We start from the raw sequence: 112,678 nt of genomic DNA on the forward strand, positions 1-112,678 counted from the left end.
GAGAACGCCACCGACCACATCTTCGACTCCAGCTATGTGCCGCTGCACTGGGACGGCATGTACAAGCCGACCCTGCCCGAGTTCCAGCTGTTTCACTGCGTGCATGCCCCGGCGGCGGACGAAGGGGGGCGCACCACCTTCATCAATACCCGCCAATTGCTCACCGAGCTCGACGGCGAGCGGCTGGCCCGCTGGGAGCGGGTGCACATCACCTATCGCATCAAGCAGGTGGTGCACTACGGCGGCCAGGTGCGCTCGCCCCTGCTGGTGCCCCACCCGGTGAGCGGTGAGACGGTGCTGCGCTACAACGAGCCGCCGCGCGAGGGGGTGCGTTTTCTCAACCAGCATGCCCTCGAGATTGAGGGGGTGGCACCGGCCGAGCAGGCCGCCTTCCTGCAGGATCTGCACCAGCGGCTCTACGACCCGCGCTACTTCTATGCCCACCAGTGGCAAGGGGGGGACGTGGTGATCGCCGACAACCTCGGCCTGCTGCACGGCCGCGAGGGGTTCACGGCCCGCTCGGCCCGCCACATCCAGCGGGTCCACATCCAGGCCAGCCCGGTCTGTCTCAACCCGGTGCTGGCGCCGCAAGGGGCGGCGTGATGGCGACCATTTTGCTGGCGGCTACCGCCACCCCGGGCCACGTCAATCCCATGCTGGCGGCGGCCCGTCTGCTGGTGGAGGAGGGGCACAGGGTGCTGATGCTGTGCGGCGCCCTGTTCGAGCAGCGCATCCGCGCAGCCGGTGCCGAATTCGTGCCCTTCGCCCCCGAGGTGGACTTTGACTACCGGGCGCTGGAGCGGCATTTTCCCGAGCGGGCCAGCCTGAGCGGTACCGCCCAGATGGCGCTGGCGCTCAAGCGCTTCTTCGCCGCCCCCATGGCGCAGCACGACCGCCATCTGCGGGCGTTGATCGCGGCGGAGGGGGTGGATCTGCTGCTGGTAGAGAACGGCTTCTACGGCGTGCTGCCGCTGTTGCAGCAGGGGGACGGGCGGCGCCTTCCCATCCTGATGCTGGGGGTGAACCCGGTCTCCTGCTCGAGTCCGGATGCCATTTTCTACGGCCCGCGCATTCCTCCCGAGCTGCGCCGCTCCCTTGGTGAGCTGCCCTGGCTCGATGAGCCGACCCGGCAACTGCAGAGAGAGGTTCAGCAGAGCTTCGATGCCGCGCTGGCCGAGGCGGGGGCGCCGCCGCTGACGGCTCCCTTCACCGACGTGATGGTGACGGCCCCCGATGCCTTTTTGCAGCTCTCCTGCGCCGGCTTTGAATACGAGCGGCCGGAGCTGGAGGGGGTGATCCGTTATGTCGGCCCGCTGCTGCCACCCCGGATTGCGCTGACGCCGCCGCCCTGGTGGGAGCGGCTCGATGAGCGGCCGCTGGTCATCGTCAGCCAGGGCACCCTGGCCAACGTGGATCTGGGGCAACTGCTGATCCCGGCCATGCAGGGGCTGGCTGGCGACGAGCTGCAACTGCTGCTGACCACCGGCGGGCGGGATCCGGCGCGGCTCGGCGCCGCCGTCCCGGCCAATGCCATCGTCACCGAACACGTGCCGTTCGAACTGGCGCTGCCCCGCGCCGCCGTGCTGGTGACCAACGGTGGTTACGGCTCGGTGCAGGCCGCGCTGGCCCACGGGGTGTCGCTGGTGGTAGCGGGCACCGGGGAGGACAAGGCGGAGGTGGCCACCCGGGTGGCGTGGAGCGGCGCCGGCATCAATCTGCACAGCAACGAGCCGACGGCGGACGCGGTGGCGGCGGCGGTGCGCAAGCTGGTGCACGAGCCGCGCTATCGGGCCAGGGCCCGGCTGCTGGCCGACGAGATGGCTGCGCTCGATGCTCGCGCCGCCATCGCCGGGACGGTGACGGCCCTGCTCGGCGGGCAAGGGTGATCCCGTGATGAAACAGGGGGGCTCGATGGCCTCCCTGTTGTTCAGCTTGCGCTCAGTTTGTGGCTGCTAGGGTGGCAAGGGTGACAAGAGGCGGCGTCAGCGGCGCTGGATGCGCTTTTTCATGCAAAAAGAGCGATCCCGACGTTGAATTTTTGGCCGACTCAGGAAAGAATGCGCGCTCGGTAATCGACCTCGGACGCAAGGTGACTCGTCACGGGCCAGACCGAGGATGAAATGGCCGTCGGCCAACTTGGTACAGGAAACCACACAGGAATTTTATGAATCCCCTTCGCACTGCCGCTTCGGCTCTTTTATGTACTCTGGCGCTGGTCAGCCAGCAGGCCGCCGCCGTTGAATACCAGCTGCCTGCAGCCAACAGCCGTCTGATCGGTGAGAACCAGGAGTACGTGGTACCCGCGGACAACCGTCCGCTGGAGCAGATCGCCTCCGACTTCCAGTTGGGTCTGACCAACATCATGGAAGCCAACCCGGGTGTCGACCCCTACCTGCCCAAGGCGGGCAGCAAACTGGTCATCCCCCATCAGCTGATCCTGCCGAACGCTCCCCGCGAAGGGATCGTCATCAACGTGGCGGAGATGCGTCTCTACTACTACCCGAAAGGCAAGAACGTGGTACAGGTGCTGCCCATCGGCATCGGCCAGCTGGGGGTCAACACCCCGGAGAACTGGATCACCAAGGTGGAGCGCAAGCGCGCCAACCCGACCTGGACCCCGACTGAAAACATCCGTCGCCGCTACGCCGCCCAGGGCAAGACCCTGCCGGCGGTCTGGCCGGCCGGCCCGGACAACCCCATGGGTCTGCACGCGCTCTACATCGGCAACCTGTATGCCATTCACGGCACCAACGCCACCTTCGGCATCGGTCTGCGAGTGAGCAGCGGTTGCGTGCGTCTGCGCGCCGACGACATCAAGTACCTGTTCGACAACGTGCCGGTCGGCACTCGCGTCCAGTTTGTCAACCAGCCGGTCAAGACCACGGTCGAGCCGGATGGCGGTCGCTACATGGAAGTGCACGAGCCGCTGTCACGCAACGAGGAGGAGTTCAACTCCACCGCCTCCGTGCCGCTGCCCATGACCCAGGCCACCACCCGCTTCATCGCCCACATGGACAGCGATTCCAATGTGGTCAAGCAGGTGCTGGAACAGCGTACCGGCATGCCGACCCGTCTCAACCCGCAGGTCTGATGACCGGGGATACTGGCTAATGCACAACGGCGACCATGAGGTCGCCGTTGTTGTTTCTGGCTCTGCCACCGGTCATCAGCTGGCGGGAGGGGCATAGAGGGCCAGCCAGTTGCCCTCGGTATCTTCGATGATGACCCGGGAGCCATGGCCGCTGCCGATGCTGTGCAGGGGCTCGAGCACCCGTCCGCCAATCTTGGGCACCAGCTGTTCAGCCTCCTGCAGGCGCTTGCCAAGGGCGAGGTAGATGAGGGGGCCCGTGTGTCCCGGCTGGTGGTACTTGTCCATGGGGCCGAGACAGGCCGCCGCGTTGTTGCCATCGTGGCGCAACATGGCGAAGCGGATCTCCTCCTGTATCGGCGTGACCGGCACGTCGAGCAGGGCCGAGTAGAAGGCCATGGCGCGATCCAGATCCTTTGTCGGAATGTCGGCCCAGACCAGGGTATTGTCCATCTTGGTGATCTCCAGCATGTTCCGGCCGATGCGACCGGCGGCGCTGTTCCTTGCTGACGGCCTCTGGCGGCAGCTCGCAGGCAGCTTCCTAGAGGTTAGGAGCGGCCCATGAGGGGCGCCAGAGCTAAAAAAGCGGCGCCTGATGGCGCCGCTTTCTGATGGGGGGCTGGAGGTTTTTTCCTTCGATATACAGTTACTTGCCTGCAATGCTCAGCCCGCCGAAGCGGATAAGAGGCGCATAGAAGCTCTTGCCATCGTCGTGGTGCAGCACGTTGGCGACCGCTTCCAGCTCACCCAACAGGCGATAGAAGTTGCCCGCCACCGTGATGCCGCGCACCGGCGCCACCCGCACGCCGTCCCGACACAGGAAGCCGGAGGCACCGAACGAGAAGTCGCCGCTCACCGCATCGGCGCCGGAGTGCAGGCCGTCCAGCTTGACCAGCTCCAGGTACTCGCCGCCTTGCGCCTCGGTCTCGCTGTGGGGGCCGAGCCCGAACACCAGGTGGCGCGGGCTGACGTCCAGCGCACTGCGGGCGCTGCGCGCCGCCGAGCCGTTGCTGGCCAGGCCGAAGTGGTGGGCGGTGGCGCTGTTGTGCAGCAGGGTTTTGAGCTCCCCTTCGCCGATCAGCAGCAGATCCCGGGTGGGGGCACCCTCGCCATCGAAGGCCTTGATGTGCATGCCGCCCGGCATATAGGCCCGGCTCTCCAGGGTGAGCCAGCGGGAGGCCACCGACTGGCCCAGCTTGTCGCGCCAGGGGTTGATCCCCTGCTGGGCCCACTTGCCCGACAGCGCGGCCTGGAAGCAGCCGAACAGGCTGGCCAGGGCATTGGTGTCGAAGATGGCGCTGTAGTGGCCGCTCGGCACCGCGTCTCCCGCCAGCAGGCCGTCGGCCACGGCGTGGATCTGGCGGATGAGGGTCTGGCTGTCCAGCGCATCGAAGCGGCGCTCATATTGCCCCTGGGAGAACATGGACTGACGGCCGTCGCGCTCGATGAGGGCGGAGCTGTAGCAGCCGACGCTGAACGCCTGATGCTGGCAGAGGCTGCCCTGGCTGTTGGCGAGCCACAGCCGGCCCTCTCCCTCGAAGAAGCTGTTGTAGGGGGCGCCGGTCACGTCCGGTAGTGCCAGCATGTCCGACTCGAGGCGCAGAGCCAGGGCAATCTTCTCCTCCACGGGGGTGGTGTCGGGCTGGTTGATCTCGGCGCAGTCGGTGGTGAGCCGGCTCTGCTGCACGGCGATGGTCTGATCCGGGTCCACCTTGGCGAAGCGGCTGGCATCCAGCGCATCCTGCAGCATGGCGGCCAGCGCAGACTCGTCGAGGGACTCCGAATAGGCGATGCCGACCCGGCCCTCTTTTATCAGCCGAATGCCGATCTGCTGGCTGCTGGTGACCTTGTATTCGCTGAGTTCGCCCTTGTCGGCCTTGAGGGAGAAGGCCTTGTCCTGGTTGGCGATGATGTCCGCCTCGGCACCGAGATCGGCGACCTGGTCCAGCAGGCGGGCAAGCAGTTGGTTCATGTCGAGTTGGCTCATCAGGCGTTCCCTCCGACCAGGATATTGTCGACCTTGAGCGGTGGCTGGCCGACGGATGCCGGGATCGAGCCGGAGACCGAGCCGCACATGCCGGCGGAGAGGGCCAGATCGCGCCCCACCATGGAGATCTCCTTCAGTACTTGCGGGCCGGTGCCGATCAGGGTGGCCGATTTGAGCGGCCGGGTGATCTTGCCCCCCTCGATGAGGTAGGCCTCCTGCACGTTGAAGTTGAACTCTCCGGTGCCGGGCTGCACCGAGCCGCCGCCCATCCGCTTGGCATAGATGCCGTGCTCCACGGTTGCCAGCATCTCGTCCAGGCTGTGATTGCCCGGCTCTATGTAGGTGTTGCGCATGCGCGAGGCCGGCGCGAACTTGTAGGATTCGCGCCGCCCGGAACCGGTACGGGCATAACCGGTGCGAAGGGCCCCCATCCGGTCCACCAGGAAGCCGGTGAGCACGCCATCCTTGATGAGCTGGGTGTGCTGGGTTGCCATCCCCTCGTCATCGACGTTGATGGAGCCCCAGGCGTTGCCTTGCAGCCCCTCGTCCACCGCGCTGACCGCCGGATTGGCGATGAGCTGGCCCATCTTGTCGTGGAACACAGAGGCCTTCTTGGCCACCGAGGTGGTCTCCAGCAGGTGGCCGCATGCCTCGTGGAAGATGACGCCGCCAAAGCCGCTCTCCATGATGACCGGCAGCTTGCCGCTCGGGCAGGGGGCTGCCCCCAGCTTCACCAGTGCCTGGCGGGTGGCGGTGAGGGCCAGCTCGCGGGGATCCACGCCGGCGGCGTGTTCCCAGCCCATCATGGCGCCGGGGGCTTCATAGCCCACGCTCTGTTCGTTGCCAAGGGCGGCGATGGTCTGGGCCATGATGCGGTTGTAGTGACGGCGATCGCTCACCTGCACCCCTTCGCTGTTGAAGATCTCCACCTCCTGCTCCCAGCCCAGCACGTTGCCGGCAAACTGGCTCACCTTGTTGCTCTCGGCGCGGGCCGCGGCATCCATGGCATGCAGGTAGGCGATCTTCTGTTCCAGCAGCTTGTCGGCCGACAGCGGCAAGGCCACCGGGTTGCGATCGCTCAGGCGACTGAAGTCGAAGGCGGTGGCGGTCACCACGGGGTCACGCCGGTCCTTGGCCGCCAGCAGGCTGACGATGCGCAAGAGCTCATCGCGGCTGGCCAGGTTGGTGTAGCCATAGAGCACCTTGTGGCCGTAGCACAGGCGCACGCCGATACCGAAATCGAGGCCGCCGCTGATGTTTTCTATCTGGCTGGAGAGCAGGCTGAGCTGGTTGCGGCGCTTGCGCTCCACAAACAGCTCGGCGAAGTCGGCACCCAGCGCCAGCGCGTGATCGAGCACGTCGCGGGCGATGGCGGGGGCCAACAGGGAGAATGGGGTCATAGAATTTCCTTATTCTGGTCTGTCCGTTTGCTTCCGATACCCGGCTGTGATTGTTATGGGGTACCGTTTCCATTGTTGCAGACCAGCACAAAAAAGTCGCTATAGCGTCATGCGATGATACCGATTGAGAAAATCGGAGCGATTTATGCGCCCGGCAGCCCGAAACCTGGGGCGGCAGTCAGGGAAGCGTCGCAGCTGACGTTTGTTCAAGGGGGCCTTTCAGCAGGCCTTCTTCGTCATGCCGTGCGGGGAGAGGGCGATGGCCGGGGGCCATCGCCACTGGTGTCAGGCAACCCTGCGTCAGAGCAGCTCGTGGATCTCGCTCAGGATCTGGTCGACCCACTGTTCGATACGGGATTCGGTCTGGTCGTACTGATTGGCGTCGTCGAGCGCCAGGCCGACGAAGTGACGGCCATCGTCGATCAGCGCCTTGGAGGCATCGAACTCGTACCCCTCGTTGGGCCAGTAGCCCACCAGCTTGACTCCTTTGGGGACCAGCTGATCGTGCAGCAGGCCGAGGGCATCCTGATACCATTCGCCGTAACCCAGCTGATCGCCCATGCCGAACAGGGCGATGATGCGGCCTTCCAGCTCGACATCCTGAATGTCTTCCCAGCGGGATTCCCAGTCTTCCTGCAGCTCGCCGAAGTCCCAGGTGGAGATGCCCAGGATCAGGATGTCGTACTCCTGCATGAGGGTGAGGGGCACATCCTTGATGTTGTGGAGATCAACCAGCTCGGGGCCAATGAGGGCGCGGATCTTCTCGGCGGCCATCTCGGTGTAGCAGGTGGTAGAGCCGTAAAACAAACCTATCTTCATCGCTCTTCTCTTGATCGCAGTCGGCAATGGGAGCGGGCAACCGCAGGGTGGCGCCCGGGGGAGGGCGTCAGTCTAGCAGATTGCCCGGCGCGCTTCACCGCCTGGCGGGCGATGGACAACGGCAACTTGCGGCCGCAGTGGGTCGGCACGTTACAATGGGCCATGTTTCCCCTGAGCGCGGCGTACCATGAGCAAGTCTGAATCCCAACCCCTGATCGAGCCGTTTCTGGACGCCCTCTGGCTGGAGCGGGGCCTCTCCGACAACACGGTCAGCTCCTATCGCACCGATCTGGAAAAGTTCTCCCTCTGGCTCGACGAGCAGGGGGGCTCCCTGCTGCTGGCGGGGCTGGACGACATCCAGCACTATCTCGCCTGGCGGGTGGACCAGCAGTTTGCGGCCAGCAGCACGGCCCGCTTCCTGTCGGCCCTGCGCCGTTTCTACCAGTATCTCAACCGGGAGAAGCTGCGCAGCGACGACCCCACCGTGCTGCTGGAGGGGCCCAAGCTGCCCAAGAAGTTGCCATCGGATCTCAGCGAAGCCGAGGTGGAGGCGCTGTTGCAAGCGCCGCTGGTGGACGAGCCGCTGGAGCTGCGGGACAAGGCGATGCTCGAGCTGCTCTACGCCACCGGGCTGCGGGTCTCCGAGCTGGTGGGGCTGACCGCCGAGCATGTCAGCCTGCGCCAGGGGCTGGTGCGGGTGGTCGGCAAGGGGAACAAGGAGCGACTGGTGCCCATGGGGGAGGAGGCGGTGCACTGGCTGGAGCGCTACTACCGGGAGGCGCGTACCCTGCTGCTGGGCGGCACCAGCTCGGACGTGGTGTTCCCCTCCAAGCAGGCACGCATGATGACCCGTCAGACCTTCTGGCACCGCATCAAGCTCTATGCCCAGCGTGCCGGCATCCAGGGCGAGCTCTCCCCCCACACCCTGCGCCACGCCTTCGCCACCCATCTGCTCAACCATGGCGCCGATCTGCGGGTGGTGCAGATGCTGCTGGGCCACGCGGATCTCTCCACCACCCAGATCTACACCCACGTGGCCAACGAGCGGCTCAAGGCGTTGCACGGCCAGCACCATCCGCGCGCCTGACCGGCAACAAAAAACCGCCAGAAGGCGGTTTTTTTTCGAATACACGACAGGAGCTGGCGCTTATTTTCCCTGTTGGGATTTGAGCAGATCGCGGATCTCGGTCAGCAGTTCCTGATCCTTGGTCGGGCCGGCCGGGGCCGCTTCCTCTTCCTGCTTGCGCTTGAGGGTGTTGATGGCCTTCAGCCCCATGAAGATGGCGAAGGAGATGATCAGGAAGTCGATGATGGTCTGGATGAACTTGCCGTAGGCGATGACCACGGCCGGGGTGCTCCCCTCGGCGGCCTTCAGGGTCACGGCGAGGTCGCTGAAGTCCACGCCCCCCAGGATCAGGCCGATGGGCGGCATGATCACGTCTCCAACGAAGGAGGAGACTATCTTGCCGAAGGCGGCACCAATGATGATACCGACCGCCATGTCGATGACGTTGCCTCTGGACGCAAAGGCCTTGAACTCTTGAATCAGACTCATTTTCCCCTCCAAAAATGGGCAGGGTACGGCCAGCGCCGCACCGGTATTTGAATAATTAAAGCTTCAGGAAAACAGAGGATGACCGTCGTGTTTCCTGTCGTCCCGGTTAGCTTGCTGGGCCTTTGCCCGATTGGCAACCTGTCAGATCGGGATTTTTTTGCGGCCCTCGCTATTAATCAATCGGTAATTAAGCGGTTGAGGAGAGAATATTCACTGAGTTACCTTGTGAGTCCATTCGTTCATGCCAAGTGAGTAAAAGAGTGAAATATTTACTGCTGGGAATGATGCTGCTGGGCTCTTTTGCCGCCAGCGCGGGGATGGATCCCCAACTGTTGAAGCAGACCATAGAGCAACGGCTCGGGATACAGGTCTATCTGGTGGACGAGACCCCCATGCCCGGTCTCTACATGCTGGGCACCGCCCAGGGACTGCTCTATACCGATGCCAGGGGCGACTATGTGCTGCAGGGCACCATGCTGGATCTGGCCCACGACATGAAAAACCTCACCATGCTGGGGCTGCGTCAGCAGCGGCAACTGGCCCTGGCGCAGATCGGCGAGCGGCGGGTACAGCTGCGGGCCGAGCAGGAGCGCCATCGCGTCACCCTGTTCACCGATCTCGCCTGCAGCAGCTGTCGCACCACCCTGGCAGAACTGCCGGTCCTGCAGGCGAGGGGGGTCAGCGTACAACTGCTGCCGGTGCTCGGTACCTTTGCCGAGCTGGCCGAAGCGCAGGCGCGCTGGTGCGATCCCCGGCAGTTCGGTGCACTGGATCTCAGTGATCGTTTGCCTGAGACCGGCTGTAATGAGATCCTTGCCCATCATATCGGCCTGAGCCAGTGGCTCGGGATCAAGGCGCTGCCGAGCTGGGTCCTGCCAAATGGCGACCTGGTGCGCGGTTATCAGAGCCCTGAACAACTGCTCAAGATACTGGATCACATCAATGCCCCTGCTAATCCGTCGTCGTCCGCGAGTTGATGATTCCCATCTGCCTGCCACCCTGCACCCGCTGCTTCGTCAAATCTTCGCCAGCCGCGGGGTCGAAGATCCCGCTCTGCTGGAGCGCAGCGCCAGCCAGCTGCTGCCGCCCCAGCGCCTGTTCGGCATGGCGCAGGCGGTGCCGCTGCTGGCCGAGGCGCTGACGGCGCAAAAACGCATTCTCATCGTCGGTGATTTTGACTGCGACGGCGCCACCAGCTCGGCGCTGTGCGTGCTGGCCCTGCGCGCCATGGGCGGTCGCCACATCGATTTTCTGGTGCCCAACCGCTTCGAGTTCGGTTATGGCCTCACCCCCGAGATCGTCGAGCTGGCGGTGGCCCGCGGCGCCGAGTTCCTGATTACGGTGGACAACGGCATCTCCAGCATCGCCGGGGTGGCGGCGGCCAAGGCGGCCGGCATGCAGGTACTGGTTACCGATCACCATTTGCCGGGCCAGGAGCTGCCTGACGCCGACGCGATAGTGAACCCCAACCAGCATGGCTGCGACTTCCCCTCCAAGTCGCTGGCCGGGGTCGGGGTCGCCTTCTATCTGATGGCGGCCCTCAACACCCATCTGCGCCAGAGCGGCTGGTATGAGCGCCAGGGGCTGCGCGCACCCAACGTGGCGGATTACCTGGATCTGGTGGCGCTTGGCACCGTCGCCGACGTGGTAGCGCTCGATGGCAACAACCGCATCCTGGTCCATCAGGGCTTGCAGCGGATCCGGGCTGGCCGCTGCCGCCCCGGCATCCAGGCGCTGGTGGACGTGTCGGGCCGCGACGGGCGTCGCCTGTGCGCCGCCGATCTCGGCTTTGCGCTGGGGCCGCGCCTCAACGCGGTGGGCCGGCTCGACGACATGTCGCTCGGGGTCGCCTGCCTGCTGAGCGAGGACATCAACTTGGCACGCCAGCTCGCCTCCGAAATGGACAGCCTCAACCAGGAGCGCAAGGAGATCGAGCAGGGGATGCAGCAGGAGGCGCTCGCCACCCTGGAGCAGATCCGTTTTCGTGACGGCGAGGTGCCGTCGGGTATCGTGCTGCACCGGGACGAGTGGCATCAGGGGGTGGTGGGGCTGGTGGCCTCCAAGGTGAAGGAGAAGTACTACCGCCCGGTCATCGCGTTTGCCGAAAGCAGCGAGACCGAGCTCAAGGGCTCCGGGCGCTCCATCCCGGGGGTGCACCTGCGCGATGCGCTGGAACTGCTCGACACCCGCCACCCCGGCTTGATGGGCAAGTTTGGCGGGCACGCCATGGCGGCCGGGCTGACCCTGCCCAAGGCCAATATCGAGGCCTTCGGTCGTGCCTTTGAGGCGGTCATCGGCGAGCTGGTGACGCCTGAGCTGTTGACCGGGGTGCTGCTCACCGATGGCGAGCTGCTGCCCGATGAACTGAGTCTGGAGCTGGCGGAGCTGATCCGCGCCTCAGGCCCCTGGGGCCAGGCCTTCCCCGAGCCGCTGTTCGATGGCGAATTCGTGCTGGTGCAGCAGCGGCTGGTGGGGGATAAGCATCTCAAGATGATGTTGACCACGGATTCCGGCCACGCGGTGGATGCCATCGCCTTTGGCGTCGACTTGCAGCGCTGGCCCGATGCTTCGGTGAAGCGGGTGCGGCTGGTCTACCGGCTCGACGTCAACGAGTGGCGCGGCAACCGCAGCGTGCAGCTGCTGGTGGAGCATCTGGAGGCCGCCGGCCTCTGATCCCCGAGTCTCTCTTGCTGCCGATGACGGCCACCTCAGGGTGGCCGTTTTTTTATGGTGTGAACCCGGATGTTGCCGTTGACCCGTCTATTGCTTCACAGTTTAAGCTTCCCTTCATCGGGTCACGGACCCCTCAGCGAGTGGTTGTCATGAAAATATCCGAACTGGCCCAGCGCTGCGGCCTGGCCCGCTCCACCCTGCTCTATTACGAAAAGCTGGGGGTGATTGCGGGCACGAGAGCCGCCAACGGCTATCGCCACTACGACGATGAAGATCTGCAGCGGCTGCGGATGGTACAGGCCCTGCAGGCCGGCGGCCTCAGCCTCAAGCAGTGCCTCGCCTGTCTGGCGGGCGAGCTGGAGCAGGCAACGCTGAAGGCCAGGGTCAGGGAGCTGGATGAAGAGCTGGCGCAGATGCAGCGCGCCCGGGATCTGCTGGCGGATCTCGCCGGTTTGCGTGCGCACTCCGGCGACGAGTTCAAGGCCTGGCAGCGGCAACTGCAGCATCAAGCCCCGCAGGCCTACTTTGCCTGGGTGATGAAGCAGGGATTCAGTGAGAAAGAGCGTTACCACCTGCAGTGGCTCAGCAAAGACATGAACGAACATGAGCGCTACATCCGGGATTTCAAGCTGCTGCTGGACGGCATGAGTTATTGGGGGCCGGGCGATAGCCTCTTCACCCAGCAACAGTTTGCCGCGCTGCCCAGCCAGCCTCGCCGGATCCTCGACATGGGCTGCGGGCGCGGCGCCGCCACCCTGGCGCTGGCACAGGTGACGGACGCTACCATAGTGGCCATCGATCTGGACGAGGAGGCGCTGGCCGCCGTGGCCCGCAGCGCCAGTGCGGCGGGGCTGAGTCAGGTCACTACCCTGTGCGCCAACATGGTGGCGCTGCCGGCAGACCTTGCCCCCGCCGATCTCATCTGGGCCGAGGGGAGCGCCTACACCATCGGGGTTGCCAACGCCTTGCAGGCATGGCGGCCGTACCTTGCCGGTCCTGCTGCCTGCCTGGTGCTGAGCGACCTGGTGTGGCTGACGGACACGCCGCCGGAGGAGGCGCTGGCGTTCTGGCAACGGGATTATCCCGCCATGCAGACGCTGGCGGGCTTGCTGAAGACGGTGCAAGAGGCGGGTTATCGCTGTCTGTCGCACACCCAGTTGCCGCAAAGGGCCTGGCACAACTATCTGGACCCTATCGAGCACAATCTGGCGCGCCATCGCGCCGAGCTGGGGGATAGCCCCGCCTGGCAGGATCTGAGCCGGGAAGTGGCCATCCACCGCCAATACCTGGGCAGCTACGGCTATGTGATCTGCTGCCTGCAGGCCGCCTGATCAGGCCATCCATTGCAAGAGAACAAACGGAGAATCCCTATGAACATCATCATTCGGCCCGAAGCGGGCGCCGATCACGACGCCATTGAGGCGCTGACCATGGCCGCGTTCCTCAAGGCGCCCCATACCGCTCACAACGAACAGCGGATCGTGCGTGCCTTGCGCCAGGCCGGGGCGCTCAGCCTGTCGCTGGTGGCGGAGCTGGAGGGGCAGGTGGTCGGCCACCTCTGCTTCTCGCCGGTGACCATCAGCGATGGCAGCCCGCACTGGTATGGTCTTGGCCCCATTTCGGTCTCTCCTGCGCTGCACGGCAGGGGGCTGGGTTCACGGCTGATGGACGCGGGTCTGGCACAGCTCAAGGGGATGGGGGCGGCCGGCTGCGTGGTGCTGGGGGAGCCCGGTTTCTACGGCCGTTTCGGCTTCGTGTCCGAGCCGGGGTTGACGCTGCCCGGCGTGCCGGCGGAGTACTTCATGGCTCGCTCGTTCGGCGCCGCCATGCCTCGTGGCGAAGTGTGCTACCACCCAGCCTTTGTGCAGGCGTGAGGGTCACCGTGAGGGCAAAGAGGGTGTTCCTTGCTCTCATTGTGGTTTTTAATTGCCGGCTTTATTGATAACGAGGGGCTTTAGTATCAATTCGTGGGTGTTTGCAGGGTTTCAAATTCAATAAAAAGATGAATTGTGATATATTCGGCCTCGCTGAATCCTCTTTTAAAGAAGGGACTCCCTGCTTGTCACCCGCTGGCCGACGCTCGACCTGGCCGATGGCCCTCGCCATCGCCTGCCTTCTGTGGCTTGCCGCCTTCGCCGCGGCAGAGGTCGGTGCAGCCGTACGTCAGGCCGCGGTCGGCCAGGGCGCCTCGATGCAGTTGCATGAGCCAGCCGATCCCGGGCTGGTCAACAGCGTCAGCCTGCCGCCGGGCGGCCAGTGGCGGCTCAGCTTCGAGCAGGGGCGACGGCTGGAAGGGGCTGCTCAAGCCGAGCTCTATCAGGTGCTGCTGGCCTGGTTCCAGCACGATATCCTCGGCCTGCTCTGCGGCCTGCTGTTCTTCCTGCCCCTCATCTACCTCAGACAACTGAGCGACTACTTCGGTTATCTGCACCGGTGGCAGTTGAGCTGCCATCACCTGCAATTTCGTTTCTGCCACAGCGACTCGTACCCGGCTGCTTGCTGAGCGCCCGTCCGCCCAAGGCTTGCTCCCTCGCTGATCGATGTCAGCCGCGAAGGCATGCCCGTGCGGCCCGGTGCCCTCCTTGCACCGTCTTCGTGCCTGCCCGCCGGCGGGCGCGAAGGCGGCCCCCGCCCCGTACACGTTGTGAGCCGACCCGATGGATTATTATGTAAACCTGTTTATTCACTCGATTTTTGTCGAAAACTTGGCGCTGGCCTTCTTCCTTGGCATGTGCACCTTCCTGGCCGTTTCCAAGAACATCAACACCGCCTTCGGCCTTGGCATGACGGTGCTGGTGGTCATGGTGATCGCCATTCCCCTCAACAACCTGATCTACCGCCATATCCTGCGTCCCGAGAGTACCTTCCTCGGCGAGTTTGATCTGAGCTTTCTCGATTTCATCGTCTATATCGGGGTGCTGGCGGCGCTGGTACAGGTGATGGAGATGGTGCTCGACAAGCACTTTCCGGCGCTCTATCACGCGCTGGGCATCTATCTGCCGCTGCTGACGGTGCATTGCGCCATCTTCGGCGGGGTGATGTTTATGGCCCAGCGGGATTACGACTTCATCGAATCCGTGGTGTACGGGGCGGGCTCAGGGCTGGGCTGGCTGCTGGCCATCGTCGCCATCGCCGGTCTGCGCCAGAAGATGAAGTATTCGGATGTGCCAGAGGGGCTGCGCGGCATCGGCATCACCTTCATCGTGGCCGGGCTGATGTCGCTCGGCTTCATGTCTTTTTCCGGCATCTCGCTCTAGCCGGCGGAGTGTTGCAACGGCCACGCAAGTGGCCGTTTTGCCATCTATTGGTCCTCGATCATCCCCAGCAGCCGGTCGTGTACCAGCGGCAGCGCCAGAAAACCGTCCCGATCGAGGAAGTGACCGCCATGCTCCAGGCTGTAGAGCGGCGCGGCCAGCTGTTCGCTCAGGTGCTGGCAGTAGCGATAGGGCACGATGGCATCGTCGCGGGAGGCGACCACGACCCGTCGGGGCGCCAGCGCCATGATGTGGGCCGGGTCGTAACCCTGGGTCATGAAGGGATCCAGCTCAGGCAGGGTGTGCAGCGGCTGATCGAAGCCGGACACCAGCAGGATCCCGCCCACCCGGCGGGAGGCGGGCAGGCGGCTCAGCTGGCGCAAGATGGTGATGCAGCCGAGGCTGTGGCCCAGCAGAAAGGTCCGCTCATCGTGATCGCGCACCAGGCTGTCCATGGCGGCGTCCCAGGCGGCGGGTTGCGGATGGTGGGGATCAGGCATGGCCAGCACCTCGACCCGGATATCGCGGGCTTCGAGCTGCGCCTTGAGCCAGGGAAACCAGTGGGAGTGGGGGGAGGCGGTATAGCCGTGCACGATGAAGACGCGGGTGTGTGACATAAGCAGGATCCTGAAACGGGGCGACAGGGAACAAACAGGGCGTGCGCAGCGACGCAGGCCGGGGCGGCCTCATCATATCAGCGCCAGCCGGGTGGTGGCACGCCCCTGTCCGGGTGGTACAAGGGCGGGACAAGGCGTTCAACCCAGCCGTTTGGCCATGTTGTAGCCGGTGATGGCGAAGCCCGCCTCCTGGTAAAGCGCCAGGGCGCGCGGGTTGTCGTGGGCGACCCGCAGGGTGATCTGGCGGATGCCGCTGCGCCTGAGCTCGGCTTCCAGCAGCGCCATGGCGGCCTTGCCGATCCCCCGGCTGCGGTGGGCCGGCGCGACATAGAAGTCATAGATAAAGGTGGCGGCGCCGTCGCTGTCGATGGCGTGCCAGAGATAACCCAGTGGCCCCCCCTCGGCGGGGGCAACCGCGCCCTCTGCGTCTGCGGGCAGGATGCAGAGCAGGTGGTGACCGGCGCTGGCTACCCCTTGCGGCAGATAGCGCTGCAGGGAGGCCTCGGCCTTGTGGCGGGCGGTGGCGAGATCGTGGCCCTGGTTGCTGGCGAGATCCTGCGCGTACTCCTCGATGAAGCAGGCGCAATAGGCGGGGTAGTGCTGCTCGCTCATGGGCAGCAAGCGGATAAGCGGTGTCGGCATCCTGCAGATCACTCAAGGGGAGAAGGGAGGCTCACGTTAACCCGGCGGCGAAGTGAGTGCAAACGGCGCTGGCCGTGGTCGGCAGCCAAAACGGCGTCAGCCTGTGGCCACCCCATAAAAAAGAGCGCCCAAGGGCGCTCTTTTTTGACCAGGGGGAGCGAGGTTATTTCACCTCTTCGCCCTTGGCTTGCAGGTCCGCATGGTAGGAGGAGCGGACGAAGGGACCGCAGGCGGCGTGGGAGAAGCCCAGCCCCATGGCCACGTCTTTGAGCTCGTCGAACTCTGCGGGCGGCACGTAGCGCTTCACCGGCAGGTGGTGGCGGCTCGGCTGCAGATACTGGCCCAGGGTCAGCATGTTGACGCCGTGTTCGCGCAAGTCCTTGAGTACCTGCACGATCTCTTCGTTGGTTTCGCCCAGACCCATCATGACGCCGGACTTGGTCGGCACATGGGGGTGCATCTCCTTGATGCGGCGCAGCAGCTCCAGCGACCACTTGTAGTCGGCACCCGGACGGGCGACTCGGTACATGCGCGGGGCGGTTTCCAGGTTGTGGTTGAACACGTCAGGCGGGGTCTCGCGGAACACTTCCAGTGCCTGCTCCATCCGGCCGCGGAAGTCCGGGGTCAGGATCTCGATGCGGGTCTGCGGGCTGTGCTCGCGGATCTGCTTGATGCAGTCGGCGAAGTGCTGGGCACCGCCGTCGCGCAGATCGTCGCGGTCCACCGAGGTGATCACCACGTATTTCAGCCCCATCTCCTTGATGGTCAGCGCCAGCTTCTTCGGCTCGTCCGGATCGAGCGCCAGCGGGCGGCCGTGGGCCACGTCGCAGAAGGGGCAGCGACGGGTGCAGATGGCACCCATGATCATGAAGGTGGCGGTGCCGTGGTTGAAGCACTCCGCCAGGTTGGGGCAGGAGGCCTCTTCACACACTGAGTGCAGCTTGTTCTTGCGCAGGGTGCTCTTGATGTGCTCGATCTTCTGGCTCGACGGCGGCAGCTTGATCCGCATCCAGTCCGGCTTGCGCAGCACTTCCTCGTTGGGATCCGGCATGAATTTCACCGGGATCAGGGCCATCTTGTCGCCATCGCGCAGCTTGACGCCCGGCTCCATACGAACGGGTTTGCTCATGATTCACTCTCGGTGTTTGTTATTGTCTGGTTGATAGCCACCAGGGTCATCTCGGTGCCCTCATGGCCAGGCAGCATGGGCTCGCTCATGCCGCCTCTTCGGTATTCGTGATTGTCTCATAGCCGATCAGGCTGGCCAGTTCGGCCACCAGCATCGCTTGCGCCTCGGCCACGCTCTGCGGGCCGCCCAGGGCGCTGGTCTGGGTCATGGCCATGCCCGCATAGCCGCACGGATTGATGCGCAGGAAGGGGGTCATGTCCATGTTGACGTTGAGGGCCAGGCCGTGGAACGAGCAACCCTTGCGGATGCGCAGGCCGAGCGAGGCCAGTTTGGCTTCTGTCTGCAGCGAGGCGCCGAGCTGGTTCTTCACGTAGACGCCGGGGGCATCGGGTTTGGCATAAGCCTCAATCCCGCTTTTGGCCAGGGTGTTGATGATGGCGGTCTCGAGACAGGTCACCAGCTCGCGCACCGTCAGCTTGCTGCGGCGCACATCCACCAGCACGTAGAGCACCAGCTGGCCGGGGCCGTGATAGGTCACCTGGCCACCGCGATCGCTCTGCACCACCGGGATATCGCCGGGGGCGAGCAGGTGTTCGGCCTTGCCGGCCTGACCCTGGGTGTAGACGGGGTCGTGCTCCACCACCCAGAACTCGTCCGGGGTGTCGGGGGTACGGCTGTCGGTGAAGGCCTTCATGGCATCCCATACCGGCTGGTAGGGACGGCGGCCCAGCTGTCTGACCAGCAGCCGGGGGGCTGACGATGGTGATTCGGCGGGGGTTTGGAGTGACATCTTTCCTCACTGACAGGCGCTGGGGTCGGCCAGCGCGGCCACGACAGCCGGCTGGCAAATAATCAGTCGCCCCGGTGGCGGGGCGAGAGAGGCGACTTACAGGACGTAGCGAACCAGCTCTATGTTACCGAGTGCGGTATACATGGCTTCGATATGTTCCTTGCTCTGGGCGGTCACAGTGACCCGGACCGAGTGGTAGTTGCCCTTGGAGCTGGGCTGCACGGTCGGGCTGTAGGTACCGGGGGCGTGCTGCTGCAGCACTTCCACCACCATGTCCGGCAGCGCCGGGTCGGCAACGCCGAGCACCTTGAACGGGAACTTGCAGGGGAACTCCAGCAGTTCATCAAACTTGGTATTCATTTACTCACCTTTTGGTGTCGTCACGGGACGACTTCATCGCTTGTGGCTAGTGGCCGATGGCCCATCAGGGCCGCCATCTACCCGTCTGTGGCGGGCACTGCTCAAGTGTATATGGGCATTGCCCAGGCCGGGATCAAGGTCCGGTCTGGCAGACGAGGCATGGAGGTGCTGCTTTTTACCACAAATCGTCAGTCGGCGGAACCTGCAGATTGCAGGGTTATTGACTGGCCCGACCGCAAAAGACAGCAGCGGCGCCTGTTGGCGCCGCTGTTTGGTCAGGTTTGTGCGCAGGTTACTTGAACCAGCTGGAGACCAGCATCACCAGGTAATCCCACAGACGGCTCATCAGGCCACCTTCCTGCACCTCTTCCAGGGCGACCAGCGGAACCTGCTTGATCTCCTTGTCACCTTGCTTGAGGAACACGGTACCGACCCGTTGGCCCTTGGCCAGCGGTGCCTTCAGCTCGCTCTCGAGCTGGAAGTCGGCTTTGAGGTTGTTGCCCTGGCCACGGGTGACCAGCACGGAGACGTCCTTGTCGACGCCCAGTTTCACTTCAGACTTGTCGCCCATCCAGATCTTCTGGGTCACCAGCTCGGTGCCGGCCTTGTACGGGGTCAGGCTCTGGAAGAAACGGAAACCGTAGGTGAGCAGTTTCTTGCTCTCGGCGGCGCGGGAGGCTTCGCTGCTGGCACCCAGCACCACGGCGATCAGGCGCATGCCTTCGTTGTTGGTGGCGGAGGAGACCAGGTTGTAGCCGACCTGGCTGACGTGGCCGGTCTTGATGCCGTCAACTTGCAGGGATTGATCCCACAGCAGACGGTTGCGGTTGTGCTGGGTGATGCCGTTGAACACGAAGGACTTCTGGGCGTAGATCTTGTACTCGTCCGGCAGGTCGCGGATCAGGGCCTGGCCCAGGCGCGCCATGTCGTGGGCGGTACTGTAGTGACCTTCCGCATCCAGCCCGTGCGGGTTCATGAAGTGGCTGTCGTTCATGCCGAGCTTGGCGGCCCAGCTGTTCATCAGACTGGCGAAGGAGTCGGTGCTGCCGGCCAGGAATTCGGCCATGGCGACGCAGGCGTCGTTGCCGGACTGGATGATGATGCCCTTGTTGAGATCATCGACCGAGACCTGCTTGCCCACCTCGATGAACATCTTGGAGGAGTCGGAGTAGTTCTTGGACCAGGCGTTCTGGCTGATGGTCACCATGTCGGTGCGCTTGATGTTCCCCTTCAGCAGCTCCTGGCCGATGATGTAGGAGGTCATCATCTTGGTCAGACTGGCGGGCGGCAGACGCTCTTCGGCGTTCTGCTCGGCCAGCACCTGACCCGAGTAGTAGTCGATCAGAATATGGGCCTTGGCGGAGATCTCCGGCGCGGCGGGAACGACCACGGGGTTGGCGTTCGGGGTCGGTACAGGCGTGTTGGCCTGAGCGGTGGCGCTTATCAGGGAGGCCAGAATAACTGAACGGGCAAATTTGGACATCTTGAAATTCCTGGAGCCTGGTTGGGGTAACCCAAGTTAAAAATGCGGGCTTCACTATACCAGAAGCGACCGTCGGTCAAAGCCCGACGTGCCATCTGGCCTGGTTTTTTATCCATCCGTTGCCGCCATCACGCCGGGAAACGACGTGATGGCGGGCGGCTGGCGGTGGTTCATGCTGGCTGAGCCACTCCCTATCAGGGGACGATGAAGGCTTGCTCCAGCCCTCCCTGACGGATCTGTTCGAGCAGGGCGGTCTGCTGAGCGGCGGGGACCGGTCCCAGCAGGACCCGGAAGATGGCGCCGTGGGCCGCCACCTGGTAGGGCACCCCATGGCGCTGGGTCATCACCTTGCCCATCGCCTCGGCCCGTGCCTGCGAGCCGCTGGCCAGCACCTGGATCATCTTGCCCTCGCCGCTGCTGGCGGGCGCGGCCGCCTTGGCCGCTGCCGGTTTGGCGGGTTTGACGACCGGGGCCGGTTCGGCGGTAGCCGGTGTAGCCATGGCCAGTTCGGTGGGCTGACCGACGAAGCCGTCCTGAGCAGCAGGGGCCGCGGCCGCCGGCGTGGTCGGCGTCATCTCGATGGGCTTCATGGGGGCCATGATCACCATCTGGTCCGGGGTGTCGTTGATGAGCTCGACCCGCACCCGAGCCTCGCCCCCCTCCACCATCTCCAGCTGCTTGGCGGCTGCATGGGAGAGATCGATCAGCCGGTCGCTGCCGAAGGGGCCGCGATCGTTGACCCGCACTATGGTCTCCAGCCCGTTGTCCAGGTTGGTGACCCGCACATAGCTTGGCAGCGGCAGGTTGCGGTGGGCGGCGCTGAACAGCTTGCTGTCCTGCACGTCGCCGTTGGCGGTCTTCTGGCCGTCCAGATCCTGCGCCAGCCAGCTGGCAGTCCCCTCTTCGCTGTAGTGCTTGATGTCGCGCCACACCTCGTTCTTCTGCTTGCCTATCCAGTAATCCCGGTTGCCGCTGGCGCTCAGGGGTTCGGGGCGCGGGATGGCGCCGGTGGCCTGAGGGATCTCGATGACCTGGGGTTTTTCCGGCTGGATCGGTTCGGGAGGCGGGGGAAGCTGCTCCGGCTGGCTGCTACAGGCGGCCAGCAACAAGGTCAGGCTGAGCGGGAGAAGTTTGTGGCTGTAATGCATACGCGTCCTGGATTGCTTGACTGAGTTGATGCACCGCCATCGCATAGAGCGGGCTGCGGTTATAGCGGGTGATCACATAAAAATTGTGGCGCGCGACCCAGTATTCCGGTCCATCGGCCTGTTCCAATGCCAGCAGTTTCACCGGCGTGTCGGGTGCCAGCGGGGTGGCGAGTTCAATGCCTGCGGTGGCCAGCTCGGCCCAGGTCTGGGTCAGCTCGGGGGCAGGCCCCAGCAGGGTACCCACTGGCGCCAGCCCGATCAAGGCGGGTTCGACCGGCGACTCCCCCCAGCGCCACTGGTGCTCGGCAAAATAGTGGGCAACGCTGCCGATGGTATCCACCGGATTGGTGAACAGATCGCGCTTGCCGTCGCCGTCGAAGTCGACCGCATAGTGGCGATAGCTGGAGGGCATGAACTGACCCATGCCCATGGCGCCGGCATAGGAACCCTTCAGGCGGGTGAGTGGCCACTTCTCCTCCCGGGCAAGCAGCACCAGCTGGGCAAACTCCTTGGCAAAGAAGTCTGCCCGCTCCGGGTAGTGGAAGCCCAGGGTATAGAGGCTGTCGAGCACCGGATGGCGGCCCATCTGGCGGCCGTAGAAGGTCTCGATGCCGATGATGGCGACGATGAGGGACGCCGGCACCTGGTAGGTCTGTTCGGCCCGCGCCAGGGTGGCGGCGTGGCGTTGCCAGAAGTCGACGCCGTCCCGGATCCGCTCCGGGGTGATGAACAGCGGCCGGTAACGGTGCCAGGGTTTGGCCTCCCAGGGGCGGCTGATTGTGTCGAGCACCTCCTGGCGCAAGCTGGCCTGGGCCGCGGCGGCCTGCAGCTCGGCCAGCGGCACCTGTTGCTGCTCGGCGAGCCGGGCGAGCCCCGGAGGCTCGACGGCCGCCGTTGCGGTCAGGGCAACGAGAGAGAGCAGCAAACCGGCCAGTCGCATCAGGCGAGCAGCCTTCTGTGGGTCTGGATGGACATCAGGATGCCGAAGCCGGCCATCAGGGTCACCATGGAGGTGCCGCCATAGCTCACCAGCGGCAGGGGAACCCCCACCACCGGAAGGATGCCGCTCACCATGCCCATGTTGACGAACACGTAGACGAAGAAGGTGAGGGTCAGGGCACCGCCCAGCAGGCGCTCGAAGCTGTTCTGGGCCTGCATGGAGATGAACAGGCAGCGGCTGATGATGTAGAGGTAGATCACCAGCAGGAGGGCCACGCCCACCAGGCCGAACTCCTCGCTGAACACCGCGAAGATGAAGTCGGTGTGGCGCTCGGGCAGAAACTCGAGCTGGGACTGAGTGCCCTGCAGCCAGCCCTTGCCGAACACGCCGCCGGAGCCGATCGCTATCTTGGACTGGATGATGTGATAGCCGCGACCGAGCGGGTCCTTCTCAGGATCCAGCAACATCAGCACCCGCTGGCGCTGGTAGTCGTGCATCAGGAAGAACCAGAGCACCGGCATGAAGGCGCAGATGAGCAGCACCGCCAACCCGATCAGCCACCAGCTTATCCCCGCCAGGAAGATCACGAAGAAGCCGGAGGCGGCCACCAGGATGGAGGTGCCGAGATCGGGCTGGGCCGCGATCAGCAGGGTAGGCAGCAGCACCATGATGAGACTCAGCACCAGGTGGCTGAACTTGGGCGGCAGCGAGTGGCGGCTGAGCCAGGCGGCCACCATGATGGGCATGGAGAGCTTCATCACCTCGGAGGGCTGAAACTTCATGAAGCCGAGGTCCAGCCAGCGCTGGGCCCCCTTGCCGATATGACCGAACACGTCCACTGCAACCAGCAGCAGCACCACCACCACGAACAGCGGCACCGACCAGCGGGCATAGAGGGAGGGGGGCAGCTGGGCCATGCCGATCATCAGGGCGAACGCCAGCCCGCCGCGCACCAGCTGGCGCACGATGGAGTCGACGTCCTGGCCGGAGGCGGAGTAGAGCACCACCATGGAGAGGGACATCAGGGTCAGCAGGCCGAGCAGCAGCGGCAAGTCGATGTGCAGCTTGTACCAGATGCTCTGCTGGCGAGCGGAATTACTCATGAGGAGCGACCTCTTCAGATTGGGGCTTCTTGGCCGGCGCCGGCGGCAGTTGCGGCTCCGGTGGCAGCAGGTAGGCGTCCAGCATCTGGCGGGCCACCGGGGCGGCCATGGCGCTGCCGCCACCGGCGTTTTCCAGTACCAGGGCGACGACCGCCTTGGGTGCTTCGAACGGGGCGAACGAGACGAACAGGGCGTTGTCGCGGTGCTCCACCTTGGTGGTGGCCGCGTTGTAGACCTGGTTCTCCTTCAGCCCCACCACCTGGGCGGTACCGGACTTGCCTGCCGCCTTGTAGGGGGTGTTGGCAAAGGCGCGCCGACCGGTTCCCTCGTGACCGTTGATAACCCGCCACATGCCGTCCTTGGCCACCTGCCAGTAGCTGTCGCTCTTGGTCTGGATGGCCATGTTCGGGTTGATGGGGGCATTGACCACGCCATCGATGGAGGCGGTGCTCTTGAGCAGGTGCGGCGTCACGTCGTGGCCGTTCTGGGTCAGGATGCTGATGGCCTTGGCCAGCTGGATCGGGGTGGCGCTCCAGTAGCCCTGGCCGATGCCGATGGAGATGGTGTCACCCTGATACCAGGGCTGGCGCCAGCGGGCCATCTTCCAGTCGCGCGACGGCATCACCCCCTTGGTCTCCTCGTACAGATCGACGCCGCTGTACTGACCGAAGCCGAACTTGGTCATGTAGCTGTTGATCTTGTCGATGCCGACCCGGTAGGCGAGATCGTAGAAGTAGGTATCCGCCGACACTTCGATGGCGCGGTAGACGTCGAGCCAGCCGTGACCCCAGCGGCGCCAGTCGCGAAACTTCTTGGTGGTGCCGGGGATGGAGAAACTGGGGCCGCCGAAGTAGCGGTAGTTGGGGGTGATGGCCCCCTCGTTGAGCCCCATCACCGCCATCATGGGCTTGACAGTGGAGGCGGGTGCATAGATGCCCTGGGTGGTGCGGTTCACCAGCGGCCTTGCCGGATCGTTGAGCAGCGCCGAGTAGTTGGCGCTGGAGATGCCGGTCACGAACAGGTTGGGGTCATAGCTCGGGCTCGACTCCATGGCCAGGATGGCGCCGGTATTGGGATCCATCATCACGATGGCGCCACGGCGACCGGCCAGCAACTCCTGCGCTTTGAGCTGCAGGCGGATGTCGATGTTGAGGTAGATATCTTTGCCGGGCTCGGGCGGCTGGAACTTGAGGGTACGCACCACCCGGCCGCGGTTGTTGACCTCGACCTCCTGGTAGCCGGCCACGCCGTGCAGCTGATCCTCGTAGTACTTCTCCACCCCCTGCTTGCCGATGTCCTTGGTGGCGGCATAGTTGGCGAGCTTGTCCTCCTTGTCGAGGCGCTCCACGTCGCGGGTGTTGATCTTGGCCACATAGCCCAGCGCATGGGTGAGGGTGTCACCGAACGGATAGTAGCGCTTGAGGTAGGCCTCAATGCTGACCCCGGGGTAGTTGTGCTGGTTGACCGAGAAGAGGGCAACCTGATACTCAGTCAGCTTCTCGAACAGGGCCACCGGCTTGAAGCGGCGCTGGCGCTTGACCTCGGCCAGGAACTTCTCCTTGGTGCCTTCCGGCAGCTTCAGCAGGGCGATCAGCTCGTCGGCGGTCTTCTCCAGATCCTTGGTCTCTTCCGGCACTATCTCCAGGCTGTAGACCGGGCGGTTCTCCGCCAATAGCACGCCGTTGGCGTCATAGATGAGGCCGCGTGGCGGTGCCACCGGCACCACCCGGATGCGGTTGTCGTTGGAGCGGGTCTGGTAGGTGTCGTAAGACTCGACCTGCAGATAATAGAGGTTGCCCAGCAACACCAGCATCAGCACTATCATGCCGATGTAGGCGACCAGGGTACGTCGAAAGAAGAGGCGACCCTCGGCGCTGTGGTCGCGCATCTCGATGCGATTCTTCAGCATGCCGCTACCTTATGGCTGTCGAGCAGGTGAGAAACAGGGTGCAGATGTGCATGCTCACGCTCTGTGATTCTGGTTTGAGAGGGGGATGCTGGAATAACGCATGATTCACTCTCTGTGATTCGGGTATGTGAGGGTGATGCTGGAATAGTGCATGTCCCACTCTCTGTGATACGGGTATGTGAGGGTGATGCTGGAATAATTCATGGCTCACTCTCTGTGATACGGATGATTGGTGGTAATGCTCCAGGCGCGATAGAGGCTCTCGGCCACCAGCACCCGCACCAGCGGGTGGGGCAGGGTCAGCGGCGACAGCGACCAGCTCTGTTCGGCCGCAGCCTTGCACTCGGGCGACAGCCCTTCAGGGCCGCCCACCAGCAGGGCCACGTCGCGGCCATCCAGCTTCCAGGCTTCCAGCTGCACGGCGAGCTGCTCGGTGGTCCAGGGTTTGCCGGGAATATCCAGGGTCACGATACGCGAACGACCGGCCGCCGCCAGCATGGCTTCCCCCTCTTTTTGCAGAATGCGGGGGATGTCGGCATTTTTGCCACGTTTTCCGGCGCCGATCTCGACCAGCTCGAACGGCATGTCTTTGGGGAAACGACGACGATACTCTTCGAAGCCATGCTCTACCCAGGCGGGCATCTTGGTGCCCACCGCAATCAACTGGATCTTCATCGTTTATTACACTTGTACTCGGTTATTGCGCGTTCACTTGAGCGGTGCCGTTCCAGAGTTTTTCCAGCTGGTAGAAGTCGCGATGCTCATCCTGCATCACGTGCACGATCACCGACCCCAGATCCACCAGTACCCATTCGCCGGTGAGCTGGCCTTCCACGCTCAGCAGATCGAGCCCGGCATGGCGGGCCTCGCTGGCCAGATGGTGGGCGATGGCGCTGACGTGACGGCTGGAGTTGCCGGAACAGACGATCATGGTGTCGGTGATGCTGGATTTGCCGCGTACATCGAGGGTGATGATGTCGCGGCCTTTCATGTCATCGATCTTGTCGACGATAAAGGCATGCAATTCTTGACCTTGCAATGAGTCTCTCCTGTATTCCGGCGCGCTTTCACGGCGTGAGGGCGGCGGATTATATCATGGTCACTCCCGTTTCCCAGTGCGGTGAAGGGGAGTGGAACAGGGGCCGTGCCCGCTTGGCAAACTCGCCCCCTGTTGATCACTATAGTGCGCGATCCGTGCCGGACAACCGCCGGCCGCGATCGGGTTCATGCCGGCCGGTACAGCCCCTGCTGGCGGATGTATTGTGCCACCGACGGCGGCAGCAGATAGCGGGGATCCGCGCCTGTCGCCAGCAGCGCCCGCAGACGGGTGGCCGACAGCTCGACCGGCAGATTGTCCGCCAGCCAGATGCGGCCATGGAGCAGCCGGTGCAGATCCGTCACCTGCTGGCTCTGGTGACGGGCCAGCAGCTCGGCCACCTCGGCCGGATAGTCCGGCTGCCAGCCGGGGCGGGTACTCACCACCAGATGGGCATAATCGAGCAGCTCCTGCCAGCGGTGCCAGCTCTGCAGGCCGAGCAGGGAGTCCATCCCCATCAAAAAGCAGAGCGGGGTATCCGGCAGTTCATGACGCAGCTCGATGAGGGTGTCGATGGTCCAGGAGGGGGTGTCCCGTTTCAGCTCCCGCTCATCCACCACGAAGCCCAGGTTTTCCGCCGCTGCCAGGGCGACCATGGCCAGACGCTGCTCGCTCGAGCAGAAGGGGCTGGCCCGGTGGGGCGGAATATGGTTCGGCAGCAGGCGCACTTCGGCCAGACCCAGGGCGTCGCGGGCCTCGATGGCCGGGCGCAGGTGACCGATGTGGATGGGATCGAACGTCCCCCCCAGAATACCGATGGGTGGTTTCAACATGGGCTCCCTCCGGTGACGGCCGGGATGTCGACGGGCTGGATCATGCGTCAGATCCCGCCAGCGGCAAGGGGGTGCCATCGCGAAAACCGAGGGCGAGGGTCTGCAGCATCAGCCATGCCTGCTCGGTATCGAAGCGACGCTGGGCGTCGTCGAGCCGGGCCATCAGCTGCCACAACTGCTGCAGTTTGGCGAAGGGCAGCCGGGTCAGCGCCTGTTGAATGAGCTGCTGGCGGCTCTGCCAGATGCGCAGGCGCGAGAAGTGCTCCACCAGCGGCTGACCGGCCCTGGCAGCCAGCGCCAGCTCGGTGAGCTGCTCCAGCTCGCGGCAGAGGGCCCAGGCCAGCATGCCGGGTTCGGTACCCTCGGCGCGCAGGGCCAGCAGGATGCGCTGGGCCCGGTTCACCTTTCCTTCCAGCAGGGTGTCGATGAGCTGGAACGGGGTGAAGTGGGCGTGGCGGATGATGGTCTCCTGCAGATAGGCGACGCTGATGGGCTGGGGTGGCGAGAGCAGGGTCAGCTTCTCGATCTCCTGGCTGGCAGCCAGCAGGTTGCCCTCGTAGGAGTGGCACATGAAGTTGACCGCATCCGGCAGCGCCTTGAGGCCGAAGCGCTGGAAGCGGGCGCTCATCCAGCGCGGAAAGAAACGGGGTTCGGGGTGGTTGACCGGCACATAGGTGCCGCTCTGGCTCAGCTTGTCGAACCAGGCTGCCTTCATCTGGGTCTGGTTGAGGCGATTACCGCTCAGCACCAGCAGCAGGTCGGGGTGCAGCTGCTTGCCGATCTCGCTGATGCGGGCGGCCAACTCCTTGTCGACCTTGGCCGGCAGCTCCAGCTCGATGATCTGGCGGGCCGAGAACAGGCTCATGGCCTGGCAGGCATCGTAGACCTGATTCCAGTCCAGCCCTTGCTCCACCACAAAGCTGTGGCGCTCATCGAAGCCCTGTTTGCGCGCCACCTGGCGCACGGCGTCGATGGCTTCCAGCTTGAGCAGGGGCTCGTCTCCAAAAATGAGATAGCAGGGCTTGAGCCCTGCCTTGAGGTGATCCGCGAGTTGTTCAGGGTAAATCCGCATCAGAACCTGGCCTGGTTGAGGGGGAAGGATGCACGGTCGATGGCTTGCTCATTCTTGAACAGGGGAGCGTCCCCAAAAATGAGATAGCAGGGCTTGAGCCCTGCTTTGAGGTGATCCGCAAACTGCTCGGGATAGACTCTCATCAACGAACTCTCATCAAGATACGTGCATCAGAACTTGACCTGGCTGAGCTGGCGGATCACCAGGTTGGCGGCCTGCTCCTGCATCTCCTTGCCAAGCTGCTCCTGCTCGCGGGAGGAGGCGAGCGCCGCATCCGGCTTGTTCAGGAAACTGCGGTTGAAGGCGATGGGGAAGACCTGGGTCGGTTTGCCCGGCATGGAGACAGTGAACTGGGTGTTGTAGCCCAGCACGTATTCACGGGCCTGGCCGATGGAGTCGACGGAGGCGACCTGGCTGGTGCTGCCGACGCCGGACAGGGTCAGCACCGGGATGCCCTCCTTGTCGGCGAGCTGCACGCCGGCCGCCTTGAGGCGGGTGGTGACCAGTCGATAGAAATCGCTCTTGTTGTCACCGACCACCTTCATGGTCATCAACTCGGGCGGGATGGCGGTGCCGCGCATCTGAAAACCGCAGGCCTGCAGCAGCAGACCGGTCAGCAGTATGGTCAGCCAGCGAGTGAGGGTGGTGCCCATAGAAAATCCTCTTTGCATGAAGTGAAGAGCGGCGGGCGCAGGGCCCGCCGTTATCATCCGTTTGCTGTTACCGCCTGGCAACCAGACGGTCAGTCTGTATGGCCAGGCGGTATGGCATCAGTTGGCCACGATGTTGAGCAGTTTGCCCGGCACGTAGATCACCTTGCGTACGGTCAGGCCGTCGGCGAACTTCTGGACCGAGGCATCGGCCATGGCCAGCTTCTCGACGTCGGCCTGGCTGATCTCGGCCGGCACGGTCAGCTTGCCGCGCATCTTGCCGTTGATCTGCACCACCACCAGCTTCTCGGTCTCGACCATGGCCGCTTCGTCGGCCACCGGCCAGACGGCGTGATCCACGTCGTCGCCCTTGCCCAGCATCTTCCACAGCTCGAAGCCGATGTGCGGGGTGATGGGGTAGAGCATGACCACGACCGCTTCCAGCGCTTCCTGCATCAGGGCGCGGTCCTGCTCGTCGTTGCCCAGCTTGGCCAGGTTGTTCATCAGCTCCATGATGGCGGCGATGGCGGTGTTGAAGGTCTGACGGCGACCCACGTCGTCGCTCACCTTGGCGATGGTCTTGTGCAGCTCGCGGCGCACGGCTTTCTGGTCGCTGCTGAGTGCCGCCACATTCAGTGCGGGAGCTACGCCGGCACTGACGTGCTCGAAGGTGATGCGCCACAGACGGCGCAGGAAGCGCTGGGCACCCTCGACGCCGGAGTCGGACCACTCCAGGGTCATCTCGGCGGGCGAGGCGAACATCATGAACAGACGCACGGTATCGGCGCCGTAACGCTCCACCATCAGCTGCGGGTCGATGCCGTTGTTCTTGGACTTGGACATCTTGGTCATGCCGGAGTGAATGACTTCACGACCTTCATTGTCGACGGCCTTGGTGATGCGACCCTTCTCGTCACGTTCCACCTTGACGTCGGTCGGGCTGACCCAGACGTTGCCGCCCTTCTCGTCCTTGTAGTAGAAGGCGTCGGCCAGCACCATGCCCTGGCAGAGCAGGCGCTTGAACGGCTCGTCGCTGTTGACCAGACCTGCGTCACGCAGCAGCTTGTGGAAGAAGCGGGCGTAGAGCAGGTGCATACAGGCGTGCTCGATGCCGCCGATGTACTGATCCACCGGCAGCCAGTGGTTGGCAGCCGCCGGATCCAGCATGCCCTTGTCGTAGTCCGGGGAGCAGTAGCGGGCGTAGTACCAGGAGGACTCCATAAAGGTGTCGAAGGTATCGGTCTCGCGGAACGCTTCCTGGCCGTTGTAAGTGGTCTTGGCCCACTCGGCGTCGGCCTTGATCGGGCTCTGGATACCGTCCATCACCACGTCTTCCGGCAGCAGTACCGGCAGTTGGTCTTCCGGGGTCGGCACGACGGTGCCGTCGGCCAGGGTCAGCATGGGGATGGGAGCACCCCAGTAGCGCTGACGGGAGACACCCCAGTCGCGCAGACGGAAGTTGACGGTGCGCTTGCCGCAGCCAAGGCTCTCCAGCTTGCTGGCGATGGCATCGAATGCCGGCTGGAACTCGAGGCCGTCGAACTCGCCGGAGTTGAACAGCACGCCCTTGTCGGTGTAGGCGGCGTCGATCACGTTCGGCAGCTCGCCATCGACCGGCTTGATGACCGGCTTGATCTCGAGCCCATACTTGGTGGCGAACTCATGGTCACGCAGGTCGTGGCCCGGTACCGCCATCACGGCGCCGGTGCCGTAGTTCATCAGCACGAAGTTGGCGACCCAGACCGGTACCTTGCGGCCATCCAGCGGGTGAATGGCGTAGAGGCCGGTGGCCATGCCCTTCTTCTCCATGGTGGCGAGCTCGGCTTCGGCCACCTTGGTGTTCTTGCACTCTTCGATAAAGGCGGCCAGTTCCGGATTGGTCTGGGCTGCTTGCAGCGCCAGCGGGTGGCCGGCGGCGATACCGACATAGGTCACGCCCATGAAGGTGTCCGGACGGGTGGTGTAGACCTCCAGATGCTCAGTCTGACCCTCGATGGCGAAGCTGATGTTGACCCCTTCGGAGCGGCCAATCCAGTTGCGCTGCATGGTCTTGACCATCTCCGGCCAGCCTTCCAGATTGTCGATATCGTTCAGCAGCTCTTCGGCGTAGTCGGTGATCTTGATGAACCACTGGGGGATCTCTTTCTGCTCCACCGGGGTGTCACAGCGCCAGCAGCAGTTGTCGACAACCTGCTCGTTGGCCAGTACGGTCATGTCGTTCGGGCACCAGTTGACGGAGGAGGTCTTCTTGTAGACCAGACCCTTCTCGTAGAGCTTGGTGAAGAACCACTGCTCCCAGCGGTAGTAGTCCGGCTTGCAGGTGGCCAGCTCGCGATCCCAGTCATAACCCAGACCCAGCATCTTCAGCTGGTTCTTCATGTATTCGATGTTTTCGTAGGTCCAGGGTGCCGGTGCCGTGTTGTTCTTGATGGCGGCGTTTTCCGCCGGCAGGCCGAAGGCGTCCCAACCGATGGGTTGCAGCACGTTCTTGCCATTGAGGCGTTGATAACGGGAGATCACATCACCTATGGTGTAGTTGCGAACGTGCCCCATGTGTAGACGACCAGACGGATAGGGGAACATGGAGAGGCAGTAGAACTTTTCCTTGTCTACTTTCTCCACCGCCTTGAAGGTTTTCTTGGCATCCCAGTGCTTTTGCACTGCTGGTTCTATGGATTGGGGAACGTATTGCTCTTGCATTGGTGACATCCGGATCTGTGAAATGGATAGATAAATCAGCTGGGAAATCGCAATAGAATACCCATATCCTGCGGCGGCAACAACCGCCAGCGTCCCTCGGGCCTTAAGCCGGGCCTGATCAGGGTTCAGTAGAGGAGTAACGGCCATGGACAAACGTCAAAAAGGGTACGAAGCCTTCATTGCTGAGCTGCAAAAGCAGTGGCAAGAGACAGAACAGTTCCAGGGGGAGCGCCTCAACCGGATGATCGCCAAGGTGCAGGCCTATCTGGAGGCAGCCGGGGATCTGACCCAGGACGAGCTGGCGCTGATCGCCGAGTATGTGAAGCGGGATCTGGGCAACTATGACGAGGGGCGCAAGGATGAGCAGGTGGAGGAGTCCGCCTTCATGCTGGCGCTCAAAGACACCGCCTGGTCCTGGCTGGCGGACGTGACCGACCGCACCCAGGTGGAGTGGCAGGAGCTGGCAGACGAGCTGGAGCACAAGGGGGTCTACCGGGCCGGCGACTGGGTGGGGCTCGGGGTCTTGGTGTGCGATCACTGCGAGTGGCGCCATACCGTGCTGCACCCCGAGCAGCTCGGCACTTGTCCCGAGTGCGGGGCCGATGAGTATCACCGTGAGCCACTCTCTCCCTAAGCAGTCAGAAAGTACCAAGCCATAAGCCAAGCCATAAAGAGAGGCGCCCTTGGGCGCCTCTCTTATTTATCGGGTTGTACGACCGGGTCAGCCCTTGCGCGCCCAGGGGTGGGCGCGGGGGCGCAGCCCCAGTCCCAGCGCCAGTAGCAGGGCGGCGATGCCATACATGGGCCAGTTGCCAAAGCGCAGGTAGGGGGTCTCGCCGTGGGCGGGACGCACCTCGGTGCGCAGCACGCCGGCCTCGAACTGCGGGATCTGGGCGATGATGCTGCCGTCGATCTCGGTGACGATGGTGATGCCGGTGTTGGTGTCGCGCAGCAGCGGGCGGGCCAGCTCGAGGGCGCGCATGCGGGCGATCTCCATGTGCTGCCAGGGGCCGATGCTGGTGCCGAACCAGGCGTCGTTGGAGACGGTCAGCAGGAAGTCGGTATCCGGCTGCACGTTGCGGCGCACCTCGTCCGGGAAGATGATCTCGTAGCAGATGGCGGCGGCAAACTTGAGCCCCTTGGCGATCAGGTTCGGCTGCACCTCGTCGCCACGGCTGAAGGAGGACATGGGCAGATTGAAGAAGGGCGCGATGGGACGCAGCAGATCTTCAAGGGGCACGAACTCGCCGATGGGCAGCAGGTGGTATTTGTAGTAACGGTTCTTGTGCTGGTAGTAGTAGGACTCCTTGCCTTCCGCATCCTGCACCCCCATGCCGAGCACGGTATTGAAGAAGCGCTGCTGCTCGAGATCGTAGTGGATGATCCCAGCCAGCAGGCCGGTATCGTTCACCTTCATCGCCTTGTCCAGGCTCTCCAGATAGTTGCCCATCTCCTTCTCGATGGCCGGAATGGCCGATTCCGGCCAGACGATGATGTCGGCGTCCTGGTTCTCGCGGCTGAGATCCTGATACTTGCGCACGGTCGGCACCAGCGCCTCCGGATCCCACTTGAGGGACTGTTCGATGTTGCCCTGCACCAGCGCCACCTTGACCGGTTCACCGCGGGTCACCCAGTTGAGCTGCATCAGCCCCTGGGCGGCACCTACCAGGGCCACCGGCACCAGCAGCCAGGCCGGCTTGCGGCTCTGCCAGAGCAGCCAGAGGGCGGAGGCGGTCAACAGCAGCGCCAGGGTGATGCCCTGCACGCCGAGGATGGGGGCAAAGCCCTTGAGGGGCCCGTCGATCTGGCTGTAGCCGAACCAGAGCCAGGGGAAGCCGGTCATCACCCATCCGCGCAGCCAGTCGGCCATCAGCCAGAGTGCCGGGAAGGCGAGCAGCCAGCGGCTCCAGTGACGACCGCTGAAGAAGCGGGCGAAGGCCCAGCAGGCCAGGGTCGGATAGAGTGCCAGATAGGCCGACAGCCCGGCCAGCAGCACGAAGGCCACCGGCAGTGGAATGCCGCCGAACATGGTCATGCTGACGTGGATCCACCACAGCCCCGGCAAAAACAGCCCCATGGCGTAGCCAAAGCCACGCCAGGCCGCCTGCTTGGGGTTGGCCTTGTCCAGCAGGGCGTAGAGACCGAGCAGGGAGGGGATCACCAGCGGCCAGTAGTTGAAGGGCGAGAAGGCGAGCACGGCGATGGCGCCAGAGGCCATGGCAAACAGGCTGGTCAGGAGTTTTGATTTCACGGGCTGTAATTTCACGGGCGATAAGGCTCGGATTGAACTGCAATGGGTTGAGTGGCCGGTATCTTAACCCGTAAAGGCGGTCAACGGCGAGCCTCCCGGCCGACGGCCCGACGCGAGGGAATAAAAGGGCGATGACGGGCCCTGTGACTCGTGGGAAGCAGAGGTGATGTGTGCTCAAACGAACAGCGCCCCGACGGGCGGGGCGCTGTTGGCAAGGGTCAAGGCTTATTGTGCCTCGGACTGGGCCGCGACATGGTTGTCGGGGATCTTCACCTGCAGTTGCTGCAGGCGGCGCTTGTCGGCATGCATCACCTTGAACAGGTAGCCTTCCAGCTCGATCTCCTCGCCCTTCTTGGGCAGGTGGCTGAAGGCGTGCATCACCAGACCGCCCACCGTATCCACCTCTTCATCGCTGAACTGGGTGCCGAAGAAGTCGTTGAAATCTTCGATCTCGGTGAGGGCGCTGACGGCGAACACCCGCTTGCTGATACGGCGGATCTCGTCCGGCTCATCCTCGATGTCGTCGAATTCGTCGTCGATCTCGCCGACGATGAGCTCGAGGATATCCTCGATGGTGACGAGGCCGGAGACGCCGCCGAACTCGTCCACCACGATGGCCATGTGGTAGCGCTCTTCACGAAACTCTTTGAGCAGACGGTCAACCCGCTTGCTCTCTGGGACGATCACCGTGGGACGCAGGATCTTCTCCAGCTGCAGCGGCTCGCTGGCGTGGTGGCCGCCAAACCCGAACGGCAGCAGATCCTTGGCGAGCAAGATGCCCTCCACGTGATCCTTGTCTTCGTTGATCACCGGGAAGCGGGAGTGACCCGACTCGATGATCACCGGCAGGATCTCGTCCACTGGCTGGGATTTCTCGATGGTCACCATCTGGGAGCGGGGGATCATGATGTCGCGTACGCGCAGCTCGGCAATTTCGAGCACGCCCTCGATCATGTCCTTGGTGTCCTGATCGATGAGATCGCGCTCTTCGGCGTCGGCTATCACTTCCACCAAATCGTTGCGGTCTTTTGGCTCGCCCTGGAAGAGTTGGCTGAGTTTGTCGAGCCAGGTTTTCTTCGGCGAGCCGGTACTAGGGTGATCGTCGGTCATTTTCTCTCTTGGTTACTCGTATGAACACACTTGAAATCGTTGTGGCTATATGAAGATGGGCATCGGCTGTTTCAAGACGATGACCATCCGGTTCTTTACTCTTCGTCGTTCAGGTAAGGATCGGCGAAACCGAGCTCCTGCATGATGTCGCGCTCGAGCGCTTCCATCTCTTCGGCCTCGTCATCCTCGATATGGTCATAACCTAGCAGATGCAGACTGCCGTGCACAACCATGTGGGCCCAGTGGGCCATCAGCGGCTTGCCCTGTTCGGTGGCTTCGCGCTCCACCACCTGGCGGCAGATCACCAGATCGCCGAGCAGCGGCAGCTCCAGGCCGGGCGGGGCCTCGAACGGGAAGGAGAGCACGTTGGTGGGCTTGTCCTTGCCGCGATAGGTGAGGTTGAGCTCGTTGCTCTCCGCCTCGTCGACGATGCGCACCGTCACTTCTGCCTCCTGCTGGAAGCCGAGAATGGTGCCGTCGAGCCAGCCCTGCAGCTGGGCCTCGCTCGGCAGGCCATCGGTGCTGGCACTGGCCAGTTGCAGATCCAGGGTCACGCTCATTGGGCACTCTCTTTGCTGGTGTGGGGAGCGGCTTTATCGGCCGCCTGTTTGGCATCGAACGCCTCGTAGGCCTGCACGATGCGGGCCACCACCGGGTGGCGTACCACGTCCTTGGATTCGAAGAAGTTGAACGACAGGCCGTCGACATCCTGCAGCACTTCCAGCGCGTGGCGCAGACCCGACTTCTGGTTGCGGGGCAGGTCTATTTGGGTGATGTCGCCGGTGACCACCGCCTTGGAGTTGAAGCCGATGCGGGTCAGGAACATCTTCATCTGCTCGGTGGTGGTGTTCTGGGCCTCGTCCAGGATGATAAAGGCGTCATTTAAGGTTCTGCCTCGCATGTAGGCGAGCGGCGCCACCTCGATGATGTTGCGCTCCATCAGCTTCTCCACCCGCTCAAAGCCCAGCATCTCGAACAGGGCGTCGTAGAGCGGGCGCAGGTAGGGATCCACCTTCTGGGAGAGATCGCCGGGCAGGAAGCCGAGCTTTTCGCCCGCTTCCACCGCCGGACGGGTCAGCAGAATGCGGCGAATTTCCTGACGCTCCAGCGCATCCACCGCCGCCGCCACCGCCAGATAGGTCTTGCCTGTTCCTGCAGGGCCTATGCCGAAGCAGATGTCGTGGCGCACGATATTGGCGATGTACTGGGCCTGGTTGGGGCTGCGCGGCTTGATGAGGCCGCGCTTGGTCTTGACCGTCACCTCCTTGCCGTAAGGGATGCTCGGCGCCGGCTCGTCATCCTGCTCCAGCACCCGCGATTCCTGAATGGCCAGATGGACCATGTCGGGGGTGATGTCGGTCACCTTGCCGCCCTTGAGCGGCTGGGTTTCCACATAGAGGTGCTTGATGATGACGGCGGCCGCCTCCACCTGGGCCTGCTTGCCCAGCAGCTGGAAGTGGTTGTCGCGGTAGCTGATCTCGACGCCGAGGCGGCGTTCCAGCTGTTTGACGTTGTCATCGAACGGACCGCACAGACTGGCGAGACGCTGGTTGTCGGCGGGTTCCAGATGCAGATTCAGGGTCGAGATGTGTCGGCTCAAAGTGTCCTCGTCTTGACGCGATCCCATCCGGCCGGGGCCGGATGGGGTGAACAGATTAGTGGGGAGTGAAGGCGGCCACGCCCAGCGGGTCCGGTACGTTGTCCGGGCGGCGGGCCAGGATCTCGCTCGGGGCGGTGGCGATGCGCAGGTTCATCTCGTTCTCGCCGCGCAGGAATTTGCCGCGCAGGGAGTTGGGACGCACCTCGGTGATCTCCACGTCGGCAAAGCCGCCGATCAGGGTATGCGGGCCCTCGAAGTTGACCACCCGGTTGTTCTCGGTGCGGCCGCACAGCTGCATGGGGTCGAGCTTGGAGGGCCCTTCCACCAGGATGCGCTGGGTGGAGCCCAGCATGGCGCGGCCAATCTGCATCGACTGGTTGTTGATGACGTGCTGCAGGCGGGTCAGGCGGGCTTTCTTCACCTCCATGTCGACGTCATCGGGCAGGTCGGCGGCCGGGGTTCCGGGGCGCGGGCTGTAGATGAAGCTGAAGCTCATGTCGAAGTTGATCTCTTCGATGAGTTTCATGGTGGCCTCGAAATCCTCGTCCGTCTCGTTCGGGAAGCCGACGATGAAGTCGGAACTGATGGTGATGTCGGGACGGGCGGCGCGCAGGCGGCGGATTTTGGACTTGTACTCCAGCACGGTGTGCGGGCGCTTCATCATGGTCAGGATGCGGTCGGAGCCGCTCTGCACCGGCAGGTGCAGGAAGCTGACCACTTCCGGGGTGTCCTTGTAGACCTCGATGATGTCGTCGGTGAACTCGATGGGGTGGCTGGTGGTATAGCGAATGCGATCGATGCCGTCGATGGCGGCCACCAGCCGCAGAAGCTCGGCGAAGGTGCAGATGCCGCCGTCGAAGGTCGGGCCCCGATAGGCGTTGACGTTCTGGCCGAGCAGGTTCACTTCGCGCACGCCCTGCTGGGCGAGCTGGGCGATTTCATAGAGCACGTCGTCGAGCGGTCGGCTCACCTCCTCGCCACGGGTGTAGGGCACCACGCAGAAGGAGCAATATTTGGAGCAGCCTTCCATGATGGAAACGAAGGCGGTCGCCCCCTCGGCGCGCGGCTCGGGCAGGCTGTCGAACTTCTCGATTTCCGGGAAGGCGACGTCCACCTGGGCGCCGCGCCCTTCCTGCACCTGCTTGATCATGGTGGGCAGGCGATGCAGGGTCTGCGGGCCGAAGACGATGTCCACATAGGGGGCGCGAGTGCGGATGTTGTCCCCCTCCTGGGAGGCGACGCAGCCGCCCACGCCGATCACCAGACCGGGTTTGTTTGCCTTGAGCTTCTTCCAGCGTCCCAGCTGGTGAAACACCTTCTCCTGCGCTTTTTCGCGGATGGAGCAGGTGTTGAGCAGCAAAACGTCTGCCTCTTCGGGCTCTTCGGTAAGCGTGTAGCCATTGCTGGCATCCAACAGGTCGGCCATCTTGGACGAGTCGTACTCGTTCATCTGGCAACCCCAGGTTTTGATGTGAAGTTTTTTGCTCATTGCTTCTCTTGACTTGTTTTGAATGCGGCATGGTCAAAGGACCGGGCATTTTACTCCGCAATCCGGAGACTGCCTAGCGAATATCCAGCCGGCCACGGCCGGAGCGCCGCTGGCGGGCTTCCTGTCGGCATCGGCTTTCTCCTTGATTTGGCGCACTAATTCTCCACACCCTTCACTGTTTCCCGGCGCCCCTTGCGGTATCATGTGGTCATTCGGTCCGGCTGCGTTTTCCCCTTGCCCGGGCTCACCCCTTGCAGGAATCAAGTTATGGAACAGTGTGATATCGCCATCGTCGGGGCCGGCATGGTCGGCGCCGCCACCGCCTGTCTGCTGGCGGCGCAGGGTCTCTCGGTGCGGGTCATCGAGACCCGGCTGCCGGAGCAATACGCCCCCGAGCAGCCGCTGGATCTGCGGGTCTCTGCCATCAGTCAGGCGTCGGTGGCACTGCTGGCGCAGGCCGGTGCCTGGCAGCACCTGCAGCAGATGCGGCTGTGCCCCTATCGCCGGCTGGAGACCTGGGAGCTGGATGGCTTCGCCACCCGCTTCAACGCCGCCGACCTCGGCCTGCCCCAGCTCGGTTACATCATCGAGAACCGGCTGGTGCAGCTGGCGTTGCTCAGACGCATGGAAGATTTCCCCAACATCCAGACCCACACCCCGGCGGCGGTGACGAGCCTGCGCCAGAGTGCGGATGAAGCTGTGCTGACCTTGGATGATGGCAGCGAACTGGCCGCCCGCTGGGTGCTGGCGTGCGATGGCGCCGAATCCCACACCCGCAAGCTGGCCGGCATCGGGGTATCGCGCTTTGAATACCGCCAGCACTGCATGCTGATCAACATCGACACCGACTTTGCGCAGGAAGACATCACCTGGCAGCAGTTTACCCCGAGTGGCCCGCGCGCCTTCCTGCCGCTGCCGGGCCGACACGGCTCCCTGGTCTGGTATGACAGTCCGGCCCGCATCCGGGCGCTGGCCGCCATGAGCAACGAGGGGCTGGCCGCCGAGGTGCGCCGCCACTTCCCGAGCCGGCTTGGCGGGTTTGCCGTGACGGCCAAGGGGAGCTTCCCGCTGGTGCGGCGCCACGCCAACGACTACCACGCCGGCCGGGTGCTGCTGCTGGGCGATGCCGCCCACACCATCAACCCGCTGGCGGGGCAGGGGGTCAACCTCGGCTTCAAGGACGTGGCCTGCTGGCGCGATCTGCTGCAGGGTGCTGGCGCCGACTGGCATCAGCTGGCGCTGGCCGGGCGCTATGAGCGGCGCCGCCGCCCCGACAACCTGTTGATGCAGTCGGGGATGGATCTCTTCTACGGGGTGTTCAGCAACGAGATAGGCCCGCTCAAGCTGGCGCGCAACCTGGCCCTCAATCTGGCGGACAAGGCGGGCCCGCTCAAGGAGATGGCGCTACGCTATGCGCTGGGGCTGGTTTAAGGCGCGCGGCGCCATCATGAGGGAGCAGACAGCATGAACAAGGCATTGCTGGTGATCGATTTCATCAACGACATCGCCCACCCGGACGGGCGCATCGCCGCCTCGGCGGCCCATGTGCTGGAACAGGGCGCCATCGCGCACGCCAATCAGGTGCTGGCCCATGCCCGCACCCACGGCTGGCTGGTGGTGCTGATCAAGGTGGGTTTTGACCCGCACTATCTGCTGCAACCCAAGGGCTCGCCCATGTTTGGCCGGGCTCACCAGTTCGGGGCGCTCTCGCTTGGCGATAGCGGCACCGACTTTCACGCCGACCTCGACGTGCAGCCGGGCGATCTGGTGCTGACCAAGCCCAGGGTCAGCCCTTTCTACGGCACCACGCTGGAGCCGGCGCTGCGGGCCAATCACATCGAGCACCTCTATCTGTGCGGGGTGAGCACCAGCTGGGCCATTCAGGCGGCGGCGCGGGAGGGGCATGATCGGGATTACGCCATCACCATCCTGGAGGATGCCTGCGCGGCGGCGGATGCCAATGAGCACCATGCCTCGCTGCGGATGCTTGGCCGCATCGCCGAGGTCTGCAAGGTGGCCCAGCTGGCCTGATCCCGGCGGCAGGCGGAGCTTGCTCACTGTTTTGACATTTTGTCTGCGGCCCCCTGTCGGGCCGCAGCCATTTTGGGCAACATGAAGCGAGCATCGATGGCCACAAGGATGAGGGCATGCGTTATCAGGGACGGATCGTGCGCTGGAACGAGGCGCGCGGCTTTGGTTTTATCGCCCCCGAGCAGGGGGATGGCGAGCCAAAAGGAGCCGAGCTGTTCGTGCACATCTCGGCGCTGCAGTCAGATGGCTCGCTGCCCAAGGCCGGCGAGCGGGTCTCCTATCTGCTTGGCAGCGGCCAGGATGGCAAACCCAGGGCCGAGCAGGTGTTCTTTTTGGATCGGCCGCTGTCGCTGGCAGGCGCCCAACCAGCGCCCTCTGTGGTCAGACAGGCTGTGACCGGGGAGCGGCCTATGCCAACCAGGGCACGCCCGCGCCCCGTCTATCGGCGCCGCAGCAACTGGCGCGGCAAGCTGATCCCGCTGCTGGTGCTGGCCGGGATCTTCTCCATTTACTCCCGCTTCTCGGCCGAGTCGGTCTCGCCTTCGCCAACCTCTTCTTTCAGTCAGCAGGCGGTGGACAGCACAGACAGCCCGCAGGCGGCGCCCACCTTCGTCCGTCAGTGCGACGGTCGGCAGTACTGCTCCCAGATGACCTCCTGCGAGGAGGCGACCTGGTTTTTGCAAAACTGCCCCAATACCAAGATGGACGGCAGAGGAAGAGGGAACGGGATTCCTTGTGAAAGCCAGTGGTGCGGCCACTAACGAGGGATGGGGCGGATGCAAGTGATTGATCATCTATCTTTATCTTGCAGGCCGGGGGCGGGCCATGGCCGTCGATGCCCCTTCGTCATGGACGGCACGCCGGCATGACGCTGGTGGCTGCGGCAGGTATGGTGCGGCGTTGTTGGGTGAGGAGCAGGGTCATGACGGACTATTTTCAGGGATCACTGTTTCACTTCTCCGATCGGGCGCAATACCTGTCTGCACTGCTCAATTCGCTGGAGGAGCAGATCTCGGTGATCGATCGGGATGGCGTCATCCATTACACCAACCTCGCCTGGAATAGCTTCGCCGAACAGAACGGCATGCCGGAGGGGTACGACTGGCTGGGCGTCAACTATCTGAGGGTGTGCGACAATTCGGTGGAGCCGTTGGCCCAGATGGCGGCCGAGGGGATCCGGCGGGTACTGCGCCACGAGCAGCAGCACTTTCATCTGGAGTACCCTTGTCACAGCCCGGATACCCAGCGCTGGTTCATGATGCGGGTCTCCGCCATCCCCGGCATCGAGGTGGAGTTCTACACCATCAGCCACATCAACGTCACCGAGCGCAAGCTGCAGGAGCTGGACATGGCCTACCTCTCCCTGCACGACCCGCTGACCGGGCTGGCCAACCGGCGGCTGTTCAACAGCTTTCTGCACAACGAGTGGCGGCGCAGCATGCGCGAACAGACCCCCATCTCCTTCATCATGCTGGATCTGGACAACTTCAAGCTGTGCAACGACCACTTCGGCCATCAGGTCGGGGACGGTTTCTTACAGCAGGTGGGTCAGCTGCTGAGCACCTTCTGCCAGCGGGCCACCGATCTGCCGTGCCGTTTCGGCGGCGACGAATTTGCCCTGATCCTCGGCAACACCGGGGACGAAGCGGCCTCCCGCATGGGGGAGGCCATTCGCGTCGGCATCGGCGAGCTGCTGATCCCGGGGGCGGATGGGCTTAGACTCAGCGCCAGTGTCGGTATCGCCACCCTGTTGCCGCAGCAGGCCCGCGTCTCGGAAGAGGAGCTGCTGACCGCCGCCGACATGGCGCTCTATCTGGCCAAGCAGGGGGGCAAGAATCGCTGCCACTGGGTCAGCTGCAGCGCACTGCCGGCCGCCTGATACTCGATTGCCTCACCCCTGTGGCGATACCTCGCCTGTCCCCTGATATCGACTCCCTGAACCGGCCGCATCAGCGACCCGGCAGGGCTGGTTGCGGCGCCGGATGGGCATCGATGACCAGCTGCACGAAGCGATCGCGGATGGGATCGGCGAATTCCGGGTTCCACACCAGGCTTATCTCCCACTCGGAGCAGGGGCCGGACAAGGGGTAGAGGGTGACGTCCGGGCCGGCGATGAAGCTGACGCTGCGCGGCAGGATGGCGTTGCCGATGCCGGCGGCCACCAGTGCCACCAAGGTCTGGATATCCTCCGCCTCCTGGATCATGCCGGTCAGCCGGTTGGCGCCGAGGAAGCCTGCGATCTGCTGGCTGAGGCCGGGGCAACGGTGACCGACCATCTGCAGCAAGGGCTGGCTGGCCAGCGCCTGCTCCACATCGAAGGCGGCCGGATCCGGCTGCGTCATCAGGGTCGGCACCGCCAGCACCAGCCGATCGGTCAGCAGTCTGTGTTCCTGCAGCTGCGGCGCCTGGGGTCGGCGCATGAAGCCGAGCTGCAGCTGTCCCGACAGCAGCCGCTCCTGCTGGATGGCGGAGGTCATGTCCTGCAGATGCACCATCACCTCGGGCACCTGCTGCTTGAAGCTGGCCACCAGTGCCGGTGCCAGCGCGAAGCTCGACAGGCCGAAACCAATCTTGAGGCGCCCGGCAATGCCGCTGGCCAACGCCATGGCATGGCGCTCAAAGCCCTTGCCGTGTTCGACCAGGGCGCTCGCCTGGGTGAGCAGCTGGGCGCCGATGGCGGTCAGCTCGGCGCCGTGGCGACCCCGGTTGAACAGGGTACTGCCGAGGGTCTGCTCCAGCCCCTGGATCTGCTTGGTGAGGGCCGGCTGGGTGATGAACAGCCGGTTGGCGGCCTCCCGGTAGTTGGCTGTGTCGGCCAGGGTGACGAATGCCTGCAGTTGCTTCAGATCGAATTTCATTCCATATGGTTATCTAAAGTGGCCATTTTGTGATTATAAATTATCTAATTGCCTTGTTCTAATGGTCTGGTAGCGGGCCCCATTGGCCCCATCCGATCCGTCACAAGGAGTCATCTCATGCCTGCCGAACGCTATCTGTTTTTGATCAAGGGAACCCTGGTACTGGCCCAGCCGCTGGCTGCGCCGGAGACGGGGGAACTGCTTACCAGTCTGCTGCAGCAGGGCTTTGCGGTCGGCCCCTTGCAAGTCTGGGCGAGCAATGCCGAACAGGCGCTGGCCTGCTATGAACAGGCGGCCCAGCGGCGGGCCTTCGGCGATATTCTGGCGGGGAGCGAACCCGGCCTGGCAGGGGTCGGCGCATGAGCCGGCTTGTGCTGCGGGCCAGCGCCCTGTTGCTGGACATGGATGGCACCCTGGTGCACTCCACCGGTGAAGTGGAGACGGTATGGCGGCTCTGGTGCCGCCGCCATCAGCTGGCGCCCGAGCCGGTGCTGGCCATGTGCCACGGGGTGCGCTCGCGAGAGGTGCTCCGTGCCTTGGCCCCGCAACTGGAGATGGCGCAGGAGGTAGCCCTGCTCGACGAGCTGGAGATCAACCATACCGGCCAGGCGGAGGCCATCGCCGGTGCCCGGGCTCTGCTGGCAGGTTTGCCGAGCGAGCGCTGGGCGCTGGTGACCTCCGCCAGCCAGCGGGTGGCCCGTCATCGGCTGCGCAGTGCCGCTCTGCCGTTGCCCGCTCTGCTGGTGGGGGCCGAGGATGTGGTGCATGGCAAGCCGGATCCCGAGCCCTACCTGCTGGCGGCCGAGCGTCTGGGGCTGGCGGCGGCCGATTGCCTGGTGTTCGAGGATGCGCCGGCCGGCATCACCAGTGCCCTGCGGGCGGGTTGCCGCGTGGTACAGGTGGGGGGAAGGCAGCGGCTGGATCCGGACATCAGTGCCCTGATCCAGGACTGGCGTCAGGTGAGCGTGGTAGAGGAGGCGGCTGGTCTGCAGCTGACGCTGCTGGCCTGACAACAAAAAGCCCCCGTCGAGCGGGGGCTTGGGTGGTGGGCGACGCGCTTATTTGAACACGCGAAAACGCACGGCGTCGTCCATGAAGGTCTTGTCACCGGCCGGTTGCTTGATGCTGCCAAAGGGCATCTGGGCACGCAGCAGCCAGCTGGCGGGCAGATTCCACTCCTTGTGTACCGCCTGGTCGATGAGCGGGTTGTAGTGCTGCAGGGAGGCGCCGATCTTCTCCTGGGCCAGGGTGGTCCAGACCGCGAACTGGGCGATGCCGGTGGCATGTTCCGACCAGATGGGGAAGTTGTCGGCGTAGAGGGCGAATTTTTGCTGCAGATCCTTGATGACGTCGGTGTCCTCGAAGAAGAGCACGGTGCCGAAACCTGCGCGGAAACTGCCGTCCACCTTGGCTTCACTTTGGGGATAGGCTTCCGGCGGTACTATCTTCTTCAGCTCCGCCTTGACGATGTCCCACAGCTTGTGGTGCTGGGCGCCAAACAGGATGACGGCGCGGGAGCTCTGGGAGTTGAACGAGGAGGGGCTGTGCTTGATGGCATCCTGGATGAGAGTGGTCAGCTGCTCCGGCGTATGGGAAACCTGGTCACCCAGGGCATAGATGGTACGACGTACTTTGATCTGTTCGATAAACGGACTGCTCATAACATCTCCTTTGTTTGACAGGGAATCGTCTTCGGTGGTCCTTGGCAAGGCCATCCGGCTCCGATTGTTCAAGCTATAGACTATAACACCCCCTTCCTGGTTAGCCGTCAACGCACAGTGGTCACTGTTTTTACTTTTTGTTGATATACATATCCACGGCATGGATGAGCGGTATCACGTTTATATGTTTTTTGTCAGTTAGCCGGAGGGCGGCTGATTTTAATCAATGAATGATTCTGTCCGACCGCCATAGAATCCTCGCATTACAGAATTTTTTGCGGGGTGTTGATGATCCAATGGTTGATTAGTCGGCGTTACTACCTGTTGACCTCGCTGACCCTGCTGCTGGGCACCCTGGTGCTGGTGGTGACCCTGGCTCTGGCGACGGCCAGCTATCTGCGCAGCATCGACAAGACGGTGGCCGGCTACGGCCACATGCTCTCTTCCCTCGATGCGGCCCTGATCCACGAGCTGGTGCTGGCCAATCAGCGTCAGCTGGCGGTGCTGGAGGCGTCGCTGGACAAGGCTGCAATCGCCCGCGGCGAGCCGGCCGACAACCCGCTCTGGGCCATTGCCCACCAGATCAAGCGCGACAGCCACTACATATATTTCTACAACCCGCAGACGGACCGCATCAGCAGCTACCCGGCCTGGCAACAGCCGGCCGAGTATCGTGCCGCCAGCCGGCCCTGGTATCGGGCGCTGTCGATGCCGGGTGATGACCTCATCTGGTTGGGTCCCTATCAGGAGTACGGCTCGGACAAGCAGATCCTGACCCTGATCAAGCGGGTAAAGGGGCTGGATGGTCAGCTGCTCGGCCTGCTGATGGTCGACATGTCGTTCAACGCCATCCAGCAGGCCCTGCAGCGGGCCATGGGTCGCAACCAGGCGGCCATCTACATCAGCTCGCGTGGGGGAGATGAACTGGTGGTGGGCTGCAACATGGCGCTCTATCAGCCGCCGGTGACCATGGCGGGCGTGGTGGGCAGCGCTCTGGAGGTGATTTGGCATGGCCGCCATCTGCGTCGGGAGCTGGAGGGGATCGACTGGGATCTCAACATCTATCTGCCGCCCGAGCTGTTTCACGATGGCCTCGAGGAGGCCCTGCTGATGGTGGTGCTGCCGCTGCTCTCGCTGTTTGCCATCTGGTTTTGCAGCATCAACTTTCTGGTGCGGGTGTTCAATCAGGAGCAGGCGCTGGTGGCCGGCTCGCTGACCGGCATAGTGCGGGATCCGACCCAGACTCCTTGCCAGCTGAAGACCTGGTTCGTGCACAGCAGCCTGAGCGAGATAGACCAGGTGCGGGCCAGCTTTCTGCAGGGGCAGGATGCCCTGCTGCACGACCCCCTCACCGGCATCATGAACCGACGGGCCTTCACCCAGCGTCGCAGCGAACTGGAGGAGAGCGCCACTCCCCACTGGCTGCTGCTGTTCGACGTCGACAACTTCAAGCGCATCAATGACAACTGGGGACACACGGTGGGGGACGGCGTGCTCTGCCGGGTCGCCGAGCTGCTGGTGGCGGAGCTGGGCAGTGGCTGCGTCTACCGGATCGGGGGAGACGAGTTCGCCGCCCTGCTGTCCTGGCCGCGCAGCGAGCTGGAGGCCGGGCTGACCCGGCTGTTGGCGCGGGTGCGCAATCAGCAGTGGCGCGAGTTTCGCGAGGCGGTGACCCTGAGCGTGGGCGGCGCCCACAGCCCGGATGACGGTGTGCTGCTGTTCGAGCGGGCCGACGAGTGTCTCTATCGGAGCAAGCGGCGGGGGCGCGATGGCTGGTCTTTGACGGAGCAGACCCGGCAGGAGCAGGGTGCTGACAGATCCTGTCATATGGATAACGGCTAAGCGACCGCTGCCGCGCGGTGGGCCCCGGCATCGTTCGCTGCCCAATTTCCATGCGATGTCATTTACGTATTTAGATTCAATATCTTATGAGCTAATTGACCGACATCGAAGGCGGCGCGGGAGGCGGTGTCGCTCTCCTGCGACAGTGGCGCCCTTTGGCGGGAATCGTATAGTTCGGGGAAATTAATCAGGTTTGACAGGAGTACCCCATGGAGATGAACAAGCGTGGCATGAGCGCCCTGGTCCTGCTGGGCTCACTGCTGCTGGTCAGCGGCGCAGCGCAGGCTTCGGAGACACTCAATACCATCCTCGGTGGCGGTGCGGGTGGCGTGGCCGGCACCATGATCGGCAAGGAGCTGGGCGGTGATACCGGCGCCCTGGTGGGAGCGGCGCTGGGCGGTGCGGCCGGTGGCGCCGCCACGGCCAACAAGGGCAACAAGAATGAAGCGGCCCTCGGTGGCGCGGTCGGGGCCCTCGGTGGCGCGGCCATCGGCAAGAGTGTGGGTGGCAGCACGGGTCAGCTGATCGGGGCTGGCGTAGGCGGGGCCAGCGGCTCCGCCATCGGTGCCAAGACTGGCGATGGCCACAAGAGCAACGATCGTTACTACGACGATGAGCACAGGCACCACAAGAAACACAAGAAGCACAAGAAACACAGATGGCACGACGATGATTGATCGCTGCCAGCAATGAGAGAGGGGCCGACAGGCCCCTCTCTTGTTTGGGTCGGCGCGCCGCTCAAACCAGCCGGTGTTGGCGGCGCCCCTCGGCGAAGGCGTTGATGTTGTCAATCAGCTGATCGGCAAGGCGCTGCATCGACTCCTCGCTGGCCCAGGCCACGTGGGGGGTGAGGATGAAGTGAGGGTACTGCAGCGCCTGCATCAGCGGGTGGTCGGGGGGCGGCGGCTCGACGCTCGCCACGTCGAAACCGGCGCCGCCGAGGCGGCCGTTGGCCAGAGCCCGCAGCAGGGCCTCCTCATCCACCAGACCGCCGCGACCGACGTTGATCAGCAGGGCGCCCGGCTTCATCAGCTCGATCTCCCGCTCGCCAATCAGGTTGCGGGTGTAGGGGGTGAGCGGGCAGTGCAGGCTGATGACGTCGGCGCTTTGCAGCAGCTCGTCCAGTGGCAACCGATCCTCGTCGTGGCTGGCGCCGACCTGGCTCTGGGCGTAGCGCACCTCCATGCCGATCCCCCTGGCCCGCTCGCCGAGGGCCTGACCGAGCGTCCCCTTGCCGATGATGCCGAGCCGCTTGCCGTGCAGATCCGTGATGTGGTGATCGAAGAAGCAGAACTGGCCACTCTGCTGCCAGCGGCCCTCCAGCAGCGACTGGCGCCAGCAGAAGAGGTTGCGCGCCAGAGCAAGCATCAGCGCCATGGCGTGTTCCGGCACCGAGGGGCCCGAGTAGTTGCGGATGTTGCAGACACCGACATTGGCGGCGCGGCACGCCTCCAGATCCACGTTGTCGCTGCCGGTGGCAGCCAGCGCGATGAGTTTCAGGTCCGGCAGCCGGGCCAGCTCGGCGGCGCCGATGCGTACCTTGTTGATGATGGCGATGCTGGCGTCTTTGAGTCGCTCCACCACCTGCTCGGGGGCCGTGCTCGGGTAGCTCTGCCAGTGATGGGGAAAGTCGGGGTGGCGCAGGGTGATGCCGGTATCCAGGGTATCGCTGTCGAGAAACACAATTTGCTGCATGGAGCCTCCTGCCGTTGAGGCGTTCATGATGCCAAACATCGGCGACCGAGGGCCAGTTTGCTGCGCATCAATGGCTTGGCAATCGCGCCGGATGTGAGGCAGGCGGCATTTTTCGGGTCAGAGCCAGCCGAGGTGGGTGAGCCAGCCCTGGATCCGGGTCGGCGTTTCGTCCAATTCCAGCAGGGCGTAGGGGCGGTAGTTGAGCTTGTGGCTGCGGCGGCTCTCGCTTCTGCGCGCCTCGGCGGCCAGCAGCGGCCAGCGTCCGCCATCCTCCTGATAGAGGTCGAGGGTTGGCATGGTGGCCTGGGCGATCTCCTTGGCGAAGATCTGGTTGCTCTGCTGGTCGGGGAAGAAGCCGTCGAGCAGCACCAGCGCATCGGGGGCGGGCAGCTGTTCGCTGGCGATGAGGTTGGTGGCCCAGGCGGCGCTGGTGCCTTGCGCCAGTATCAGCTTGAAGCCCCCCTCCTGCAGCTTGGCATCCCCCAGCTTGCTGATGCGGGTTGCAAATTGCTTGCGAAAGTCGTCGATGGCCTGCTGCTTTTTCTCGGCGGCGGGGTCCAGTTCGGTCTGCTGGGGCGAGGGAAGCAGCAGCAAAGTATCGAAGCCGAGCCGGCCGAGGGCCCGGGTCAGCTGCCACAGCTGGCCGCTGCGCTGCCAGTCGGGCAAGAGGATGGCCAGCCCCACATAGCTGTCGCTGTCGTGCTTGGCGAACAGCACTGTCTGCTTGTCGATCTGGGTGCTGTTGGGCAGTCCCTGCCAGTCGTTGTTCTGCCAGTAATCGAGCGGCGTCAGCGGTGTGCCCTCGCTGGCCTGCAAGGGGTTGCTTGCCAGCAGGGTCAGTAACAGCAGTGATAAGAACAATCTGGCCATAGTGCGCTCCCCCGGTTACTCGGGTTAGCGGCACCAGGCCGGTTTTCTGAAGGGGGAAGTGGCAGCGCTAGGGTGACGGCCGCTCGGTGCGGGCGAGCCCGGCCAGCTGGCGGTCGTGCAGGGGCGAGAGCAGCAGCAGGGCAGTGACGGCGCCAATCAGGGCGAAGAACATGTCGGACTGGGTATCCCAGGGGTCGCCTTGGGTGCCGAGAAACTCATCTGCCCCCTGGCCGAGCGCGAGGGCGGCCCCCCACTCGATGAACTCGTAGGTGGCGCTGATGGCGAGCACCACGCAGACCACCAGAAACGCCAGTATGCGCCGGCCCTGCACATAACCTCCGCGCAGCAGGATCTCCCGGCACACCAGGGCAGGCACGAAGCCCTGAAAGAAGTGGCCAATCTTGTCATAGGGGTTGCGGCTGAGCTCGAGCCACTGCTGCAGCTCGAATCCCAGCGGGACGCGGGCATAGGTATAGGCGCCGCCCAGCATCAGCACCATGGCGTGCAGGGCGATGCACAGATAGAGCAGGCTGGTGAGCGGAAAACGGCGGTGCGTCAGGGCAAGCAGCGGCATGGCGATGAGCACGGGGGCGACTTCCATCAGCCAGGTCGCCCTGTCATAGGGTTGCCAGCCGGAGAGGATCAGCAGTACCAGGGTCAACAGCAGCAACAGACCTTTATGCAGAGATGTCATGGGGCGCTCCGGGGGATGGCACAAACCAGCATTCCCCATTTAGCCATGTTTGCGCTTCGAATACAGCCGGGTGGCATCGTGCACCCATAAAAAAAGCGAGCCAAAGGCTCGCTTTTTCACCATGGATTCAAGGGGTCAACTTAGTTGACGCGACGCTTGAACTCACCGGTGCGGGTATCGATTTCGATCTTGTCGCCGATCTCTACGAAGGCGGCAACAGCCAGCTCGTAGGTGGTGCCCTTCAGACGGGCCGGCTTGGTCACTTTACCGGAGGTGTCGCCACGGGCGGCCGGCTCGGTGTACTCGACTTCGCGAACGATGGTGGTCGGCAGTTCTACGGAGATGGCTTTCTCGTTGTAGAAAGTCACTTCGCAGATGTCTTCCATGCCGTCAACCATGTAGTTCAGGGCATCACCCAGGTTGTCTTTCTCGACGTCGTACTGGTTGTACTCGGTGTCCATGAAGACATACAGGGGGTCGGAGAAGTAGGAGTAGGTGCACTCTTTACGTTCCAGCTGAACAACTTCCAGCTTGTCGTCGGCCTTGAATACGGTCTCGGTGGCGCTGCCGTTGAGCAGGCCTTTCAGCTTCATCTTGACCACGGCGGAGTTACGGCCGGATTTGTTGAATTCGGCTTTCTGGACCACCATCGGCTCGGTACCGATCATGACGACGTTACCAGCGCGGATTTCCTGTGCGGTTTTCATGTAAAAATTCCTGTTCGTATACGGGCAGATAAAAACTGCCAGATTATATACGGCTTTCTAAAAATTTCACCAGCCGAGTGACGAGATCCCCATCCCTGAGCTGCTTCTGTGACCAAGGTCGCCCATGTTGCCGCCATATCGCGGCGTGTTCCGGCCATTGCGCCCACCAATCGCGACAGTTTTCCCCCTGATTGAGGGCGTGGCTGAAACCGCGCAGCCACTGGCCGGTGGCGGTGGGCAGTTCTGCCAGATAGTGGTCGAGAAAGCCGTCCAGCTTGATCATGTGGGCCTGCTCTTCCTGCGGATAGATGTGCCACAGGAAAGGGCGAGCGGCCCACTGGGCCCGCACGAAGGAGTCCTCCCCACGCACCAGATTGAGATCGCAGCTCCACAGCAGCCGATCGTAACCGGCCTGATCGGTCATCGGCAGCAGCTTGATGGTGAGGTTGCCCGCCTGGAGCAGATCTCCGGCTCGGGCACCGGGAATGGCCGCTGCCAGCCCGGCGCCGGTGAGCACGTCGTTGAGGGAGCGCCCGAGCGGCAGCAGCAGGGTGACGGGCGTGGCGCTCTGGCACCAGCTCTCGACCAGGCTAGTCAGAGCGGGGCTCTCGTAGGTAAAGAGGCTGACCCGCAGCTCGTGCTGTTGCTTGGGTGGCAGGCCGAGGCTGGCCCAGTAGGCTGCAAGCCCGGCTTCATCCTGTTGCCAGCGCTCGCGCTCGACGATGAGGCCGCGCTCGCACAGGAGGCCACCGGTTCTGGCCGTGAAGCCCGGGAAGAAGAAGTATTTGTTGAGGCTCTGGTTGCCGACCCGCTGGGGCGAGGCGAGGGCGTGGCAATCCTCGACCCAGGATTCGGCCGAGAGGTATTCGAGGTTGATCCAGCAAGGGGGCCTGGGTTGGCTCGCCATCTGCTCGGCCATTCGTTCAATGAAGGGGGCGGGCAGCTGGCAGGCAAAGGCCTCGATCACCACCCTGGCCGGGGTGGTGTCGGCCGGCAGGGTCTCGTGCCAGTGCTGGATATGGATGCCATCGACCCACTGGCTATCCAGCGCAGGGTCGAGCCCCGGACAGATGCGGGCGAAGCTTGTCAGATCGTCCACCCAGAGCCGCACCTGCACCTCATTGCCGTGGGTCGGGAGCGTGCCTTCCTGTTTCAGCTGGCGGGCCAGCCGCCAGGTGACGCCGATGTCGCCGAAGTTGTCCACTACGCAGCAGAAGATATCCCAGTCAAATTGGGGGAGGGGGCTGGTCATGTCAGGGCATCCAGATGCAAAAAAACCGGTGCGCAGGGTAGCACACCGGTTGGCTGGCTTCTAACCGTCAGCGCGTGACGGTCGCTGCAGCAGGTTACTCCTTGCCGTAGACGTTGTTCTCTTGCTCACGTACCCGGATAAAGGTGGTGTGTGCTTTGTGCAGCTCTTTAAGCAGGCGGTAAAGCAGATGAACCAGGTTTACTCCTTGCCGTAGACATTGTTCTCTTGCTCGCGCACCCGGATAAAGGTGGTGCGCTTGGTGAGCTCTTTCAGCTGGCTGGCACCCACATAAGTGCAGGTGGAGCGCACCCCGCCCAGAATGTCGCGCACCGTGTTTTCGACCGGGCCGCGATAGGGCAGCAACACGGTTTTGCCCTCGGAGGCGCGGTACTCGGCGACGCCGCCGGCGTGTTTGTCCATGGCGCTTGAGGAGCTCATGCCGTAGAACTTCATGAAGGGTTCGCCATCCACGTCGACGATTTCGCCGCCGCACTCCTCGTGGGCCGCCAGCATGCCGCCCAGCATCACGAAGTCGGCGCCGCCGCCAAACGCCTTCGCCACATCCCCCGGGCAGGTGCAGCCGCCGTCACCGACGATCTGGCCACCGAGGCCGTGGGCCGCATCGGCACACTCGATGATGGCGGAGAGCTGCGGGTAGCCGACGCCGGTCTTGACCCGGGTGGTGCAGACCGAGCCCGGGCCTATGCCCACCTTGACGATGTCGGCGCCGGAGAGGATCAGCTCCTCCACCATCTCGCCGGTGACCACGTTGCCCGCCAGGATGACGTGGTTCGGGCAGGCCTCGCGGATCTTGCGCAGAAACTCGACGAAGTGCTGGGAGTAGCCGTTGGCCACATCGACGCAGATGAAGCGCAGGGCGCTGGACATGGCCAGGATCTGGCGGGTCTTGGTGAAGTCATCCTCGGAGGTGCCGGTAGAGACCATCACGTGACCCAGCAGCGCCGGGTCGGTCTCATTGACGAAGGTTTGCCACTGCGCAAGGCTGTAGTGCTTGTGTACTGCGGTCATCATCTCGAAGCTGGCCAGAGTACGTGCCATGGCGAAGCTGCCGACGGTATCCATGTTGGCGGCGATGACGGGCACCCCTTGCCATTGGGTCTGGGTGTGCTTGAAGGTGAACTGACGGGTCAGGCTGACTTGGGAACGGCTCTTGAGAGTAGAGCGCTTGGGGCGGAACAGGACATCCTTGAAACCGAGCTTCAAGTCTTCTTCGATACGCATTACGAATTCCTTATTGAGCCTTGTTTGATAGGTCACTTTGCAGTGGCAACTTTTCGGCAGGCGCAAAAAAACCGGTGGTTTTCAGGCCCTCCGGTTTACAACAGTGTAGGCAAAAATCCCGTCGGAACAAGACTGATAATTCACTCAGCGTTGTGGTAGCCTTTGGCGTCACAACCTGAGCGCAGCCTTGGGTTTCATCCAAGCCCGCTCATGTCTCCCTGTTCGTCCACTTGAAAGATCCTGATTGAATCCTGTTTGGCATGTTACTGCGTGATCCTGACGCCACGCGCCATGGCCGCGCTGGCGGCGGCGAGGCGGCCACGCTCACCAGTTGACAGCCGCCTTTTCCATCCCCACTCTGGGCTGCTCGGGCCAGCGTCGGCCCTGCCCTGACAAGGAGTGAAGATGTTCGGATTGCGAATGATGCCGCTGCTGTTGCTGGTCAGTCTCGCCCTGCCGGGAGCGGCTCGGGCTGCCTCTGATCCCGCCATCTATGGCTGGATTGAGAAGGGACTCATCATGCCGAGCGGGGTGGCGGTGAAGATGAAGCTGGATACCGGGGCGCTCACCTCCTCGCTCGATGCACGGGATCTGCGTCACTTCAAGCGTGACGGCAAGTCCTGGGTGCGCTTTACCCTGCAGGTGACCGATGCCAATACCGACCGGCAGGTGAGCCAGACCCTGGAGCGACCGGTGGAGCACATGGTGACGGTGCGCGGTGCCGGCGGCATGGAGCAGCGTCCCACGGTCACCATGTCCATCTGCCTGGGTGACAAGGTGTATGAGGAGTGGTTCACCCTGCGGGATCGCAGCAAGATGATCTATCCGGTGCTGTTGGGGCGCCGCCTGCTGGCGGATCTCGGCGCAGTGGATTCGAGCCGCACCTTCACGGTGCAGCCGAGCTGTCGCTGAGGGAAGTGAACGATATAAAAAAACGGGGGCCAGGCCCCCGTTTTTTATGGTGATGATCAGGCAGGGCGGGAGGGGGCGGGCAGCAGCACGCTCACCTCCAGTCCCCCTTCCGGCCGGTTGTGGATGTCGAGATCGGCGCCGTGCAACTGGGCGATGCGCGAGACGATGGCCATGCCGAGGCCGACCCCGTCCCCCTGCTGGGGATTGACCCGAAAGAAGCGCTCGCACAGGCGTGACAGGGCGGCGGTGGGGATGCCGGGGCCGTTGTCGCGAATGTCGACCCTGACCCTGTGCCCCTCCTGGCGCGCCTCGACCGCGATCTCGCCCTGCGCCTGGGTGTAGCGCAGCGCGTTGTCGATGAGGTTGCTGAACATCAGTTCCAGCAGGGTGGCCTGTCCCATTACCGTCAGCTGCTCGGTGCCTTCCAGCGACAGCTGCTGATCCTTTTTCAGGGCGATGGGGGCCAGGGTAGCCAGGGTGCCCTGCAACAGCTGGTTCAGGTTGAGTTCGGTCAGCTCCAGCCCCTGCTGGTTGTCGATGCGGGCCTGAGTCAGCAGCTGGCGCAGCAGCCGATCGCTGCGATCGAGCGCCAGCAGCATCTTCTGCAAGGAGTGCTGACGGCTCTCGGCATCCTCGGCAGCCAGCGCGTTCTCGCTGTGGATGCGCAGCACCGCCAGGGGGGTGCGCAGCTCGTGGGCCGCCTCGTTGGTGAACTGCTTCTCCCGCTCTATGGTATCGGCAAGCGCGTGCATCAACCGGTTGATCTCGTTGGTGAGCGGGGTCAGCTCCTGGGCCCGGATCTTCAGGGTGAGCGGGCTCAGGTTGGCCGGGTGGCGCTCACCGATGGCCTGGGCCAGCTGTCGCAGCGGCGCCAGCCCGCGGGAGATGAGCCACCACAGCAGGCCGAGCAGAAAGGGCAGAGTGATGAGCAGCGGCAGCATGGCCAGGGTGGCCATCTTGCTGGCCAGCTCGCTACGCTCGTCATCCCGCTCCGCCACTATGAGCCAGGTGTGCTCGTCCTGGTTGTAGAGGGTGAAGGTGCGCCACTCGTGGTTGTCCTTGGTGACGTTGTTGAAGCCGGGAGCCAGGGCGCCGAGGGGCTGGCTCGGGGCGCTGGGGGAGCGCAGCAGTATGTGGCCCTGCTCGCTCAGCAGCTGGAAGTAGAGGTTGCGCTCGAATTCGTGGCCGAAGGGGGTAAGCTCCCTGTCCTCCCCCCGCAGGTTGAAGCTGGTGTCCTTCTGCCACTGATCCGGGTTGTGCTGCTCCCAGTCTTGGTAGACGGTGCCGTTGGCGGGCAGCTCGCCATTTTGTTCGAGATAGCGGCTGAGCAGCTGGTTGGTGATGCGGGAGGACTGGGCGAGACGAGCATCGAACAGCTCCTCCATCTCGTGGTTGGCCTCCAGATAACCGATGAGGGCGCTGATGGCCAGACTGGCGCTGACCAGCGCCAGGATGCCGGAGAGCAGGAAGCGGCGGATGGAGCGGGGACGCGTCATGCCCGGTGGTCCCGGCGCTGGGCCTGTTCAAGCTGGGGGACTATGTAGCCGACCCCGCGGATATTGCGGATGAGGTCGCTGTAGAACTTCTTGCGCAGGTGGTGAATGTGCACCTCCACCGCGTTGCTCTCGGCCCCCTCGTCCCAGCCGTAGAGGCTCTGCTGCAGCTGATCCTTGCTCAGCACCCGGCCGCTCTGGGTGATGAGCTCCTGCAGCAGCTTGTATTCGTGGGGGGTGAGTTTGACCGGCTCGCCCCGATAGGTGACCTGCTGAGACTCGGGATAGAGCTGCAGCTCGCCGTATTCGAGCACCGCCTGGGCCTGCCCCTTGCTGCGCCGCACCAGGGCGCGCAGGCGGGCGTTGAGCTCCTGCAGGGCGAACGGCTTGACCATGTAGTCGTCGGAGCCTGCATCCAGCCCCAGCACCCGGTCGTCCAGGGCGTCGCGGGCGGTGAGGATCAGCACCGGCAGCGTCTGGCCTTCCCGGCGCAGTTTGCGCAGCAGGCTGATGCCGTCGATGTCCGGCAGGTTGAGATCCAGAATGAGCGCGGCAAACTCCTCGCTCTTGAGCACCGACAGGGCGGGCAGCCCCTGCTGCAGCCAGTCCACCGTGTAGCCGCTGCTGCGCAGGGCATCCACCATGCCGTCGCCCAGCATCACATCATCTTCCACCAACAGGATCCGCATTGTTATTCCCCTCAAAAGACGCTGCCCACCAGTATGCAAGCTGGTGGGCAGAGTTTAAATAGCGCTCTGATCCGACTTGGGTTTACAGTTTGTCGAGGCGATCGCGGATCTCGATGCGTCGACCTTGATCCGCCAGCTCGCGGCCCGGCCGGGGCGGGGCGCTCAGCGCCTTCTCCAGATAGCTCTTGGCCTCGGCCTTGCGGCCCTGATCCAGCAGGAAGTCGCCGTAGAAGAAGTTGGGATCGATGCCGGTCGGGTTGATGGCCAGCGCCTGCTTGAGCAGCTGCTCGGCCTTCTCGTCATCGCCAAAGCCCACCGGCCAGCCCGGCACCTGATAGTAGAGCGAGCCCAGGCTGGTATAGGCGGAGCCGTCCAGTGCCTTGGGGTCCTGCTTGAGGGCGATCTCCAGCTTGGCCTTGGCCTCCTTGACCAGACCGAGCGCCCCCAGCCCGCCCTTGGCGCCGGCCCAGGTGCTCTTGACGATGGCCGACCAGATCAGCAGGTCGGTGCGAAAGGCTTCCTTGGCGCTGGCCTGATCGGCCTGGCTGCTCAGCTGTTCGAGACAGCTCTCCTTGGCCTTGCCGGTCTGCTGATACTGACAGACGGCCCACTGCTGCTGGATGACGGGCAGGGCGTCGGCGGCCTGGGCCATCCCCGAGCCCAGCATGAGCAGCAGGAGGGCGCCGTGGGTGAAATGGGGGCGGAAAGTGGCGTGCTTCATCTTAACGTTCCTTCTCTGTCATGACGGAAGTGGTGTGCCCCGCATTGCCAGCAGCGGGCGCCGCGTGGCGGGCATAGCGCTCTATGATGGGTTTTTGCTTGGCCAGTGCCCGGTCGACCAGGCCGGGCAGCAGGCCGTTGAGCCGCACGAACAGCTTTTCCGGCCAGCCGAGCCAGCTGCGGCGGGTTTCGTTGCACAGGGCGATGACGGCCTCCTCGGCCACGTCCTGCGGGCTGTCGGTGTGGGTACCGAGCTCGGCATTCATCTCGTAGGCCGCCTCCGAGTTGAGGCGGGTTCGGGTGGCGCGGGGGGCAAAGTGCAGCACCTGGATGCCGGTTCCCTCCAACTCGCGGCCGAGCGCCTCGCTGAAGCCGCGCAGGGCGAACTTGCTGGCGCAATAGACGCTGTAGCCGGCGTAGCCGATGGCGCCGAAGCTGGAGCCCACGTTCATGATCACCGCCGGTTTGCGCAGGCGGGGCAGCAGCATGCGGGTGAGCTGGATAGGTGCCTCGACGTTGAGCAGCAGCTGGCGCTCGACCTGCTCGCTGCTCTGATCCTCCAGCCAGGCAAACTGGTTGCAGCCGGCGTTGTTGATCAGCACGTCCAGCCCCTCGTCCAGTGCCGGGTGCTGCAACAGTTTGGCCCGCTCCTGGGGCGAGCCCAGATCGGCGATCACCGTCTGGTGGCGCTCCGGGTGCGGCAGCTCCTTGCGAAGCCGCTCCAGCGCACTGGCCCTGCGTCCGTGCAGCAACAGGTGTGCCCCCTGGGCCGCCAGCTCCTGGGCCAGCGCTTCGCCGATCCCGCCGCTGGCGCCCGTGAGCAGCACGAGTTTTCCTTCAAGCTTCATGATGTCTGGTTTTCCGTCAGTTGATAGAGCATGTCGGCGTAGAGGCGGTAGACCACCTTGGCCGAGTGAATGATGGCCGCCTGATCGGCCGGGGCTTCCACCCGGTTCATCAGGGATTCGAAGAACTTGAGGTGCTCCTGATCCAGCGCGCCGTGGGAGCTCAGGTAGCTCATGGCCTGGGGGGGTAGGCCGAGACCCGCCTTGAGCTGATCGGCCACGGTCAGGGCGATGGCGACGCTGGTGCCTTCCAGCACCTGGACCATGCCAAAGAAGCCCATGGGGTTGCCGCGCTGTACCTGGTCATAGAGAAAGGCCACCATCAGCTCGATGGGCAGCTCGGGCTGGCCGTGGCGTACCGCCTCGGCATCGCCGCCGCAGGCGCGGATGTCGCTCAGGATCCACTCCTGATGGCCGTACTCCTCGTCGATGTACTCGGCGATGGCGCCGCGCACCCACTCATACTCCTGACCCAGCTTGCCGCCGGTGGCCATCAAGAGCGGTACCGTGTGGCGCACGTGATAGAAGGCCTGGGAGAGGAAGCGCAGGTAGATGTCGCGGGAGATCTCCCCCTTGCGGCACGCCTCTATGATGGGGGCGTTGAACAGATGCTCCCGGGCCGGGGCGGTGGCTTGTTGCAGCACTTGATAGAAGCTCATGAGGTCTCTCCTGTAAGGCATTGGCTGATCTGCCGGGAAAAGTGGTGATAAATCCGTTCGCGACGGGGGCGACCGTTGGCGGTCAGCAGCTCCGGATGCTGATCCAGCGCCACCGGCAGCCAGTGATGGATGCGGGCATAGTCGGGCAGGCGGTGATTGAGCTGCTCGACCTGCTGGGCCAGCTGGGCGTCGGCGCCGGGCAGTGGCTGGATCAGGGCGACGTTGGCCGGCTGGCCGTCGCCGAAGATCACGATGCGGGCGATGGCCGGGCAGAGCTGGGCTTCCGCCTCGACCCACTCGGGGGAGAAGTTGCGGCCAAAGGCGGTGATCTGGACGTTCTTCTTGCGCCCGGTGATGTGCAGATAGCCCTCATCATCCAGGTGGCCCAGATCGCCGGTGGCGACCTGTGCTGGCATCGGTTCGTCGCTGCCCAGATAGCCGAGCATGGCGGCCCCCTCCACCAGGATCTCGCCGTCGGCGGCGATCGATACCCGGCAGTGGGGCAGTGGCTGGCCGACGCTGCCCAGGCTGTGGCCGTCGGGGCCGTTGAGGGCCACGACGGAGCCGCACTCCGACAAACCGTACCCCTCGTAGACCGGCAGCCCCAGCTTGCGGGCCCGGCTGATGAGCTCGGGCGAGACCTTGCCGCCGCCCACCGCGACGAAGCGCAGCCCGGCCAGTTGCTCGGCCAGCGCCGGGTTGGCGCTGCACAGGGCCAGCAGCAGGCGCAGCAGCTCGGGCACCAGCACCAGGCTGTGGGTGGGCCAGCGCAGCAGGGCCTGGGCCAGGGTGGCCGGGTCCAGCTTGCTGGAGCCGGCAAAGCCGAGCTCCGCCAGCGAAGGGATGCGGCTGCAGGCGCCGGTGAGCAGCGGCACGTAGAGGCCGGTCAGGTTTTCCAGCAGGGTGGTGAGCGGCAGCAGGGTCAGGTGCTTCTCGACGTTGGCCGGGGCGACCCGCTCGGCCAGCGAGGCGCAGACCGCCATCATCTGGGCCAGCGACAGGCAGACGCCTTTGGGCTGCCCTGTGGTGCCGGAGGTATAGGTGATCTTGGCGGTGCCGGCCGGCAGAGGCGGCAACCGGGCAGGAGTGCGGCGCCACAGCGGCAGCTCGCCGACCGCCAGTTGCTGCGGATCGCTGGCCTGCCAGCCGGGATGGTGGGGGCCGATCAGGGCGTCGGCGCCGCTGCTCTCCAGCAGCCACTCCTGCTGCTCCAGGCTGAAGAAGTGGGGGATCGGGATCACCACGATGCCAGCCATGGTGCAGGCAAGATCGATGAGCGCCCAGGGCAGGCCGTTGTCCAGCTGCAGTGCCAGCCGGCTGATCCCGGCCATCTGCAGACGGTCGGCCAGCGGCGGCAACTGTTGCCACAGCGCCTCGTAGCTGAGGCTGTGCTGGCTGCTGGCAAGAGCCGGGCTGTGGGGCGTCTGGCGGGCGAAATAGGCGATTTGGTCAAACAGCATCATAAGGCGCTCCGGTGCGGGCAGTTGAACAGGGACGGCATGGGCGCCAGCAGCGAGAGCAGCAGGCTGCCCTGAGCCAGTGCCTGCCGTCCGATGCCGAGATCGCCGACCATCACCTTGGGCTGGCAGTGGTAATAGGCGCCCCAGGCGCTGGCGTCGTCCCCCACCTTGTCGGCCTGGGCGGGGGCCAGCTCGACCGGGGTGAGGTGGAGGCGGTGAAAGCTATTACGCAGCTTGGCGGTGCCGGTGAACACAACATAATCGAGGTCGTTGTCGCACAGCAGGCGGCAGAGCGCTGCAAACATCAGGCGGGCGTTGCCGGGCTCGCTGCAAGCGAGGTTGCCCACCTCGACGATGCGATCACGCCGGGCGGGGGCGCCGAGCCGGGTTTCGATGGCGGCCTCGATGGGCTGCTCCAGGTACTGCTCCAGATAGAGGCGCTCGCTGCCGGCCAGCTTGAGACCACAGGCGCCGACCAGCAGGCCGTCGGCCCGGTAGAGGCCGAGCAGGCAGGGCAGAAAATGGGGAATGCGGGCGTTGAACTCCTGGCTGTAGGCGGCCTGGATGTAGCCCTGCAGTGCCATGACCTGTTGCGGGGTGTCGGCCAGCGTCAGCCGATAGGGGGCTTGAATGTCGGTGGTCATGGATGGCTCCTTCTTGTCGATTGTCATCAGACTAAAGGGGCAAACTTAAGAAACCCTTAAGAGGTAAAAAATCTGTTTCACGCAGAGGCAACTGGTTGAAAAGAGAGGTAAAGCTGCGACCCGAACACGGAGCAGCCGGACAAAATCCTTGTCAGCCGCCAGACGGGCAGGCAAGCTGCGGCCACTTCTGCCCGCCCCGCTTTCGAGAGGAGATGCCATGACCCCCTTATCCTGCCCGCTCTGCTGCGCCGCCGATGCCTATGAGCTGCCGGTGGCCGGCAAGCTGTACCATCGCTGCCGGGCCTGCGAGCTGGTCTGGCTGGATGCGGCCGAGCACCTGGATCCCGCGCGCGAGAAGGCGGTCTATGACGGCCACGACAACCAGGTGGATGATCCCCGTTATCGCCAGTTTCTACAGCGGGCCTTCGGCGAGGTGCAGCGCCGTTTGCCTCCGCCGGCCAGCGGCCTCGATTTTGGCTGCGGCCCGGGCCCGGCGCTCATCGCCATGGGGCGCGAGGCGGGCTACCAGATGGCGGGTTACGACAAGTTCTATGCCGACGAGCCCGAGCTGCTGGCGCAGCAGTATGACTTCATCACCAGCACCGAGGTGATCGAGCACATCGCCACCCCGCGCGCCGTGCTGGAGAGGCTGTGGGGCTGCCTCAAGCCCGGCGGCCTGCTGGTGCTGCAGACCCAGCGGGTGCTGGGGGACGAGCGCTTCCGGCTGTGGCGCTATCGCCACGATCCGACCCACATCGTCTTCTTTGCCGAGGCCTCCTTTCGCGCCCAGGCAGCCCGCTGGCAGGCGCAGGTCGAGTTTCCCCACGTGGATGTGGCGGTCATCACCAAACCCTGAGAACCTGCTCATGTTCTTACTGTGAGGTCGTGATCAAGGCTCATGTGCTGCTCGGAATCCTCATGTATTTATATACACTCTGGTTCCTGCGCTGCTCTTTACCTTGCTGACGACCTCTCGTCACAGATCGTGAACAGGTTCTGAGCCGGGCATTTTCATTTGGCGGCGGCTTGGGCATGCTGATGGCCTGATTGGCGGGGCCCGCTTGCCTGTTTCCCTGCATTGAGCCCCAGGCGCTGCAAGCCGCCCGTTCCCCGACACCAAGGAGTGGTTCGTCATGTCGATTCCCCATCTTTCACTGCAGGATGCCCGCCATCTGCAACTGGCGGCCCAGGGCCTGCTGACGCCGCGCCGTGGCAAGGCGCGAGCGGCCGACCTGCTGGCCACCATCCGTCGCATGGCGCTGCTGCAGATAGACACCATCTCGGTGGTGGCCCGCAGCCCCTATCTGGTGCTGTTCAGCCGGCTGGGGCAGTACGATCCGCGCTGGCTGGAGCAACTGCTGGCCGATGGCGAGATCTTCGAATACTGGGCGCACGAGGCCTGCTTCGTGCCACGCGAGGATTACCGCCTGCTGCGCCATCGCATGCTGGATCCCGCCGCCATGGGCTGGAAGTTTTCGGCCAACTGGCTCGCCACCCATCAGCAGGAGATTGGCGAGATCATCGAGCGCATTCGCCAGCACGGCCCGGTGCGGGCGGCGGATTTTGAACGCAAGGAGGGGAAGGGCAACGGCTGGTGGGACTGGAAGCCGGAGAAGCGCCACCTGGAGGTGCTGTTTACCGCGGGCCAGCTGATGGTGCGCGAGCGGCGCAACTTCCAGCGGGTTTACGACCTGGCCGAGCGGGTGATGCCCGAGTGGCGCGATGAGCGGGATCTGCCGAGCCTGGAACAGGCGCAAAGAGACATGGTGCGGGCCAGTTGCCGGGCGCTGGGGCTGGTCAAGACCGGCTGGGTGGCCGACTACTATCGGCTGCGGCGCGGCAAATACGACGCCCTGCTCCACCAGCTGGCGGACGAGGGAGAGCTGCTGCCGGTGCGGGTGGAGGGGTGGCAGCACGGCGCCTTCGTGCACGCCTTGCTGGCAGACGAGCTGGCCCAGGCTCAGGCCGGCACCCTCAAGGCCAGCCACACCACGGCGCTGTCGCCGTTTGATCCGCTGGTCTGGGATCGCAAACGGGCCAGCGAGCTGTTCCAGTTCGACTATCGCATCGAGTGCTACACCCCGGCGCCCAAGCGCCAGTACGGCTACTTCGTGCTGCCGCTGCTGCATCGCGGCAAGCTGGTGGGCAGGATGGACGCCAAGGCCCATCGCCAGCAGGGGATCTTCGAGATAAAGAGCCTCTATCTGGAGGCGGGGGTCAGGGTGACCCGGACCCTGGCGCAGGATCTGGCCAAAGCGCTGCAGCGGCTGGCCGACTGGCATCAGACCCCGACCTTGCGCTACGGCGCCATCCCCGCGCCCCTGCTGGCCCTGTGGCAGGAGGGGACATGACGGGGAGCGTTACCCCCACCTGAACTAAGCTGCAAGGGAAGCGAAGGAGGGAGACGATGACGCGATCCATGTTGTTGCTGCTGGGATGGGGCTTGGCCGGGCTGGTGGAGGCGGCCCAGCCCGAAGTGCAGATCTGTCTGGGGGAGGGCAACGAGTGGGCCCCCTTCACCTACTGGGAGCGCAAGGATGGCGTGCCCGACACCCGCCGTCTCACCGGCTCCGCCACGACCCAGGTGCTCGAGGCCCTGAAAAAGCTCGGGTTGCCCTACAAGATCCGTTATCTGCCCTGGGCGCGAGTGCAGCAGGAGCTGGCCGATTATCGCCAGAACCGCTTGTGCGAGCTGACCTGGGATGCCAGCTACAAGCCGGAGCGGGCGGAATATGCCTTCTACAGCGTGCCGCTCTACTACACCCACCTCGGATTTTTCTACCTCAAGCGGCGCTTCCCCGAGGCGCCCGATCTGCAGACGGTCAATCGCTCCCGGGTGTGCGGGGTGATCGGCTACAACTATGCCCCTTACGGACTGGCGCTGGAGCCGCGCCGGGTCAAGCAGCTGCAGCAGGCGCTCGACATGCTGGGGCGAGATCGCTGCGACTTTTTGCCCAGCGAGATTGAACCGCTGATGAGCGGCATCGGCCTTGGCATCTACCAGAGCGAGAGCGGCCTGCTCAACCTCGCCCTGCCCAGCCGCAAGGGCTTCTATCTGCTGGTGAGCAAGGGATCGCCACGGGCCTATGAGCTGGTGACCCGCCTCAATCAGGTGTTCATCGAGTTTCAGGACAGCGGTTACAGCGACGAGGTGATGCGCCGCTTTTTACCACCGGCAGAGTGACCACCATCAACAACCGGGCCTGACGCCCGGTTTTTTATGGCGGTGATGGGGGGCTGGCGGCTCTTCGCCAAGTTCTGCGTTCGGATGTCATCTCACCTGTTGCCGTGGCGCAGCCTCCTTGCCAAGGGGGCTTTACTCTCGCACCAGACCGGGTAGGACCAGGGCTACGGCGGCGGCGATGCGCGCGCGGATGTCGCTGCCCGGCGCCAGCAAGCCGAGCGCCATCTGGCGCAGCGGCTCCGCCATGGTCATCGCCAGCAGCAGATCGCTGGTTTGGGCGGTGTCCAGCTCGCGCAGCCAGCCCAGTTGCTGCTGGCGCTGTAGCCACGCCGCCAGGGTCGCCCTGCCGCGCGCAATGCCGTTCTCCTGATAGGCCGCCAGCAGGGCATCGCGCCCCGCGAACTCATGCTGCAGCAGCCGGAACATGCCGACCGCCTGCGCGCTCAACACCTGGCTGGCAATGGCTTGCAAACCCTGCTCCAGCATCTCCCCCAGCGCGCCTGGGTGAGTGGCATCCTGCTCGAAGGCCGGCTGAAAGGCATCGGTCCAGCTGCGCACCGCCTGCGCTACCAGTTCGTCGCGGTTGGCGGCGAAGCGGTAGAGGGTCTTCTTGGCGACCCCCGCCTGTTTGGCCACCGCATCCACGGTCGCGGCGCCGTAGCCCCCCTTGAGCAACAAGGTCAGCGTCGCCTCGGCCAGGGCGGCGCGCAGGTCGGCTTCCGGGGTGAGCGGGCGGCCTCGTGAGCGTGTCTCTTCATCGGTTTGCTGTGACATGATTGCCTCCTGGAAAGCATTGACAGACCCAGCATACAGGCATAGCTTAAATTAGGAAACGAATTTCGTTTCTTAATTTATCGGAGTCTCATCATGGATACTTCCCCGCTGTTTGCCCCCTGGGGCGTCAATGACATCAATGAGTTGCTCAGGCCGCAGCCGCTGCGCCTGGAAATGGGTCTGACCCGGAGCACCGACGGCCTGCTGACGGTCGCCATCCGCACCGATCTGCACGGCTGCAAGGGGCGCATGCTGGATTGGTGGTTCACCTTCTTCGAAACGACCCAGCACATCAGGTGGTGGCACCCGCACGACCACGTCGAGCACCGGGGCTGGGATCATCACTGGAAAAAAGGGGAGCGCTACGTGGGGGCCAGCATAGCGGCGGTGGAGTGGCTTGCCGAGCTGCCACCGGTGGCGGCCCGCCTCAAGTTCCATGGCGCCGAAGAGGTGTTCGCCCCGCAGCCGCTGCAGGAGGCGCGGGAGACGCAGGCACTCTCTGCCGCCATCTGCGCCCGCATCGGCTTTGGCGACGAGGTGGCGCTGGATGAGCAGGGGGCGCCGCTGGATGGCGAGATGCTGCACCTGGCGCGCGATACTTCCTATGGCTGTGTGCTGCGCAGCCGCTTCCTGCTGGGCAAGGCCTGCGCCAATCCGTTTGACGAGGTGCCGGACGAGGTAGGCTTCAACCTGATGCGCCACTGCTACAGCGAGTTCAGCTATCTGGCGCAGTTTTTGCCGTCGCTCTACTACGCGGAAAACGGCCGTGAGCCGGCGCCGACGCTCTGGTAATGGGTGCAGACCGTTAGCGCTGAACGTGGCTGAGTGCCTTGGCACAGCCAGGGAGCATGCCCGCTGTCGGGCTGTGGCGTGAGCCGCCGAGGGGCCATAAAAAAGGCTATGTCCCAATTACGTGTTGCATGGGGCGCCCCAGCGCCTCATGCAAGCAACGTGAGATATTCACTTCCCGCCCATAGCGCTCCAACATCCTGCGCCAACCCAGATAATTCCTCAGATAGTGGGTCGCGACCCCATGGAACCGTTCCATCCACTCCTTCAATCGCCTGTGGTACCCGTTCACATGTTGGATGTGATACGCCCCCACCACTCGCTCTCCCGCACGATTGTGCACCACTTGGTGGGTCATGCCCTGAGACTTGCTGAAACTGGCATACACCCCAGCGCCATCGCTGCACAGGACGGCATCCGGGGCGATAAGCGGCTCAAGTACCGCCTTCACTGCCCTGGCATTCAGCTGCTCCAACTGGAAGCCAGCCAGGTGGCCTGCTCGGTCTTGCACCACCACCACCGGGATGTAATCCGGCCCTGTGCCTCGGGTACGGCCTTTGCCGCCACGATGGCGGGCCGGGCGGGGTAATCCGCGCTGTCCTTTGAATGACTCCAGGAAGAAGGTCTCATCGACCTCGACGATACCCTCTTCCCGTACCGCCTGGTGGCTGGCCATGGCCTTCAGGAAGCGGTGACGCCACAAAAAGGCGGTATTTTTACCGACCCCGCAGCGGAGCGCTGCCTGCCGGACGGTCAGACCGTCGAGGAGGGCCTGGGCGTAGTCCTCCCAGCATTGGGCCTTGCGCAGTCTGGCCATGGGCGTCTTGGTGAGGACGGAACTGGTGCGCAGACACAGCTTGCAACGATAACGGCGCAGCCCTCGAGACCAGCCCCAGGGAGCCAGCTGTGTGGCCTCCTCGGCCTGGCAGTGAGGGCAACATTGGCATGCGGGGAGTTGAGTGGCCAACGAGGTGATGGGATGAGGGGGGGTGAGTTCATGTTGCGCGAGACGACGCTGACGCAAAGTGAGCAATGGGAAGAGGGACAGTAGATGTTGAAAGGCTTGGGTATCCATGATGGTGGCCCTCAAGGTGATGACCTACTTCAAGGTTAGCCTTTCAACACATAACTGGGACAGAGCCTAAAAAAACCGGGCACTTGGCCCGGTTTGTCATTGCGTCAGGATGCGCTTACTGGAATACCAGTACCATCAGCAGACCCAGAGTGATGGCGGACACCAGGAAGGCGAAGCCATAGAACACATAGTGGTGCAGCTTGGTGGTGTGGATCCCCAGGTCGTGCAGGCCGTGGTAGATGCGGTGCATGCCGTGCCAGATGGGCAGGGCGATGATCACCAGCAGGATGCAGGCACCCCACCAGGAGCTGGCGAACTCGAGTGCGCGTTCGTAGCTCATGGTCTCCACGTCCATGATGCCCATGGGCACCAGCAGACCGGTGATGAGGACAATGACCGGCAGCAGCATGGCAACCACCATGCCACCGGCACCAAACAGTCCCCAATATATAGGCTCGTCAGAACGTCTCATATTTTTTCCTCAAATCATGATTGAGAGATCGTGGCCAACGTTTCTGAGTGACAGCCCGGCACCAAACAGGCACCAATAACTGGGTTCGTCAGAACGTCTCATGGTTTTCTCCTCAGGCCACGATGATCAGGACAAGCAGGGATACCACCGCCAGCGCCACATACTGGGCGATGACGATCGGCTTCTCCGGCACCAGGTCTTCGCCACGGAAGATGCGCATGGCTTTCGGGGCCAGTGCGAACCAGGTCTTGGCGTGGAACAGGCAGGCTGCCAGGGCGATGACATGGAACAGGATGGCGATCGGGCTTTGCAGGGATTCCAGCCAGCCGTTGAACGCCTCCTGACCCTGTACCAGCCGCAACAGACCCCACATCAGCACGACGGCGTAGATGGAGACGAAGATGCTGGTGCCTTCGCGGATCATGTAACCGGTGTAGAAGGCATTCTTCAGCCACCAGTCTTTCTTCATTTCGCGGACGTAAGGCTTACGTTTGCTATTGGTGTTGTTCATGGTCTCATTCCTGATCTCAATCTGGCTTGAACATGGCGATCATGTAGTCCTTGGCGCTCTCGACCTTGCCAAGCTGGATGGCCGCCGCCGGATCCACGCCTTTCGGGCACACTTCGGAGCAGTAGCCCACGAAGGTACAACCCCAGACGCCCTCGTCCTGGCTGATGATCTTCATCCGCTCTCTGGACGCGCTGTCGCGGTTGTCGGCGTTGTAGCGATAGGCCAGCGCCAGTGCTGCCGGACCGGTGAACTTCTTGTTGATGCCATATTGCGGGCAGGCCGCATAGCACAGACCGCAGTTGATGCACATGGAGAACTGGTGATACTTCGCCATGTCAGCCGGGGTCTGGGTGTACTCGCCGTCGCACAGGCTGCGCGGCTCGGCCGGGATGATGTACGGCTTGATGCTCTCCAGCTTCTCGATGAAGTCGGACATGTCGACCACCAGATCGCGCTCGATCGGGAAGTTGTTGAGCGGCTCTATGGTCATCTTGCCCGGCAGGTAGTCGCGCAGGAAGGTCTTGCAACCCAGCTTGGGAATGCCGTTGACCATCATGCCGCAGGAGCCGCAGATCGCCATCCGGCAGGACCAGCGGAAGCTCAGGGTAGAGTCCAGATGATCCTTGATGTATTGCAGCGCATCCAGCAGGGACATCTCTTTGAGGTAGGGCACCTGGAAGGTCTGCATCCAGGGCTCGTTATCCTGCTCGGGACGGTAGCGCAGGATTTCAATTTCGATCATCTCAGCCATTCTTCTTAGCCTCGTCTTGTTTCTCACCCTCGGAACCGTATACGCGTTTCGCCGGTTGGGATTTAGTGATCTTCACATCGGAGTAATCGATGGTCGGGGCCCCTTCACCGTTGTAGAAGGAGAGAGTGTGCTTGAGGAAGTTCACGTCATCACGCTCTTCGTAACCGTCCAGACGCTGGTGGGAACCACGGGACTCTTTGCGGTTGAGGGCGGAGTGCGCCATGGCTTCGGCCACGTCCAGCATGTAGCCCAGTTCGATGGCGTACAGCAGGTCGGTGTTGAAGACCGAGGACTTGTCGTTGATCTTGATCTTCTTGTAACGGGCTTTCAGCTCGTTGATCTTGTCGATGGTGCCCTGCATCAGCTCTTCGGTACGGTAGATACCGACCCCGGCTTCCATGGACATGCCCAACTCGTTGCGGATATCGGCCGGGTTTTCGGTACCGTCGATATCGAGCAGGGAGAGGTGCTGCTTGATCAGCGCCTCGGCCTTGGCGGCCAGTGCCTGGGTGTTGCCGTGCTGCTGGGTCTTGGCAAACTCACCGGCGTGCTCGCCAGCTACCTTGCCGAATACCACGATCTCGGACAGAGAGTTGGAACCCAGACGGTTGGCGCCGTGCAGACCGACGGAGGCACACTCGCCTAGGGCGTACAGACCCGGCATGCGGGTGGCGCACTGACCGTTGGTTTCGATGCCGCCCATGGTGTAGTGGGCAGTCGGACGCACCGGGATCGGCTCTTTCACCGGATCCACACCCACGTAGGCCTTGGCCAGTTCGCAGATGAAGGGCAGACGCTCTTTGAGGTACTTCTCGCCGAGGTGGCGAAGGTCGAGGTGAACCACATCGCCCATCGGGCCCTGGATCACGCGGCCTTTTTGCTGCTCCTGCCAGAAGGCCTGGGAGAGACGGTCGCGCGGGCCCAGCTCCATGTGCTTGTTCTTCGGCTGGCCGACCGGGGTTTCCGGGCCCAGACCGTAGTCTTGCAGGTAGCGGTAGCCATCCTTGTTGAGCAGGATGCCGCCTTCACCACGACAACCTTCGGTCATCAGGATGCCGGTGCCCGGCAGTCCGGTCGGGTGGTACTGCACGAATTCCATGTCGCGCAGGGGCACGCCGTGGCGGTAGGCCAGCGCCATGCCATCACCGGTGACGATGCCGCCGTTGGTGTTGTAGCGGTAGACACGGCCGGCGCCACCGGTGGCCAGAATGACGGATTTGGCCTGGATGAAGCGGGTGATGCCGTTCTGGATGTCGAAGGTCAACACGCCCTGGACACGGCCATCTTCCACGATGAGATCCATGCAGAAGTGCTCGTCAAAGCGCTTGATGGTCGGGTACTTGATGGAGGTCTGGAACAGGGTGTGCAGAATGTGGAAACCGGATTTGTCTGCCGCGAACCAGGTGCGGGGGATCTTCATCCCGCCGAAACGACGCACGTTGGCCTTGCCGTCCGGCTTGCGGCTCCAGGGGCAACCCCAGTGCTCCAGCTGGATCATCTCGTTGGTGGCATTGTTGACGAAGTAATCGACCACGTCCTGCTCACACAACCAGTCGCCACCGGATACGGTGTCGTTGAAGTGGTTTTCGAGGGAGTCATCATCACGGACGACACCGGCGGCACCGCCTTCTGCGGCCACGGTGTGGCTGCGCATCGGGTAGACCTTGGAGATCAGGGCGATCTCCAGCTCCGGGTGGGCTTCTGCTATGGCGATTGCGGCACGCAGGCCACCGCCACCAGCACCGATGATGGCGACATCGGTCTTGATAATATCCACATCTGCCTCCTTAGGGATAGATTTGCTGGGCACGATTTTGCTCTATGAAAAAAATTCAGGCTTGATGCAAGTCAAACTGGTTTGTTTTAGTGCTTGGCAATGGTGACTTTTATCAAAATCACCCCATTCCTTGGATGAAAACGCCGTAATTATCGCCATCCTTCAGTTATCGGTATCAGCCGCTGTCATTGCTATGGTTATTTTAAGCTCAGGATTATACGTAGTTTTCTTTCAAAAAAATGAGAAACACCTCTCTTTTTAGGTATTACCCATAAAGTTTTTAAGTTTTTTATCAAAAATATTTAATAAGAATTATTCACGGATAGAATAATACTGTGCTTGAGTTCAAAAAACTAATCCGAGTGTTGGCCTTGATGCGTTGCTTTATGACGAGATAGCGCTTCGTATGGGGATTTCCATCCCCATAGTCCCGATGGTTGATGTGGTAATAACTATTGAAAAAAAAGCATTTTTTCATAAAAAAAGGGGCCTGTGTGGCCCCTTTGATTTCGGTTGATCAGATCCGGAACATGCCGACCTGATTGCTCAGTTCACCTGAAATATTTTTAAGTTGTTCAGACAGATGGCGAGAACTGTCGGCATCGACCGCCAGCTCGTCCGAGACATCCTTGACCGCCTGGATGTTGCGGCTGACCTCGTCGGTCACCGCCCGTTGCTCCTCGGCGGCGCTGGAGATCTGGGTGGCCATATCGGAGATCTGGTTGATGGAGGCAGTGATCTGCTCCAGTGCCTGGGTGGCATCGTTGGCATCTTCCACGCTGTTCTGGGCCAGCAACTGACCCTCGTGCATGGTGCTGACGGCGCCCTGGGTGTTGCGCTGCAGGGTTTCGATCATGCTGCGGATCTCGACGGTGGAGCTGTGGGTACGCTGGGACAGCACCCGCACCTCGTCGGCCACCACCGCAAAGCCGCGACCCTGTTCACCGGCCCGGGCCGCTTCGATGGCGGCGTTCAGCGCCAGCAGGTTGGTCTGCTCGGCGATGCCCTGAATGGTGGAGAGGATGGTGTTGATCTCCTGGGCGTTCTTTTCCAGCTCCTGAATGATGCCGGAGGCCTGCTTGACCTGGGTGGCCAGATCCGTGATGGAGCGCTGGTTGCGGGCGATCACCTGCTTGCCGTGCTCACAGCTGCTGGAAGAGCTGCGGGCCGCGTCGGCGGTCTGCTCGGCGTTGCTGGCCACCTCCACTGCAGTAGCGGACATCTCGTGCACCGCGGTGGCGATTTGGGAGATCTCGTTTTGCTGGCGCGCCAGACCCTGGCTCGATTTTTCCGCCATGTTGTGGGACGACTTGGCTTGCTGGTTCAGCTGTCCGGAGGAGTTGGAGATGTCCTGCACCATCACGTGGATCCGGTCGATGAAGGTGTTCACGTGCTTGGCGACGATGCCCACTTCGTCTTCACGCTCGATCTTGACGCGGCGGGTCAGATCGCCGTTGCCGCGGGAGAGATCGGCAATCGCTTCGCCCAGGGTTTTCAACGGGGCCAGCGAACCGTTGATGGCGACATAGGAGAAGCCGGCGACGATGAGGATGGTGAGCAGACCCTGCAGCAGGGCGGAGGTCACCATGCGGGAGACGGACTGATAGGCGACCGCTTCATCCACCACTATGCCGAAATACCAGTTGGTGTTGGGGATCTCGGTCAGGTCGAACACGCTGGGTTTGCCGCTGATCTCCATCTCGGAGATGGTGTTGTCATGGGCCAGCTCGTTGACCTTGGCGGCGGTCAGCTCGGGGGAGATGGCGGTGGCCTGTTTGAGGGCCAGCTCCTTGTCCGGGTGGGCAATGATGGTGCCGTTGCTGTCCACCAGGATGGCGTAGGTCCCTTCCGAGTTGATGGCCAGTACGTCGCGTACCAGGGCGTCGATGGAGACGTCACCGGCGATGACCCCCTGGGTATTGCCCCGGGTGAAGGGCTCGGCGATGGTGATGATCAGCTGGCCGGTGGTGATGTCGGCGTAGGGGGCCGTGATGGCCAGCTTGCCGGCGGCCATGGCGTCCTTGTACCAGGGGCGCTGACGAGGGTCATAGCCGGCTGGCAGATTGGTCGGCTTGCTCTGGATCATCTTGCCATCCTTGGTGCCGACGTAGACCAGGTCAAAGTTGCCGGCATTCATGGATTGGGCCAGATGGCTGATGGGTTCGTCTTCCTTGGCGAAGGCCTCCTTGGTGGAGGTGACCATGCTGATGCGGGCGTCCAGCCAGCGGGAGATGCCTTTCACATTGGCAGCCGAGCTGTCGTCGATGAAGCTCCAGATCAGGCGCTGGGTTTCGCTTCTCAGCTGGGTGGTGTTGTACCAGACCTGCAGGCCGGTGATGACCAGGATAATGGCCCCGATGGCGAGGACAAGCTTGTTCTTGATGGATAAGTTCATGTTTACATCCTTGTGAGCGTCAGTCTGCGATGTGTGGTTTTATTGTTATGGGCCAACACTGTATCGGCCAAAGTAGAACTTTTTGTATCCCGGTGCGCCTTTAAATTTATAGCTTAAATCAGCGGTTATCGATCTCCCCTGGCACAATGAGTCCGTTTTTGGCCGGCGGCAGGAAGCGGTCCGGCCGGTTGGTAAAGATGCCATCGACGCCGATGGCGGCCAGCATCGCCTGATCGGCGGGTTCATCGACCGTATAGACCAGCACCTTGAGTCCACGGTCGTGGGCATCCTGCACAAGAGCCTGATCGACAAAATCCACGTCGCAGTTGAGCGACCAGGCCCCCAGCTCGGCTGCAAACTTGGCGAGGGTGAGGGGAATGGTGGAAGTCAGTGCCCCCAGCCGGATGTCGGGGCGCAGAGCGGCAAAGTGGGCGAGCTCCGGGTGGTGGAAGGAGGAGACGACCCACAGCGTGGGCGCGAAGCCAAGCTCTGCCTCGGCACGTCGGGTCAGTCGGGCCACCTCGTCGGCTGTTTGTGCTCCTTTCAGCTCGATGTGCAGCTCGGCCTGGCCGGCAATTGCCTGCATCACTTGCCACAGGGTCGGGATCCCTTCTCCCTCACCGGCATCCAGGCTCGCCAGATAGGCGCGCGACTGGGCCGTCAACACGCCGCCGCCGTCGGTGCAGCGCTCCAGCCGCCGGTCGTGGAACACCCACAACTCGCCGTCGGCCAGCTGCACATCGATCTCGATGGCCCCGGCGCCCAGCGCCAGTGCCAGCCGGATGGCCTTGAGGGTATTTTCCGGCGCCAGTCCGCTGGCGCCGCGATGGGCAATGATCTGCATGATGTACTCCTGTGGTGCCTGCTCAGGCCCGGCTCAGACGAATGTCGATCTGCTGGTGCGGCAGCCCCAGCCCCTGTTGCTGCAATTTCTCCAGCACCAGCGAGTGGACCTCGTGGGTGATGGGCATGCGGTGATCCATGCTGTTCACGTAGAGCCGGATCTCGTAGATCAGCGCCGAGTCGGTGAATTCGATCAGGAACACCTCGGGGGAGGGGGTCTCCAGCACCAGGGTGGAGGCTCGGATCGACTCTTCCAGAATGGTCTGTATCTTTCTGGGCTCCTGGGTCAGGCCGATGCGGATGCGCAGCCGTACCCGAGTGATGGCGTCTGACAGAGACCAGTTGATGAACTGTTCTGTAATGAAGGCCTTGTTGGGGACGATGATCTCCTTCCTGTCCCAGTCCACTATGGTGGTGGCGCGGGTCTTGATCTTGGTGACGGTGCCGGTCAGCTCGCGAATGGTGACGGTGTCGCCGAGCCGGATCGGTTTCTCGAACAGGATGATGAGGCCCGACACGAAGTTGGCGAAGATCTCCTGCAGCCCGAAACCCAGGCCCAGGGAGAGGGCCGCCACCATCCACTGCGCCTTGGACCAGTCGATGCCGAGGATGGAGAAGCCGGTCAGCGCCCCTACCACCAGCACTATGTACTTGGTCACCGTGGTGATGGCAAAGCCGGTACCGGGGGAGAGGCTCAGGTGCTGGAGCAGGGTCAGCTCCATCAGGCCCGGCAGGTTGCGGGCGGTGACCACGGTCAGGATGAAGGTAAACACCGTCAGCATCAGATCCTGCAAGGTGATGGCGGAGAGCTGTTCGATGCCGCCAATCTTGCTGCTCACCTGCCACACCTCGATGCTGCGCAGGAAGCTGAACGCCGAGTTGAGTTCGGACCACTGCACCACCACCAGCATGGTGAAGCCCAGCATCAGCAGGGTGCGCACCAGCCCGAGCGACTGGGCGCTGATGGTATCCAGATCCAGCTCGGTGTCTTCCACCACGTCCGGGATCTCGGAGCTGAGCTCGTCATGCCCCTCTTCCCGGCCGCGCTGGGCCAGGATCTCGGCCCGCTTGCTCTTGGCCCGCTCGAAGGCGAGGCGGCGACGCTGGATCAGCATCCAGCGGTGCGCCAGATAGTAGACGAGCAGGCAGCCCAGCCCCATCAGCAGGCTCAGCTCCAGCTGGCGCAGCAGGATGCGGGAGGTATAGAAGTAGCCGAGCAGAGAGCCGATCACCGCCAGCAAGGGGGCCAGCATCAGGCTGTTCCAGATGAAGTGGTGCAGCAGGTGCGGCTTGGTCATGTCGGCCTGGCCCCAGGTGAGCGGCAGCCGCTCCCGGTTGAGGCGGGCGAAGAACAGCAGCAGCCAGAGGGCGCCGACGATGAAGGCCAGTCGGCCGAGGGAGTCGTAGAAGGCGTGCTCCTGATAGCTGTTGGCCATGCCCTGCACGAAGAAGCTGGGGATGATCACCAGCAAGAGGGTGCGAAACTGGCTCCACACCTTCTGCACCCGCTCCTTCTGCCAGCGGAAATGGAGGATCAGGATCCCTTTCTCCAGCGTCAGGTGACGGGCCATCAAGAGTGCCAGCAGCAGGAACCAGATCTCGCCAAGGCCGCGGGCCACCGCCACCGCGAACGGATATTGCCAGGCGCCGTCAAGCAGGCCGCGCACCATCAGCACCATGGCGGGCAGCGGCAGGGAGGCGAGCAGGGAGCGCATCAGCAGCCGGCTGGTGAGGCTGAACTTGTCCTGGGTCACCTTGCCGATGCGGGGCGCTATGTGCTGGCTGTAGTGGGTCAGGTGGCGAGCCAGTTTGAACCAGCACCAGGCCAGCACCAGGATGCCGATGCCGGCGAAGGTGAGGGTGATGGGGTTGTTCTCGGCGATGGCCTGGGGCAGTTGCAGCCAGTTGACCGGGTTGAGGGCGAGGCCGAGGGCCGCCGGCACCCCGAGCAGCACGGCCGGGGTGAGCGGGCGCACGTCCGGCATCCAGAACAGGTGGCTGGCGCTGAGCTCGCGGATCTCGTCGATCTTGCTGTTCTGGCGGCTGTAGAGCAGCTTGAGCCGGGTCTGCTCCTGAATGAGGCTGTCGGAGGCGTCGTTGAGCCGGGTCAGCAGCTGGCGACGGGCCTTGAGCAGGTTGTCGAGCACCGCCTGCTGGGCGCGATCGAGGGCCACTTCGTCGGTGGCCAGCAGCTGATCGCGCATCTGGCGTGGATCCTTGAGCGCGTCCTGCTCGGTCTCGTACTGGTACTTGGCCATGCGGGCGTTGACGATGGCCGACTCCAGCTTGTCGAGGGGGAAGTAGGCGGGCAGATCCGAGAGTTTGCTGCGCAGGTTCTCGCCGTAGGCGTTGCTGATCTGCAGCCACTCCAGTTGCTCGCGCACCGAGTTGACCAGGTCGTTCAGGCTCGACAGGTTCTTGTCGATCACCCGCTGCTCATCCTGCACCCGCTCTATCTGATCCTCCAGCGCGCCGAGCTGGATGGAGAGCGCCTGGTTCTGCTGTTGCTGCTCCAGCAGCAGCGGCATGTCGGAGGTGAGCTGCTTGCGCAGCCGCTCGCTCTCCGCCAGCGCCTGCTCGGTCTTGTCGCGGCGCAGCTGGTTCTGCTGGTTGAGCAGGCTGGCCTGCCACTCATCCTCGTCGGTGATGGCGAGGTTGAGCTCCTGCAGCCTGAGCTTGCCGAGATCGTTGCGCTGCTGGGCGGAGAGCTGCTCCAGCTCCAGCATCTGGATCCGGTCGGAGAGGCTCTGCTCCTTGAGGCGGGTGACCAGCTGCTGGGCATCCTGCAGGCGATCCGATTCGCTGCTGAAGCTGAGCCGGTCGAGCAGGGCGCGGGTCTGCTGCAACTGCTTGCGCAGCTCGTCGACCCGCAGGTGATACTCCTGGCCGGTGCTCTCCAGCTGGTTGAGGCTGTCCATCACCCCCTGGCGCTCCTTGCGCAGGTTGAGCTGGCGGTTGCTGCTCAGGCCGATGGCCTGGCGCAGCGCCTCCTCCTTCAGGGAGGAGAGGGCCGGGCGAGGCTGGGGCTGGTAGTTGTGCAGGCTCTCCTTGAGACGGGCCGACTCCTTGGGATAGTCGATGAGGATCTGCTGATAGGCCTTGCCCTGCTCGCGATAACGCTGGGCCTCCCGGGCAAACTGCAGCGCCTGCTGGTAACTTTCCCGCAACTTCTGGTTTTCCGGGGTGTCCGTCTTGGGCACGCTCTGCAGCAGCTCTTCCACCTGGGTGATGGCGTCATCGGCCTGGGCAAGGGGAGTGAGGAGAGTGAGAGAGAGCAGCAGGCAGAGCAGGCGTTGCAACATGGCGCACGTTTCCGTTCAGGTGAGGTCGCCCTAGCCTAAAGCAGGGGCCGGGGCGGGTAAAGTTTTCCATATTAATGATTTGTAACATAAATAACGAGCGTTTCCGGCCCGCTTTGGCTATCATTCTGGCCGTTTTTCCCTCCGTTGAGCGTTTTATGTCCGCAGTCGATCTGGGCACGGCCCCTCTTTCCCGCCTGTTCTGGCGCTACGTCACCCCGACCGTGGCCGCCATGCTCGTCACCGGCATCTATGTCACCATAGACGGCATCTTCGTCGGCCATATTCTGGGCCAGGACGGGCTGGCCGGCATGATGCTGGCGTACCCCATCTGCGCCGTGCTCTATGCGGTGGGGGCGCTGATCGGCATGGGTTCCTCGGCGCTCGCCTCGTTTTATCTGGGCAAGGGGGAGCAGGCGAGGGCCCGCCACATCGTCGGCAACGCGCTGGTGATGGTGCTCATCGCCTCTGGGCTGCTCGCCTTCATCGGCATCCGTTACGGCGAGGCCATGCTGATCTGGATGGGGGCGGAGGGAGTCATCTTTGACGCCGGTTTCGCCTATCTGCAGTGGTATGCCTGGCTCGGGGTCTTTGCGGTGCTCTCCATGGCGTTTACCGCCCTGCTGCGCAACGACGGGCGACCCGGCCTCACCACCTGGATCCTGGTGGGGGGCGGCGTGCTCAACGTGCTGCTCGATTACCTGCTGATGGCGGTGATCCCCTGGGGGTTGGCGGGGGCCGCCATTGCGACCATGCTTTCCCAGGCGGTGACCGGCGGCCTCTGCCTGTGGCACTTCTTCACCCCGCGCAGCCAGCTGCGCATTGGCTGGGACACCCTGCGACCCGACTGGCGGTTGATGGGGGAGACGCTGCGACTCGGGGTGTCGAGCTTTCTGATGTACCTCTACCTGTCAGTGGTGCTGGCGCTGCACAACAAGGCGCTGCTGGCGGTGGGCACCTCGCTGCACGTGGCGGCCTACGGCGTCATCAGTTACAGCGAGGCCTTCTTCTATCTCATCTTCGAGGGGATTGCCATGGGCATCCAGCCCATCGCCAGCTTCAACGCCGGGGCGGGCAACTGGGCGCGGGTGCTGCGGGTACGCAACCTGGCGTTGGGGGTGACGTTGCTGGTGGCCCTGTGCGGTATGCTGCCGCTCTATCTGTGGCCGGAGGGGGTGGTCTACCTGTTTGCCGGCGACAACGCGGCCCTCTTGCCGGTGGCCAGCCTCGGCATCTGGCTCTACTTCTGGGGCTTGCCGATGGAAGGCCTGCTGCTGGTGGGGGCCACCTACTTCCAGGCCATCAACCGGGCTCGTATCGCCTCCCTGCTCACCGGCGGCAAGCTGGTGCTGATCGGTGGTTTCCTGTGGGGCTTCTCCTCCCTGTGGGGGGTATCCGGCGTCTGGCTGGCATTGCCCACCTGCAGCACCCTGCTGGTACTGGTGATGTTGCGAGCCATGGGCAAGGAGGCGCGTCAGCACGCCGCCTGACATGTCGTCATTTGGTCATCAAAAAGGCAGCCTCGGCTGCCTTTTTCGTTTTGAGCGCCCCTGACAGGTCACCGACCTCAGGGCTTGAAGGCACCGATGAAAATGGCGGGGTCGACACGGGCGTCGTTGAGACTGACATTCCAGTGCATGTGGGGACCGGTGGCTCGGCCGGTGGCACCGACCCGGCCGACGATGCCGCCGCGGGGCAGGCTCTGGCCCAGCTTCACGTCGACCTTCGACATGTGGCAGAACATGCTGATGAGGCCCTGACCGTGATCGACGAACACCGTATTGCCGTTGAAGAAGTAGTTGCCGATCAGGATCACCTTACCCGCCGCCGGCGACTTGATGGGGGTGCCGGCACCGACCGCGAAGTCGAGGCCGGAGTGGGGGTTGCGCTCCTCGCCGTTGAAGAAGCGGCGCAGCCCGAACGGGCTGGAGAGCGGCCCGTCCACCGGTTTGTCGAACAGCAGGTTGCTCGGCTGGGTCGGGCTGAAGGTCTGGTAGGCGCGGGTCTGTTCCGCCAGTTCGCGGTTGATGCGGGTCATGTCTTCGGCCAGAGGGTTGACCTGACGGCTGTTCTTGAGCTTGATGTGCTGCTCCCGGTAGTGCTTGGTGCCGACCGTGAAGCCGAGGGTGCGGCCATCGCTCACCTGCAGCTGATGGGGGCCGGGCTGGCTCTTGAGGGGAATGCCGACGATGGCAATCCAGCGTTTGCCCTCTTCACGCACCACCAGCACCGGCTTGCCCTGATAGCGGGCGGTCGGGGCCTGCGCCTCGCTGCCCAGCGCCACCACGGCGACGCCCCCCGGCACCGGGTGGTTGAGCAGGCGACTGATGAAGCCCTCGGCGAGGGCGGACTGGCTGGCCAGCAGCAACAATAGACAACAAACGACTCTCATGATGATTCCTGGCTGGGTTGACTAAAACGAAACGGTAACGAAATCAGGATGCTGGCTGGAAGCGCTGGTAGATGGCCTCCATCTGGACCGACACCTCCTGGCGCACCAGGTCCAGCTCCAGCATGTCTTGTACCACCTTGAGCTGATCCGGATTGAGGAAGCTGCGGCTGCTCTCCAGCACCCGCTGGGTATAGGCGCGCTGATTCTCCAGATAGGTGCCGGCATCGCCGCTCTCCTGCTGGGCCAGCTGCTGGTTCGCCTCGCTCAGCAGACGCGTCAGGGATTGGCGCTGGGTCGGTGCCAGCAGCTCGCCGTGCTCCGCCAGGCGGCCCTGGATCTCCAGCAGGCGGTTGGTATCGCCCGAGTAGATCTCCTGTTCGAGCCGGGTGCGGGTATCCTCCCCGAGCAGGTTGCTGAGGTTGCCCCAGATGCGCTGGCTCTCCTGCTCATAGGCATCGGGATGGTCGAAACCGAGGCGATAGAGCTCGCGCAGTTGCTCCTGGACCTGGCCGCGCACGTCTTCCACGATGTCGAGCCGGTCGAAGACGGTGGTGAGCTGGCTGCCCTGTTCGGCATCATAGAGCCGCTCGATCAGCACGGAGCCTTCGCTCGATTGGCTCCACTGGCTGATGGCGGCCTCCAGCTCGGGATTGGGAGGCAGCACCTCCTGGGCGGGGGCGGGCTCGCTCTGGCTGCCCTTGCCGGGCAGCTTGGCCAGCAGGCTCTGCCCGGTGCTCTGGCCGCTGCTCTGGCTGGTGGCCGCATCGCATTGCGACGGGCTGTTGGCGGGGCTGGCGGTGTCGGATCCCGGCTGAGGTTTGACAGGGTCGGCCTGCCACTGCCAGAGGTTGAGCAACAGGGAGGCCAGCAGAATTGGCGCCAGGTGAGATGTACGCATCTTGGATTCTCTTGAATAAGTGAATGCCCCTTGCAAAGGGGTCTCTTATGATAACCGTAACGTCTGATACAAGCAGCCATGACGTGCAAAACCGGCCTCGGCGGTGACCCGCCATTGAGTCGGTCGGCCCATGGCTCTAGAATCGGCAACCAGCCGTTTTGAACCGAGGAAATGTTATGAATGGATTGTCCCCCCTGCGCGCAGAACCTGCTCGTCACCCCATCGGGCGTGGCTGGGTCTGGGTGCGATCCGGTTTCGATGTCTTCAACAAGGGGATGGGGGTCAGTGTCGCCATGGTCCTCATCTGGTTTGCGGTCGGTCTGCTGCTGGAGCGTCTGCCGGCGGGCAGCCTCATCTCCCAGCTGCTTTACATGGTCTGGGGTGCCGGCTGGGTGGCGGTGGCCCGTCACGGTTATGAAGGCAATCCGCTGCGCTTCGCCGATTTCTTCTCCGGTTTTCGCCACAAGCTGACTCCGCTGATGCTGGGGGGACTGCTGGTGCTGGCCCTGTTCAGCCTGATCGGCCTCATCTGCCTGGGCCTGCTCTCCATGTGGGGGCTCACCTCCCTGCTGACCCAGGACCCCGAATCTCTGGTGGTGACGGCGGCCCAGGCCCAGGGCCTGCTGCTCTGTCTGCTGCTGGGGCTGGCACTGCTGATCCCGGTGCTGATGGCCATCACCTTCGCCCCCGCCCTCATCTTTTTCCACGATGTGGGGATCCTGCAGGCCGCCAAACTGAGTTTCAAAGGCTGCCTGACCAACATGTGGCCCTTCCTCTGGTGGGGGTTGATCGCCGCCATCCTGATGCTGTTTGGTGCGGCGCTGATGCTGGTGGGTCTGCTGGTGGTGATCCCGGCGCTCAACTACTCCATCTATGTGGCCTACCGGGATATCTATCTGGACGTGACGCAGGAGACGCCTGCCGAAGCTCCGCTGACCGGTTTCGAAGCCTGACGCCAACGGATTGGTGTGACATATGCGCGAAAGGGGCCTGCAGGCCCCTTTCGCATTCTTGCGTTGTCTCTTGTTCCCGCCACTACTCTCGCCACATGGGGTCGACGGCCATGCGTTCCACCAGAAAGTCGAGGAAGCTGCGCAACAGCGGTGACATTTGCTTGCGGGTGCCGTAGACGGCGTAGACGCCGAGTCGCTTGGGCCGCCACTGCGCCAGCAGCGGCACCAGGGTGCCGGTGTCGAGGTGGGGTTGGACCGAGTAGCGGGGCTGCAGGCTGATGCCGGCCCCCTCCAGGGTCGCCTCCAGCAGCAGGTTGGAGATGTTGGCGCTGAGGTTGCCGCTTACCGGTACCGATTCGGGCCCGTCCGGTCCCTGAAACTCCCACAGGCTCTTGCCGAAATAGGTGTAGGTGAGGCAGTTGTGCAGGGCGAGATCCTGCACCTTGTGCGGGGTCGGGTGCCTGGCCAGATAGGCCGGGCTGGCACAGACCACGGAGTGGCAGGTGCCGAGCCGGCGGGCCACCAGGTTGGGGTCGAGGTCATTGGTGATGCGCACGGCGAGATCGATCCGCTCCTCCACCAGATTGACGGTGCGGTCCAGCAGCAGGATATCGATGGCGGTGCCCGCATAGCGTGCCAGGTAGTCATTGGCGGCGCCCACCAGCAGGGCTTCCGAGAGTGAATAGCTGCTGGTGATGCGCAGTTGCCCCTTGGGGGCCTCGTCGCCGCGCACGGCGATCTGCTCCATCTCTTCCCCCAGCGCCAGCATGGCGCGGGCCCGGTTCAGCGCCTCTTCCCCAGGGCCGGTCAGACTGAGCCGGCGGGTGGTGCGGTGCAGCAGCCGTGCCCCCATCCACTGCTCCAGCTCCGCCAGGTAGCGCGTCACCATGGCGCGCGACATCTCCAGTTTCTCCCCGGCGCCGCTCAGGCTGCCCTGTTCGACTACGCTGACAAAGACCCGCAATGCGGTCAGTCGATCCATCTCAGGCTCTCTATATGCTCGATTAATGCAACAGTGATGCGCTTATTATGCTGTATTTGTACCGTAATTGATCCAATAAACTGTGTCCATCTGATGAACCCCTGATGACTTGATGAGGAATACCCGATGAACAATACCCTGATCCGCAACCTGACCCTGGCCACCACCCTGCTGAGCGGTGCCGCCATGGCCGCCCCGCTCACCGTGACCGTCTACAACCCGGGCGAGAAGGCAATCTTCCCGGTCTCCTCCTCCCTGGTGACCGGCGACAAAGAAGCGATCCTGATCGATGCCCAGTTCGACGTACAAAACGGCCAGGCGCTGGTCGACATGATCAAGAAGAGCGGCAAGAAGCTGACCACCGTCTATATCAGTGCCGGTGACCCCGACTTCTACTTCGGTCTGGAACCCATCAAGGCAGCCTTCCCGGACGTCAAGGTGCTGGCGGACCAGCATGTGGTCGACCATATCAACCAGACCAAGGACGCCAAGCTGAGCTACTGGAGCCCCATCCTCGGCAAGGGTGCACCGAAGAGCCTGACCGTGCCGCAAGTGATGACGGCCAGCCATCTGACCCTGGATGGCGAGAAGATCGAGATCAAAGAGATGAACACCCCGAATGCCTACCTGTGGGCACCGTCCATCAAGACGGCGTTTGGTGGCGTACCGGTCTACAGCGGCGTGCACGTGTGGATGGCTGACAGCCAGACCAAGGCTGCTCGCAGCAACTGGGTCAAGGCGCTGAACAATCTGCTGGCGCTGAAGCCCGAGCGTGTGGTGCCGGGTCACTTCCTGGGGACTGCGCCCAAAGGTACTGAAGCCGTGACCTTCACCCGTGACTACGTAGAGCGCTTTGAGCAGGAGCTGGCCAAAGCCAAGAACTCCGGCCAGCTGATTGAAGCACTGAAGAAGGCTTACCCGTCCCTGCCGGTCGACGACGGTCTGGCCATCGGTGCCAAGGTCAACACCGGCGAGATGAAGTGGTAAACCCCTGACGCCTACTTCCCTGTGTTTTTTTACCGGGCCCGAGGGCCCGGTTTTTTTAGCCGAATGAATGAGTGAATCACATGAACGAAACGACTCTGCATTATGTATACGACCCCCTCTGCGGCTGGTGCTACGGCGCTGCCCCGCTGTTGAAGGCTGCGGCTGCCATCCCGGAACTGCGCATCGAGCTGCATGCCGGTGGTCTATGGCTTGGCGGGCGCAGGCAGGCGATGGGCCAGGCCCTGCGCGATTACGTCCGTCCCCATGACGAGCGGATCCAGGCACTGACCGGCCAGCCTTTCGGCGAACGCTATTTCAACGAGCTGCTGCTGCGCGATGGTCTGCTGCTCGATTCGGAGCAGCCCATCCGCGCCATCCTGGCGGTGACGGCGCTGGGTGGCAACGGTCTGAGCCTGCTGCACCGCATCCAGCAATCCCACTATCGCGATGGCATCTGGATCGGTTCGCTCGAGCATCTGACCAACCTGGCGGCGGAGCAGAACATTGGCGCGGATGATTTTGTGAAGGCCTATCAGCAGGCCGATTTGGCGAGTCATCTAGCCGACAGCCAGCGTTGGATGCGCCATCTCGGCGGGCAGGGCTACCCGACCCTGGGGCTGGTGCAAGGCGACAAAGTGACCCCCTTGTCCGCCTCCTCCTTCCTGGGTGAACCAGAGGCGTTTGCTCGCCAGATCCAGCTGATGATGAATCGTTGAGCGAACAGCAGGTCGTATCCGGTGGCGGGTGTGCAGCGCCCGAGGTGCTCGTTGCAGATTTTTCCTACCTGTCCGGCGCTCATGCTATCCCCAGGCGAGACGATATATTCAGTAGCGGACAGTTTGAAAATCATCCGCTTGCGATCATCGCGCTATGCTCTATGGGGATAGCCTGGGAGCTCGACTCCGCAGGCTTGCGTCTAGCCGCCAAGGATACCAATCATGTTCAAAAATATGTCTATAGGTCAGAAGTTGAGCGCCGGTTTTGCCGTATTGGCCCTGCTAGTGGTGGGGCTGGCGTGGTTCTCCATCACTCAGCTGTCCCGTCTTTATGCCGATACCGCCACCATTTCGGGCAACCTGTTGCCGTCGACCCGCTATGCCAGCCAGATGCACGTGGCCATTCTCGATGCCCGTCGTTCCGAACTGGCGCAGGTGATAGGTGGCCTCAACAAGGATGCCCAGGAGGTGAGCGAACGTACCGTCACCTTCAACAAAGCCAAGCAGGAGTTTGATGCAGCGGCGCAAAAGTATGGCTCCTTGCCCTTCAGCACCGATGAGGAGAAGCAGACTTACGAACAGCTGGTGGCCGCTGGCGCCAAGTATTTTTCGGTGCACGAAGAGCTGGTGGCTGCGTTTTCCAACGGGGATCTGGAGAAGGTCAAGAGCCTGCGCAAGAACGAGACCCGGATTGCCCTGGAAGAAGTGGGCACCAAATCCTACCGTCTGCGCGAGATCAACAACGAGATTGCCGATGGCATGGTGAAGTCGGTGGCCGACCTTTACAGCAGCTCGCGCACCATGAGCATCATCGTCAGCCTCATCACAGTGCTGTTCGTGGTGGTGGTGGCCTGGTTGCTGACCGGCCAGATCCGCAATCCGGTCATGGCGCTGCTGGAGCAGACCCGCAAGGTTTCTGCTGGCGATCTGGCGGCCCATCTTGACGCCAGCCAGTTCAACAACGACGAACTGGGGCAGTTGGCCAAGGGCTTTGGCGAGATGCAGAAGAACCTGCGCACCCTGGTCAGTGAAGTCTCCGGCTCCGTGGTGCAACTGAGCTCGGCAGCCGAAGAGATCAGCGCGGTGGCGCGCCAGTCCGCCAACAACATGAACAGCCAGCAGCACGAGCTGAACCAGCTGGCCACCGCCATGAACGAGATGCAGGCCACGGTGCAGGAGGTGTCCCGCAACACCAGCGATGCCGCCAGCGCCGCCAGCGCCGCCAGCAGCACCGCCGAACTGGGGGCTCGCACCGTCAACGACTCCATCAAGCGTATTGAGCAGGTCGCCGGCGCCATCGAGAGCACCGCCGTGGTGATCCGCCAGCTTGGCGACGACAGCCGCAACATCGGCATGGTGCTGGAGGTGATCCGCGGGATCGCCGAGCAGACCAACCTGCTGGCGCTCAACGCCGCCATTGAAGCGGCTCGGGCCGGCGAGCAGGGCCGCGGCTTTGCGGTGGTGGCCGACGAGGTGCGTACCCTGGCGAAGCGGACCCAGGATTCCACCTCCCAGATCAACACCATCATCGCCGAACTGCAGCAGCGGGCCGAGCAGGCCGGCACCACCATGCAACAAAGCCAGGACATGATGAATTCCACCGTGAGCACGGCGCGGGAGGCGGGGGCATCCATCTCCGAGATCAGCGGCTCGGTGGAGAGCATCTCCCACATGAATATCCAGATTGCGACCGCCACCGAAGAGCAGGGTGCGGTGAGTGAAGAGCTCAACCGCAACGTGGTCAATATCAGCCATGCCTCCGAGGAAGTGGCTGCCGGTGCAACCCAGATGGCACAGGCCTGTAACGACCTCAATCACCTAGCGACCCAGTTGCAGGAGATGGTACGCCGCTTCCGGGTGTAAGGCGGATTGGATGCTCGCTGCTGCGGGCCCGGATCCTGGATCCGGGCCCGCCTTGTTTTATCGGTCAGTCGACTTTCCCTCTTGCACCATCCCTTGTTCGCTCCGCCGTTCTTGGGCATGCTAATGGCCCCATTGGTTGGCAGGATTCTGGATGTATGAACCTTCGCGATCTCGAGTATTTGGTGGCGCTGGAAGAGGAGAAGCACTTTCGCAAGGCGGCGGAGCGCTGCTTCGTCAGCCAGCCCACCCTGAGCGGCCAGCTGCGCAAGCTGGAGGATGAACTCGGGGTGATCCTGATCGAGCGTACCTCGCGCAAGGTGCTGTTTACCCCGGCTGGCGATGCCATGGCCCAGCAGGCCCGCAAGGTGCTCAAAGAGGTGCGCGAGCTCAAGAGCATCGGCCAGCACTTTGCCGAGCCCATGTCCGGTGAAATCCACATCGGCTTCATTCCTACCGTCGGCCCCTATTTGCTGCCTCACATCATTCAGGATCTGCGCGAGCACTTTCCCAAGCTGGAATTCTACCTCTATGAAGAGCAGACCCAGGTGTTACTCAAACGGCTGGAAGAGGGGGAGCTGGATTGCCTGATCCTGGCCGAGCTGGAGGGCATGGACGGGTTTGGTTCGATCCCGCTCTATCAGGAACCCATGTGGCTGGCGGTGCCCCAGCAGCACCCGGAGGCCAAGGCCAAGGCGGTGCCGCTCAGCAATCTCAAGGGCAAGAAGTTGCTGATGCTGGCCGATGGTCATTGCTTGCGGGATCAGGCGATGGGATTCTGTTTCGCTGCCGGTATCGGCGAGGATCAGCGCTTCAAGGGCACCAGTTTGGAGACGCTGCGCAACATGGTGGCCGCCGGCAGCGGCATGACGCTGGTACCCAGGCTCGCCGTGCCCGCCAATGCCGAAGAGGGCGGCGTCAGCTATCGACCGGTGATAGACCCCGTGCCTGGGCGCACCATAGCGCTGCTCTATCGCCACTACTCGGTGCGCCGGCCCTGCTTCAACGAGTTGGCCGCTCGTATCTCGCGCTTGATGCAGAGCCTGCTTGGCTAACTGCGCATCGTTACAACGGGGCCACAAAAAAGAAAACCGGCGCATTGCGCCGGTTTTTTTTATCTTCCGATGTGGTTTAGAAGATATCGTCGGTGGAGACGGGACCATCGGTGGGTGAACCCTCACCGCCGTACACCTGATTGCCATCCGAGCTCTGTGTCGCGTAGCGGGTCGGTTCGGTGCCTTCCTTGAAGAACTCTTCCGTGCTGCTGCCGTCGGTCCGATTGGTCAACAGGCCGGTCTCACGATCGATCCGCACCGTGATGATCCCTTCCGGTACCGGCATCTTGCGCTCAGGCACCTGCTTGAGCGCCGTCTTCATGAAGTCGATCCAGATGGGCTGCGCGGCACCGCCGCCAAATTCGGCCCGGCCCAGCCCACGCTGGTGGTTGTCAAAACCGATCCAGGAGGTGGCGACCAGATTCGGAGTATAGCCGGAGAACCAGGCATCACGGGATTCGTTGGTGGTCCCGGTCTTGCCGGAGATATCGTGGCGCTTGAGGTCGCGCGCCGCCCGCCAGCCGGTGCCGCGCCAGCCATTGCCACCCCAGATGGCGGTGGTCAGGGTGTCGGTCACCAGGAAGGTGCTCTGGGCACTGATGGTCTGCGGTGCCATGTTGCCGGGAACAACCGGATCGATGGGGCACTGGGCTTTCCAGTCCGGCGCCGTATTGGCATAGGCATCCGCACTGTCGAGGCCAGCAGCGGCCAGCACGCCACAGTCACGGCAGGCGGCTGCCGGATTGGCCTGATAGAGAGGTGCGCCGAAGCTGTCGGTGACTTCGGTGATGAAGTAGGGGGTGACCTGAAAGCCGCCGTTGGCCATGACCGAGTAGCCGCGCACCACTTCCAGCGGGGTGAACTCGGCAGCACCCAGGGCCAGCGACTCGTTGGGCGAGATGGTATCGCGAGCAAAGCCGAAGCGGGTCAGGCCGTCGATGTAGGTATCCAGCCCGATGGCGCGCATCAGGCGCACCGACATCACGTTCTTCGACTTGGCGAGGCCGAGGCGCAGGGAGGTGGGGCCTTCATAGATGGCCGGGGAGTTTTTGGGCTGCCACATGGGGCCCTTGGAGGGATCCCACTGGTTGATCGGCGCATCGTTGATGAGGGAGGCCAGGGTGTAGCCCTGTTCCAGCGCGGTGGCATAGAGGAAGGGCTTGATGTTGGAGCCTATCTGGCGGCGTGCCTGATCGACCCGGTTGAACTTGGAGAGCTCGAAGCTGAAACCACCGACCAGCGCCTCGATGGCACCATCCTGCGGGTTCATGGCCACTAGGGCGGCGTTGACCTCGGGGATCTGGGAGAGCAGCAGCTCTTCACCCTTCTCCCGAACCCAGATCTGGGCGCCCACTTTCAGCATGTCGCGGGCCGAGCGGGGCGCAAAGCCCTGGCGATCGTCGGTGATGAAGGCGCGTGCCCACTTGATGCCGTTCCAGCCAAGCTCAGCCTGCTTGCCGTTCTTCAGCACTATGGTCGCACTCTTGTCAGCCAGTTTGGTGACGACGGCGGCCATTAGCGGCTCATAGGTGGGTTGCTTGGCCAGATGGGTCATGATCTGGTCATAATCCCAATCGGCTTCGCCCGCTTTCCACAGCTGGGCGGTCACGCCCTTGTAGCCATGGCGGGTGTCGTAGTCGAACACGCCGTCGAGCAAGGCCAGCCGGGCGGCGCGCTGGCGCTTGGCGGTGACGGTGGTGTAGACGTGCAGACCCATGGTGTAGGCATCTTCACCGAACTGCTCCACCATCTTCTGGCGCACCATCTCCCCCAGATAAGGGGCATTCAAGGTGATCTCGGCACCGTGATAGCGGGCCTTGACCGGCATCTTGGACGCTTCGTCAAACTGGGCCTGGGTGATCTTGCCGGTTTCCAGCATGCGGCCAAGTACCACGTTGCGACGGGCAAAGGCACGTTCCGGCGAGCGGATCGGGTTCAGCATGGATGGCGCCTTGGGCAGACCGGCGATGATGGCGATCTCGTCCAGCGTCAGGTCCTTGACCTCCTTGCCAAAGTAAACCTGGGCAGCGGCACCGACCCCGAATGCCCGATAGCCGAGCGGGATCTTGTTGAGATAGAGCTGCAGGATCTCGTCCTTGGAGAGACTCTGCTCGATGCGCCAGGCCAGGAAGACCTCTTTTATCTTGCGCACCAGCGTCTTTTCATTGCTCAGGAAGAAGTTGCGGGCGACCTGCTGGGTGATGGTACTGGCACCCTGGCGAGCCTGACCGGAGACGGCCCAGACGGTGGCTGCACGAATGATGCCGATGGGGTCGATCCCCGGGTGCTCATAGAAACGGGCATCTTCGGTCGCCAATACCGCATCGATCATGGACTGGGGAATTTCATCCAGATGCAGCGGGATGCGACGAATTTCGCCAAATTGGGAGATCAATTCCCCATCCCGGCTGTACACCTTCATCGGGGTGGCCAGCTTGACGTCGCGCAGCGCGGTCACATCCGGCAACTGGGGCTTGATGTAGAAGTAGATACCGATGAGGCTGGCAACACCCAGCACAGCACCCAGCATCATGACAATAAACAGGCGTACGAGCCATTTCAGCATGGAAGAACTACCAATCGTCTTAAAATTAGCCAACGGGCGCAGAGTATAGCCCTTTTGCCTCCGGAAATTCGAGGTTTTCCTGACGGCTGCCCGGCTCCTCGAGAAGAGGCGGGAGGTTAGCATTCTGCGGCTCAATAACCAAGGGGAGGCGAGGGGCGGCCGGAAAGCGAGTTGTATCACTTTTCGGCATAAACTTTATGACATTGATAGATAGAGCATTTAGGATGAGTTAAGTCATCATCTTCTGATTAGCTGTCCTACAATCAATCCTAAAACCCAATAACGCATGGATGTGTATATGTTTGGGCTATTCAACAAAGGTTCTCTGCTTCCTCTGGCGGGTATTGATTTTGGCAGCCAGACCATCAAGGCCGTGACCATTACCGGTCGTCCCGGCAAGCTGCATCTCGAATCGGTGGCCGAAGTCGCCACTCCCAAAGGCACTCTGGTCGATTATCAGCTGCAGGATATCGAGCGGGTCAGCCAGTCTCTCAAGGCCCTCAAGCGCCTCATCTCGGGCAGCAGCCAGTATGTTGCGACAGCCGTCACCGGTTCCAACGTGATCACCAAAGTCATTCAGGTGGATGCCGCTCTGGGTGAGAACGAACTGGAGAACCAGGTTCAGCTCGAGGCCGAGCAACTCATTCCCTTTCCCCTTGATGAAGTGAGCCTGGATTTTGAAATTCTGGGCAAGGTCAACGATCAGGAGCGCCGCGAAGTGTTGCTGAGTGCGGCCCGCACCGAGAGCGTGAGCGGGCGGGTGACCGCGCTGGCGGAAGCCGACATGACCACCAAGGTGGTGGATGTGGGCGCCCACGCGCTGGGCCGCGCCGTGCTTGCCTGCCTGCCGGAGCTGCAGGAGTGGGAGAAACCGGTCGGTGTGATCGACATCGGAGCGAGCGCCATGACCTTTGCCGCACTGGTAAAGGGAGAGGTTATCTACTCACGTCTGCAAAACTTCGGTGGCGATCAATATAGTCAGGCGCTGGCCTCTTTCTACAACCTGTCGCTGGATGATGCCGAGCAGGCCAAGTTGCAAGGCAAGCTGCCGGTTGATCACGAACTGGATGTGTTGCTGCCCCACATGAATGCTCTGCTGCAGCAAGTCAGGCGGAACGTGCAACTGTTTTGCAGCTCCTCCGGGCACAGGGAGCTTTCCAGACTGGTGCTCACCGGCGGTGGCAGCCTGTTGCCCGGGCTGGTGGCCCAGGTCGGCAACGAGTTGAACTGTGAGGTATTGCATCCTGATCCCTTTGCCCTGTTCGGCAAGCCGAAAGGGGAGGGAGCGGTCCACGGTGCCAAGTTCATGACGGCGCTGGGTCTGGCATTGAGGAGCTTCACGCCATGTCAAATATAAACCTCCTGCCCTGGCGTGAGGCTAGGGTCCAGCGGCAGAAGAAGCAATTCGGGGTCATGCTGGGCATCTTCATGGCCATCACGGCTTCCCTCGGTTTTGCCGCCGACTGGCTGGTGGAGCAGCAGATAGGCCATCAGCAGCAGCGCAACCAGCGTTTGCTGCAGGAGATGACCATCCTCGATGCCCAGCTTGGCGAGATCCGCCTGCTCAAGGAGCGACGCAAGGAACTGATCGATCGCATGCAATTGATCGAACACCTGCAGATGCGTCGCAATCTGCCGGTTCGCCTGTTCAACCAGTTGCCTTCGCTGGTTCCCAACGGGGTTTACCTCAATACGCTTGCCTTGCAGAACAATCAAATAGATGTGAATGGCAAGACCGAGGCCTATGGCAGGGTAGCCAGCATGATGCGTCGCATCGACGGCTCCGGCTGGCTGGGGCAGTCGCAGATCAGCACGATTTTTGCGGCCGATGTGGCACCCGTTTCGCTCAGCCAGTTCTCCATGATGTTCCAGGTCGCAGGTGCGGCAGGTGCCACGGTCGATGTGGCTAAGGGGCAGCAATGAATCTACAACAGCTCAACGAACTGGATCTCAACAACATAGCCAGCTGGCCCAAGCTGGCCAAGGGAATTTTTATCCTGTTCTTCTGTGCCTTGCTGGGGGGAGCCATCTATTACTACGTGATTGCCAACTCACTGACCCTGTTGACTCAGGAGACCAACAAGGAGGCCGAGCTCAAGGCGCAGTTCGAGAGCAAGGCGATGCTGGCTGCCAACCTCGGTGCCTACAAGACGCAGATGGTGCAGCTCGAACAGTTGGTTGATACCCAGCTCAAGCAGTTACCCAATACTCACGAAGTGGCCGGATTGCTGGATGACATCAGTTTCATTGCTACCGACAATGGGCTCAAATTGAATCGCATCAATTGGGAGCCCGAGATCAAGCACGAGTTCTCCACCGAGCTGCCCATGCGAATCGAAGTGGTGGGCACTTATCATGAGATAGGCAAGTTCACAGCCGACATGGCGGCCTTGCCGCGTATCGTCATCCTGGAATCGTTCACGCTGGGACAGGGCAAGGAGCAAGGCGACATGATTGCTATGTCGATGCTGGCCAAAACTTACAAATACAATGGCAAAACCGTGGGGCAGACCAAATGAAGCTACTCTGCGTGCTGTTGCCTGCTCTGTTGTTGACCGCCTGCGGTGGACAGGACGACATGGACAACTATGTGGCCGCAACCAAGGCCAGAAAACCAGTACCCATCGAGCCTCTTCCCGAAATCAAACCCTTTTCCCCCATGGCTTATCACCTCAGCGATCAGCGCAGCCCTTTCATCGCCCCCCAGCCTGAAACCAGCAGTGCCAAGGTGGATGCCAAGGTGAAGCCGGATTGCGCCCAGATCGTGGCCAACAGGGAGAAAGAAGTACTGGAGCGCTATTCATTGGCCAGCCTGAGCATGCAGGGCTCACTTGGCAAGCAGGGACAGTTGTGGGCCTTGATCAGGACTCCTGATGGTCAATCCATCCGGGTGGGTCTCAATCAACACATGGGACTGGATCAGGGACGGGTGATCAGGATCACTGACACCTATGTGGATTTGATTGAGACTATAGCAGATGGCAAAGGATGCTGGGTGACCCGAGAAACTCAGCTGGGCATGGCCAATCTTGAAGCAAAACGATAATCAGGGATGATGCGATGAAAACAACAATAGGTATGGTAGCCCGAGTTACCCTGCTGTTTTGCGCCGGCGCATGGAACCAGGCCTGGGCCGTGGCAACCCTGCAGGAGGTCAAGGTCAATCCGCTGATGGCCGATCAGCTGTTGCTGGAGTTGAGTTTCAGTGAACCGGTCAGCGGATTTACCGATCGTCTCTCCTATGAACCCAATCAGCTGCTGCTGCATGTGCCGGGGGCGGTGGGAGCGCTCAACGTGAACCCGTTGCCCATCAAGCAGCAAGGGGTGGATAACCTCAAGGTCGAGGGCAAGGGGGCAGGTCTCGATATCAAGATCGCCCTCGATCAACTGACCCCCTATCAGGTGCATCAGCAGGGCAACAAGTTGTTGGTGGCACTGGGAGAAAAAGCAGCCATGCCGCTGCCGGCCACCACAGCATCTTCCGGGCTGGTGGCCCCCCAGCCGACCTCGTCTGCACTTATCAATACCCAGCCGGCAGCCTCGTCCGCTCTGATCAACAGTCAGCAGCTTGCTCGTCAGAGCGCCTCGGTGGCTGCGCCCGTGGCTAGCAAGCCGGTCTTGCCATCACCACAGACGGCGGCCAGTGGGGCCTACTTCAATTCCGTGAAGGGGGTCGATTTCAGGCGTGGCAAGGACGGGCAGGGGGAATTTCTGGTGACGCTGGACAACAGCTCCGCCGCCGTTGACGTCAGCAGCCGTGGTCAGACGGTGCTTGCCAAGTTTCACGGCACCCGGGTACCGGACGATTTGCTTAATCTGATCAACGTGCAGGATTTTGCTACCCCTGTCTCTCAGGTTGAGGTGTTCCGCCAGGGTAACGACACCCTGTTTGAACTCTCGGTCAACGGTCAGTTTGACTACCGTTACGATCAGGCGGACAAGATGTTCATTGTCGAGGTGAAAAAGCGCACCGCGGCGACTGCCGGCAAGCAGTATCAGGGCAAACCCATCTCTCTCAATTTCCAGGATATCCCGGTGAGAACCGTGCTGCAGCTCATCGCGGATTTCAACAACCTCAATCTGGTGACCACGGATTCGGTATCGGGCAACATCACCCTGCGGCTGGACGGGGTGCCCTGGGAGCAGGCACTCGACATCATCTTGAAGGTGCGGGGGCTCGACAAGCGGCTGGACAACAACATCCTGCTGGTCGCGCCGGCCGAAGAGATTGCCGCTCGCGAGAAACAGCAGCTCGAGAGCCGCAACCAGGTCGCCGATCTGGCACCGCTTTATACCGAGTATCTGCAGATCAACTATGCCAAGGCATCCGAAGTGGCGGCGCTGCTCTCGTCCGAGAGCACCAAGCTGCTCTCTTCCAAGGGGGCGGTGAGTGTTGATGAGCGGACCAACGTGCTGGTGGTCAAGGACACTGCCGACGTCATCAGCAACATCAAGCGGATGCTGGATATCCTGGATATTCCGGTCAAGCAGGTGGTGATCGAGGCGCGGATGGTGACCATTGATGACGGCTTTGACGAGGCGCTCGGGGTGCGTTGGGGGGTAACCAAGAATGACGGTCACGGCAACAGTACCTCGGGCACCATCGAGGGCAATGACGGTTCCGGCAACAACAATGGCGGCTCGACCATCACCCGACCAGGGGTTGACGATCGGCTGAATGTCAATCTGCCGGTGACCAATGCGGCCGGCACCCTGGCCTTCCAGGTGGCGCGGCTGGCGGATGGTACCTTGCTGGATCTCGAGCTGTCGGCATTGGAGAAAGAGAGCAAAGCCGAGATCATCGCCAGTCCCCGGGTCACCACGGCCAACCAGAAACCGGCGCTGATCGAGCAGGGTACCGAGATCCCCTATGTGGAGTCCTCTTCCAGCGGGGCAACCTCGGTCACCTTCAAGAAGGCGGTGCTAAGCCTCAAGGTGACGCCGCAGATCACCCCCGACAACAGGGTGATCCTGGACTTGACCGTGACCCAGGATACCAAGGGTGAAACCGTGCCGACCGGTACCGGTGATGCCGTCTCCATCAACGCCCAGTCCATCACCACCCAGGTGCTGGTCAACAATGGCGAGACGCTGGTGCTTGGCGGCATCTATCAACAGACCATCAAGAGCGATGTCAGCAAGGTACCGCTACTGGGCGACATCCCGGGTCTGGGGGTGTTGTTTCGCAAGACAACCAGCGAGAACAAAAAGCGCGAGCTGCTGATTTTCGTGACGCCGAAGATAGTCACCGACGCCTTCTGAAGACTTTACATGTGAAGGTAAAACACATATAACCTTACGCCCCAATGAGGCTGGGGCGTAAGGGCTGCGGTTGCCAGTCCTGATTTCTATTGAGATAATCCCCCTCCTGATCCATCGCAAGATAAGGTTCATAGGTACCCCGATCGAGAGTTTGTCGGGGTCGTACAGTTTGTAATTACTAACGAAAAGACATGGCTGAGAAACGCAATATTTTCCTGATAGGTCCCATGGGTGCGGGCAAGAGCACCATAGGTAGACATCTGGCAGAACAACTGCATATGGAGTTTTTCGACTCAGATCATGAGATTGAGCGCCGCAGTGGTGCCGATATCGGCTGGGTGTTCGATGTTGAAGGCGAAGAGGGTTTCCGGATCCGCGAAGAGAAGGTCATCGGTGACCTTTCCGAACAGCAGGGTATCGTGCTGGCGACGGGTGGCGGTGCCATCAAGAGCCGTGAAACACGCAACAAGCTCTCTGCTCGCGGCATCGTGGTGTACCTTGAAACCACCATTGAGAAGCAACTGGCACGTACGCAAAGAGACAAGCGTCGCCCCTTGCTACAAACCGAAGAGCCGCCGCGCGAAGTACTCGAGCGTCTGGCACAAGAACGCAACGCCCTGTATGAAGAAGTGGCTGACTTTGTCATCCAGACTGATGACCAGAGCGCTAAAGTTGTTGCCAATCAAATCGTTAAGTTGATCGGCATGTAATTATAGAGGACGTCCATGGAAAGGTTGAAGGTCGAACTGGGTGAACGCAGCTATCCCATCGAGATAGCCGCAGGTCTGTTGCAGCATGCAGAGGTGCTGACGCAAACCATCAAGGGCAAGCGGGTCATGATTGTGACCAACACAGTGGTTGCGCCCTTGTATCTTGAGCGGATTGTCCAGTTGCTGTCGGGCTATCAGGTTGAACATCTGATCCTGCCGGATGGCGAGGCCTACAAGACCCTGGCTACCTTTGAGCGGATCATGTCCGCTCTGCTGGAAACCAACCATGGTCGTGATACCACTCTGATTGCCCTGGGTGGCGGTGTGATAGGGGACGTTGTCGGCTTCGCTGCTGCAAGCTATCAACGTGGCATTCCGTTCATTCAAGTGCCTACCACACTGCTCTCCCAGGTTGATTCCTCCGTTGGTGGCAAGACTGCCGTCAACCATCCCCTCGGCAAGAACATGATCGGGGCCTTCTATCAGCCCAGACACGTCGTGATCGATACCGAGTGCCTCCAGACCCTGCCTGCCCGCGAATTTGCCGCCGGCATGGCCGAGGTGATCAAATACGGCATCATCTGGGATGTCGAATTCTTCTGCTGGCTCGAAGCCAACATGTCCCGTCTGCAGGCGCAGGAACCGGCCGCGCTGGCCTACGCCATCCGCCGCTGCTGCGAGATCAAGGCCGATGTGGTTGGCCAGGACGAGACCGAACACGGTGTGCGTGCCCTGCTTAACCTGGGCCACACCTTTGGCCATGCCATTGAAGCCGAGAAGGGCTATGGCAACTGGCTGCACGGCGAAGCCGTGGCGGCAGGCACCATGCTGGCCGCCAATACCGCCCTGGCCCGTGGTGACGTGACCGAGCAACAGGTAGACCGTATCCGGGCCTTGCTGCTGGCAGCCAATCTGCCGGTGACGGCGCCGCCAGAGATGGATTTTGCGGCCTTCATTCGCCACATGCGCCGCGACAAGAAGGTGCTGGAAGGCAAACTGCGTCTGGTGCTGCCGGTCGGCATAGGTCATGCCCAGGTGGTGGCCGATGTCTCCGATGCTGAACTGCTGGCGGTGATCGAGTCTGGTCGTGACGAATAAACTGCTGAAATTTCCCTCCCAGCGGCAGCTGGTTGACCGGCTGCTGCATCTGATTGAATTCAATCATCCTTTTATCTTTCTCTCCGGCAAACCCGGCAGTGGTCGCGGCACGTTGTGCGAATCCCTGCTGGGAGCATTGCCGGAAAAAGTGCGGGTCGTCAGCCTGATCGGCAGTCCCGCCATGAAGATGGTGGACGTGCGTCAGCTGCTGCTGCCCCAGGTGGTAGCCCGGCCGTTGTTCAACCCGCAGGATGCGCTGGCAGACAGCTTTTTCCGCATGCTGGAAGGCAAGCCGGCCACCCTGCTGCTGCTGATCGAGCGGGCCGACGAGCTGCCTGCCGAGCTGGTCGGCGAGCTGTGGAGCCTGTGTCGTCACAACGATACCCTGAAGATCCCCCATCAGTTGGCCATCGTGCTATCCGGCAGTGACGTCTGGTGTCGCAATCAGAAGGCGCAGCTGAAAGGGCGGGCGATGCCCGCGCTGGAGCTGGAAGTCGCGCCGCTTGGCGCGCCCGAACAACGCATCTTCTTGTATGAGAAGGCCAAAGAGCTCAAGATCCCGACAGCCCTCTTGCCCAAGCTGAAAGTGGAAGAGATCCTGAAAGTGGCAAATGGACATCCGTCCACCATCATGCAGTTACTGGAGGATATCATGACCGACAGAAGGCCCAAGAAACGTCAGGCCGAGTTGCCCGTCAAGAAGATTGCAACCCTGCTGGCCCTGCTGGCCGGCGGTCTGCTTGCGCTGAGTTATCTGCTGCCGGCCCTGTTTGGCGGCGACAGCAAGAGTTCCGCCCCCGAGCCCACCCAAACCACGGCGTTGCCCATCCCCGTCTCGGGTGGCGATCCGCTGACCATCGGCGGCGGCAGCACCAGCCAGAATGGCAGCCAGAGTGCGGCCAGTGATGGCGCCGCCAGCAATCCCGGCGGCGTGGTACGCGACTGGCAGCCGGATGCCAAGGTATTGCCCAAGGCGGTGGAGAGCGACACCGTGACCACCGAATCGACCAACTACGAAGGACGCCGGGTGGTGATCTCCGACGAGGTGGTCGAGAAGCTGATGAAGCAGCCCAACGTCAGCGGCGCCCTGCCCACTGCGGTGGTGGATGAGCTGACCGGTACCGATTCGCAAGCGGTGGCCACTCAGGTTGCTCCTGCCGAGCAGGCTGTTACACCCAATGCCACTGCTCAGACTGCCCAGCCGGCAAACACCGCCAAGGCCCAACCCACGCCAGTGGCCAGCAAGCCGGTGGCCAAGCCAGTCGCGGTCGAACCGGTGGCGGCTCCTGCTCCCAAGGTGGCGCTGACCCCCGCCGCCACTCTGAACAAGAAGCCCAGAAACCACTACAGCATCCAGCTGATGGGGGCGAGCAACACCAAGGCGGTGGACAAGTTCGTGGCCGAAAATGGTCTGGCCGGAAAGATCTGGGTCTATCAGACCAAGTTCCGCGGCAGCCCCTGGTACGTGGTGCTGCAGGGGGACTACGCCAGCAGCAACCAGGCCAAGGCCGCCATTCGCAAGCTGTCGCCCGCCTTGCTGAAGGGTCAACCCTGGCCCAAGTCGTTTGCGCAGGTACAAAAAGAGTTGAAGCAATAGCCATTTTGACCGGGAAGGGGGTAGAATCGTCCCCCTTTTTTGGTCGATGCCTTCTTAACACCGGATTTCCATGAAAAAAACACGCGCTTTTTTAAAATGGGCCGGGGGAAAATACTCCCTGGTTGAAGAGATTGCCGAGCGTTTGCCGGCCGGGCGTGTGTTGCTGGAGCCCTTCGTCGGGGCCGGGTCCGTGTTTCTCAACACCGACTACGACGCCTATGTGCTCAACGACATCAATCCGGATCTGATCGGTCTTTACAATCATCTCAAGTTGACGCCGGATCGGTTCATCGCTGAGTCGCGCAAGCTGTTCGTGACCGAGCACAACCACAAGGCAGCCTACTACCGGCTGCGTACCCAGTTCAACCAGACCGACACCAGCTTCGAGCGTGCCCTGCTGTTCCTGTTTCTGAATCGACACGGTTTCAACGGCCTGTGCCGATACAACAAGAAGGGGGGCTTCAACGTCCCGTTCGGTTCCTACAAGAAGCCCTATTTCCCGGAAAAAGAGCTGTGGGCCTTCGCCGAGAAGGCGCAGAAGGCGACCTTCATCTGTGAAAGCTATGCCGATGCCATCCAGCGCGCGGAAGAGGATTGGGTGATCTATTGCGATCCCCCCTATGCGCCGCTCTCCACTACAGCGAGCTTCACCACCTATTCGGCCGGCGGTTTTACTCTGGACGATCAGGCCGTACTGGCCAGGTTGGCCCGCCACACCGCGGCGCGCAAAGGGGTGCCCGTGCTCATCAGCAATCACGATATCGAGCTGACCCGCGAGCTTTATCGCGGCGCCCGCCTCGACGAGATCCTGGTCAAGCGCACCATCAGCCGCAACGGCGGCACCCGCAACAAGGTGGCCGAGTTGCTGGCGCTCTATCCGCCCGGCATCGAGCCGGAGCAGGGCTACTACCCGAGCGACGCCGAACTGGCGCCACTCGGCTGACACAGACGGCACCTCGGGGTGCCGTTTTTTATATCTGCCGCGGCCGATGACGGCATGCGCTTTCTCTGTACCGTGTATGGGCCGTTTTCAGCGTCCGTTTGCGGTGATGATGACGTTCGCTTTTTCCGTGCCGTGTGCGGGTCGTTTTCTGCGTCCGTTTGTGGTGATGATGGTGTTCGCTTTTTCCGTACCCTGTGCGGGTCGTTTTCAGCGTCCGTTTGCAGTGATGATGGCGTTCGCTTTTTCCGTACCCTGTGCGGGCCGTTTTCAGTGCCTGCTTGCGGTGATGATGGCGTTCGCTTTTTCCGTACCGTGTGCGGGTCGTTTTCAGCGTCCGTTTGTGGTGATGATGGTGTTCGCTTTTTCCGTACCCTGTGCGGGTCGTTTTCAGCGTCCGTTTGTGGTGATGATGACGTTCGCTTTTTCCGTACTGTGTGCGGGTCGTTTTCAGCGTCCGTTTGCGGTAAAATTGCGCCGCTTTTTCTGCCACGCTGCCAATGGATGACGCTGATGAAAGACTTTCTGATTGCCCCCTCGATCCTCTCCGCCGACTTTGCCCGTCTGGGGGACGATGTCGCCAAGGTGCTGGCCGCCGGTGCCGACGTGGTCCATTTCGACGTGATGGACAACCATTATGTGCCCAACCTGACCATAGGCCCCATGGTCTGCCAGGCCCTGCGTGACTACGGTATCGAAGCCCCCATCGACGTGCACCTGATGGTCAAGCCGGTGGATCGCATCATTCCCGACTTTGCCAAGGCGGGTGCTTCCCTCATCACCTTCCATCCGGAAGCGTCCGACCACGTCGACCGCTCCCTGGGCCTCATCAAGGAGCAGGGCTGCCAGGCCGGTCTGGTGCTGAACCCGGCCACGCCGCTCACCTGCTTGGAGTACGTGATGGACAAGCTGGACGTGATCCTGCTGATGTCGGTCAACCCGGGCTTTGGTGGCCAGAGCTTCATCCCCGGCACTCTCGACAAGCTGCGCCAGGTGCGCCGCCTGATCGACGAGAGTGGCCGCGACATTCGCCTCGAGATCGACGGCGGGGTCAAGGTCGACAACATTCGTGAAATTGCCCAGGCTGGCGCCGACATGTTCGTGGCCGGTTCGGCCATCTTCAGTCGTCCGGACTACAAGGCGGTGATCGACGAGATGCGGGCGGAGCTCTCTCATGTCAAACGCTGAACGTGATTTTGATCTGGTGCTGTTCGATCTGGACGGCACCCTGATCGATAGCGCCCCGCAACTGGCGCTGGCGGTCAACCGTACGCTGACCGAACTCGGGCTGGCCGAGGCCGACGAGGCCGTGGTGCGGACCTGGGTCGGCAACGGTGCCGACAAGCTAATCCAGCGTGCGCTGGACTATCGCGCGGCGCCTGAGCTGTTTGCCAGCGCCCGTCCGCTGTTTGACCGCCACTATCAGGCCTGCCTGCTGGAAGGGCTGGCCATGTACGACGGGGTCGAGCAGAGCCTGCGCCGCCTGCAGGCGCTGGGTTACCAGCAGGGGATCGTGACCAACAAGCCGAGTCACTTCGTGCAGCCGATCCTCGATGCTCTCGGCATCGGCGACTGTTTCGCACTCTGGCTGGGGGGCAACTGCGTGCCCGTCAAGAAACCGAGCCCGGAGCCGCTGCTGCTGGCCTGCCACGAGCTGGGTGTCAGCCCGTCGCGCACCCTGATGGTGGGCGACTCCGAAAATGACGTGCTGGCCGCCCAGGCTGCCGGCATGAAGGTGGTGGGACTGACCTATGGCTACAACTACGGCCGTCCCATTGCAGATTCCCGCCCGGACTGGGTATGCGAACAGTTTGCCCAGCTCGACGCGCTGCTGGCCGAATAAGCTGGCCAGGCAGGCCGAATAACAAGGATCAACACTCTGATGACTAAACCTATCGTATTGAGCGGGGCCCAACCGTCGGGCCAGCTGACTATCGGCAACTACATGGGAGCCCTGCGTCAGTGGGTCAACATGCAGGATGACTTCGACTGCCTCTACTGCATCGTCGATCTGCACGCCATCACCACCCGCCAGGATCCGGCCGCCCTGCGCAAGGCCTGCCTGGATGCCGCCGCTCTCTATCTGGCGGTCGGCATCGATCCGGCCAAGAGCACCGTATTCATCCAGTCCCACGTGCCGCAGCACGCCGAGCTTGGCTGGATCCTGAACTGCTACACCCAGATGGGCGAGCTGTCGCGCATGACCCAGTTCAAGGACAAGTCCGCCCGCTTCGAGAACAACGTCAACGTCGGCCTGTTCGGTTATCCGGTGCTGATGGCGGCCGACATCCTGCTCTATCAGGCCAATCAGGTGCCGGTGGGCAACGATCAGAAGCAGCACCTGGAGCTGACCCGCGACATCTGCACCCGCTTCAACAACCTCTACGGCGAGGTGTTCACCCTGCCGGAGCCCTTCATTCCGACCGAAGGCGCCCGGGTGATGAGCCTGCAGGATCCGACCAAGAAGATGTCCAAGTCGGACGACAACGAGGCCAACTTCATCGGCCTGCTGGAAGATCCCAAGCAGATCGTCAAGAAGATCAAGCGCGCGGTGACCGACTCCGACGAGCCGGCGGTGGTGCGTTTCGATCCGGAAAACAAGCCGGGGGTCTCCAATCTACTGACCCTGATGTCCGGGGTGACCGGCCGTTCCATCCCCGAGCTGGAGCAGCATTTCGAAGGCAAGATGTACGGTCACCTCAAGACCGAAACCGCCGAGGCCGTGGTTGCCCTGCTGGAGCCGATTCAGGCTCGTTTCCACGAGCTGCGTCAGGATGAGGCTCATCTGCAGGCCATTTTGGCGGCCGGTGCACAAAAGGCGCGGGAAAGGGCTGAAAAAACCCTGGCCAGCGTATATGATGTAGTCGGCTTCGTTCCTCGAGCCTGACATACTGGGAAGGTGTAGTAGAAGAGAGCTGGGTATTTGCCTGGCTTTCTTTGTTTTACCCGACCTGCTATTCGTTATTTCATCTTCCAATTTCAAACGCGGGCGTCTGCCCCAAGAGTTAGCATGTCTGTCGAATCAAATACCACGATTGAAGAGTTGGGTGACAAGGGTCACTGGCTGCGCAAGTTTCGCAAGGCCAAAAACCTCAATACCCTGCAACTGATGGTCTCCAATGCCATCGACAAGCACCACAAAACCCCTGCCATCGCCGCCGCCATCTACCTGGCCGAGTGCCAGCGCGAGCGTGAAATGGAACAGGGTCGCTATCTGGATCGTTAATTCTCTGCTCTGGTTGACCCATGCTGTTGTTGATCGATAACTACGACTCCTTTACCTGGAATCTGGTGCAATATTTTGGCGCCCTGGGACAGGAGGTAGTGGTGAAGCGCAATGACGAGCTGACGCTGGACGCCATTGCCCGGCTCTCTCCCCGTTATCTGGTGATCTCTCCCGGTCCCTGCACCCCCAATGAGGCGGGTATTTCGTTGGCGGCCATCTCCCATTTTGCCGGCCAGCTCCCCATTCTCGGCGTCTGTCTCGGCCACCAGTCGCTGGCGCAGGCCTTCGGTGCTCAGGTTGTACGTGCGCGCCAGATGATGCACGGCAAGACCTCGCTCATTCGCCATCGCGGCGAGGGGGTATTCAAGGGGCTCAACGATCCGCTGCGGGTCACTCGTTACCATTCGCTCATCGTGGAGCGCGACACCTTGCCCGATTGTCTCGAGATCACCGCCTGGAGCGAACATGCCGATGGCAGCCCGGACGAGATCATGGGACTGCGCCATAAGCAGTTGAATATAGAGGGTGTTCAGTTCCATCCGGAGAGCATTCTGAGCGAGCAGGGTCATCAGTTGCTGGCCAATTTTTTGGCTAATCCCTGAATAGTTGTGATCGGCCTCCCAGAATTGAAAGGAGGCCAAAAATATTTTCCCTGACACTTTATTCACCTCCCTCCCTGTCCAAATTATCTCTTGCCAACACCCCCTGAGCCGTTATGCAATGCGGTTGCCTAAAATCTCACGGGCAGTCGAACATTGTTCCCTGTAACGCGCTTTGTTGCAGACTTTTAGCTTTTTTTCTGTGACAATGCCGATGTGTTTACATGGATTTAACTTTTGGGCGGTGGATTATTCTGTCGCCAGATCGAAGGAGAGCAATATGTCAGAGTTGTTGGCAGTGACACGTGAAGTGTTTGATGAAGTGATGGTTCCCAACTATGCGCCCGCCAAGATCATCCCGGTGCGTGGTGAAGGGTCACGTGTCTGGGATCAGGAAGGCCGTGAGTATGTGGATTTCGCCGGCGGGATCGCTGTCAATGGCCTGGGCCATTGCCATCCCAAGCTGGTCGAGGCCCTGAAAACCCAGGGCGAGAAGCTGTGGCACCTCTCCAACGTGATGACCAACGAGCCGGCCCTGCGCCTGGCCAAGAAACTGGTCGCCGCTACCTTCGCCGACAAGGTCTATTTCTGCAACTCCGGTGCCGAAGCCAACGAAGCCGCTCTCAAGCTGGCCCGTCGCTACGCCATCGAGAAGTTCGGTGCCCACAAGACCCAGATCATCGCCTTCCACCAGGGCTTCCACGGTCGTACCTTCTTTACCGTCAGCGTCGGCGGCCAGGCTGCCTACTCTGATGGTTTTGGTCCCAAGCCCGCGGACATCACCCACGTGGCCTACAACGATCTGGCGGAGCTGGCTGCCGTCATCTCCGACAATACCTGCGCCGTGGTGATGGAACCGCTGCAGGGCGAGGGCGGCATCATTCGTCCCACCGACGAGTTTGCCAAAGGGGTGCGCGAGCTGTGCGACAAGCACAACGCCCTGCTGATCTATGACGAAGTGCAATCCGGCGTCGGTCGTACCGGCGATCTGTTTGCCTACATGGGTCTGGGCGTCACGCCTGACATCCTCACCAGCGCCAAGGCACTGGGCGGCGGCTTTCCCATCGGCGCCATGCTGACTACCACCGACATCGCCTCCCACCTGAAAGTGGGCACTCACGGTTCCACCTACGGCGGCAACCCGCTGGCCTGCGCGGTGGCCGAGGCGGTGATCGACGTGGTCAACACCCCGGAAGTGCTCAATGGCATCAAGCAGCGCGAACAGCTGTTCCGCGAAGGGATCGAGGCCATCAACGCCAAGTACCACTGCTTCAGTGAAGTGCGCGGCAAGGGTCTGCTGCTGGGCGCCGTGCTCAACGACGACTACAAGGGCCGCTCGCGCGACTTCCTGCTGGCCTCCATCGACCAGGGTCTGATGGCGCTGGTCGCCGGCACCAACGTGGTGCGTTTCGCGCCGTCCCTGGTTATTCCGGAAGCGGACATCAAGGAAGGGCTGGTACGGTTCGAGAAAGCGGTTGCCCAGGTGGTTAACGCCTGATCCAAATTGAGGTGGGGAGCCCTCCCGGCAGGAGCCGGGACCCCACCTGTCGTCAATGAAAGGGAGTTGTCATTTATGTTGGTTATCCGTCCCATCGAGCAAAAAGATTTTGCCGGTCTCAAGACCTGTGCCATCGAATCCGGCACCGGCATGACTTCGTTGCCCGTCAACGATGAACTGCTGCAGCGCAAGATAGACGCTTCCACCCAGACCTTTTCGGACAAGCCTGCGGGCAAGGGTGACTGCCTCTATTTCTTCGTCGCCGAGGATCTGGAGACCGGCGAAATGGTCGGTACCTGCGCCATCGATGCGGCCGTGGGCCTGTCCCAGCCGTTCTACAACTATCACATCGGCAAGGTGGTGCACTCTTCCCCCAAGCTCGGCATCTACAACGTCGTGGAAACCCTCACCCTCTCCAACGACTACACCGGCAATTCCGAGCTCTGCACCCTGTTTCTGCGCGAATGCGCCCGCGAGGGGCTCAACGGCCGTCTGCTCTCCAAGCACCGCTTTCTGTTCATGGCCGAACACCCCGAGCTGTTTGACGAGACCGTCTTCGCCGAGATGCGTGGCGTCTCCGATGCCGATGGTCACAGCCCCTTCTACGAGTGGCTGCAAAAGCATTTCTTCTCGATGGATTTTCCCACCGTCGACTATCTCACCGGCATCGGCAAGAAGCGCTTCATCGCCGAGCTGATGCCCAAGTACCCCATCTACGTCAATCTGCTGAGCAACGAGGCGCGCGCCGTCATCGGTCAGACCCACGAGAAGACCCGCCCGGCCATCAAGATGCTGCAGGACGAAGGATTCGTGAATCGCGGCTATGTCGACATCTTCGATGCCGGCCCCACCGTCGAGTGCGACGTGAAGAACATTCGCAGTGTGCGCCGCAGCCAGAAGCTGCGGGTGCTGGTGGGGGAGCCCATCGGCGGCAAGACCCATCTGGTCTGCAATACCCGCTACGAGCACTACCGCGCCTGCTACGGCAACATCCGGGTCGATCTGGACAAGCATGAAGCCATCATCCCGCCCAAGATGGCGGCCGCACTCAAGGTGCAGGATGGCGACATGGTGCGCGCCGTTGATCTCGATTGAGCCATATCAGCAGTAAAACCGCATATGAAACAGGCAGCCAAGGCTGCCTGCGAACCACAGGGAGTGAAGGATGAGCCAGTTAGTTCAGTTTATTGACGGCCAGTGGCTGGCCGGTGCAGGCAAGCCGTTCGAGTCAAAGGATCCGGCCAAGAATCAGGTGATCTGGCAAGGGGAGGCCGCCAGCGCCGCCCAGGTGGAGGCCGCCGTCAAGGCTGCCCGCCATGCCTTCTATCATTGGTCCGATCTGGCCCTCGACGATCGTCTGGCCATCGTGCGCCGCTATGCCGACCTGCTCGGCGAGCACAAGGAGGCGCTGGCGCTGACCATCGCCCGCGAAACCGGCAAGCCGCTGTGGGAGACCCGCACCGAAGTGGCCGCCATGCAGGGCAAGATCGCCATATCCATCCGCGCCCATGACGAGCGCACCGGCACGGTGGAGAACCCCATGCCGGGCGCCAAGGCGTTCGTGCGCCACAAGCCCCACGGCGTCGTGGCCGTGTTCGGTCCCTACAACTTCCCGGGCCACCTGCCCAACGGCCATATTGTACCGGCACTGATCGCCGGCAATACCGTGGTGTTCAAGCCCTCCGAGCTGACCCCCATGGTGGCCGAGGCCATGTTGAAGATCTGGCAGGAGGCGGGGCTGCCCAAGGGCGTGCTCAACCTGGTGCAGGGCGAGGTCGACACCGGCAAGGCGCTGGCGGGCAATCCGGACATCGACGGCCTCTTCTTCACCGGTTCGTCCCGTACCGGCCACTTCCTGCATCAGCAGTTTGCCGGCCAACCGGGCAAGATCCTGGCCCTGGAGATGGGCGGCAACAACCCGCTGATCGTGAAAGACGTGAGCGACATCGACGGCGCCGTCCATGCCATCGTGCAGTCCGCCTTCATCACCTCAGGCCAGCGCTGCACCTGCTCGCGTCGCCTGTTTGTCGAGCGCGGCGAGCGTGGCGATGCCCTGGTCAAGCGGCTGGTGGAGGTGGTCGGCCAGATCAAGGTCGGCCTCTATGACGCCGCCGAGCAGCCGTTCATGGGCGCCATGATAAGCGAGCGAGCAGCGCTCGGCATGGTCGAGGCGCAAGCCAACCTGCAGCGCCTCGGTGGCGAGAGTCTGCTCACCCTCACGCACCTGGAAGCGGGCACCGGCTTCGTCTCCCCGGGCATCATTGACGTGACCGCTGTCAGCGCGCTGCCGGACGAAGAGTACTTCGGCCCGCTGCTGCAACTCATTCGCTACGACGACTTTGATGCCGCCATCGAGAAGGCGAATGCCACCAGCTTCGGCCTCTCGGCCGGCTTGCTCGGTGACAACGAGGCGGACTGGAACCACTTCTTCAAGCGCATTCGCGCCGGCATCGTCAACTGGAACAAGCCCATCACCGGCGCCTCCAGTGCCGCGCCGTTCGGCGGCATCGGCGCCTCCGGCAACCACAGGGCGAGCGCCTACTACGCCGCCGACTACTGTGCGTATCCGGTGGCTTCCGTCGAAGACAGCAAGGCCGCCATGCCGGATCAGCTGTCTCCCGGCCTGACGTTCTAAGCAAGACAAAGGCGGGCGCTCTCTGTGTTGGAGCCAGCGCCCGACCACGACAATAAAAGGGGCACTGAACTGGTGCCCTTGTCTGTACCCGCAATCAAAGGAAAGAGAGATGCAAAAGGATATCGACACCCTGTTCGGTCATTTGTGGGATAACTACATTCAAGTCACCCCGAGTGCCAACAAGGTTCATCAACTGCTGGGCGGCGGCGAGCCCATCGTCAACGACCACGTGGCGTTTCGCACCTACAACCTGCCCAAGCTGGGGCTGGAGAAGCTGGCCGCCCACTTCCTGGCGCTCGGCTACGAGCAGAAGGGCGAGTACGTGTTCAAGGCCAAGAAGCTCTATGCCAAGCACTTCGAGCATAAAGATCCTGATGCGCCCAAGGTGTTCATCAGCGAGTTGAAGGTGGAAGAGCTCTCCGACGCGGCCCAGGCCATCATCCACAAGCTGGCGGCTCAGGTGCCCGATCATCTGACCGACACCCAGGCCTTCCTCTATGCCGGCGCTCCCTGGCAGGTCTCCTGGGCCGATTACCAGACCCTGCTGGCGGAGAGCGAGTATGCGGCCTGGATGGCAGCATGGGGTTATCGTGCCAACCACTTCACCGTCAACATCAACCGCCTGAAGGACTTTGACACCATCCAGCAAGTCAACGCCGCCCTCAAGGCCGCGGGCTTCGTGCTCAATGGCGTGGGTGGCGAGGTGAAAGGTGACCCGCAGGTGATGCTGGAGCAATCGTCCACCATGGCCGACAAGGCGGACGTGGCCTTCACCGACGGCGTGCGCACCATCCCGAGCTGCTTCTACGAGTTTGCCCTGCGTTACCCGCAGGCCGACGGCGTGCTCTACCCGGGCTTCGTCGAAGCCTCGGCCGACAAGATCTTCGAATCCACCAACGCCATGTAAAGCGGGGCCGGGTCATCCCGGCACTGCTGCATGCAAAACGCCTCCCTTGCGGAGGCGTTTTCATTGGCGGCAGGGGCAGTGTGGCCTAGCGCTGGTAGAGCTCCCCCTCCAGTGCCAGCACCGTCTCCATCCCGGCGGCGCGGCCGGCCTGCAGGCCGATCTGGGTATCTTCGAACACCAGGCAGTTGGCGGGATTGGCGCCGAGCAACTCGGCCACTTTCAGGAAGGTGTCGGGGTGGGGCTTGTGGTTGTCGATGTCATCGGCACTGACCAGTACGGGAATATAGGCATCCAGACCGGTGTTTTTCAGGATGTGCAGGGCGTGCTCGCGCGATGAGCCCGTTCCTATGCCCATCGGAACCTTGCCGTGGCAGCGCTTGACCAGCTCCCACATGGCGGGAAACACACTGACCTTGTCGATATGCTCAAGATAGAGCGCCACCTTGCGCCGGGTGAAGGCGTCCACATCGATATCCAGCCCATGCTGCTCGGCCAGGATGGCGACTATCTTGCGGGTGGGAATGCCGCCGAATTCATTGAGCTGGGCACGATCGAAGGGCAGGCCGAACTCGGCGCTGGTCTCCTCCCAGGCATCCAGATGCAGGGGCATGGAGTCGACCAGGGTGCCGTCCATATCGAAAATCAGGGCATCGTATTGCTCAAACCGGAACTGCTCGGACATGGGGCTGCTTCCTCTTGGGGGGTGAACAGCCAGCCTATCAGAATGCAGGAGGCAATGCCGCGACCGGGGTCATGCTTGCCGCTCAGGGGCGGTTTTGGCCATCGGCTGATGATTTATGAGACAATAATAAGTTCTGCGTTGCAGATCCCGGCATTTTCAAATGAGCGAGCCCGTCATATGTCCCCAAAAACCATCTTCTCGAGCGTGGCCCTGGTGATCGCCCTGGGGTCACTGGAAAAGAGCATAGTCACCACCCCCTTGCCCATCATAGGGGCCGAGCTGAACGCCGGCGCCGCCCTCACCTGGGTGGTCACTGCCTACCTGCTGGCGGCCACCGCCGCCCTGCCCATCTACGGCAAGCTGAGTGACATGTTTGGCCGGGTGCGCATGCTCAACATCGGCATCGGCCTGTTTCTGGCCGGATCCGTGGCCTGCGGCCTGGCCCAGGATCTGCCAACCCTGCTGGCTGCCCGCGTGCTGCAGGGGCTGGGGGGCGGCGGCCTGATCGCGCTCGCCTTCACAGTCATTGCCGACAGCATACCGCCGCGGGAGGTGGGCAAGTATCAGGGCTACATCTCGGCGGTCTATGCGGTCTCCAGCATCGCCGGGCCCCTGCTCGGCGGCTACTTCACCGAACAGCTCAGCTGGCGCTGGATCTTCTGGATCAACCTGCCGCTCGGGGCGCTCGCGCTCTGGCTGGTGAACCGCAACCTGGGTCACCTCAATGTGCGCCGTCACAGTCGCTTCGACTGGAAGGGGGCGGCGCTGCTGATCACGGTCACCACCCTGAGCCTGCTGCTGCTCTCGCCGGAGACGGCCCTGCCCGCCATCTGTCTGGCGGCGGGACTGGCGCTGGCCCTGCTGCTGCTCATTCTGGTGGAGCGGCGCGCCCATGATCCTATACTGCCGGCCCATCTGGCCCGGCTGCCCGGTTATCTGGTGAGCGTGCTGCTGGCGCTGGCCTCGCAACTGTTGATGTTCGCGGTGCTGGTCTATCTGCCGCTGCAGATGCAGTGGCAGAAGGGAATGGGGGCCAGCGAGAGCGGGCTCTACATGGTGATCTTCATGGTCTGCATCACGGCGGGGGCCTTCGTCGGCGGCAAGCTGATCGGCCGCACCGGTTACTACCGGCGTTTCGTGGTGGTGGGCTTCGCCCTGTCGGCGCTGGCGCTGTGGCAAATCCACTTCGACCTCTGGGCCAGACTGGGACTGGGGTTTGCCGGATTGGGGCTGGGTCTGGTGCTGCCGGCGCTGTCGGTGGTGGTGCAAAACGCCCTGCCACGGGAAGATCGCGGCATCGGCATGTCGCTGTTCAACTTCGGCCGGGAGCTGGGGGGCGCAGTGGGGGTGGCCATCTGCTCCGTGCTGTTCCACTCCGCCCTGCCGGCGGGCAGCAGCCACAACCTGGCCAGCCTGAGCCCGGCCGAGCTGGCACCTGGCTTCAGCGCCACCTATATCGGCATGGCACTGATCGCCACCGTCGCGCTGCTCATCACCCTGCTGGCGTTGAAACGCCACGAGCTGGCCAGCATCCACGCTTGATGGCGTGACGGCGACATAGCAACAGGGCTCCCCATGGGGAGCCCTGTTTGTTGGTGGGTCTGCGTTGCTACTCCTGGGCTGGCGCCTCCTTGCCCGCCAGCTGGCTCAGCCAGGCGAAGCGGCGGTTGGCGTCCAGCTCCGCCTCCCGATAGAGCTGGCTGGCAATCTCCGGCAACTGGCGCTCGAGGCGCTTGAAGCGGGGCTCCTGCTGCAGGGTCTCGGCCAGCGATGCGCTGGGGGCCCGGGAGTCCAGTGCCAGCGGCGCCTTGCCCTCCTCGCTGCGGCGCGGGTCGTAGCGGTAGAGCGGCCAGAAGCCGGTGGCGGTCAGCTGCTTCATCTGCTCGTGGCTCTGGGCCAGATCGTAGCCGTGCTCCTCGCAGGGGCTGTAGGCGATGATGAGGGACGGGCCCGGGTAGGCTTCGGCCTCCTGAATGGCTTTCACCGTCTGGTTCATCTGGGCGCCGAGTGAGATCTGTGCCACATAGACGTGGCCATACATCATGACGCTGGCGCCAAGATCCTTGCGCGCCTTGCGCTTGCCCTGCTCGCCAAACTTGGTGATGGCGCCGAGCGGCGTCGCCTTGGACTGCTGGCCGCCGGTGTTGGAGTAGCACTGGGTGTCGAGCACCAGCACGTTGATGTTCTCCCCCAGGCTCAGCACGTGATCCAGCCCGCCGTAGCCGATGTCGTAGGCCCAGCCGTCGCCGCCGATGAGCCAGACCGATTTCTCCACCAGGTAGTCCGCATCACGGGCCAGCTCCTGGGCCGCGGCGTCGGTGTGCCCCTGCAGCAGAGCGCGCAGCTGCTCGATATGGGCGCGCTGCTCGGAGACCGGCAGGCTGGTGTCTTGCAGCCCCTGTTGCAGCCCGGCCGGGACGGCGTCCCCCAGGCTCGCCAGCAGGCGGCGTACCCGCTCGCGATGCTGATCCACGGTGAGCCGAAAGCCCAAGCCAAACTCGGCGTTGTCCTCGAACAAGGAGTTGGCCCAGGCCGGCCCGCGCCCGTCCGCATTGGTGGTGTAGGGGGTGCTGGGCAGGTTGCCGCCATAGATGGAGGAGCAGCCGGTGGCGTTGGCAATCAGCAGCCGGTCCCCGTAGAGCTGGGTCAGCAGCTTGATGTAGGGGGTCTCGCCGCAGCCGGAGCAGGCACCCGAGTATTCAAACAGCGGCGAGATGAGCTGGGAGGTGCGGATGTCGATGCGCTCCAGCTGCTCGGCGGTGCGCTCGGGCAAGTCCAGGAAGAAGTCGTAGTTGGCCTTCTGGGCCTCGAGGTGATCCAGCCTGGACTCCATGTTGATCGCCTTGCGGCTCGGTTCGGTGCGATCCTTGGCCGGGCACACCTCGACGCAGAGGTTGCAGCCGGTGCAATCCTCAGGCGCTACCTGCAGCACGTATTGCTGGCCACGCATGTCGCGAGCCTTCACATCGAGGGCGTCCAGGGTGACGGGGGCACCCTCCAGCGCATCCTTGTCCACCACCTTGGCGCGGATGGCGGAGTGGGGACAGGCGGCCACGCAGTAGTTGCACTGGGTGCAGAGGTCTGCCTGCCAGATGGGCACCTCCTTGGCGATGTTGCGCTTCTCCCAGCGGGTAGTGCCCACCGGCCAGGTGCCGTCCGGCGGGAAGGCGGAGACCGGCAGGCTGTCACCCAGCCCTGCCAGCATCGCGGCGGTGACGGTCTGCACGAAGTCGGGGGCCTTGGCCGATACGACGGGTGGGCGCTGGTGGCTGGCGGGGTCAAGCGCTTGCAGCGGCACCTGAACGAGTGCCTCGCAGGTAGCGGCCAGGGCCTGCCAGTTGCGCTCCACCAGTGTCTGCCCCTTGCTGCCATAGCTAGCTGCGATGGTTTGGCGCAGCAGCTCGGTCGCCTCTGCCGGCGGTATGATGGCGGTCAGCTGGAAGAAGGCCATCTGCATCACGGTATTGATGCGGTTGCCGAGCTGGCACTCGCGGGCAATCTTGGCGGCATTGATGGTGTAGAGGCGCGCACGCTTCTGGAGCAGGGCCTGTTGCACCTCTTGGGGCAGTCGCTGCCAGATCTGATCGGCGTCGTAGGGACTGTTAAGCAGGAAGATGCCATCTGACCTCAGCCGCTCCGCCATCTGGTACATGTCGATGAACTGCCACTGGTGGCAGCCGATGAAGTCCGCCTCGTCCACCAGGTAGGCCGATTGCAGCGGCCGCTCGCCGACCCGCAGGTGGGAGACGGTGAGGCCGCCCGCCTTCTTGGAGTCGTAGACGAAGTAGCCCTGGGGGTAGAGGTCGGTGTGGTTGCCGAGGATCTTGATGCTGTTCTTGGCCGCCGAGACGGTGCCGTCGCTGCCAAGGCCGTAGAACAGTGCCTCCAGCTTGTGCTGGTTGCCAATGCCTGGATCCAACGTCGGCAGCGGCAGGGAGAGGCCGGTGACGTCGTCGAAGATGCCGACGGTGAAGCGCGGCCGTGGGTTATCCAGCGCCAGCTCATCGAAGATGGCCTGCACGCAGGCCGGGTTGAACTCCTTGGAGGAGAGGCCGTAGCGCCCGCCGATGACCCGTGGCAGGCTGGCACGATCCCCTTGGCTGACCGCCTCGGCCAGCGCGCTCATCACATCCAGATAGAGCGGCTCGGCCAGGGCGCCCGGCTCCTTGGTGCGATCCAGCACCGCAATCTTGCGGACGCTCTGCGGAATGACCGCCAGCAGGTGCGCGGCCGAGAAGGGGCGATAGAGCCGTACCTTCACCAGCCCCACCTTCTCGCCCTGTTCAATCAGCCGCGTGATCACCTCCTCGCAGGTGCCGATGGCGGAACCCATCAGCACCAATACCCGCTTGGCCTGTGGGTGACCCACGTATTCGAACGGTCGGTAGTGGCGGCCAGTACGTTCACCAAAGGCGTCCATCGCCTCGCTCACATGGCGATACGCATCGTCATACCAGGGGTTGGTGGCCTCCCGGCACTGGAAATAGGTGTCCGGGTTGGCGGCGGTGCCGCGAATGACCGGTTTGTCGGGGGTCAGCGCCCGCTCCCGATGGGCACGGATCGCCTCGGCCGGCAGCAGGGCGCGCAGGGTGTCGTCATCGAGCGGCACTATCTTGGTGATCTCGTGGGAGGTGCGAAAGCCGTCGAAGAAGTGGATGAAGGGCAGCCGGCTGTTGAGGCTGGCCACCTGGGCGATCAGGGCAAAGTCCTGGGCTTCTTGCACATTGCTGGCGCAGAGCAGGGCACAGCCGGTCTGGCGCACCGCCATCACGTCCGAGTGATCGCCGAAAATCGACAAGGCATGGGTCGCCACCGTGCGCGCCGCCACATGGAGTACGAAGGGAATGAGCTGACCCGCCAACTTGTAGAGGTTGGGGATCATCAGCAGCAGGCCCTGGGACGAGGTAAACGAAGTCGCCAGTGCGCCGGTCTGCAGCGCGCCGTGGACGGCGGCGATGGCGCCCCCCTCCGACTGCATCTCGACCACGCGCGGCACGTCGCCCCACAGGTTCAGGCCCCGCTCGCTCGACCAGGCCGACGCCTGCTCCGCCATGCTGGAGCTGGGGGTGATGGGATAGATGGCGATGACTTCGCTGGTGCGGTAGGCCACCGAGGCGACCGCGTTGTTTCCGTCTGTGGTGATCATGAATTGCCCACTTGCTATGCCAGTTTGAATGACGGCTGCGATCAGCCGGCCATGGATAGGTCGTCGCCATAGTAAGAGTGGAAATAAACGCGGAACAAACGGGATAAATAATCAGGCCGAAGTCAGCGGCGGCGCGGGATGGCGGCCTACCACCGGTGACGGGGGCAAGTCGGCAGAGGGTCGGGCG

General features: G+C 62.8%; 107 protein-coding genes (1 of these 107 cut by a window edge). 50 read left to right on the top strand and 57 right to left on the bottom strand.

The window, feature by feature from the left end; translation table 11 throughout:
• From OKB87_RS09600 to OKB87_RS09610, 3 genes are all read left to right on the top strand, one after another.
• A protein-coding gene (locus tag OKB87_RS09600; protein ID WP_270827250.1) for a TauD/TfdA dioxygenase family protein crosses the window boundary here: on the top strand, positions 1–603 show its 3' portion. Its footprint begins 273 nt before the window's first position; the window shows 603 of its 876 coding nt (coding positions 274–876); the start codon falls outside the window, past its left edge; it ends in the stop codon at positions 601–603.
• Positions 603–1,886, top strand: a complete 1,284-nt coding sequence (locus OKB87_RS09605) for a glycosyltransferase (protein ID WP_270827251.1) — start codon at positions 603–605, stop codon at positions 1,884–1,886. The genes OKB87_RS09600 and OKB87_RS09605 overlap by 1 nt, the downstream gene beginning before the upstream one ends.
• A 278-nt stretch (positions 1,887–2,164) precedes the next feature.
• The gene (locus OKB87_RS09610) at positions 2,165–3,091 is read left to right on the top strand and encodes a L,D-transpeptidase family protein (protein ID WP_011707051.1); all 927 of its coding nucleotides are present in this window, start codon (positions 2,165–2,167) and stop codon (positions 3,089–3,091) included.
• A 75-nt stretch (positions 3,092–3,166) separates the two neighbouring features.
• Here the strand turns inward: OKB87_RS09610 and OKB87_RS09615 are convergent, their stop codons facing one another.
• The 4 genes from OKB87_RS09615 to fldB form a co-directional block, all read right to left on the bottom strand.
• The gene (locus tag OKB87_RS09615; RefSeq protein ID WP_252411254.1) at positions 3,167–3,559 is read right to left on the bottom strand and encodes a VOC family protein; all 393 of its coding nucleotides are present in this window, start codon (positions 3,557–3,559) and stop codon (positions 3,167–3,169) included.
• Between the two features lie 175 nt (positions 3,560–3,734).
• The gene (locus tag OKB87_RS09620) at positions 3,735–5,075 is read right to left on the bottom strand and encodes a TldD/PmbA family protein (protein WP_270827252.1); all 1,341 of its coding nucleotides are present in this window, start codon (positions 5,073–5,075) and stop codon (positions 3,735–3,737) included.
• On the bottom strand, positions 5,075–6,475 hold the full coding sequence (locus OKB87_RS09625; RefSeq protein ID WP_270827253.1) for a TldD/PmbA family protein: 1,401 nt from the start codon (positions 6,473–6,475) through the stop codon (positions 5,075–5,077). The genes OKB87_RS09620 and OKB87_RS09625 overlap by 1 nt, the downstream gene beginning before the upstream one ends.
• A gap of 300 nt (positions 6,476–6,775) precedes the next feature.
• The gene (gene fldB / locus OKB87_RS09630; RefSeq protein ID WP_011707047.1) at positions 6,776–7,294 is read right to left on the bottom strand and encodes a flavodoxin FldB; all 519 of its coding nucleotides are present in this window, start codon (positions 7,292–7,294) and stop codon (positions 6,776–6,778) included.
• 187 nt (positions 7,295–7,481) lie between these two features.
• Between fldB and xerD the strand changes: the two genes are divergently transcribed.
• The gene (xerD, locus tag OKB87_RS09635) at positions 7,482–8,381 is read left to right on the top strand and encodes a site-specific tyrosine recombinase XerD (protein ID WP_270827254.1); all 900 of its coding nucleotides are present in this window, start codon (positions 7,482–7,484) and stop codon (positions 8,379–8,381) included.
• 60 nt (positions 8,382–8,441) lie between these two features.
• Here the strand turns inward: xerD and mscL are convergent, their stop codons facing one another.
• Positions 8,442–8,849, bottom strand: a complete 408-nt coding sequence (gene mscL, locus OKB87_RS09640; protein ID WP_017409264.1) for a large-conductance mechanosensitive channel protein MscL — start codon at positions 8,847–8,849, stop codon at positions 8,442–8,444.
• 260 nt (positions 8,850–9,109) lie between these two features.
• Here mscL and OKB87_RS09645 point away from each other — a divergent pair, with 260 nt between their 5' ends.
• The 6 genes from OKB87_RS09645 to nqrE all read left to right on the top strand — a co-directional run bounded on the left by OKB87_RS09645 (position 9,110) and on the right by nqrE (position 14,779).
• Positions 9,110–9,826 carry a disulfide isomerase DsbC N-terminal domain-containing protein gene (locus tag OKB87_RS09645; RefSeq protein WP_270827255.1) on the top strand — a complete coding sequence of 239 codons (717 nt, stop codon included), beginning with the start codon at positions 9,110–9,112 and terminating at the stop codon, positions 9,824–9,826.
• A complete protein-coding gene (gene recJ, locus OKB87_RS09650; RefSeq protein ID WP_270827257.1) occupies positions 9,792–11,522 on the top strand; it encodes a single-stranded-DNA-specific exonuclease RecJ in 1,731 nt (576 codons plus the stop codon). Before OKB87_RS09645 ends, recJ begins: the two co-directional genes overlap by 35 nt.
• A 149-nt stretch (positions 11,523–11,671) precedes the next feature.
• Positions 11,672–12,853, top strand: coding sequence for a MerR family transcriptional regulator (locus tag OKB87_RS09655; RefSeq protein WP_270827258.1), 1,182 nt, complete (start codon positions 11,672–11,674; stop codon positions 12,851–12,853).
• A gap of 39 nt (positions 12,854–12,892) precedes the next feature.
• The gene (locus OKB87_RS09660) at positions 12,893–13,396 is read left to right on the top strand and encodes a GNAT family N-acetyltransferase (protein ID WP_270827260.1); all 504 of its coding nucleotides are present in this window, start codon (positions 12,893–12,895) and stop codon (positions 13,394–13,396) included.
• A gap of 185 nt (positions 13,397–13,581) precedes the next feature.
• On the top strand, positions 13,582–14,025 hold the full coding sequence (locus OKB87_RS09665) for a hypothetical protein (RefSeq protein ID WP_235194988.1): 444 nt from the start codon (positions 13,582–13,584) through the stop codon (positions 14,023–14,025).
• A gap of 154 nt (positions 14,026–14,179) precedes the next feature.
• Entirely contained in the window at positions 14,180–14,779 is a 600-nt protein-coding gene (nqrE, locus tag OKB87_RS09670; protein WP_011707038.1) for an NADH:ubiquinone reductase (Na(+)-transporting) subunit E, read from the top strand.
• Between the two features lie 44 nt (positions 14,780–14,823).
• Here the strand turns inward: nqrE and OKB87_RS09675 are convergent, their stop codons facing one another.
• The 17 genes from OKB87_RS09675 to leuS form a co-directional block, all read right to left on the bottom strand.
• On the bottom strand, positions 14,824–15,393 hold the full coding sequence (locus OKB87_RS09675) for an RBBP9/YdeN family alpha/beta hydrolase (protein ID WP_049048181.1): 570 nt from the start codon (positions 15,391–15,393) through the stop codon (positions 14,824–14,826).
• Positions 15,394–15,531: 138 nt separating this feature from the next.
• A complete protein-coding gene (locus OKB87_RS09680; RefSeq protein ID WP_270827261.1) occupies positions 15,532–16,035 on the bottom strand; it encodes a GNAT family N-acetyltransferase in 504 nt (167 codons plus the stop codon).
• Between the two features lie 163 nt (positions 16,036–16,198).
• Complete coding sequence (lipA, locus tag OKB87_RS09685; RefSeq protein ID WP_011707035.1) at positions 16,199–17,164, bottom strand: lipoyl synthase; 966 nt, start codon at positions 17,162–17,164, stop codon at positions 16,199–16,201.
• An 85-nt stretch (positions 17,165–17,249) separates the two neighbouring features.
• Positions 17,250–17,954 carry a lipoyl(octanoyl) transferase LipB gene (gene lipB, locus OKB87_RS09690; protein WP_017409254.1) on the bottom strand — a complete coding sequence of 235 codons (705 nt, stop codon included), beginning with the start codon at positions 17,952–17,954 and terminating at the stop codon, positions 17,250–17,252.
• A 96-nt stretch (positions 17,955–18,050) separates the two neighbouring features.
• Positions 18,051–18,314 carry a DUF493 family protein YbeD gene (gene ybeD, locus OKB87_RS09695; RefSeq protein ID WP_005298227.1) on the bottom strand — a complete coding sequence of 88 codons (264 nt, stop codon included), beginning with the start codon at positions 18,312–18,314 and terminating at the stop codon, positions 18,051–18,053.
• Between the two features lie 292 nt (positions 18,315–18,606).
• Positions 18,607–19,797: a D-alanyl-D-alanine carboxypeptidase family protein gene (locus OKB87_RS09700; RefSeq protein WP_011707032.1), complete on the bottom strand. Its 1,191-nt coding sequence runs from the start codon at positions 19,795–19,797 to the stop codon at positions 18,607–18,609.
• A 194-nt stretch (positions 19,798–19,991) separates the two neighbouring features.
• Positions 19,992–20,945 (bottom strand): septal ring lytic transglycosylase RlpA family protein, encoded by a 954-nt coding sequence (locus OKB87_RS09705; RefSeq protein ID WP_270827262.1) that lies wholly within the window; start codon positions 20,943–20,945, stop codon positions 19,992–19,994.
• Positions 20,887–21,885: a lytic murein transglycosylase B gene (gene mltB / locus OKB87_RS09710; protein ID WP_270827264.1), complete on the bottom strand. Its 999-nt coding sequence runs from the start codon at positions 21,883–21,885 to the stop codon at positions 20,887–20,889. The genes OKB87_RS09705 and mltB overlap by 59 nt, the downstream gene beginning before the upstream one ends.
• On the bottom strand, positions 21,885–22,988 hold the full coding sequence (gene rodA, locus OKB87_RS09715) for a rod shape-determining protein RodA (RefSeq protein WP_016351680.1): 1,104 nt from the start codon (positions 22,986–22,988) through the stop codon (positions 21,885–21,887). Before rodA ends, mltB begins: the two co-directional genes overlap by 1 nt.
• On the bottom strand, positions 22,981–24,897 hold the full coding sequence (gene mrdA / locus OKB87_RS09720) for a penicillin-binding protein 2 (protein WP_270827265.1): 1,917 nt from the start codon (positions 24,895–24,897) through the stop codon (positions 22,981–22,983). Before mrdA ends, rodA begins: the two co-directional genes overlap by 8 nt.
• Before the next feature lie 207 nt (positions 24,898–25,104).
• On the bottom strand, positions 25,105–25,572 hold the full coding sequence (gene rlmH / locus OKB87_RS09725; protein WP_005298242.1) for a 23S rRNA (pseudouridine(1915)-N(3))-methyltransferase RlmH: 468 nt from the start codon (positions 25,570–25,572) through the stop codon (positions 25,105–25,107).
• A 22-nt stretch (positions 25,573–25,594) separates the two neighbouring features.
• Positions 25,595–25,936, bottom strand: coding sequence for a ribosome silencing factor (gene rsfS, locus OKB87_RS09730; protein WP_270827267.1), 342 nt, complete (start codon positions 25,934–25,936; stop codon positions 25,595–25,597).
• Between the two features lie 185 nt (positions 25,937–26,121).
• A complete protein-coding gene (nadD, locus tag OKB87_RS09735; RefSeq protein WP_270827268.1) occupies positions 26,122–26,766 on the bottom strand; it encodes a nicotinate-nucleotide adenylyltransferase in 645 nt (214 codons plus the stop codon).
• Between the two features lie 40 nt (positions 26,767–26,806).
• Complete coding sequence (gene holA, locus OKB87_RS09740) at positions 26,807–27,838, bottom strand: DNA polymerase III subunit delta (RefSeq protein ID WP_011707024.1); 1,032 nt, start codon at positions 27,836–27,838, stop codon at positions 26,807–26,809.
• On the bottom strand, positions 27,838–27,981 hold the full coding sequence (locus OKB87_RS09745; protein WP_041216680.1) for a hypothetical protein: 144 nt from the start codon (positions 27,979–27,981) through the stop codon (positions 27,838–27,840). Before OKB87_RS09745 ends, holA begins: the two co-directional genes overlap by 1 nt.
• A 27-nt stretch (positions 27,982–28,008) precedes the next feature.
• Positions 28,009–28,491 (bottom strand): LPS-assembly lipoprotein LptE, encoded by a 483-nt coding sequence (locus OKB87_RS09750; RefSeq protein WP_016351676.1) that lies wholly within the window; start codon positions 28,489–28,491, stop codon positions 28,009–28,011.
• 117 nt (positions 28,492–28,608) lie between these two features.
• The gene (gene leuS, locus OKB87_RS09755; protein WP_270827269.1) at positions 28,609–31,188 is read right to left on the bottom strand and encodes a leucine--tRNA ligase; all 2,580 of its coding nucleotides are present in this window, start codon (positions 31,186–31,188) and stop codon (positions 28,609–28,611) included.
• Positions 31,189–31,333: 145 nt separating this feature from the next.
• Between leuS and OKB87_RS09760 the strand changes: the two genes are divergently transcribed.
• Positions 31,334–31,822, top strand: coding sequence for a zinc ribbon-containing protein (locus OKB87_RS09760; RefSeq protein ID WP_005298255.1), 489 nt, complete (start codon positions 31,334–31,336; stop codon positions 31,820–31,822).
• An 87-nt stretch (positions 31,823–31,909) separates the two neighbouring features.
• Here the strand turns inward: OKB87_RS09760 and lnt are convergent, their stop codons facing one another.
• The 5 genes from lnt to miaB all read right to left on the bottom strand — a co-directional run bounded on the left by lnt (position 31,910) and on the right by miaB (position 37,638).
• A complete protein-coding gene (lnt, locus tag OKB87_RS09765; protein WP_168756255.1) occupies positions 31,910–33,454 on the bottom strand; it encodes an apolipoprotein N-acyltransferase in 1,545 nt (514 codons plus the stop codon).
• Positions 33,455–33,664: 210 nt separating this feature from the next.
• Positions 33,665–34,549: a CNNM family magnesium/cobalt transport protein CorC gene (gene corC / locus OKB87_RS09770; RefSeq protein WP_011707019.1), complete on the bottom strand. Its 885-nt coding sequence runs from the start codon at positions 34,547–34,549 to the stop codon at positions 33,665–33,667.
• A gap of 95 nt (positions 34,550–34,644) precedes the next feature.
• Entirely contained in the window at positions 34,645–35,109 is a 465-nt protein-coding gene (ybeY, locus tag OKB87_RS09775; RefSeq protein ID WP_024944233.1) for an rRNA maturation RNase YbeY, read from the bottom strand.
• Positions 35,106–36,149 carry a PhoH family protein gene (locus OKB87_RS09780; protein WP_060389953.1) on the bottom strand — a complete coding sequence of 348 codons (1,044 nt, stop codon included), beginning with the start codon at positions 36,147–36,149 and terminating at the stop codon, positions 35,106–35,108. Before OKB87_RS09780 ends, ybeY begins: the two co-directional genes overlap by 4 nt.
• Before the next feature lie 55 nt (positions 36,150–36,204).
• A complete protein-coding gene (gene miaB, locus OKB87_RS09785) occupies positions 36,205–37,638 on the bottom strand; it encodes a tRNA (N6-isopentenyl adenosine(37)-C2)-methylthiotransferase MiaB (protein WP_011707016.1) in 1,434 nt (477 codons plus the stop codon).
• Between the two features lie 267 nt (positions 37,639–37,905).
• Between miaB and OKB87_RS09790 the strand changes: the two genes are divergently transcribed.
• The 4 genes from OKB87_RS09790 (at position 37,906) to OKB87_RS09805 (ending at position 41,548) form a co-directional block, all read left to right on the top strand.
• On the top strand, positions 37,906–39,069 hold the full coding sequence (locus OKB87_RS09790; RefSeq protein WP_270827272.1) for an FAD-dependent oxidoreductase: 1,164 nt from the start codon (positions 37,906–37,908) through the stop codon (positions 39,067–39,069).
• A 33-nt stretch (positions 39,070–39,102) separates the two neighbouring features.
• Positions 39,103–39,669 (top strand): isochorismatase family cysteine hydrolase, encoded by a 567-nt coding sequence (locus OKB87_RS09795; RefSeq protein ID WP_270827273.1) that lies wholly within the window; start codon positions 39,103–39,105, stop codon positions 39,667–39,669.
• 116 nt (positions 39,670–39,785) lie between these two features.
• A complete protein-coding gene (locus tag OKB87_RS09800; protein WP_270827274.1) occupies positions 39,786–40,430 on the top strand; it encodes a cold-shock protein in 645 nt (214 codons plus the stop codon).
• A gap of 161 nt (positions 40,431–40,591) precedes the next feature.
• Complete coding sequence (locus OKB87_RS09805) at positions 40,592–41,548, top strand: diguanylate cyclase domain-containing protein (protein ID WP_270827275.1); 957 nt, start codon at positions 40,592–40,594, stop codon at positions 41,546–41,548.
• A gap of 70 nt (positions 41,549–41,618) precedes the next feature.
• Here OKB87_RS09805 and OKB87_RS09810 read toward each other — a convergent pair whose 3' ends face one another.
• Complete coding sequence (locus OKB87_RS09810) at positions 41,619–42,527, bottom strand: LysR family transcriptional regulator (RefSeq protein WP_073351306.1); 909 nt, start codon at positions 42,525–42,527, stop codon at positions 41,619–41,621.
• Positions 42,528–42,644: 117 nt separating this feature from the next.
• Between OKB87_RS09810 and OKB87_RS09815 the strand changes: the two genes are divergently transcribed.
• On the top strand, positions 42,645–42,890 hold the full coding sequence (locus OKB87_RS09815; RefSeq protein ID WP_011707010.1) for a hypothetical protein: 246 nt from the start codon (positions 42,645–42,647) through the stop codon (positions 42,888–42,890).
• Complete coding sequence (locus tag OKB87_RS09820) at positions 42,887–43,537, top strand: HAD-IA family hydrolase (RefSeq protein ID WP_270827276.1); 651 nt, start codon at positions 42,887–42,889, stop codon at positions 43,535–43,537. Before OKB87_RS09815 ends, OKB87_RS09820 begins: the two co-directional genes overlap by 4 nt.
• Before the next feature lie 48 nt (positions 43,538–43,585).
• Here the strand turns inward: OKB87_RS09820 and OKB87_RS09825 are convergent, their stop codons facing one another.
• The gene (locus OKB87_RS09825) at positions 43,586–44,188 is read right to left on the bottom strand and encodes a nitroreductase family protein (protein WP_270827278.1); all 603 of its coding nucleotides are present in this window, start codon (positions 44,186–44,188) and stop codon (positions 43,586–43,588) included.
• Positions 44,189–44,476: 288 nt separating this feature from the next.
• On the opposite strand from OKB87_RS09825, the gene OKB87_RS09830 reads away from it, so the two are divergent.
• Together OKB87_RS09830 and OKB87_RS09835 are read left to right on the top strand one after the other, a co-directional pair.
• The gene (locus tag OKB87_RS09830; protein ID WP_270827279.1) at positions 44,477–46,030 is read left to right on the top strand and encodes a GGDEF domain-containing protein; all 1,554 of its coding nucleotides are present in this window, start codon (positions 44,477–44,479) and stop codon (positions 46,028–46,030) included.
• A gap of 209 nt (positions 46,031–46,239) precedes the next feature.
• Complete coding sequence (locus OKB87_RS09835) at positions 46,240–46,707, top strand: YMGG-like glycine zipper-containing protein (protein ID WP_270827281.1); 468 nt, start codon at positions 46,240–46,242, stop codon at positions 46,705–46,707.
• Between the two features lie 61 nt (positions 46,708–46,768).
• Here OKB87_RS09835 and OKB87_RS09840 read toward each other — a convergent pair whose 3' ends face one another.
• The 6 genes from OKB87_RS09840 to OKB87_RS09865 form a co-directional block, all read right to left on the bottom strand.
• A complete protein-coding gene (locus tag OKB87_RS09840) occupies positions 46,769–47,725 on the bottom strand; it encodes a D-2-hydroxyacid dehydrogenase (protein WP_270827282.1) in 957 nt (318 codons plus the stop codon).
• 117 nt (positions 47,726–47,842) lie between these two features.
• Positions 47,843–48,595 (bottom strand): DUF3530 family protein, encoded by a 753-nt coding sequence (locus OKB87_RS09845; RefSeq protein WP_270827283.1) that lies wholly within the window; start codon positions 48,593–48,595, stop codon positions 47,843–47,845.
• Positions 48,596–48,662: 67 nt separating this feature from the next.
• A complete protein-coding gene (locus OKB87_RS09850) occupies positions 48,663–49,289 on the bottom strand; it encodes a DUF2238 domain-containing protein (RefSeq protein ID WP_270827284.1) in 627 nt (208 codons plus the stop codon).
• 140 nt (positions 49,290–49,429) lie between these two features.
• A complete protein-coding gene (gene efp, locus OKB87_RS09855) occupies positions 49,430–49,996 on the bottom strand; it encodes an elongation factor P (RefSeq protein WP_011707002.1) in 567 nt (188 codons plus the stop codon).
• A 43-nt stretch (positions 49,997–50,039) separates the two neighbouring features.
• Positions 50,040–51,248 carry an elongation factor P maturation arginine rhamnosyltransferase EarP gene (earP, locus tag OKB87_RS09860; RefSeq protein WP_223950062.1) on the bottom strand — a complete coding sequence of 403 codons (1,209 nt, stop codon included), beginning with the start codon at positions 51,246–51,248 and terminating at the stop codon, positions 50,040–50,042.
• A gap of 198 nt (positions 51,249–51,446) precedes the next feature.
• Positions 51,447–52,490: a GMP reductase gene (locus tag OKB87_RS09865; protein WP_017409231.1), complete on the bottom strand. Its 1,044-nt coding sequence runs from the start codon at positions 52,488–52,490 to the stop codon at positions 51,447–51,449.
• A 405-nt stretch (positions 52,491–52,895) separates the two neighbouring features.
• Here OKB87_RS09865 and rloA3 point away from each other — a divergent pair, with 405 nt between their 5' ends.
• Complete coding sequence (rloA3, locus tag OKB87_RS09870) at positions 52,896–53,402, top strand: retropepsin-like aspartic peptidase RloA3 (protein ID WP_270827285.1); 507 nt, start codon at positions 52,896–52,898, stop codon at positions 53,400–53,402.
• Positions 53,403–53,458: 56 nt separating this feature from the next.
• Here the strand turns inward: rloA3 and OKB87_RS09875 are convergent, their stop codons facing one another.
• From OKB87_RS09875 to OKB87_RS09905, 7 genes are all read right to left on the bottom strand, one after another.
• Complete coding sequence (locus tag OKB87_RS09875; RefSeq protein ID WP_049048249.1) at positions 53,459–54,898, bottom strand: ATP-binding protein; 1,440 nt, start codon at positions 54,896–54,898, stop codon at positions 53,459–53,461.
• Positions 54,895–55,584: a response regulator gene (locus tag OKB87_RS09880; protein ID WP_011706997.1), complete on the bottom strand. Its 690-nt coding sequence runs from the start codon at positions 55,582–55,584 to the stop codon at positions 54,895–54,897. The genes OKB87_RS09875 and OKB87_RS09880 overlap by 4 nt, the downstream gene beginning before the upstream one ends.
• Before the next feature lie 82 nt (positions 55,585–55,666).
• Positions 55,667–56,305 carry a tetratricopeptide repeat protein gene (locus OKB87_RS09885; RefSeq protein ID WP_270827286.1) on the bottom strand — a complete coding sequence of 213 codons (639 nt, stop codon included), beginning with the start codon at positions 56,303–56,305 and terminating at the stop codon, positions 55,667–55,669.
• 1 nt (position 56,306) lies between these two features.
• Positions 56,307–57,152: an SDR family oxidoreductase gene (locus tag OKB87_RS09890; protein WP_039215594.1), complete on the bottom strand. Its 846-nt coding sequence runs from the start codon at positions 57,150–57,152 to the stop codon at positions 56,307–56,309.
• Entirely contained in the window at positions 57,149–57,808 is a 660-nt protein-coding gene (locus tag OKB87_RS09895) for a TenA family transcriptional regulator (protein WP_017409224.1), read from the bottom strand. The genes OKB87_RS09890 and OKB87_RS09895 overlap by 4 nt, the downstream gene beginning before the upstream one ends.
• Complete coding sequence (locus OKB87_RS09900) at positions 57,805–59,271, bottom strand: AMP-dependent synthetase/ligase (RefSeq protein WP_270827288.1); 1,467 nt, start codon at positions 59,269–59,271, stop codon at positions 57,805–57,807. Before OKB87_RS09900 ends, OKB87_RS09895 begins: the two co-directional genes overlap by 4 nt.
• Positions 59,268–59,912 carry a thermostable hemolysin gene (locus OKB87_RS09905; protein WP_024944211.1) on the bottom strand — a complete coding sequence of 215 codons (645 nt, stop codon included), beginning with the start codon at positions 59,910–59,912 and terminating at the stop codon, positions 59,268–59,270. Before OKB87_RS09905 ends, OKB87_RS09900 begins: the two co-directional genes overlap by 4 nt.
• A 217-nt stretch (positions 59,913–60,129) precedes the next feature.
• Between OKB87_RS09905 and OKB87_RS09910 the strand changes: the two genes are divergently transcribed.
• From OKB87_RS09910 to OKB87_RS09920, 3 genes are all read left to right on the top strand, one after another.
• Positions 60,130–60,768 (top strand): class I SAM-dependent methyltransferase, encoded by a 639-nt coding sequence (locus OKB87_RS09910; protein WP_270827291.1) that lies wholly within the window; start codon positions 60,130–60,132, stop codon positions 60,766–60,768.
• Between the two features lie 277 nt (positions 60,769–61,045).
• Positions 61,046–62,263, top strand: coding sequence for a winged helix-turn-helix domain-containing protein (locus OKB87_RS09915; protein ID WP_270827292.1), 1,218 nt, complete (start codon positions 61,046–61,048; stop codon positions 62,261–62,263).
• 56 nt (positions 62,264–62,319) lie between these two features.
• Positions 62,320–63,096 carry a substrate-binding periplasmic protein gene (locus tag OKB87_RS09920; protein WP_187267784.1) on the top strand — a complete coding sequence of 259 codons (777 nt, stop codon included), beginning with the start codon at positions 62,320–62,322 and terminating at the stop codon, positions 63,094–63,096.
• A 132-nt stretch (positions 63,097–63,228) separates the two neighbouring features.
• Here OKB87_RS09920 and OKB87_RS09925 read toward each other — a convergent pair whose 3' ends face one another.
• The gene (locus OKB87_RS09925) at positions 63,229–63,870 is read right to left on the bottom strand and encodes a TetR/AcrR family transcriptional regulator (protein WP_270827293.1); all 642 of its coding nucleotides are present in this window, start codon (positions 63,868–63,870) and stop codon (positions 63,229–63,231) included.
• Between the two features lie 93 nt (positions 63,871–63,963).
• Here OKB87_RS09925 and OKB87_RS09930 point away from each other — a divergent pair, with 93 nt between their 5' ends.
• The gene (locus OKB87_RS09930; protein WP_201355508.1) at positions 63,964–64,662 is read left to right on the top strand and encodes a DAPG hydrolase family protein; all 699 of its coding nucleotides are present in this window, start codon (positions 63,964–63,966) and stop codon (positions 64,660–64,662) included.
• 106 nt (positions 64,663–64,768) lie between these two features.
• On the opposite strand, the gene OKB87_RS09935 is transcribed toward OKB87_RS09930, so the two are convergent.
• The 8 genes from OKB87_RS09935 to mscM all read right to left on the bottom strand — a co-directional run bounded on the left by OKB87_RS09935 (position 64,769) and on the right by mscM (position 75,785).
• Entirely contained in the window at positions 64,769–65,734 is a 966-nt protein-coding gene (locus OKB87_RS09935; protein WP_270827295.1) for an IS1595 family transposase, read from the bottom strand.
• Between the two features lie 115 nt (positions 65,735–65,849).
• Entirely contained in the window at positions 65,850–66,206 is a 357-nt protein-coding gene (gene frdD / locus OKB87_RS09940) for a fumarate reductase subunit FrdD (RefSeq protein ID WP_011706986.1), read from the bottom strand.
• A 112-nt stretch (positions 66,207–66,318) separates the two neighbouring features.
• Complete coding sequence (locus tag OKB87_RS09945) at positions 66,319–66,717, bottom strand: fumarate reductase subunit C (RefSeq protein ID WP_005298336.1); 399 nt, start codon at positions 66,715–66,717, stop codon at positions 66,319–66,321.
• A gap of 16 nt (positions 66,718–66,733) precedes the next feature.
• Positions 66,734–67,468, bottom strand: coding sequence for a succinate dehydrogenase/fumarate reductase iron-sulfur subunit (locus OKB87_RS09950; protein WP_011706985.1), 735 nt, complete (start codon positions 67,466–67,468; stop codon positions 66,734–66,736).
• Positions 67,461–69,245: a fumarate reductase (quinol) flavoprotein subunit gene (frdA, locus tag OKB87_RS09955; RefSeq protein ID WP_011706984.1), complete on the bottom strand. Its 1,785-nt coding sequence runs from the start codon at positions 69,243–69,245 to the stop codon at positions 67,461–67,463. The genes OKB87_RS09950 and frdA overlap by 8 nt, the downstream gene beginning before the upstream one ends.
• A gap of 517 nt (positions 69,246–69,762) precedes the next feature.
• Complete coding sequence (locus tag OKB87_RS09960; protein ID WP_270827296.1) at positions 69,763–71,640, bottom strand: methyl-accepting chemotaxis protein; 1,878 nt, start codon at positions 71,638–71,640, stop codon at positions 69,763–69,765.
• A gap of 118 nt (positions 71,641–71,758) precedes the next feature.
• On the bottom strand, positions 71,759–72,484 hold the full coding sequence (locus OKB87_RS09965) for a glycerophosphodiester phosphodiesterase (RefSeq protein ID WP_270827297.1): 726 nt from the start codon (positions 72,482–72,484) through the stop codon (positions 71,759–71,761).
• A gap of 22 nt (positions 72,485–72,506) precedes the next feature.
• Entirely contained in the window at positions 72,507–75,785 is a 3,279-nt protein-coding gene (gene mscM, locus OKB87_RS09970) for a miniconductance mechanosensitive channel MscM (protein WP_270827298.1), read from the bottom strand.
• A gap of 155 nt (positions 75,786–75,940) precedes the next feature.
• On the opposite strand from mscM, the gene OKB87_RS09975 reads away from it, so the two are divergent.
• On the top strand, positions 75,941–77,272 hold the full coding sequence (locus tag OKB87_RS09975) for an MATE family efflux transporter (protein WP_270827299.1): 1,332 nt from the start codon (positions 75,941–75,943) through the stop codon (positions 77,270–77,272).
• Positions 77,273–77,349: 77 nt separating this feature from the next.
• On the opposite strand, the gene OKB87_RS09980 is transcribed toward OKB87_RS09975, so the two are convergent.
• The gene (locus OKB87_RS09980) at positions 77,350–78,174 is read right to left on the bottom strand and encodes a M23 family metallopeptidase (protein WP_044800557.1); all 825 of its coding nucleotides are present in this window, start codon (positions 78,172–78,174) and stop codon (positions 77,350–77,352) included.
• A gap of 43 nt (positions 78,175–78,217) precedes the next feature.
• Complete coding sequence (locus OKB87_RS09985) at positions 78,218–79,072, bottom strand: hypothetical protein (RefSeq protein ID WP_270827300.1); 855 nt, start codon at positions 79,070–79,072, stop codon at positions 78,218–78,220.
• A gap of 176 nt (positions 79,073–79,248) precedes the next feature.
• Between OKB87_RS09985 and OKB87_RS09990 the strand changes: the two genes are divergently transcribed.
• Positions 79,249–80,025 carry a BPSS1780 family membrane protein gene (locus OKB87_RS09990; RefSeq protein WP_016351640.1) on the top strand — a complete coding sequence of 259 codons (777 nt, stop codon included), beginning with the start codon at positions 79,249–79,251 and terminating at the stop codon, positions 80,023–80,025.
• A gap of 82 nt (positions 80,026–80,107) precedes the next feature.
• Here the strand turns inward: OKB87_RS09990 and OKB87_RS09995 are convergent, their stop codons facing one another.
• A complete protein-coding gene (locus OKB87_RS09995) occupies positions 80,108–81,007 on the bottom strand; it encodes a LysR family transcriptional regulator (protein ID WP_270827301.1) in 900 nt (299 codons plus the stop codon).
• 126 nt (positions 81,008–81,133) lie between these two features.
• Between OKB87_RS09995 and OKB87_RS10000 the strand changes: the two genes are divergently transcribed.
• From OKB87_RS10000 to oxyR, 4 genes are all read left to right on the top strand, one after another.
• Positions 81,134–81,994 carry a Vmh family MBL fold metallo-hydrolase gene (locus OKB87_RS10000; protein ID WP_045527849.1) on the top strand — a complete coding sequence of 287 codons (861 nt, stop codon included), beginning with the start codon at positions 81,134–81,136 and terminating at the stop codon, positions 81,992–81,994.
• An 80-nt stretch (positions 81,995–82,074) separates the two neighbouring features.
• Positions 82,075–82,710: a DsbA family protein gene (locus OKB87_RS10005; RefSeq protein WP_270827304.1), complete on the top strand. Its 636-nt coding sequence runs from the start codon at positions 82,075–82,077 to the stop codon at positions 82,708–82,710.
• Between the two features lie 222 nt (positions 82,711–82,932).
• A complete protein-coding gene (locus OKB87_RS10010; RefSeq protein ID WP_042065028.1) occupies positions 82,933–84,573 on the top strand; it encodes a methyl-accepting chemotaxis protein in 1,641 nt (546 codons plus the stop codon).
• A 155-nt stretch (positions 84,574–84,728) separates the two neighbouring features.
• Positions 84,729–85,625: a DNA-binding transcriptional regulator OxyR gene (gene oxyR / locus OKB87_RS10015; RefSeq protein WP_017409206.1), complete on the top strand. Its 897-nt coding sequence runs from the start codon at positions 84,729–84,731 to the stop codon at positions 85,623–85,625.
• A gap of 76 nt (positions 85,626–85,701) precedes the next feature.
• On the opposite strand, the gene OKB87_RS10020 is transcribed toward oxyR, so the two are convergent.
• Positions 85,702–88,191 carry a penicillin-binding protein 1A gene (locus OKB87_RS10020; RefSeq protein ID WP_270827306.1) on the bottom strand — a complete coding sequence of 830 codons (2,490 nt, stop codon included), beginning with the start codon at positions 88,189–88,191 and terminating at the stop codon, positions 85,702–85,704.
• 286 nt (positions 88,192–88,477) lie between these two features.
• Between OKB87_RS10020 and tapM the strand changes: the two genes are divergently transcribed.
• The 19 genes from tapM (at position 88,478) to OKB87_RS10115 (ending at position 106,663) form a co-directional block, all read left to right on the top strand.
• Positions 88,478–89,548, top strand: a complete 1,071-nt coding sequence (gene tapM, locus OKB87_RS10025; RefSeq protein WP_029299362.1) for a PilM family type IVa pilus assembly protein TapM — start codon at positions 88,478–88,480, stop codon at positions 89,546–89,548.
• Positions 89,536–90,114 (top strand): PilN family type IV pilus biogenesis protein TapN, encoded by a 579-nt coding sequence (tapN, locus tag OKB87_RS10030; protein ID WP_270827307.1) that lies wholly within the window; start codon positions 89,536–89,538, stop codon positions 90,112–90,114. The genes tapM and tapN overlap by 13 nt, the downstream gene beginning before the upstream one ends.
• Positions 90,111–90,710, top strand: a complete 600-nt coding sequence (tapO, locus tag OKB87_RS10035) for a PilO family type IV pilus biogenesis protein TapO (RefSeq protein WP_011706968.1) — start codon at positions 90,111–90,113, stop codon at positions 90,708–90,710. The genes tapN and tapO overlap by 4 nt, the downstream gene beginning before the upstream one ends.
• Entirely contained in the window at positions 90,707–91,237 is a 531-nt protein-coding gene (locus tag OKB87_RS10040) for a pilus assembly protein PilP (protein ID WP_270827308.1), read from the top strand. Before tapO ends, OKB87_RS10040 begins: the two co-directional genes overlap by 4 nt.
• A gap of 14 nt (positions 91,238–91,251) precedes the next feature.
• Positions 91,252–93,453, top strand: a complete 2,202-nt coding sequence (locus OKB87_RS10045; RefSeq protein ID WP_270827309.1) for a type IV pilus secretin PilQ — start codon at positions 91,252–91,254, stop codon at positions 93,451–93,453.
• 191 nt (positions 93,454–93,644) lie between these two features.
• Positions 93,645–94,163, top strand: a complete 519-nt coding sequence (gene aroK / locus OKB87_RS10050; RefSeq protein ID WP_005298388.1) for a shikimate kinase AroK — start codon at positions 93,645–93,647, stop codon at positions 94,161–94,163.
• 15 nt (positions 94,164–94,178) lie between these two features.
• A complete protein-coding gene (gene aroB, locus OKB87_RS10055; protein WP_011706965.1) occupies positions 94,179–95,261 on the top strand; it encodes a 3-dehydroquinate synthase in 1,083 nt (360 codons plus the stop codon).
• Entirely contained in the window at positions 95,251–96,858 is a 1,608-nt protein-coding gene (locus OKB87_RS10060; protein WP_270827313.1) for an SPOR domain-containing protein, read from the top strand. Before aroB ends, OKB87_RS10060 begins: the two co-directional genes overlap by 11 nt.
• A gap of 70 nt (positions 96,859–96,928) precedes the next feature.
• Positions 96,929–97,801, top strand: a complete 873-nt coding sequence (locus OKB87_RS10065; protein ID WP_011706963.1) for a Dam family site-specific DNA-(adenine-N6)-methyltransferase — start codon at positions 96,929–96,931, stop codon at positions 97,799–97,801.
• A gap of 76 nt (positions 97,802–97,877) precedes the next feature.
• Positions 97,878–98,306 carry a hypothetical protein gene (locus OKB87_RS10070; RefSeq protein ID WP_270827314.1) on the top strand — a complete coding sequence of 143 codons (429 nt, stop codon included), beginning with the start codon at positions 97,878–97,880 and terminating at the stop codon, positions 98,304–98,306.
• A 5-nt stretch (positions 98,307–98,311) separates the two neighbouring features.
• Positions 98,312–98,986 (top strand): ribulose-phosphate 3-epimerase, encoded by a 675-nt coding sequence (gene rpe, locus OKB87_RS10075; protein ID WP_016351625.1) that lies wholly within the window; start codon positions 98,312–98,314, stop codon positions 98,984–98,986.
• A complete protein-coding gene (locus OKB87_RS10080) occupies positions 98,973–99,641 on the top strand; it encodes a phosphoglycolate phosphatase (RefSeq protein WP_017409198.1) in 669 nt (222 codons plus the stop codon). The genes rpe and OKB87_RS10080 overlap by 14 nt, the downstream gene beginning before the upstream one ends.
• 39 nt (positions 99,642–99,680) lie before the next feature.
• A complete protein-coding gene (gene trpS / locus OKB87_RS10085) occupies positions 99,681–100,685 on the top strand; it encodes a tryptophan--tRNA ligase (RefSeq protein ID WP_005298400.1) in 1,005 nt (334 codons plus the stop codon).
• A 123-nt stretch (positions 100,686–100,808) separates the two neighbouring features.
• Positions 100,809–101,024, top strand: a complete 216-nt coding sequence (locus tag OKB87_RS10090) for a hypothetical protein (RefSeq protein ID WP_011706959.1) — start codon at positions 100,809–100,811, stop codon at positions 101,022–101,024.
• A 20-nt stretch (positions 101,025–101,044) separates the two neighbouring features.
• Positions 101,045–101,626, top strand: a complete 582-nt coding sequence (locus OKB87_RS10095) for an aminodeoxychorismate synthase component II (RefSeq protein WP_043160493.1) — start codon at positions 101,045–101,047, stop codon at positions 101,624–101,626.
• A 277-nt stretch (positions 101,627–101,903) separates the two neighbouring features.
• Positions 101,904–103,121 carry an aspartate aminotransferase family protein gene (locus tag OKB87_RS10100; protein ID WP_011706957.1) on the top strand — a complete coding sequence of 406 codons (1,218 nt, stop codon included), beginning with the start codon at positions 101,904–101,906 and terminating at the stop codon, positions 103,119–103,121.
• Positions 103,122–103,196: 75 nt separating this feature from the next.
• Positions 103,197–104,216, top strand: a complete 1,020-nt coding sequence (gene astA / locus OKB87_RS10105; protein WP_011706956.1) for an arginine N-succinyltransferase — start codon at positions 103,197–103,199, stop codon at positions 104,214–104,216.
• Between the two features lie 70 nt (positions 104,217–104,286).
• Positions 104,287–105,756 (top strand): succinylglutamate-semialdehyde dehydrogenase, encoded by a 1,470-nt coding sequence (astD, locus tag OKB87_RS10110; RefSeq protein WP_190283932.1) that lies wholly within the window; start codon positions 104,287–104,289, stop codon positions 105,754–105,756.
• Between the two features lie 109 nt (positions 105,757–105,865).
• Positions 105,866–106,663 (top strand): DUF1338 domain-containing protein, encoded by a 798-nt coding sequence (locus OKB87_RS10115; RefSeq protein WP_270827316.1) that lies wholly within the window; start codon positions 105,866–105,868, stop codon positions 106,661–106,663.
• A gap of 85 nt (positions 106,664–106,748) precedes the next feature.
• Here OKB87_RS10115 and OKB87_RS10120 read toward each other — a convergent pair whose 3' ends face one another.
• Entirely contained in the window at positions 106,749–107,345 is a 597-nt protein-coding gene (locus OKB87_RS10120; RefSeq protein WP_011706953.1) for an HAD family hydrolase, read from the bottom strand.
• A gap of 177 nt (positions 107,346–107,522) precedes the next feature.
• Between OKB87_RS10120 and OKB87_RS10125 the strand changes: the two genes are divergently transcribed.
• Positions 107,523–108,887 (top strand): MDR family MFS transporter, encoded by a 1,365-nt coding sequence (locus OKB87_RS10125; protein ID WP_270827317.1) that lies wholly within the window; start codon positions 107,523–107,525, stop codon positions 108,885–108,887.
• A 67-nt stretch (positions 108,888–108,954) separates the two neighbouring features.
• Here the strand turns inward: OKB87_RS10125 and nifJ are convergent, their stop codons facing one another.
• Entirely contained in the window at positions 108,955–112,491 is a 3,537-nt protein-coding gene (gene nifJ / locus OKB87_RS10130) for a pyruvate:ferredoxin (flavodoxin) oxidoreductase (protein ID WP_190283935.1), read from the bottom strand.
• Between the last annotated feature and the right edge of the window lie 187 nt (positions 112,492–112,678).

Origin of the sequence: Aeromonas sp. Y318-1 (genome assembly GCF_027706125.1) — a bacterium.
Lineage (GTDB): Bacteria > Pseudomonadota > Gammaproteobacteria > Enterobacterales > Aeromonadaceae > Aeromonas > Aeromonas hydrophila.

Excerpts from the sequence above, each read along its gene's own strand:
- tapO (WP_011706968.1), top strand. The coding sequence starts at position 90,111 with ATGAATCTACAACAGCTCAACGAACTGGATCTCAACAACATAGCCAGC.
- OKB87_RS09745 (WP_041216680.1), bottom strand. The coding sequence starts at position 27,981 with ATGAGAGTCTATCCCGAGCAGTTTGCGGATCACCTCAAAGCAGGGCTC.
- OKB87_RS09895 (WP_017409224.1), bottom strand. The coding sequence starts at position 57,808 with ATGAGCTTCTATCAAGTGCTGCAACAAGCCACCGCCCCGGCCCGGGAG.
- OKB87_RS09825 (WP_270827278.1), bottom strand. The coding sequence starts at position 44,188 with ATGAGCAGTCCGTTTATCGAACAGATCAAAGTACGTCGTACCATCTAT.
- OKB87_RS10070 (WP_270827314.1), top strand. The coding sequence starts at position 97,878 with ATGGGCCGTTTTCAGCGTCCGTTTGCGGTGATGATGACGTTCGCTTTT.
- OKB87_RS10020 (WP_270827306.1), bottom strand. The coding sequence starts at position 88,191 with ATGCTGAAATGGCTCGTACGCCTGTTTATTGTCATGATGCTGGGTGCT.
- OKB87_RS09915 (WP_270827292.1), top strand. The coding sequence starts at position 61,046 with ATGTCGATTCCCCATCTTTCACTGCAGGATGCCCGCCATCTGCAACTG.
- mltB (WP_270827264.1), bottom strand. The coding sequence starts at position 21,885 with ATGCGACTGGCCGGTTTGCTGCTCTCTCTCGTTGCCCTGACCGCAACG.
- OKB87_RS10010 (WP_042065028.1), top strand. The coding sequence starts at position 82,933 with ATGTTCAAAAATATGTCTATAGGTCAGAAGTTGAGCGCCGGTTTTGCC.
- OKB87_RS09615 (WP_252411254.1), bottom strand. The coding sequence starts at position 3,559 with ATGCTGGAGATCACCAAGATGGACAATACCCTGGTCTGGGCCGACATT.
- OKB87_RS10125 (WP_270827317.1), top strand. The coding sequence starts at position 107,523 with ATGTCCCCAAAAACCATCTTCTCGAGCGTGGCCCTGGTGATCGCCCTG.
- OKB87_RS09790 (WP_270827272.1), top strand. The coding sequence starts at position 37,906 with ATGGAACAGTGTGATATCGCCATCGTCGGGGCCGGCATGGTCGGCGCC.
- OKB87_RS09810 (WP_073351306.1), bottom strand. The coding sequence starts at position 42,527 with ATGAAATTCGATCTGAAGCAACTGCAGGCATTCGTCACCCTGGCCGAC.
- OKB87_RS10005 (WP_270827304.1), top strand. The coding sequence starts at position 82,075 with ATGAACGAAACGACTCTGCATTATGTATACGACCCCCTCTGCGGCTGG.
- OKB87_RS09880 (WP_011706997.1), bottom strand. The coding sequence starts at position 55,584 with ATGCGGATCCTGTTGGTGGAAGATGATGTGATGCTGGGCGACGGCATG.
- OKB87_RS09965 (WP_270827297.1), bottom strand. The coding sequence starts at position 72,484 with ATGCAGATCATTGCCCATCGCGGCGCCAGCGGACTGGCGCCGGAAAAT.
- OKB87_RS09830 (WP_270827279.1), top strand. The coding sequence starts at position 44,477 with ATGATCCAATGGTTGATTAGTCGGCGTTACTACCTGTTGACCTCGCTG.
- OKB87_RS09975 (WP_270827299.1), top strand. The coding sequence starts at position 75,941 with ATGTCCGCAGTCGATCTGGGCACGGCCCCTCTTTCCCGCCTGTTCTGG.
- OKB87_RS09890 (WP_039215594.1), bottom strand. The coding sequence starts at position 57,152 with ATGAAGCTTGAAGGAAAACTCGTGCTGCTCACGGGCGCCAGCGGCGGG.
- miaB (WP_011707016.1), bottom strand. The coding sequence starts at position 37,638 with ATGAGCAAAAAACTTCACATCAAAACCTGGGGTTGCCAGATGAACGAG.
- aroB (WP_011706965.1), top strand. The coding sequence starts at position 94,179 with ATGGAAAGGTTGAAGGTCGAACTGGGTGAACGCAGCTATCCCATCGAG.
- OKB87_RS09625 (WP_270827253.1), bottom strand. The coding sequence starts at position 6,475 with ATGACCCCATTCTCCCTGTTGGCCCCCGCCATCGCCCGCGACGTGCTC.
- OKB87_RS09985 (WP_270827300.1), bottom strand. The coding sequence starts at position 79,072 with ATGCGTACATCTCACCTGGCGCCAATTCTGCTGGCCTCCCTGTTGCTC.
- OKB87_RS09660 (WP_270827260.1), top strand. The coding sequence starts at position 12,893 with ATGAACATCATCATTCGGCCCGAAGCGGGCGCCGATCACGACGCCATT.
- OKB87_RS09900 (WP_270827288.1), bottom strand. The coding sequence starts at position 59,271 with ATGATGCTGTTTGACCAAATCGCCTATTTCGCCCGCCAGACGCCCCAC.
- OKB87_RS09795 (WP_270827273.1), top strand. The coding sequence starts at position 39,103 with ATGAACAAGGCATTGCTGGTGATCGATTTCATCAACGACATCGCCCAC.
- tapN (WP_270827307.1), top strand. The coding sequence starts at position 89,536 with ATGTCAAATATAAACCTCCTGCCCTGGCGTGAGGCTAGGGTCCAGCGG.
- recJ (WP_270827257.1), top strand. The coding sequence starts at position 9,792 with ATGCCCCTGCTAATCCGTCGTCGTCCGCGAGTTGATGATTCCCATCTG.
- OKB87_RS09800 (WP_270827274.1), top strand. The coding sequence starts at position 39,786 with ATGCGTTATCAGGGACGGATCGTGCGCTGGAACGAGGCGCGCGGCTTT.
- OKB87_RS09820 (WP_270827276.1), top strand. The coding sequence starts at position 42,887 with ATGAGCCGGCTTGTGCTGCGGGCCAGCGCCCTGTTGCTGGACATGGAT.
- OKB87_RS09950 (WP_011706985.1), bottom strand. The coding sequence starts at position 67,468 with ATGGCTGAGATGATCGAAATTGAAATCCTGCGCTACCGTCCCGAGCAG.
- OKB87_RS09840 (WP_270827282.1), bottom strand. The coding sequence starts at position 47,725 with ATGCAGCAAATTGTGTTTCTCGACAGCGATACCCTGGATACCGGCATC.
- OKB87_RS10045 (WP_270827309.1), top strand. The coding sequence starts at position 91,252 with ATGAAAACAACAATAGGTATGGTAGCCCGAGTTACCCTGCTGTTTTGC.
- OKB87_RS09930 (WP_201355508.1), top strand. The coding sequence starts at position 63,964 with ATGGATACTTCCCCGCTGTTTGCCCCCTGGGGCGTCAATGACATCAAT.
- OKB87_RS09995 (WP_270827301.1), bottom strand. The coding sequence starts at position 81,007 with ATGGATCGACTGACCGCATTGCGGGTCTTTGTCAGCGTAGTCGAACAG.
- OKB87_RS09960 (WP_270827296.1), bottom strand. The coding sequence starts at position 71,640 with ATGAACTTATCCATCAAGAACAAGCTTGTCCTCGCCATCGGGGCCATT.
- OKB87_RS10090 (WP_011706959.1), top strand. The coding sequence starts at position 100,809 with ATGTCTGTCGAATCAAATACCACGATTGAAGAGTTGGGTGACAAGGGT.
- OKB87_RS10065 (WP_011706963.1), top strand. The coding sequence starts at position 96,929 with ATGAAAAAAACACGCGCTTTTTTAAAATGGGCCGGGGGAAAATACTCC.
- OKB87_RS09875 (WP_049048249.1), bottom strand. The coding sequence starts at position 54,898 with ATGACGCGTCCCCGCTCCATCCGCCGCTTCCTGCTCTCCGGCATCCTG.
- astD (WP_190283932.1), top strand. The coding sequence starts at position 104,287 with ATGAGCCAGTTAGTTCAGTTTATTGACGGCCAGTGGCTGGCCGGTGCA.
- OKB87_RS09620 (WP_270827252.1), bottom strand. The coding sequence starts at position 5,075 with ATGAGCCAACTCGACATGAACCAACTGCTTGCCCGCCTGCTGGACCAG.
- fldB (WP_011707047.1), bottom strand. The coding sequence starts at position 7,294 with ATGAAGATAGGTTTGTTTTACGGCTCTACCACCTGCTACACCGAGATG.
- OKB87_RS09920 (WP_187267784.1), top strand. The coding sequence starts at position 62,320 with ATGACGCGATCCATGTTGTTGCTGCTGGGATGGGGCTTGGCCGGGCTG.
- OKB87_RS09700 (WP_011707032.1), bottom strand. The coding sequence starts at position 19,797 with ATGTCCAAATTTGCCCGTTCAGTTATTCTGGCCTCCCTGATAAGCGCC.
- OKB87_RS09865 (WP_017409231.1), bottom strand. The coding sequence starts at position 52,490 with ATGCGTATCGAAGAAGACTTGAAGCTCGGTTTCAAGGATGTCCTGTTC.
- OKB87_RS09925 (WP_270827293.1), bottom strand. The coding sequence starts at position 63,870 with ATGTCACAGCAAACCGATGAAGAGACACGCTCACGAGGCCGCCCGCTC.
- nadD (WP_270827268.1), bottom strand. The coding sequence starts at position 26,766 with ATGTTGAAACCACCCATCGGTATTCTGGGGGGGACGTTCGATCCCATC.
- OKB87_RS10080 (WP_017409198.1), top strand. The coding sequence starts at position 98,973 with ATGTCAAACGCTGAACGTGATTTTGATCTGGTGCTGTTCGATCTGGAC.
- lipB (WP_017409254.1), bottom strand. The coding sequence starts at position 17,954 with ATGTCACTCCAAACCCCCGCCGAATCACCATCGTCAGCCCCCCGGCTG.
- OKB87_RS09605 (WP_270827251.1), top strand. The coding sequence starts at position 603 with ATGGCGACCATTTTGCTGGCGGCTACCGCCACCCCGGGCCACGTCAAT.
- holA (WP_011707024.1), bottom strand. The coding sequence starts at position 27,838 with ATGCGGATTTACCCTGAACAACTCGCGGATCACCTCAAGGCAGGGCTC.
- frdD (WP_011706986.1), bottom strand. The coding sequence starts at position 66,206 with ATGAGACGTTCTGACGAGCCTATATATTGGGGACTGTTTGGTGCCGGT.
- lipA (WP_011707035.1), bottom strand. The coding sequence starts at position 17,164 with ATGAGCAAACCCGTTCGTATGGAGCCGGGCGTCAAGCTGCGCGATGGC.
- OKB87_RS09815 (WP_011707010.1), top strand. The coding sequence starts at position 42,645 with ATGCCTGCCGAACGCTATCTGTTTTTGATCAAGGGAACCCTGGTACTG.
- oxyR (WP_017409206.1), top strand. The coding sequence starts at position 84,729 with ATGAACCTTCGCGATCTCGAGTATTTGGTGGCGCTGGAAGAGGAGAAG.
- OKB87_RS09750 (WP_016351676.1), bottom strand. The coding sequence starts at position 28,491 with ATGGGCACCACCCTCACTCGCTGGCTGACCATACTGCTGACCGGTCTG.
- ybeD (WP_005298227.1), bottom strand. The coding sequence starts at position 18,314 with ATGAATACCAAGTTTGATGAACTGCTGGAGTTCCCCTGCAAGTTCCCG.
- rloA3 (WP_270827285.1), top strand. The coding sequence starts at position 52,896 with ATGTTCGGATTGCGAATGATGCCGCTGCTGTTGCTGGTCAGTCTCGCC.
- rlmH (WP_005298242.1), bottom strand. The coding sequence starts at position 25,572 with ATGAAGATCCAGTTGATTGCGGTGGGCACCAAGATGCCCGCCTGGGTA.
- mscM (WP_270827298.1), bottom strand. The coding sequence starts at position 75,785 with ATGTTGCAACGCCTGCTCTGCCTGCTGCTCTCTCTCACTCTCCTCACT.
- corC (WP_011707019.1), bottom strand. The coding sequence starts at position 34,549 with ATGACCGACGATCACCCTAGTACCGGCTCGCCGAAGAAAACCTGGCTC.
- OKB87_RS09675 (WP_049048181.1), bottom strand. The coding sequence starts at position 15,393 with ATGTCACACACCCGCGTCTTCATCGTGCACGGCTATACCGCCTCCCCC.
- OKB87_RS09680 (WP_270827261.1), bottom strand. The coding sequence starts at position 16,035 with ATGCCGACACCGCTTATCCGCTTGCTGCCCATGAGCGAGCAGCACTAC.
- OKB87_RS09905 (WP_024944211.1), bottom strand. The coding sequence starts at position 59,912 with ATGACCACCGACATTCAAGCCCCCTATCGGCTGACGCTGGCCGACACC.
- OKB87_RS09835 (WP_270827281.1), top strand. The coding sequence starts at position 46,240 with ATGGAGATGAACAAGCGTGGCATGAGCGCCCTGGTCCTGCTGGGCTCA.
- OKB87_RS10120 (WP_011706953.1), bottom strand. The coding sequence starts at position 107,345 with ATGTCCGAGCAGTTCCGGTTTGAGCAATACGATGCCCTGATTTTCGAT.
- OKB87_RS10095 (WP_043160493.1), top strand. The coding sequence starts at position 101,045 with ATGCTGTTGTTGATCGATAACTACGACTCCTTTACCTGGAATCTGGTG.
- OKB87_RS09945 (WP_005298336.1), bottom strand. The coding sequence starts at position 66,717 with ATGAACAACACCAATAGCAAACGTAAGCCTTACGTCCGCGAAATGAAG.
- OKB87_RS09760 (WP_005298255.1), top strand. The coding sequence starts at position 31,334 with ATGGACAAACGTCAAAAAGGGTACGAAGCCTTCATTGCTGAGCTGCAA.
- OKB87_RS09990 (WP_016351640.1), top strand. The coding sequence starts at position 79,249 with ATGAATGGATTGTCCCCCCTGCGCGCAGAACCTGCTCGTCACCCCATC.
- ybeY (WP_024944233.1), bottom strand. The coding sequence starts at position 35,109 with ATGAGCGTGACCCTGGATCTGCAACTGGCCAGTGCCAGCACCGATGGC.
- nifJ (WP_190283935.1), bottom strand. The coding sequence starts at position 112,491 with ATGATCACCACAGACGGAAACAACGCGGTCGCCTCGGTGGCCTACCGC.
- rpe (WP_016351625.1), top strand. The coding sequence starts at position 98,312 with ATGAAAGACTTTCTGATTGCCCCCTCGATCCTCTCCGCCGACTTTGCC.
- mrdA (WP_270827265.1), bottom strand. The coding sequence starts at position 24,897 with ATGCTGAAGAATCGCATCGAGATGCGCGACCACAGCGCCGAGGGTCGC.
- nqrE (WP_011707038.1), top strand. The coding sequence starts at position 14,180 with ATGGATTATTATGTAAACCTGTTTATTCACTCGATTTTTGTCGAAAAC.
- OKB87_RS09705 (WP_270827262.1), bottom strand. The coding sequence starts at position 20,945 with ATGCATTACAGCCACAAACTTCTCCCGCTCAGCCTGACCTTGTTGCTG.
- rodA (WP_016351680.1), bottom strand. The coding sequence starts at position 22,988 with ATGAGTAATTCCGCTCGCCAGCAGAGCATCTGGTACAAGCTGCACATC.
- OKB87_RS09805 (WP_270827275.1), top strand. The coding sequence starts at position 40,592 with ATGACGGACTATTTTCAGGGATCACTGTTTCACTTCTCCGATCGGGCG.
- OKB87_RS10115 (WP_270827316.1), top strand. The coding sequence starts at position 105,866 with ATGCAAAAGGATATCGACACCCTGTTCGGTCATTTGTGGGATAACTAC.
- OKB87_RS09655 (WP_270827258.1), top strand. The coding sequence starts at position 11,672 with ATGAAAATATCCGAACTGGCCCAGCGCTGCGGCCTGGCCCGCTCCACC.
- OKB87_RS10040 (WP_270827308.1), top strand. The coding sequence starts at position 90,707 with ATGAAGCTACTCTGCGTGCTGTTGCCTGCTCTGTTGTTGACCGCCTGC.
- leuS (WP_270827269.1), bottom strand. The coding sequence starts at position 31,188 with ATGCAAGAGCAATACGTTCCCCAATCCATAGAACCAGCAGTGCAAAAG.
- tapM (WP_029299362.1), top strand. The coding sequence starts at position 88,478 with ATGGATGTGTATATGTTTGGGCTATTCAACAAAGGTTCTCTGCTTCCT.
- mscL (WP_017409264.1), bottom strand. The coding sequence starts at position 8,849 with ATGAGTCTGATTCAAGAGTTCAAGGCCTTTGCGTCCAGAGGCAACGTC.
- xerD (WP_270827254.1), top strand. The coding sequence starts at position 7,482 with ATGAGCAAGTCTGAATCCCAACCCCTGATCGAGCCGTTTCTGGACGCC.
- OKB87_RS09910 (WP_270827291.1), top strand. The coding sequence starts at position 60,130 with ATGACCCCCTTATCCTGCCCGCTCTGCTGCGCCGCCGATGCCTATGAG.
- OKB87_RS10000 (WP_045527849.1), top strand. The coding sequence starts at position 81,134 with ATGAACAATACCCTGATCCGCAACCTGACCCTGGCCACCACCCTGCTG.
- OKB87_RS09980 (WP_044800557.1), bottom strand. The coding sequence starts at position 78,174 with ATGAGAGTCGTTTGTTGTCTATTGTTGCTGCTGGCCAGCCAGTCCGCC.
- trpS (WP_005298400.1), top strand. The coding sequence starts at position 99,681 with ATGACTAAACCTATCGTATTGAGCGGGGCCCAACCGTCGGGCCAGCTG.
- efp (WP_011707002.1), bottom strand. The coding sequence starts at position 49,996 with ATGAAAACCGCACAGGAAATCCGCGCTGGTAACGTCGTCATGATCGGT.
- OKB87_RS09845 (WP_270827283.1), bottom strand. The coding sequence starts at position 48,595 with ATGGCCAGATTGTTCTTATCACTGCTGTTACTGACCCTGCTGGCAAGC.
- OKB87_RS09850 (WP_270827284.1), bottom strand. The coding sequence starts at position 49,289 with ATGACATCTCTGCATAAAGGTCTGTTGCTGCTGTTGACCCTGGTACTG.
- aroK (WP_005298388.1), top strand. The coding sequence starts at position 93,645 with ATGGCTGAGAAACGCAATATTTTCCTGATAGGTCCCATGGGTGCGGGC.
- OKB87_RS09935 (WP_270827295.1), bottom strand. The coding sequence starts at position 65,734 with ATGGATACCCAAGCCTTTCAACATCTACTGTCCCTCTTCCCATTGCTC.
- astA (WP_011706956.1), top strand. The coding sequence starts at position 103,197 with ATGTTGGTTATCCGTCCCATCGAGCAAAAAGATTTTGCCGGTCTCAAG.
- earP (WP_223950062.1), bottom strand. The coding sequence starts at position 51,248 with ATGACCAGCCCCCTCCCCCAATTTGACTGGGATATCTTCTGCTGCGTA.
- OKB87_RS09885 (WP_270827286.1), bottom strand. The coding sequence starts at position 56,305 with ATGAAGCACGCCACTTTCCGCCCCCATTTCACCCACGGCGCCCTCCTG.
- OKB87_RS09610 (WP_011707051.1), top strand. The coding sequence starts at position 2,165 with ATGAATCCCCTTCGCACTGCCGCTTCGGCTCTTTTATGTACTCTGGCG.
- OKB87_RS10100 (WP_011706957.1), top strand. The coding sequence starts at position 101,904 with ATGTCAGAGTTGTTGGCAGTGACACGTGAAGTGTTTGATGAAGTGATG.